This is a genomic window from Bradyrhizobium sp. SPXBL-04, from assembly GCF_051853035.1.
Taxonomy (GTDB): Bacteria; Pseudomonadota; Alphaproteobacteria; order Rhizobiales; family Xanthobacteraceae; genus Bradyrhizobium; species Bradyrhizobium zhanjiangense.
The window spans coordinates 6649191-6764533 of record NZ_CP182472.1 but is presented as its reverse complement, the minus strand read 5'-3'; the positions used below and the strand labels follow the sequence as shown (position 1 = coordinate 6764533).

100 protein-coding genes (1 of these 100 only partly in view) are annotated in these 115343 nt (G+C 62.1%); 62 read left to right on the top strand and 38 right to left on the bottom strand.

Annotated features, from left to right (window positions below; genetic code table 11):
• Positions 1–897, top strand: partial view of an undecaprenyl-phosphate glucose phosphotransferase gene (locus tag ACNJX8_RS32485; protein WP_128935726.1) — the 3' portion only. It extends 534 nt beyond the left edge of the window; only the last 897 of its 1431 coding nucleotides appear in the window; its start codon lies off the left edge, out of view; its stop codon occupies positions 895–897.
• Positions 898–1753: 856 nt separating this feature from the next.
• On the opposite strand, the gene ACNJX8_RS32480 is transcribed toward ACNJX8_RS32485, so the two are convergent.
• From ACNJX8_RS32480 to ACNJX8_RS32455, 6 genes are all read right to left on the bottom strand, one after another.
• Positions 1754–2416 (bottom strand): hypothetical protein, encoded by a 663-nt coding sequence (locus ACNJX8_RS32480; RefSeq protein WP_439410294.1) that lies wholly within the window; start codon positions 2414–2416, stop codon positions 1754–1756.
• 10 nt (positions 2417–2426) lie between these two features.
• The gene (locus ACNJX8_RS32475; protein WP_439358096.1) at positions 2427–3713 is read right to left on the bottom strand and encodes a hypothetical protein; all 1287 of its coding nucleotides are present in this window, start codon (positions 3711–3713) and stop codon (positions 2427–2429) included.
• A gap of 274 nt (positions 3714–3987) precedes the next feature.
• Complete coding sequence (locus ACNJX8_RS32470; protein WP_128935722.1) at positions 3988–4629, bottom strand: hypothetical protein; 642 nt, start codon at positions 4627–4629, stop codon at positions 3988–3990.
• A 68-nt stretch (positions 4630–4697) separates the two neighbouring features.
• Positions 4698–7112 carry a polysaccharide biosynthesis tyrosine autokinase gene (locus ACNJX8_RS32465; protein WP_128935721.1) on the bottom strand — a complete coding sequence of 805 codons (2415 nt, stop codon included), beginning with the start codon at positions 7110–7112 and terminating at the stop codon, positions 4698–4700.
• A 642-nt stretch (positions 7113–7754) separates the two neighbouring features.
• Positions 7755–8738, bottom strand: a complete 984-nt coding sequence (locus ACNJX8_RS32460) for an NAD-dependent epimerase/dehydratase family protein (RefSeq protein ID WP_439358095.1) — start codon at positions 8736–8738, stop codon at positions 7755–7757.
• Between the two features lie 394 nt (positions 8739–9132).
• The gene (locus ACNJX8_RS32455) at positions 9133–9411 is read right to left on the bottom strand and encodes a hypothetical protein (protein WP_128935719.1); all 279 of its coding nucleotides are present in this window, start codon (positions 9409–9411) and stop codon (positions 9133–9135) included.
• Between the two features lie 442 nt (positions 9412–9853).
• Between ACNJX8_RS32455 and ACNJX8_RS32450 the strand changes: the two genes are divergently transcribed.
• Positions 9854–10954, top strand: coding sequence for a glycosyltransferase family 2 protein (locus tag ACNJX8_RS32450; protein WP_439358094.1), 1101 nt, complete (start codon positions 9854–9856; stop codon positions 10952–10954).
• Between the two features lie 25 nt (positions 10955–10979).
• On the opposite strand, the gene ACNJX8_RS32445 is transcribed toward ACNJX8_RS32450, so the two are convergent.
• Positions 10980–12260 carry a hypothetical protein gene (locus ACNJX8_RS32445; RefSeq protein WP_128938145.1) on the bottom strand — a complete coding sequence of 427 codons (1281 nt, stop codon included), beginning with the start codon at positions 12258–12260 and terminating at the stop codon, positions 10980–10982.
• A gap of 138 nt (positions 12261–12398) precedes the next feature.
• Here ACNJX8_RS32445 and ACNJX8_RS32440 point away from each other — a divergent pair, with 138 nt between their 5' ends.
• The 6 genes from ACNJX8_RS32440 to fcl all read left to right on the top strand — a co-directional run bounded on the left by ACNJX8_RS32440 (position 12399) and on the right by fcl (position 19953).
• Positions 12399–13592: an acyltransferase family protein gene (locus ACNJX8_RS32440; RefSeq protein ID WP_439358093.1), complete on the top strand. Its 1194-nt coding sequence runs from the start codon at positions 12399–12401 to the stop codon at positions 13590–13592.
• The gene (locus tag ACNJX8_RS32435; protein ID WP_439358091.1) at positions 13543–15087 is read left to right on the top strand and encodes a glycoside hydrolase family 16 protein; all 1545 of its coding nucleotides are present in this window, start codon (positions 13543–13545) and stop codon (positions 15085–15087) included. Before ACNJX8_RS32440 ends, ACNJX8_RS32435 begins: the two co-directional genes overlap by 50 nt.
• A gap of 180 nt (positions 15088–15267) precedes the next feature.
• Entirely contained in the window at positions 15268–16368 is a 1101-nt protein-coding gene (locus ACNJX8_RS32430; protein ID WP_439358090.1) for a glycosyltransferase family 61 protein, read from the top strand.
• Between the two features lie 13 nt (positions 16369–16381).
• Positions 16382–17941, top strand: a complete 1560-nt coding sequence (locus tag ACNJX8_RS32425; protein WP_439358089.1) for a lipopolysaccharide biosynthesis protein — start codon at positions 16382–16384, stop codon at positions 17939–17941.
• Positions 17934–19016, top strand: a complete 1083-nt coding sequence (gene gmd, locus ACNJX8_RS32420) for a GDP-mannose 4,6-dehydratase (protein WP_128935712.1) — start codon at positions 17934–17936, stop codon at positions 19014–19016. The genes ACNJX8_RS32425 and gmd overlap by 8 nt, the downstream gene beginning before the upstream one ends.
• Positions 18997–19953 carry a GDP-L-fucose synthase gene (gene fcl / locus ACNJX8_RS32415; RefSeq protein WP_439358088.1) on the top strand — a complete coding sequence of 319 codons (957 nt, stop codon included), beginning with the start codon at positions 18997–18999 and terminating at the stop codon, positions 19951–19953. Before gmd ends, fcl begins: the two co-directional genes overlap by 20 nt.
• A 93-nt stretch (positions 19954–20046) precedes the next feature.
• Here the strand turns inward: fcl and ACNJX8_RS32410 are convergent, their stop codons facing one another.
• On the bottom strand, positions 20047–20847 hold the full coding sequence (locus ACNJX8_RS32410; RefSeq protein WP_439358087.1) for an FkbM family methyltransferase: 801 nt from the start codon (positions 20845–20847) through the stop codon (positions 20047–20049).
• Between the two features lie 486 nt (positions 20848–21333).
• Here ACNJX8_RS32410 and ACNJX8_RS32405 point away from each other — a divergent pair, with 486 nt between their 5' ends.
• Positions 21334–22377, top strand: a complete 1044-nt coding sequence (locus tag ACNJX8_RS32405) for a polysaccharide pyruvyl transferase family protein (protein WP_164939178.1) — start codon at positions 21334–21336, stop codon at positions 22375–22377.
• A gap of 10 nt (positions 22378–22387) precedes the next feature.
• On the opposite strand, the gene ACNJX8_RS32400 is transcribed toward ACNJX8_RS32405, so the two are convergent.
• Positions 22388–24040, bottom strand: coding sequence for a putative Ig domain-containing protein (locus ACNJX8_RS32400; RefSeq protein WP_439358086.1), 1653 nt, complete (start codon positions 24038–24040; stop codon positions 22388–22390).
• A gap of 165 nt (positions 24041–24205) precedes the next feature.
• Here ACNJX8_RS32400 and ACNJX8_RS32395 point away from each other — a divergent pair, with 165 nt between their 5' ends.
• Positions 24206–25150: a glycosyltransferase family 25 protein gene (locus ACNJX8_RS32395; protein WP_439358085.1), complete on the top strand. Its 945-nt coding sequence runs from the start codon at positions 24206–24208 to the stop codon at positions 25148–25150.
• A gap of 61 nt (positions 25151–25211) precedes the next feature.
• On the opposite strand, the gene ACNJX8_RS32390 is transcribed toward ACNJX8_RS32395, so the two are convergent.
• On the bottom strand, positions 25212–26261 hold the full coding sequence (locus tag ACNJX8_RS32390) for a glycosyltransferase family 2 protein (RefSeq protein WP_439358084.1): 1050 nt from the start codon (positions 26259–26261) through the stop codon (positions 25212–25214).
• 107 nt (positions 26262–26368) lie between these two features.
• Between ACNJX8_RS32390 and ACNJX8_RS32385 the strand changes: the two genes are divergently transcribed.
• Positions 26369–27565, top strand: a complete 1197-nt coding sequence (locus tag ACNJX8_RS32385; RefSeq protein WP_439358083.1) for a glycosyltransferase — start codon at positions 26369–26371, stop codon at positions 27563–27565.
• Here ACNJX8_RS32385 and ACNJX8_RS32380 read toward each other — a convergent pair.
• Positions 27554–28552: a glycosyltransferase family 2 protein gene (locus ACNJX8_RS32380; RefSeq protein ID WP_439358082.1), complete on the bottom strand. Its 999-nt coding sequence runs from the start codon at positions 28550–28552 to the stop codon at positions 27554–27556. The genes ACNJX8_RS32385 and ACNJX8_RS32380 overlap by 12 nt on opposite strands.
• A gap of 252 nt (positions 28553–28804) precedes the next feature.
• Here ACNJX8_RS32380 and ACNJX8_RS32375 point away from each other — a divergent pair, with 252 nt between their 5' ends.
• Complete coding sequence (locus tag ACNJX8_RS32375) at positions 28805–29191, top strand: hypothetical protein (protein ID WP_439358081.1); 387 nt, start codon at positions 28805–28807, stop codon at positions 29189–29191.
• A 573-nt stretch (positions 29192–29764) separates the two neighbouring features.
• Positions 29765–35002, top strand: coding sequence for an Ig-like domain-containing protein (locus tag ACNJX8_RS32370; RefSeq protein WP_439358080.1), 5238 nt, complete (start codon positions 29765–29767; stop codon positions 35000–35002).
• Here the strand turns inward: ACNJX8_RS32370 and ACNJX8_RS32365 are convergent.
• Positions 34989–36458, bottom strand: coding sequence for a lipopolysaccharide biosynthesis protein (locus tag ACNJX8_RS32365; protein ID WP_439358079.1), 1470 nt, complete (start codon positions 36456–36458; stop codon positions 34989–34991). The two genes, ACNJX8_RS32370 and ACNJX8_RS32365, sit on opposite strands and share 14 nt — an antisense overlap.
• A 421-nt stretch (positions 36459–36879) precedes the next feature.
• On the opposite strand from ACNJX8_RS32365, the gene ACNJX8_RS32360 reads away from it, so the two are divergent.
• A complete protein-coding gene (locus ACNJX8_RS32360; protein WP_439358078.1) occupies positions 36880–38520 on the top strand; it encodes a hypothetical protein in 1641 nt (546 codons plus the stop codon).
• The gene (locus tag ACNJX8_RS32355; protein ID WP_439410293.1) at positions 38510–38968 is read left to right on the top strand and encodes a DCC1-like thiol-disulfide oxidoreductase family protein; all 459 of its coding nucleotides are present in this window, start codon (positions 38510–38512) and stop codon (positions 38966–38968) included. Before ACNJX8_RS32360 ends, ACNJX8_RS32355 begins: the two co-directional genes overlap by 11 nt.
• A gap of 54 nt (positions 38969–39022) precedes the next feature.
• Here ACNJX8_RS32355 and ACNJX8_RS32350 read toward each other — a convergent pair whose 3' ends face one another.
• On the bottom strand, positions 39023–40180 hold the full coding sequence (locus ACNJX8_RS32350; RefSeq protein WP_439358076.1) for a glycosyltransferase family 2 protein: 1158 nt from the start codon (positions 40178–40180) through the stop codon (positions 39023–39025).
• Between the two features lie 110 nt (positions 40181–40290).
• Between ACNJX8_RS32350 and ACNJX8_RS32345 the strand changes: the two genes are divergently transcribed.
• Positions 40291–40707 carry a hypothetical protein gene (locus tag ACNJX8_RS32345; protein ID WP_439358075.1) on the top strand — a complete coding sequence of 139 codons (417 nt, stop codon included), beginning with the start codon at positions 40291–40293 and terminating at the stop codon, positions 40705–40707.
• 86 nt (positions 40708–40793) lie between these two features.
• Here ACNJX8_RS32345 and ACNJX8_RS32340 read toward each other — a convergent pair whose 3' ends face one another.
• Positions 40794–41084 carry a hypothetical protein gene (locus tag ACNJX8_RS32340; RefSeq protein ID WP_128938122.1) on the bottom strand — a complete coding sequence of 97 codons (291 nt, stop codon included), beginning with the start codon at positions 41082–41084 and terminating at the stop codon, positions 40794–40796.
• 329 nt (positions 41085–41413) lie between these two features.
• Positions 41414–41830: a hypothetical protein gene (locus tag ACNJX8_RS32335; RefSeq protein WP_128935690.1), complete on the bottom strand. Its 417-nt coding sequence runs from the start codon at positions 41828–41830 to the stop codon at positions 41414–41416.
• A gap of 343 nt (positions 41831–42173) precedes the next feature.
• On the opposite strand from ACNJX8_RS32335, the gene ACNJX8_RS32330 reads away from it, so the two are divergent.
• Together ACNJX8_RS32330 and ACNJX8_RS32325 are read left to right on the top strand one after the other, a co-directional pair.
• Positions 42174–43391, top strand: coding sequence for an acyltransferase family protein (locus tag ACNJX8_RS32330; RefSeq protein WP_439358074.1), 1218 nt, complete (start codon positions 42174–42176; stop codon positions 43389–43391).
• Between the two features lie 352 nt (positions 43392–43743).
• Positions 43744–44634 (top strand): aldose 1-epimerase family protein, encoded by an 891-nt coding sequence (locus tag ACNJX8_RS32325; RefSeq protein ID WP_439358073.1) that lies wholly within the window; start codon positions 43744–43746, stop codon positions 44632–44634.
• A gap of 8 nt (positions 44635–44642) precedes the next feature.
• Here ACNJX8_RS32325 and ACNJX8_RS32320 read toward each other — a convergent pair whose 3' ends face one another.
• The 4 genes from ACNJX8_RS32320 to ACNJX8_RS32305 form a co-directional block, all read right to left on the bottom strand.
• On the bottom strand, positions 44643–45491 hold the full coding sequence (locus ACNJX8_RS32320) for an MBL fold metallo-hydrolase (protein ID WP_439358072.1): 849 nt from the start codon (positions 45489–45491) through the stop codon (positions 44643–44645).
• A gap of 97 nt (positions 45492–45588) precedes the next feature.
• Positions 45589–46746: an acyltransferase family protein gene (locus ACNJX8_RS32315; RefSeq protein ID WP_439358071.1), complete on the bottom strand. Its 1158-nt coding sequence runs from the start codon at positions 46744–46746 to the stop codon at positions 45589–45591.
• A gap of 227 nt (positions 46747–46973) precedes the next feature.
• Positions 46974–47774: a transglycosylase SLT domain-containing protein gene (locus tag ACNJX8_RS32310; RefSeq protein ID WP_439362008.1), complete on the bottom strand. Its 801-nt coding sequence runs from the start codon at positions 47772–47774 to the stop codon at positions 46974–46976.
• A 182-nt stretch (positions 47775–47956) separates the two neighbouring features.
• Positions 47957–48160 carry a hypothetical protein gene (locus tag ACNJX8_RS32305; RefSeq protein ID WP_128955412.1) on the bottom strand — a complete coding sequence of 68 codons (204 nt, stop codon included), beginning with the start codon at positions 48158–48160 and terminating at the stop codon, positions 47957–47959.
• Between the two features lie 126 nt (positions 48161–48286).
• Between ACNJX8_RS32305 and pgm the strand changes: the two genes are divergently transcribed.
• The 4 genes from pgm (at position 48287) to ACNJX8_RS32285 (ending at position 53018) form a co-directional block, all read left to right on the top strand.
• On the top strand, positions 48287–49933 hold the full coding sequence (gene pgm, locus ACNJX8_RS32300) for a phosphoglucomutase (alpha-D-glucose-1,6-bisphosphate-dependent) (RefSeq protein ID WP_439358070.1): 1647 nt from the start codon (positions 48287–48289) through the stop codon (positions 49931–49933).
• Between the two features lie 288 nt (positions 49934–50221).
• Positions 50222–51271 carry an aromatic ring-hydroxylating dioxygenase subunit alpha gene (locus ACNJX8_RS32295; protein WP_439358069.1) on the top strand — a complete coding sequence of 350 codons (1050 nt, stop codon included), beginning with the start codon at positions 50222–50224 and terminating at the stop codon, positions 51269–51271.
• Between the two features lie 3 nt (positions 51272–51274).
• Positions 51275–52027: a GntR family transcriptional regulator gene (locus tag ACNJX8_RS32290; protein ID WP_249760183.1), complete on the top strand. Its 753-nt coding sequence runs from the start codon at positions 51275–51277 to the stop codon at positions 52025–52027.
• Positions 52028–52037: 10 nt separating this feature from the next.
• Positions 52038–53018, top strand: coding sequence for a PDR/VanB family oxidoreductase (locus ACNJX8_RS32285; RefSeq protein WP_439358068.1), 981 nt, complete (start codon positions 52038–52040; stop codon positions 53016–53018).
• A 211-nt stretch (positions 53019–53229) separates the two neighbouring features.
• On the opposite strand, the gene ACNJX8_RS32280 is transcribed toward ACNJX8_RS32285, so the two are convergent.
• Together ACNJX8_RS32280 and ACNJX8_RS32275 are read right to left on the bottom strand one after the other, a co-directional pair.
• Positions 53230–55191, bottom strand: coding sequence for a putative bifunctional diguanylate cyclase/phosphodiesterase (locus ACNJX8_RS32280; RefSeq protein WP_439358067.1), 1962 nt, complete (start codon positions 55189–55191; stop codon positions 53230–53232).
• Positions 55192–55580: 389 nt separating this feature from the next.
• A complete protein-coding gene (locus ACNJX8_RS32275) occupies positions 55581–55946 on the bottom strand; it encodes a nuclear transport factor 2 family protein (protein ID WP_439358066.1) in 366 nt (121 codons plus the stop codon).
• 100 nt (positions 55947–56046) lie between these two features.
• Here ACNJX8_RS32275 and ACNJX8_RS32270 point away from each other — a divergent pair, with 100 nt between their 5' ends.
• From ACNJX8_RS32270 to hemC, 3 genes are all read left to right on the top strand, one after another.
• Positions 56047–56637 (top strand): TetR/AcrR family transcriptional regulator, encoded by a 591-nt coding sequence (locus tag ACNJX8_RS32270; protein ID WP_128938110.1) that lies wholly within the window; start codon positions 56047–56049, stop codon positions 56635–56637.
• 55 nt (positions 56638–56692) lie between these two features.
• Positions 56693–58318: a GMC family oxidoreductase gene (locus ACNJX8_RS32265; RefSeq protein ID WP_439358065.1), complete on the top strand. Its 1626-nt coding sequence runs from the start codon at positions 56693–56695 to the stop codon at positions 58316–58318.
• Positions 58319–58421: 103 nt separating this feature from the next.
• Positions 58422–59402, top strand: coding sequence for a hydroxymethylbilane synthase (gene hemC, locus ACNJX8_RS32260; RefSeq protein ID WP_128938108.1), 981 nt, complete (start codon positions 58422–58424; stop codon positions 59400–59402).
• A 170-nt stretch (positions 59403–59572) separates the two neighbouring features.
• Here hemC and hemE read toward each other — a convergent pair whose 3' ends face one another.
• Positions 59573–60607, bottom strand: a complete 1035-nt coding sequence (gene hemE, locus ACNJX8_RS32255) for a uroporphyrinogen decarboxylase (protein WP_439358064.1) — start codon at positions 60605–60607, stop codon at positions 59573–59575.
• 109 nt (positions 60608–60716) lie between these two features.
• Between hemE and ACNJX8_RS32250 the strand changes: the two genes are divergently transcribed.
• Entirely contained in the window at positions 60717–60932 is a 216-nt protein-coding gene (locus ACNJX8_RS32250; protein ID WP_091898984.1) for a hypothetical protein, read from the top strand.
• Positions 60933–61092: 160 nt separating this feature from the next.
• Positions 61093–62997 carry a diguanylate cyclase domain-containing protein gene (locus ACNJX8_RS32245; RefSeq protein WP_439358063.1) on the top strand — a complete coding sequence of 635 codons (1905 nt, stop codon included), beginning with the start codon at positions 61093–61095 and terminating at the stop codon, positions 62995–62997.
• A 10-nt stretch (positions 62998–63007) separates the two neighbouring features.
• Here the strand turns inward: ACNJX8_RS32245 and ACNJX8_RS32240 are convergent, their stop codons facing one another.
• On the bottom strand, positions 63008–63226 hold the full coding sequence (locus tag ACNJX8_RS32240) for a SlyX family protein (protein WP_091898967.1): 219 nt from the start codon (positions 63224–63226) through the stop codon (positions 63008–63010).
• Complete coding sequence (trhO, locus tag ACNJX8_RS32235; RefSeq protein ID WP_439358062.1) at positions 63216–64013, bottom strand: oxygen-dependent tRNA uridine(34) hydroxylase TrhO; 798 nt, start codon at positions 64011–64013, stop codon at positions 63216–63218. The genes ACNJX8_RS32240 and trhO overlap by 11 nt, the downstream gene beginning before the upstream one ends.
• 198 nt (positions 64014–64211) lie before the next feature.
• Here trhO and ggt point away from each other — a divergent pair, with 198 nt between their 5' ends.
• The 8 genes from ggt to ACNJX8_RS32195 all read left to right on the top strand — a co-directional run bounded on the left by ggt (position 64212) and on the right by ACNJX8_RS32195 (position 72175).
• Positions 64212–65798: a gamma-glutamyltransferase gene (gene ggt / locus ACNJX8_RS32230; protein ID WP_439358061.1), complete on the top strand. Its 1587-nt coding sequence runs from the start codon at positions 64212–64214 to the stop codon at positions 65796–65798.
• A 164-nt stretch (positions 65799–65962) separates the two neighbouring features.
• Entirely contained in the window at positions 65963–66577 is a 615-nt protein-coding gene (locus ACNJX8_RS32225) for a (2Fe-2S)-binding protein (RefSeq protein WP_128938102.1), read from the top strand.
• Positions 66578–66581: 4 nt separating this feature from the next.
• On the top strand, positions 66582–67598 hold the full coding sequence (locus tag ACNJX8_RS32220; RefSeq protein ID WP_439358060.1) for an FAD binding domain-containing protein: 1017 nt from the start codon (positions 66582–66584) through the stop codon (positions 67596–67598).
• A 2-nt stretch (positions 67599–67600) separates the two neighbouring features.
• Positions 67601–69892 carry a xanthine dehydrogenase family protein molybdopterin-binding subunit gene (locus ACNJX8_RS32215; RefSeq protein WP_439358059.1) on the top strand — a complete coding sequence of 764 codons (2292 nt, stop codon included), beginning with the start codon at positions 67601–67603 and terminating at the stop codon, positions 69890–69892.
• Positions 69893–69952: 60 nt separating this feature from the next.
• Positions 69953–70417, top strand: a complete 465-nt coding sequence (locus tag ACNJX8_RS32210) for an FKBP-type peptidyl-prolyl cis-trans isomerase (protein ID WP_091898973.1) — start codon at positions 69953–69955, stop codon at positions 70415–70417.
• Positions 70418–70589: 172 nt separating this feature from the next.
• Positions 70590–71102, top strand: a complete 513-nt coding sequence (locus ACNJX8_RS32205; protein ID WP_128938099.1) for a cupin domain-containing protein — start codon at positions 70590–70592, stop codon at positions 71100–71102.
• Between the two features lie 129 nt (positions 71103–71231).
• On the top strand, positions 71232–71660 hold the full coding sequence (locus ACNJX8_RS32200; protein ID WP_249760197.1) for a VOC family protein: 429 nt from the start codon (positions 71232–71234) through the stop codon (positions 71658–71660).
• Positions 71661–71686: 26 nt separating this feature from the next.
• Complete coding sequence (locus tag ACNJX8_RS32195) at positions 71687–72175, top strand: VOC family protein (protein WP_128938097.1); 489 nt, start codon at positions 71687–71689, stop codon at positions 72173–72175.
• A gap of 129 nt (positions 72176–72304) precedes the next feature.
• Here ACNJX8_RS32195 and ACNJX8_RS32190 read toward each other — a convergent pair whose 3' ends face one another.
• Positions 72305–73474: a hypothetical protein gene (locus ACNJX8_RS32190; protein WP_439358058.1), complete on the bottom strand. Its 1170-nt coding sequence runs from the start codon at positions 73472–73474 to the stop codon at positions 72305–72307.
• Between the two features lie 2 nt (positions 73475–73476).
• Positions 73477–74178 carry a FecR family protein gene (locus tag ACNJX8_RS32185; RefSeq protein WP_439358057.1) on the bottom strand — a complete coding sequence of 234 codons (702 nt, stop codon included), beginning with the start codon at positions 74176–74178 and terminating at the stop codon, positions 73477–73479.
• A 218-nt stretch (positions 74179–74396) separates the two neighbouring features.
• Here ACNJX8_RS32185 and ACNJX8_RS32180 point away from each other — a divergent pair, with 218 nt between their 5' ends.
• The gene (locus ACNJX8_RS32180) at positions 74397–75659 is read left to right on the top strand and encodes a phospholipid carrier-dependent glycosyltransferase (protein WP_439410292.1); all 1263 of its coding nucleotides are present in this window, start codon (positions 74397–74399) and stop codon (positions 75657–75659) included.
• A gap of 57 nt (positions 75660–75716) precedes the next feature.
• Here ACNJX8_RS32180 and ACNJX8_RS32175 read toward each other — a convergent pair whose 3' ends face one another.
• Positions 75717–76358 (bottom strand): OmpA family protein, encoded by a 642-nt coding sequence (locus ACNJX8_RS32175; protein WP_439358056.1) that lies wholly within the window; start codon positions 76356–76358, stop codon positions 75717–75719.
• Between the two features lie 82 nt (positions 76359–76440).
• Complete coding sequence (locus ACNJX8_RS32170) at positions 76441–76647, bottom strand: hypothetical protein (protein WP_439358055.1); 207 nt, start codon at positions 76645–76647, stop codon at positions 76441–76443.
• 84 nt (positions 76648–76731) lie between these two features.
• Here ACNJX8_RS32170 and ACNJX8_RS32165 point away from each other — a divergent pair, with 84 nt between their 5' ends.
• The 3 genes from ACNJX8_RS32165 (at position 76732) to ACNJX8_RS32155 (ending at position 78602) form a co-directional block, all read left to right on the top strand.
• Entirely contained in the window at positions 76732–76968 is a 237-nt protein-coding gene (locus ACNJX8_RS32165) for a hypothetical protein (protein WP_128937546.1), read from the top strand.
• A 119-nt stretch (positions 76969–77087) separates the two neighbouring features.
• Positions 77088–77333 carry a hypothetical protein gene (locus ACNJX8_RS32160; protein WP_128935661.1) on the top strand — a complete coding sequence of 82 codons (246 nt, stop codon included), beginning with the start codon at positions 77088–77090 and terminating at the stop codon, positions 77331–77333.
• Between the two features lie 105 nt (positions 77334–77438).
• On the top strand, positions 77439–78602 hold the full coding sequence (locus ACNJX8_RS32155) for a winged helix-turn-helix domain-containing protein (protein WP_439358054.1): 1164 nt from the start codon (positions 77439–77441) through the stop codon (positions 78600–78602).
• 90 nt (positions 78603–78692) lie between these two features.
• Here ACNJX8_RS32155 and ACNJX8_RS32150 read toward each other — a convergent pair whose 3' ends face one another.
• A complete protein-coding gene (locus ACNJX8_RS32150; RefSeq protein WP_439362007.1) occupies positions 78693–79139 on the bottom strand; it encodes a DUF2809 domain-containing protein in 447 nt (148 codons plus the stop codon).
• 79 nt (positions 79140–79218) lie between these two features.
• Here ACNJX8_RS32150 and ACNJX8_RS32145 point away from each other — a divergent pair, with 79 nt between their 5' ends.
• From ACNJX8_RS32145 to ACNJX8_RS32100, 10 genes are all read left to right on the top strand, one after another.
• Positions 79219–80562: an MFS transporter gene (locus ACNJX8_RS32145; RefSeq protein WP_439358053.1), complete on the top strand. Its 1344-nt coding sequence runs from the start codon at positions 79219–79221 to the stop codon at positions 80560–80562.
• Positions 80563–80808: 246 nt separating this feature from the next.
• Complete coding sequence (locus ACNJX8_RS32140) at positions 80809–81915, top strand: efflux RND transporter periplasmic adaptor subunit (protein WP_439358052.1); 1107 nt, start codon at positions 80809–80811, stop codon at positions 81913–81915.
• 177 nt (positions 81916–82092) lie between these two features.
• Positions 82093–85227 (top strand): efflux RND transporter permease subunit, encoded by a 3135-nt coding sequence (locus tag ACNJX8_RS32135; RefSeq protein ID WP_439358051.1) that lies wholly within the window; start codon positions 82093–82095, stop codon positions 85225–85227.
• Positions 85228–85261: 34 nt separating this feature from the next.
• Entirely contained in the window at positions 85262–85861 is a 600-nt protein-coding gene (locus ACNJX8_RS32130) for a TetR/AcrR family transcriptional regulator (protein ID WP_028160320.1), read from the top strand.
• Positions 85862–86042: 181 nt separating this feature from the next.
• Entirely contained in the window at positions 86043–86666 is a 624-nt protein-coding gene (locus ACNJX8_RS32125; protein WP_164939185.1) for a flavin reductase family protein, read from the top strand.
• A 313-nt stretch (positions 86667–86979) separates the two neighbouring features.
• A complete protein-coding gene (locus ACNJX8_RS32120) occupies positions 86980–89247 on the top strand; it encodes an acyl-CoA dehydrogenase (protein ID WP_439358050.1) in 2268 nt (755 codons plus the stop codon).
• Positions 89247–90530 (top strand): acetyl-CoA C-acetyltransferase, encoded by a 1284-nt coding sequence (locus tag ACNJX8_RS32115; RefSeq protein WP_128955386.1) that lies wholly within the window; start codon positions 89247–89249, stop codon positions 90528–90530. The genes ACNJX8_RS32120 and ACNJX8_RS32115 overlap by 1 nt, the downstream gene beginning before the upstream one ends.
• A 2-nt stretch (positions 90531–90532) precedes the next feature.
• Positions 90533–92629: a 3-hydroxyacyl-CoA dehydrogenase NAD-binding domain-containing protein gene (locus ACNJX8_RS32110; RefSeq protein ID WP_439358049.1), complete on the top strand. Its 2097-nt coding sequence runs from the start codon at positions 90533–90535 to the stop codon at positions 92627–92629.
• A 7-nt stretch (positions 92630–92636) separates the two neighbouring features.
• Positions 92637–93047, top strand: a complete 411-nt coding sequence (locus ACNJX8_RS32105) for an acyl-CoA thioesterase (RefSeq protein ID WP_091898051.1) — start codon at positions 92637–92639, stop codon at positions 93045–93047.
• Positions 93048–93280: 233 nt separating this feature from the next.
• On the top strand, positions 93281–93472 hold the full coding sequence (locus tag ACNJX8_RS32100) for a hypothetical protein (RefSeq protein WP_091898053.1): 192 nt from the start codon (positions 93281–93283) through the stop codon (positions 93470–93472).
• 225 nt (positions 93473–93697) lie between these two features.
• Here ACNJX8_RS32100 and ACNJX8_RS32095 read toward each other — a convergent pair whose 3' ends face one another.
• Positions 93698–94150 (bottom strand): nuclear transport factor 2 family protein, encoded by a 453-nt coding sequence (locus ACNJX8_RS32095; RefSeq protein ID WP_091898055.1) that lies wholly within the window; start codon positions 94148–94150, stop codon positions 93698–93700.
• A gap of 153 nt (positions 94151–94303) precedes the next feature.
• Between ACNJX8_RS32095 and ACNJX8_RS32090 the strand changes: the two genes are divergently transcribed.
• Together ACNJX8_RS32090 and ACNJX8_RS32085 are read left to right on the top strand one after the other, a co-directional pair.
• Positions 94304–94990, top strand: a complete 687-nt coding sequence (locus tag ACNJX8_RS32090; protein WP_249760209.1) for an HAD family hydrolase — start codon at positions 94304–94306, stop codon at positions 94988–94990.
• Positions 94991–95076: 86 nt separating this feature from the next.
• Positions 95077–95925 (top strand): DeoR/GlpR family DNA-binding transcription regulator, encoded by an 849-nt coding sequence (locus tag ACNJX8_RS32085; protein WP_091898058.1) that lies wholly within the window; start codon positions 95077–95079, stop codon positions 95923–95925.
• A 4-nt stretch (positions 95926–95929) separates the two neighbouring features.
• On the opposite strand, the gene ACNJX8_RS32080 is transcribed toward ACNJX8_RS32085, so the two are convergent.
• Together ACNJX8_RS32080 and ACNJX8_RS32075 are read right to left on the bottom strand one after the other, a co-directional pair.
• Positions 95930–96346: a type II toxin-antitoxin system VapC family toxin gene (locus tag ACNJX8_RS32080; RefSeq protein ID WP_439358048.1), complete on the bottom strand. Its 417-nt coding sequence runs from the start codon at positions 96344–96346 to the stop codon at positions 95930–95932.
• Positions 96346–96597, bottom strand: coding sequence for a type II toxin-antitoxin system prevent-host-death family antitoxin (locus ACNJX8_RS32075; RefSeq protein WP_091898062.1), 252 nt, complete (start codon positions 96595–96597; stop codon positions 96346–96348). The genes ACNJX8_RS32080 and ACNJX8_RS32075 overlap by 1 nt, the downstream gene beginning before the upstream one ends.
• 280 nt (positions 96598–96877) lie before the next feature.
• On the opposite strand from ACNJX8_RS32075, the gene glpD reads away from it, so the two are divergent.
• The 7 genes from glpD (at position 96878) to ACNJX8_RS32040 (ending at position 104655) form a co-directional block, all read left to right on the top strand.
• Positions 96878–98428 carry a glycerol-3-phosphate dehydrogenase gene (gene glpD / locus ACNJX8_RS32070; protein WP_439358047.1) on the top strand — a complete coding sequence of 517 codons (1551 nt, stop codon included), beginning with the start codon at positions 96878–96880 and terminating at the stop codon, positions 98426–98428.
• Positions 98425–99564 carry an ABC transporter ATP-binding protein gene (locus ACNJX8_RS32065; protein ID WP_439358046.1) on the top strand — a complete coding sequence of 380 codons (1140 nt, stop codon included), beginning with the start codon at positions 98425–98427 and terminating at the stop codon, positions 99562–99564. The genes glpD and ACNJX8_RS32065 overlap by 4 nt, the downstream gene beginning before the upstream one ends.
• Before the next feature lie 12 nt (positions 99565–99576).
• Positions 99577–100662 (top strand): ABC transporter ATP-binding protein, encoded by a 1086-nt coding sequence (locus ACNJX8_RS32060; protein WP_439358045.1) that lies wholly within the window; start codon positions 99577–99579, stop codon positions 100660–100662.
• Complete coding sequence (locus ACNJX8_RS32055) at positions 100662–101636, top strand: carbohydrate ABC transporter permease (RefSeq protein ID WP_128935648.1); 975 nt, start codon at positions 100662–100664, stop codon at positions 101634–101636. The genes ACNJX8_RS32060 and ACNJX8_RS32055 overlap by 1 nt, the downstream gene beginning before the upstream one ends.
• Positions 101636–102442, top strand: a complete 807-nt coding sequence (locus tag ACNJX8_RS32050) for a carbohydrate ABC transporter permease (RefSeq protein WP_128935647.1) — start codon at positions 101636–101638, stop codon at positions 102440–102442. The genes ACNJX8_RS32055 and ACNJX8_RS32050 overlap by 1 nt, the downstream gene beginning before the upstream one ends.
• A 10-nt stretch (positions 102443–102452) precedes the next feature.
• Entirely contained in the window at positions 102453–102782 is a 330-nt protein-coding gene (locus tag ACNJX8_RS32045) for a DUF2160 domain-containing protein (protein ID WP_128935646.1), read from the top strand.
• A gap of 130 nt (positions 102783–102912) precedes the next feature.
• Positions 102913–104655: an ABC transporter substrate-binding protein gene (locus tag ACNJX8_RS32040; RefSeq protein ID WP_164934424.1), complete on the top strand. Its 1743-nt coding sequence runs from the start codon at positions 102913–102915 to the stop codon at positions 104653–104655.
• A 184-nt stretch (positions 104656–104839) separates the two neighbouring features.
• Here the strand turns inward: ACNJX8_RS32040 and ACNJX8_RS32035 are convergent, their stop codons facing one another.
• Complete coding sequence (locus ACNJX8_RS32035; protein WP_439358044.1) at positions 104840–105547, bottom strand: TetR family transcriptional regulator; 708 nt, start codon at positions 105545–105547, stop codon at positions 104840–104842.
• Between the two features lie 160 nt (positions 105548–105707).
• On the opposite strand from ACNJX8_RS32035, the gene ACNJX8_RS32030 reads away from it, so the two are divergent.
• Together ACNJX8_RS32030 and ACNJX8_RS32025 are read left to right on the top strand one after the other, a co-directional pair.
• Positions 105708–106904 (top strand): ABC transporter substrate-binding protein, encoded by a 1197-nt coding sequence (locus ACNJX8_RS32030; protein ID WP_439362006.1) that lies wholly within the window; start codon positions 105708–105710, stop codon positions 106902–106904.
• Positions 106905–106913: 9 nt separating this feature from the next.
• Positions 106914–107957 (top strand): aromatic ring-hydroxylating dioxygenase subunit alpha, encoded by a 1044-nt coding sequence (locus tag ACNJX8_RS32025; RefSeq protein ID WP_439358043.1) that lies wholly within the window; start codon positions 106914–106916, stop codon positions 107955–107957.
• A 366-nt stretch (positions 107958–108323) separates the two neighbouring features.
• On the opposite strand, the gene ACNJX8_RS32020 is transcribed toward ACNJX8_RS32025, so the two are convergent.
• The 4 genes from ACNJX8_RS32020 to ACNJX8_RS32005 all read right to left on the bottom strand — a co-directional run bounded on the left by ACNJX8_RS32020 (position 108324) and on the right by ACNJX8_RS32005 (position 112894).
• Entirely contained in the window at positions 108324–109424 is a 1101-nt protein-coding gene (locus ACNJX8_RS32020) for an alkene reductase (protein WP_439358042.1), read from the bottom strand.
• A gap of 178 nt (positions 109425–109602) precedes the next feature.
• On the bottom strand, positions 109603–110106 hold the full coding sequence (locus ACNJX8_RS32015; RefSeq protein ID WP_439358041.1) for a DUF1993 domain-containing protein: 504 nt from the start codon (positions 110104–110106) through the stop codon (positions 109603–109605).
• Positions 110107–110237: 131 nt separating this feature from the next.
• Positions 110238–111407 carry an IS481 family transposase gene (locus ACNJX8_RS32010; RefSeq protein ID WP_128936665.1) on the bottom strand — a complete coding sequence of 390 codons (1170 nt, stop codon included), beginning with the start codon at positions 111405–111407 and terminating at the stop codon, positions 110238–110240.
• Positions 111408–111598: 191 nt separating this feature from the next.
• Positions 111599–112894, bottom strand: coding sequence for a lytic murein transglycosylase (locus ACNJX8_RS32005; RefSeq protein ID WP_439358040.1), 1296 nt, complete (start codon positions 112892–112894; stop codon positions 111599–111601).
• A 229-nt stretch (positions 112895–113123) separates the two neighbouring features.
• Between ACNJX8_RS32005 and htpX the strand changes: the two genes are divergently transcribed.
• Together htpX and ACNJX8_RS31995 are read left to right on the top strand one after the other, a co-directional pair.
• Complete coding sequence (gene htpX / locus ACNJX8_RS32000; RefSeq protein WP_439358039.1) at positions 113124–114059, top strand: zinc metalloprotease HtpX; 936 nt, start codon at positions 113124–113126, stop codon at positions 114057–114059.
• Between the two features lie 137 nt (positions 114060–114196).
• The gene (locus tag ACNJX8_RS31995) at positions 114197–114838 is read left to right on the top strand and encodes a tetratricopeptide repeat protein (RefSeq protein WP_439358038.1); all 642 of its coding nucleotides are present in this window, start codon (positions 114197–114199) and stop codon (positions 114836–114838) included.
• A 68-nt stretch (positions 114839–114906) separates the two neighbouring features.
• Here the strand turns inward: ACNJX8_RS31995 and ACNJX8_RS31990 are convergent, their stop codons facing one another.
• A complete protein-coding gene (locus ACNJX8_RS31990) occupies positions 114907–115263 on the bottom strand; it encodes a hypothetical protein (RefSeq protein WP_091898092.1) in 357 nt (118 codons plus the stop codon).
• Positions 115264–115343: the final 80 nt, after the last annotated feature.

Sequence of the window (115343 nt, the reverse complement as noted above, 5' to 3'; positions counted from 1 at the left end):
GACCTGCGCAAGAACGGATTCGACGTGGTTCGCCATTTCGTGCTTCCCGCTAACAACCATGGGACCAGCTGGGAGAGGCAAATTCGCGATGTCATTCTCCAATCCCGTGCAGCGGATGTCGAGGAGTATCTGTTGGCGGTTGATTGGAACGAGCTGCCGTTGTTGCAGCAACTCGAACTGCACCTGCGCGCTGTACCACAGCCGATCCGTCTCTTGCCGGATAATTCGATCGCTGATCTGGTATCGCGCCCGTTTTTGCCGGTCAGCGGCACGGTGGCAATCGAGATTCAGCGACCACCGCTCAGCGTGTTTGAACGTCTCCAGAAGCGCTGCCTCGACATCGGTCTGGCGTTGTTTTCGCTAGTGGCCCTGGCGCCGGTGTTGATCACCGTCTCCATTCTGATCAAGCTGGATTCGCCTGGGAGCGTGATCTTTCGACAGTCGCGCCGCGGCTTCAACGGCAAGCCGTTTGACATCTGGAAATTTCGCAGCATGTACGTGTGCGAGAATGGTAACTCGATTACTCAGGCAACCAAGAGGGACGCGCGCGTCACGAGGATTGGGCGCTTCCTCCGCATGACCAGCATTGACGAGTTGCCCCAGCTCTGGAACGTGCTGCGCGGCGACATGTCGTTGGTCGGACCACGCCCACATGCGCTTGCCCACGACAATTATTATGACGAGATCATCAGCAATTACGTATACCGCCACCACATGAAGCCGGGCCTCACGGGCTGGGCTCAGGTTAACGGCTTCCGGGGCGAAACGCCGACCATCGACCTGATGGAAAAGCGGGTAGAATATGACGTTTGGTATGTAAGGAATTGGAGCATTTGGCTCGATCTGAAAATCATGGCGCGCACGGCGGCTACCGTCATTTCCCAGGAGGCGTACTAGGTCAGCGCGGGCGGCCTTGGCGGGGCGCGGCGCGGACTCATTCATATGCGCTGAGCTAGATGCGGATTGAGGCGAGAGCTCCTTTTGGAGCCTTTGAATCAGGTCGTCGCGCTCATCACCAAGTTTTAGGCCTTATGCCTACGCGTCCTGTTCCATAGCCGCACGATGACCTCCCGTATTGCGATCAGCCGGGGCATCAGGACGAAAAAGACTCCCGTCGCGAGTGATCCGAGAGCGTGGCGAAGGGAGAATTTTTCGTTGTTATCGAGCTGGTCCTGATTCTTTTCGATCGGGACCGGCGCAAGGATTGTTCCCGACCTGTTGAGCCGCGATCGCGACCCGCGGGGAGGAACCACGATGAGCACGAATAAGACGTTGAGCAGCAGCCAGATGCTTAATATGGCAAGTATCGTCATCCAGTCCCACCGAAATGCAGCAGTATGGGATCAAGTTAACCGTCGGAACCGCGGAAGGAAAGGGTGCACAGCGCTGTTGCAGCGTCAGCAGGCTCCTTTCAGCCGACGAGTTCCCGAGATTGTCTCGATCACCCCACGCCCGCCTTCGTCAATCCCCGCAAACATCGGCTACGACAATGACCGTCGTTTGTGGACTCCGTACCACTACGGTTGGCGCTGGACTTATGGACCGCGCGAGCGCTAGGTGAGTTCGCCGGCGGCGGGAACCGCCGCGTATAGCGCAAGAGCATTGATCGTGAAAAGAAAACGCGCGGCAGCGCGCCAATCATAACCTTTTCCTGAACGATCGAAGATCTGTAACCTATGAACGAAGCGGTCAACTCCGGCATCACCCGGTGCCGATGGCTCCCCGCACTTCATCAGGAGTGTCCTGTCCGAATTCAACCGCGCAGTGTCGCCAGGAAGGACGGGTCGATCGATTCAACGGCATCCTCCAGGAAAGCTTTGCCCAATTTTGATGCCCTCCGATAAGCGGACACGAGTGCCGATCTCAACCCAGATCGGCGTATCAGAATGAGCCGAATGTCATTGCGTACGAGGTCCTTGACATCGGGAAGGGCGAGTGCGTCGAAGTGGGCCACCATGTCGATCCGCACCGGCATCAATCGCGCGTCGTTTGGTGCGACGAAATATGCCATCTTCAGGGCCTCGACCACGACCGGATCGTGCGGGTCGCGCTGGACCTGAAGCAGCGCCAGCGCCAGCCATAGTTCAGGATTGTAAGGAGAGGTCGACAGCGTCCGCCGGACCCGGCTGAGAGCGTCGGTATGCGCTATTGATCGTAGGATCGTGGGCCCTTGCTGACCGGACTCAATTGTCTGCAGCGCGCCGATCAAGGAATGATTGCTCTCCAGCTCCGATCCAAACGGCGAGCGCGTTCCCAACACTGAGGTCGCATCTCCAGTCCACCGCGCCCCAATCTCGGCCGCATCTGCGGGAAATGTTGTCCGCCCTAGCGCCGTCACGGCCGACACAATGGCATAGCATCCGACCGTCACGGCCAACGCCATCAAAAGAATGCGAAAGGAGCCCGATGAACTCATTGTCGATGCATTAGTTCAATATAAAGCTAGTGTTACGGTGCGCGGATGCCGCCGAGTGGTTGGCGCCACTGGTCCGTCCCACTGATTGTGCAAGTCCAACTCCAACCATCATCGCCACAATCGCTTGAATCGTGGGGTTTGAGAGGCTTGAGTCAAGAAAGCTCTCGCAGAGTACAACGACGACGCCGGCGGCCGCGGTGGCCGCGAAAAAGGAATCACGTCCTCGCCGGACGGCGCCGCGAAAGCTAACGAGGAAGAACTGGGCGGCGAACGCTGCCAGGATGGCGCTCGGCAATCTTCCCGCCTCGACAGCCATCAAGACTGCGGTAGAGGGAGGGTCTGCCAGCGCAGCTCCGAACTCCTGATAGGCTCTCGAAGTCAACCTAAAGGTTCCGAGACCATTCCCCCACGTCGGTGCATCAGAGAGCAGGTGCCTTGCCGGCGCAACTGCTTCCGGGGGGAGGCTGACGAATCCAACGAGACCCAAGCTTCCGGATAGCGAGTGCGGCACAACCATCGCGCTGCCGATCGCTGCAAGGACCAAGAACAATAGAGCCGAGGGCCAAAACCGAAATCCCAAGCGCCGGACAGCGGCTATGAACACGAGGACCATCAATCCGCAGCCAGTAACCGCCACCAATGTGTGTTGTTCGAGGGCCGCAAGTGCGGCGAAGGCTACGGCAATTCCTAACAGGCCGCAGAAAACGCCGACCCACAGTTGGGGCGAGGCCAGATTGTGGATGTTTTGCTGGTGCAGGTGGCGTTCGAGTGCCCGAGCGACCAGCGCGCCATTTGTCAATATCGCAAGAGCCGCAGCTGCCGGAAACAGATTCTTAGCTGCGCCGGACTGGGGAATGATTCCGGCGAATAAATCGAGCCGGCCGAGTAGGAACTCGACTGACATGAGGGTCGTCACTGCGCTCAATACGAACAGGATCGTTTCGGCCATACGGCGATCCCTGGCGATGATGACGGTCGACACCAGGAGCGACACATTAACCAGATAGAGGAACAGGCTTTGCAGCGTTGCGCCCGTATCAACGCTAATGCGGCCCTGCAGCGATGGCTGATTCAATGCGATCGAAGTCGCCGACCAGATCGGGTTCGCAAGCGAAGACATCGGAAAGATTTGCAACGTCATCCAGACGACCGGAAGCAAGAATATAAGGAGAAATTGCTTCAGCAACTGCGCGGCAGACGCGATTTGCGCCTCCGGACCTCTTGTTGCCATTGCCATCATCAAGGCAGTAGCAAGTGAAATCACATGCTGTGCGAAGGAGCCGCTTGTGATGGCCAAGATCGGAGTCGCGGCCAGCAATGTGATCAAAAGCCAGGAAGCGATAAGCAATCGGAGAACCGTGAGACGTGGAAGCGGGAATGGAGCGCAGCATTGCGCGAGTGGGACATTGATACGCGTCGCATAGCCGAGCACGCGACGCCACCGTCGTCTCGGTGATGGATGGCCGGATAGTTGCCACTATGACGCATCATCACAACGCGGCCTGTCAACTCGTCACATGCAGTCGATTTACGGGATTCGCCCGGCATGACAGTTTCCGTGACCAGCTAAACTATCGAGCATAGCAGTACTGCGACAAGTAACGGAGAGCCGTCGCCAGTCCAGCCATCGGCACCGCGCCGCGGATCGCGCTCGGTGTAGTCCCGATTTCGACCGCAAGCTCGTTTGCGGTTTGCCAGTCGCTGGCAGCAAGCTTCGAGGCGTCGGCGGGTAGTAGGAGCGCCACGCCGCCCTGGATCACAGATGCCTGGAACTCTGCGCGCTTCTCTCCTGCCATGAGGGCTACGTTCGGTCGCGCCGAGCGGGACAGTGGCTCGAGTACAATGAGTACAATTTCGATGCCGCCCTTCCCGCATTGCAGGCTCAGACCAGCAAGGCGCGTATCCGACTTGGCACTATCGACGACATGCATCACTGAAATGGCATCGTCGCCGCCGTCTGGATTCTTGCTCTTCACTAGGCGCCATCCGCCCTCAAGCTGTGTCGATTGGCTGCCGGACTCGATCTGCTTGAATGCCTCTTCGTCGCAACGTCGACGCTGCTCGGCGCTGATGCCAGACCCGCAGTTTAGAATGCCCGGACGCACCGGCTCGGCTCGACCGGGAGTCGTCGTCATCAACAGACCGGCACCGAGCAGAACTGAGCGCGCCATGAGAAGCGCCGACCTGACATGCGCTAGCGCCAAATCATTCATGTTGTATCCAAGGGCCCTGTCAAAAATCGGGGAAGCGCTGCCCACCGGTCCGGATCAAGCATCTGACGTCAATCGACGTAACCATACCTCTTGTAGTATCGATTGCGATAGTAGGCTGCGCCGTACGTATCGTAGCGGCTCATCACCGACACGTTCACCTTGTTAAGAACCGCACCGAGCATGCGCTCGCGCACAACCGGCGTTTCGCCTAGCACGCGCTCGACGATATCGATTTTCGACTTCGCCCATTCGATGACAAGGATATAGGAATCAGCCAACCCCCTGGTCGCCCGAACGTCGACGACCGGCGCCAGCGGGCTAAGATCGAGAACGATGCGATCAAAGTGCTGCCGTAGTTGCTGGAACAGGTCTTCCATCTGTTGCGAGGCCAGAAGGTCGCTCGAATTCGAGAAGCGGGATGTGATGGCACAAGGAAGAAAGTGTAGATTCGTCTGCGGGTCTATCCAGACCACGTTCCTCCAGTCGGCTTGGCCGATGACGACATGGATCAAGCCGTCCTGAGCAGCCGGCGTAAGCCTTGCGGTGAGGCTTGGGTTGCGGATGTCGCCATCGATCAGCAGCGTACGGCACCCGCTTTGCGCCAGGGTCTGCGCCAGCGCTTCGCTGACGGTTGACTTTCCCTCGTTCGGAAGTGCGGAGGTAATCCCCAGGACCTTGTTGGACCCTGCACCGAAATTTGCAAAATCGCTGGCTAGCTTGATTGACCGAAATCCCTCTGCGAAGCGTGAAAACGGGGCATTGATCACGTGCCGCCCGACGCTCTCCTCGGTTGAAAGCAGACGGTCGCGATGCGACTGCTGGTGGCTGAACCCGGGCGCGGACCCATGTAGTGGCAACGTCGTGCCAGATGCTCCGTACCTCGGCGGTGCCTGCTGCGGTTTGGGCTTGTCGCGCTTACCGAATCGCCAGGCGGCCTTGCCGGATTCAGCGGAAATCGCTTTGACGGCACCCTGCTCTATGACCGGAATCGAAGCGAGACAGCGGGTATCCACGAACTGCTCGACCTGCGAAACGGTGCGGAAGACGCGATCCATCATATCAAGTAGAATTGCGACGAGAGCCGCGAGAATCGACCCACCCACGATCGCCGCAAGCAGAATGAGTGTCGTTCTTGGCGACGTCTTGTTGGGAAGAGTCGACGCGGCCTGACTGATCACCCTCGCTTCAGTAACGGGAAACGATTGCTGCTGAACCGAGACCATGTACAGTTGCAGAAAATTGTCCGACAATGCGCGAGCGCTCTGAGCGTTGCTTTCCAGATCTCGCAGGATGATCTGCGCCTGGCTGGTATTATTCGAGACCGCGATCGTATCGTTCAAGCTCTTCTGGCTGGACTCCTCGCGCGCCTTGGCAATTTCAAGGTCACTCTTGTAGACCTCGGCCGTGCGTCGCAGTTCGTCAATGATCGAGCGTCGGATTTCTCGCATCTGGTTGCGTAAATTGACAACCGCCAGATGTGTCGATCCATACCGGTTCGACCAATCGGCCTGCTTGGCCGCGTACTCGAGATAGGTCTGGCGCAACTTGGTGATGACCGGGTTGGCCATCGTCTCGCTCACAGTCGCCAGTTCATTCAGAATGACCTTGGAATCTTCGGTGTCCGCATTCAATATCGCGGTGATGCGTTCGAGCTTAGCTTGTGCCTCCGCACGTTGGCTACGCGCAGTCGTCAACGAAGTATTGATTTCAGCGAGTTGCTGCTCGGTGAGCAGTCGCCCGCCGGCGTCGACGATGTTGTTCTTGGCCTTGAAATCCGCAACGGTGCGTTCGGCGGAAGACGCCTGCGACCGCAATTCCTTCAATCGGTCCTGCAGCCAGACCGCCGCCCGTCTCGAGGCCTGATATTTCGATTCCAACGAGTCCACGATATAGCCGTCGGCGACCGCGTTGGCGATCCGCGCTGCCAGGTCCTGCGATAATGCCTGAAAGGAGATCTCGATAACATAGCTCACGCCGACGCGCTTGATGCTGAGGCCGCTCGCAAAGCGAGCGAGTGCTGCGCGCAGTATTTGCTCTTCCGTGGGCGGGGTCGACTCGGAGAATATTCTGGTAATCGCGTTACTGATGCTGCTGAGCAATCCGCCACCGTCGCTCATGAAGTCTGCCGACTCCGCAAGTTTCAGGTCCTTGATGACTTTGGAGGCGATCGCTTCGGACTTGAGAAGTTCGACCTGACTGTCGACCATCGCCGAGTCGATCGGGTTGTCTGCGCCGGTCGCGGGCGCTTGCGTCTGCAGGCCCTGCATCTTGCGGCTGTCGATCATCAGGATGGCCGTTCCGGTATATCGCTTCGGTGCCGTGAACACGTAAACGCCGGCAAGGCAGATGCACAGGAGCAGCGTGAAAATCATTACTGGATACTGGCGGCTCACCAGCGCAAGCGCAGAGGAGATGGTCTGCTCCAGCGATGGAGCCTCCGGCGCGGTGGTTTCAATCTCGCGAGATGTGATCTTTTGAAGCATCCGGCCCGCCTACCTAAATCTCTGTGAATGCGGCATCAGGCTGGCCTTGCCGCCGCGCTGAATTCGTGAATTGCAAAGTGCCGCGTAGAAGTTGCACGTTGGTAGAATTCGACACGCCGGATGCGGTGATCGAGATCGCGGCGCTCGAGAGTTGAGCAATGGCATCGAGGCCTCGGCGAGAACACCTAGCCGGATCGTTCGGCACGTTGTTGGTCAGAGAAGTGTCGGCAACGCTGCCGGGCCATTGTCGGTGCCGCTCGCCGCAAAATCGTCATAATGCCATCTCCGTCAACTCCGCCAAAAAAGCGACTTTCAAGATCGAGGCAATTTACGCCGCCTGAGAAGATCATTGTTCGCCCATGAATTGGGCAGGTTGCCCGAATCCCGCGTGCCGACCCGGTGGAACAGCGCCCGACCGGCCACGAATTCTGCGATGCAATATCGGCCTGAGTGTGACGGACAAGGATGGGGATCGAGCCGCTGCCGCAGGCAAGGCGAATCCGGTCTCAGGGTTATGACCGAATGAGACGCCGGAATGCGAACGAGTCTGGTTTCGTCCGCTATGGTGGCGAGGGTCGGCTTTGAAGTTCCACCGGTGAATCTCCGATCTCCGGGCACTTGAATGATCAAGCCAACGAGACCTCAATCAAAATCTTTGATGGAGGATTCCCGATTCCAATCCACAAGCGAACTTGCCAGATCGTAGTCGAATTTGAACCCGCTTGCGATCAGGTGCTTCGGCAGAATGTTCGTAGAAAACCACAACTTCTTGATCCGGTCACGATTGATGCCGGTCTTGATGCCGACGGCTTGCAGCACCTCGAATGGAAGCACGGCGAGATTCATGAGCCATACCGGAATCGTTATCGTCGGCTTTGCGTATTCGGCAGCTTCAGAGAAGGCGGAGCAAATCTCGCTGATGGTGTAACGGTGCTCATAGCAGAAATTGTAGATCGACAAACTGTCGTTGCGAGACGCCATGAAGAGCATCGACGAGACCAGGTCCTTCACGTAGCCGCACGACTTGATGGTGTCGGTTCGGCCGGGATAGATGAAGGCCCGCCTTTCGAGAAGCCTCGACAATCGCGTGAAATTGCCTCGCTCGTAGCGCCCATAGATAACTGCGGGGCGCACGATGGTCAGCCGCCTGTCCGGGTCCTCCGACTGCCATAGGCGATGGATTGCTTCGGCCGAGAGTTTGGAACGCCCATAAGCACTGACGGGGACTGGCGTCGCATCTTCGGTAAGTGGGGTTTCCGTCGGACCGTAGACCGATATCGAGCTGGTAAAGATGACATTCCGGCTGCCAGTGTCTCTCGCAAATCGGCAGACGTGCACCGCACCCAGCACGTTTGTATAATAATAGTCGCCGTCCGGATGACCCGGGGTGACATGGATCGCGGCGAGGTTGAAGATATCGGCAGGCACCCCGCCACCGAGCTTCGGGTCGATTGGCTCACGGACATCATGATGGACATATTCGACGCCTTCGACGTGCGCCCTGGGCTTCGCGATATCCACTGAGACGATTCGGTCGTAGCGGCCGGAAGCGAGCATTCGCGTCATCAGATGTGTACCGATGAAGCCTGCGCCTCCAAATACAATAGCCTGGGTGGGATGGGACATGTGCGCGAGGGTCAACGTGAGTGAATGTGCTGAATCAACTGCGACGAAGTTCGGTCAAGGCTTGCTGACGATCGAGCACGCGCATTGAAGAACTGCACGCCCCGCCGTAGCAAGAGTTGTGCCTGCACAGACCAGGATCGCTTGACACGCAGTACGCCCGCTCGCGAGCGCGAGCGCTTTCGCTGCTGGATATCAATGAAGCTAGCAAATCGGGGCAGCAATTGGTTAGTCGTGCGCTTTTGATGCGGCGATAACAAGATCGTTACAGGCAGCGCGTGTGAGCGCGGAAACGTCAGTTCCATCTTGGCGATCCCGAATGCGGTGGCGTTGGTTCAAGCGGCAACGCGCACATTTCTTGAGCGTGCAACCAGGGGTTTTCGTCTGAATCGACGACTCAATAGAGCTCGCGATACTCAAATTGAAAGTTCGTTGATCCGGCCGCAATCCCCAATAGCCTTTGCAGCTTCTGGTAGCCTGCGAGCGGAACGACAATGCAATCGGAACTTCCCGCGTAGCAAACCCGAACCCGGATCGATTGACCGCAAATGTTTTGAACCAGCACGATCTGCTCGATGATCTTGGGGTTGTTGGCTTGTGGATGCGTCAACGGATTGACTGATATGCAAAGCTTTCCGTCCGCTGTCGTGTGATTTGGAGCGAAAGTACCTTCCATCGGTCGAATCGAACTCGAAGGCCGAGTGGAAATGCCGGAGCCGCCATACATCGGAGGAGATGTGCGACCGAAGCCGGAAATTTGAGCATCGGCCGTCGTTGCGAGGAGCGATGAAGCGATCGCTACACATATCGCCACATAACCGTCTGAGCGCCTAGATCGGTTATCATGCATCTTCACTGCTCTGCACATCCATGATGGTTGGGGCCAGCTCTCGAAAGAAGCCGCGGTTGTCGGCGGCAGGATAGAGTTGCAGTTGCGGCAACAGAATGACAGGTAAAATGGTTCCCGGGATTGCAGGAGGAATCTTGCCTCTTCCTTGCGCTTGAAAACACGTGCTAGAGGCTGCACCTTCCTGGATTGGGTGTCTGACGTCCGTCTACTGTGATGTTCTGTCGGCGGTCATGCGACGTACTTACAACGCGAGTATTCTGAGCGGCGAATGTTGAAGGAGATACCAGGGCACGCAGCGTTGCCGGAAGTCGAACTGGCGACCCTGCCGCGCCTCTCGGTCGTCATTCCGAACCACAATTACGCAGCTTACGTGGGATCCGCGATCCGCAGCGCGCTGGACATACGATGGCCAAACGTCGAAGTGATCGTCGTCGATGACGGGTCGACGGACCATTCACTCGACGTAATCAACGAATTTGCAGACGAAGTCACAATCATCAGCCAGGCGAACGCCGGGCAGATGATGTCCTGTGTGAACGGCTTTCGCAGGTCGTCCGGCGATATCATCATATTTCTCGACTCGGACGATGCCCTGCATCCTGATGTCATGACGGAGATCGTATCCGTCTGGTCCAAAGCCGCGAGCAAATATCAGTTTCAGATGCGCGTGATCGATGCCGAGGGGAAGCCGACCGGAAATGTCCTGCCGCAATACTTCTCCTGTCCGTCCTCGGAGGATGTCCGCAAGTGGATGGCAACCACCGGCGCCTATCCGACGCCCCCCGGGTCAGGAAATGCCTACCCGAAATGGTTTGTCGAACGTGTCTTCGGCTTTGAGTCCGACTTCATTGATCGAGCTCCGGACAGTTATCTTTTGGCGGCCGCTCCTGCATGTGGCGAGATCGTGACTATCACCAAACCGTTGGCAGACTATCGCGTGCACGGCCTCAATCACGGGGCTTTCCTTCAACTCGACGATACCCGCTTTGCGAGAGAGATCGACCTCACGCGGAGGCGGTACAAGTTCTTTTCCGAGATCGCGCGCACGGAAAAGCTGCCGGTTGCGCCCGATGCGCTCAAGAGCAATTTGATATTTCTTTGTTTGCGGATAGCGTCGTTCAAGCTGCGGCCGGACCTTCATCCAATCGCGGCGGATAGTTCATTGAGCATCGCTGTCGATGCGCTTGGAGCGGCTGCGTCGCCGCAAGGTTTCTCTAGATCGCAGCGCATATCGCTGCTGGCTTGGATCTTCTGCATCCTGATCAGTCCGCAGTACTTCCGTCGTGCCCTGGTGAGTTTGCGCTACGTGCCCGCCCAGCGGCCGAAATGGCTGCGCGCGTTGCTCGGCCGATTCCGGATCATTCGATGATCAGGGCAGGGCTGGGACACTTCGGTCAGACGGCAGCTTTGGGACGGATCGACCTGAGGCCGGCGCCTGGCGGCTGCGACCATACGCACAGCATTGCCATCATGATCAGGAATGGAGCCATCGCGAGGTTGCCGCCGCCGAGCTGATAGCAGGCCAGCATTGTCAATGCGAGCATCGAGTTGTCTTTCCTGAATATCGAGAGGATGAGATAGAACAGGAAAATCAGTAGCCCGATAATTCCGTAATCCGCGACGAGCTTGAGAACGGGATTTCCGCTGCCGCCAAAGTAGGCGGGCGACCGTTCCAACCCGCCGGGCCCGGAGCCGATAAGCACTCTGTCGGTCTGAAAGAGATAGTCCCAGGTCTGTAGTTGTGCGACGTAGCGAGCATAGCCGCTCGACTTGGTTGAACTGAATTCATCAAGCCTACTAACGATGGGATCAAAAGGTTCCGGTGCAACGAGATACGTTGTGCCGATCACCAAAGCAACGGCCGCCCCGATGGCGATAACCCGCAGTGATTTGAGCGGAGCAATCAGGGGATAGGCGCCGAGGGACACGACGAGCACCAGGAGGCCAGATCCGGACCGAGTGAGCACGTACGAGATGGCGTACAACGGAAGATAGGCAAGTCGCCGCAAAACGAACACATCGACGATAACACCTATAGCGAGCAATTGAGACAGCGCTCCCGGCTCCATCGGGAAAAATCCGTTCGCGCGCCGATTCAAAGACCCATAAAATTCCACCGCATTTTGATTGTAGGCGGACTCGACGAGGACCGGATCGAGCGCCGGGATTGCATCCTTGAACGAGAAGATGCGTATTCCGCCGAATTGAAGAACGATCTGGACGATTGCCAGAACGGCGCACAGGCGAACATAGAACAGGAAGACGGGAAGGACCGCCTCGTTCGAGAATCTCGTCGAGGGTCCGAACAGGAAGATCGAATTCGTGACAAGAACCATCGCAAGTGATGCCGCACTGGTCTCGACACCGCGATCGGGAGATTCGGCTGCGGCGACCGCGCTGAAGAGAAACCAGACGACGACGAGTCCGAATGCGAGAGTCTGCGGCCCGCGAATGCTCACCAGACCAACCCACCATCCCCACGCGACGAGCGCGAAGAATCCGAACAGCGAAAAGAAGATCTGTCCGGTTCCGATGAGGAGTCCGAAGCGCTGCATGCAAATGCACAGAATGAAGGCGATATGCGCGAAAATGACGCTGTTGGTCTCGTCGCTTGACGCTGCTGCAGCGCGCTTGTTAGACGAGGTTCTGGCTGGGAATGTGTCGAGGCTCACCATGTTAGGACTCGTCGATTACTGCTTCTTGGCGCCTCGGTTGGTGGGTACGTCTGAGCGCAGGGCAACGATCGCGGTCGATCTTGGTCTCGCTCGTGAGGCTGTTCACCCTCTATACTTGAGCCTGTAGTGACTTCCCACATGGAACACGACACGAGCGCAAGATTTAACCCTTACGTTCATGGTGCCAGAGGTTTGTTTTGCCTCATGGTATTCGTCTATCACGTCGTTCATTCCGGCCTCCCGACGTTCGATCTGTTTGCCAGGGGGCTGTTGGGAGAAGCGCTGCAGACCGGAAAATTCGGTGTCGAGTTCTTCTTCGGCATCAGTGGAATCGTGATTCTGCCAAGCCTGTATCGGGCATCCTCGGTCGTGACCTTTATTCTTGATCGCTATGCGAGGATTCTTCCTGTGCTCTGGGCGACCGTGTTCGCGATCGCTATTTTTGGCTGGCTTTCAGGAAAGGCTCCAAGTCCGCTGCTGGTTGGTGCAAATCTATTGGCGCCGCCTCCATTTATTGACATCATCCAGATCAATCCCGCCGCGTGGTCGCTCGGATACGAATTCCTGTTCTATGCAGTATGTGCTGTCGTTTTCCTGACCAGCGGCGTCAGTCGGCCGCTGGCCTTGGCATTAGCCGTCAGTTCGCTGATCTTGCTCGTGTACTATCCCCGCGCGCTCCTGATGATTGGTGGCGTGCTCATTGCGGAGAAGTACCTATCGTCGACCTTGTTGCAATCCCTGGCGAAGTACCCGGCGATCTTCTTCGTGCTGTTCCTGACTGTCTGGAGAGGCCTCGAGCTTGCCAGCGCAACAGACTACGTTGGCTTTGTCACGCCAGCATATTTGTCATTCCATGACTGGATCTCTGCTTTTCCATTTGTTGTTCTTGGTGGCGTCTTCGGGACTATTTTCCTGCTAGGCATGTCCCGAGGAAACGGTCTGTTCGGAAGAATGCTGCGTTGGCAGGTGATGCAGTGGCTGGGAACGATCAGCTTCAGTTTTTATCTCTGGCCGCCGATCGTCATGGCCGGGGTCAAGCTGATCATGTATCGAACGGGCATGGTCGATGCATTGGGGAGCGGATCGCAACTGTTTTTCCTCCTGGTCTCGCTTCCGCCGTCGCTTATCGTTGCAACGATCAGCCATCGCTTCCTTGAAGTGAAGGTGACGGGACAGATTCGAAAACGGCTCGATAGGGCCTCGGAAGCGAAACCTGCCGTCCGGCCGGTCATTCAAGCACTCGACGGCACTCAGGGAGGGAACCTGATCGAGGAACAGTCAAATGTTCTTGATTGTTCGACCAGTCAGCGCCCCAAAACGATCGCAAGTTGACTGTCTATTCGGGAAAAAGCCGCAGAGCCGTGCGCTTGATTGTCCCGGCTTGCGACGTGGCAGCGTCACCGTTGCCATCGTCTTTGCGCATTGGACCGGCACAGCGTTTCCCGGCCGGGCTAACAGCCGAACCGAAAGGACCTCGTTGATGATCGCAGCCGTGCGCAGGCAAGTCCTTTGTGTCGCCTCCATACTCGTTGCACTCGGATCCGCAACGCCGGCCTGGTGCGCTGGCTGGGAGCTGGTTTTTTCGGATGAGTTCAACGGCGACAAGCTTGATCGAACCAAATGGGCCACCCGATACATCTACAACAACGAAACGATGGATCGTTTCAACGATGAAAAGCAGCGCTACCGCGACAACCACGTGGTGTCCGAAGGTGCGCTGAATCTGACTGCAAAAAAGAATGAGGGGACGGACACGTTCGATTCCGCGATGATCCGGAGCCATCAGACATTCTACTACGGCTACTATGAAGCGCGGGTCTTTCTTCCGAATGCGCGGGGATCGTGGCCGGCATTCTGGCTCGAAGCCGATTACGACATCGATGGAAAGTTCTGGCATCCGCCGGAGATCGACATTTTCGAGTACGTCATCAATGGCGTGGAAGACAAGCCGAACATGCTGCACTCGAATGCCATGAGTAAAGATAAGTGGACGCCGCAGTCCTACACGTATCTGGACAACTCGTTCGTGCTCAGGTTTCAGGACATGGTCAGCAAGGAGGATCTGAACAAGGACTGGCATATTGCTGGCTTCGTTTGGGCTCCTGACCGCATTTCGTTCTTCTGGGACGGCCGTCTCGTCTACACGCGCATGTATCAGTGGCTCAGGAAGGACGGCCAGTTGGGGCCGCCGGCGCACATCGATCTCAATTTCGCCATCGGCGGAGCAGCCTGGGCCGGCCGGCACGGGATCGATGACGCGGCTTTTCCGCAGACGTTCAAGATCGACTACGTTCGCGTCTGCCAGTTCACGTCCTCTGAGCGGGGAAGCCGAAAATGCGGCCCGAGCGACGTGACACCGGATCCGAATGAATTTGGATATAGGGCGGCGCTCAACGACATGCCCAAGCCGACATTCCTTAATGTTACGAATGTGGTAGCGGATAAGAAGCCGGATGCGGGGGTATTGTCACTGAGCACAACCGATCCGCTCAAGATCGAAATTCCGATCAAGATTCCGGACGACTATCCGACAAATCGAACGCTTCATGCCTACGTCTTCGATGCAACAACCGGCGTCATGGTCGCATCGGCAAAGAAGCCGCTGCAACAGGTCTCTCGCAAGGAAGGGGAAGATGGCGTCAGCGTGATCGAATTTGCGCTGCCGGCGGTGCCGCGTGAAGGGAACTATCTGCTGGGCAGCAAACTGACGGCTGAAGTCGCGGGCGAGGTCGGCCCCAAAGAAGTCCCAGTTGCTTGCGACACCACGGTGATCCAACCAAAAAAAGCCAGATCTTGCCGTCTATTGTCGCTGCATGTGCGCCGCTGATCGGAGGGGTGCATCCAAAGGTTGCATCAAGCTCCGTCTGATCTGGATCAAGCCGAGTACCGCTGATTGCGATCGGCACGCTGTCCGATGGTCGGTCTGAATTTTGCTTTGGCCGTGGCAGGTGAGCCGTCATGCGGGCTTGCCTGTCACGGTCAGTGTCTCTTGCAATGGTAGTCGTCCATGAACTCAAAGGTTCGCGCCGTCAGGCAAATCCTCCGTGGTGCATTGCGCGGCAGCCCGAGCCGGCTTTGTGATCATCGCACGTGGCGAAGTGAACATCCGCATACTTGGCTGACTGCCGTCGAGGAAGAGGTACTGGCGCGGAAGCCGCCGGTTCGATTCGGCAGCCGCGACGCAGGTTTCGGTGAAAGCGTTGACAACAGAATGCCCGAGCTAGGCATTCTCCGCCTGGACAAGGCCCGCATCCTCGGTCCCGACGGCTGGCTCGTGACGGAGGATGGATCGCTGCTCTACGAGAGCACCTGGTACGGATCGTCGTTCTCGCGCCATCCGCGATCAATTGCCTACGGGACGCCGCTGCCGCTAAGCGGCACCTGTCTCTCGCTGGCGAGTGATTTCGCCGGAGGAAACTATGGGCACTTCCTGCTCGACTGCCTGGGACGCTTGGCGCTATTTCAGAAAAGTGGCCTGTCGCTCGATGATGTCGATTGGGTCTATTTGCCCAAGCCTGCGTCCGAAACGGCAGCCAAACTCGTTCGCCGGCTTGGAATTCCAATGCACAAGTGCGTGTGGGCAGCCCAGGAGGATATCCAGGCCGATCTCGTAATCGGCACTTCGTTTCCAGGCTTGCGACGGAACTATGCGCCATGGCTTACGGAGTTCTTCCGCTTACAGGTAGCCAAGTCGCCGCTTCGTCACGACAGGCGCGTATACGTTCCGCGCAAAGGACAAAGGAAGATTGCCAACGAAGAAGAGCTGATGCCTGCACTGAAAAAGTTCGGCTTCCAGATCTACGACTTTGATGACGTTGAGGATGAAGCGGCGTTTTTCTCGGAATGCTCGATTGTCGTTGGCCCACATGGTGCGGGGCTGACCAATCTCGTATTCTGCTCGCCTGGAACGAAAGTCCTGGAGCTGATCCCTTCAGACCACGTGCATCCCTACTACTACACGATCGCAACGTCCGCCGGCGCGGACTATTCTTACATCGTGGGGGATAGCCAGGGAACGCGCCCGCAGGGAGCGTTTGGGCCCAGTCCATTCGATTTCGAGGTTGCGCCTGACATCTTCGAGCGCGCACTGGAGACCATCTGTCAATGAACGAGCATTGAAAATGGTCGCTATTGGTGCGCGTACGGCGCTCCCTTTGTCGAAAAATTCAATCGCCATCGGAGCTGCCTGGATCGGCGTGAGCCGGCTGGTGGTTGCCAGTCTCGGCTTCCTGAACACGCTCATATTGGCAAGAATGCTCACGCCGGAGGATTTCGGCCTGGTTGCCGTCGCGACGGCCATCATTGCTGTTCTGACGTCGATGACTGAACTGTCCCTGGCATCGGCGCTCATTCACCATAAGGATCCAAGTGAAGATCAATTCCACGCCGCATGGACGTTGAGCCTGGCTCGCGCCTGCTTGCTCGCACTCTTGCTGTCGTTGCTCGCTTATCCGGTGTCTTTGTCCTACGGCGATGGACGTTTGATTCCGATCCTGTTGGTCCTGAGCTGTTCGATCGTGATATCCGGCCTTCGAAATCCGATGCTAGCGATGATGCAGCGTCAACTCGTCTTCTGGCAGGAATTTGTGACGAGCAGCAGCCGGGCGCTCGCTACCATCCTCGTCTCCTCCGGGATCGCCATTTGCTTCAGGAGCTACTGGGCGCTGATCGCCGGGGCTGTCGTCGCCAACTTCATCGATGTCGTCGCCTCTTATCTGATCCAGCCGTTCCGACCGAAATTCCGGATAAAGGGTAGCCGCTCTCTATTCTCGTTCTCTGTGTGGCTATCGCTCGGACAGGCCGTCAGCACGCTGAACTGGCGTTTCGACCAGATCATCATTGGATATTTTCTCGGGAAATCCGCCCTGGGTGGATATGTGCTGGGCAGCGACCTGGCCGCGACGCCGACACGAGAAGCAACAAATCCGCTTGCCGGGACGCTGTTTCCCGCGTTCGTGAGGCTGAGGGACGACAAGGCCGCCCTTCAACGAGCTTATCTGTCGGCGCAAGCAATGCTGTGTGCGATCGCCTTTCCGGCCGGGTTCGGTTTCGCGTTGATCGCCGATCAATTCGTTCCGCTTGTGCTGGGTGAGGCCTGGGCAGGCGCGACAATCGTGATCCAGCTCCTCGGTGGTGCAATTGCGTTGCATACGCTCAGCGCGACCGTCCAACCCCTTGGTCTGGCGCTTGGGCAGACGCGCAGGTTATTTCATCGCGACGTTGCGATCCTAATCGTGAGGCTGCCTGTCATTGTTGCGGGCCTGTGGGTAGGAGGGTTACTTGGCCTGCTGGTAGCTCGCGTGGCGGTTACGCTCGGCGGTGTCGTCTACAACATGGTCCTGGTCCGCGAATTGATCGACACTTCTGTCTCCCGGCAATTTCTCGTGAATCTGAGGACCGCTTTGTCCACCTGCACGATGATCATTGTCGGTCTTCTGACCAATTTGGCCTTCATCACATCTGTTGGCCATGAGTCTCACGTCTATGCTCGGTTGATCGCTGTTGTTCTCGTGAGCGCGCTTGCCTATGTCGGGTCACTCTTTGGATTCTGGCGAGCGACAGGCTCGCCGGCCGGGCCCGAGCGTGAGATCCTGCGAATCCTCGGCGCAATCGCCAACAGGTTCGGGAAAATGGGAAAATCGTCGATGACAATTAAGCAGTCGGGTGAGCAATATGAATGAAAGGTCGAAGCGCCGCGTCGCGCTGATTACGGGCGTCACCGGTCAGGACGGTGCCTATCTCGCTGAGTATCTGGTTGGCCTGGGCTACATCGTCCACGGCATCAAGCGGCGATCGTCCTCCTTCAACACCGCCCGTGTCGATCATCTCTATCAGGATCCGCATGCCGGCGATGTGCCATTCCTGATGCATTACGGCGACATGACGGATTCGACAAACCTGATCCGCCTGATGCAGCAGATCCGGCCAACCGAGATCTACAATCTGGCTGCACAGAGCCATGTGGCGGTCAGTTTCGAGAGCCCGGAGTACACCGCGAATGCTGACGCGATCGGAACGCTGCGGCTATTGGAGGCGATCCGCATTCTTGGCATGGAAAAGGAGACGCGGTTCTATCAGGCGTCCACCTCCGAGCTCTACGGCCTCGTGCAGGAAGTGCCGCAGAAGGAAACGACTCCCTTTTACCCGCGCTCCCCTTACGCGGTGGCGAAGCTCTACGCCTATTGGATCACGGTGAACTACCGCGAGGCCTACGGCATGTTCGCCTCGAACGGCATTCTCTTCAACCACGAGAGCCCGATCCGCGGCGAAACCTTCGTCACCCGCAAGATCACGCGTGCAGTTGCCCGTATCGAGACGGGCCTCGAAGAGACGTTGTATCTCGGGAATCTCGAGGCCAAGCGCGACTGGGGCCACGCCAGGGATTATGTCGAAGGCATGCACATGGTCCTGCAGGCCGACCGGCCCGACGATTTCGTGCTGGCAACCGGGGAGACCCGCTCGGTGCGCGAGTTCGTGGAGCTCGCCTTTGCCGAAGTCGGCCGCAAAGTCGAATGGCGGGGCAAGGGCGTCGAGGAAACCGGTATCGACAAGAAGTCAGGCAGGATCGTCGTGCGAATCGATCCGACCTATTTCCGTCCTACCGAGGTCGATCTCCTGATCGGCGATCCCAGCAAGGCGCGCGAGAAGCTCGGCTGGAAATCCAGGACCCCGTTCGCGCAACTGGTCAAGGAAATGGTGGCTTCCGATTTGTTCGAGGCCAGGCGAGAGGTTGCCAATGGCAAGCAATCCATTTGAACTTGCCGGCAAGACCGTCTTCGTCGCCGGCCATCGCGGCATGGTTGGCTCCGCGTTGGTGAGGCGGCTTGCGACGGAAAATGTCGAGCTGCTGACGGTGTCGCGGAGCGAGGTTGACCTGCGTGACCAGGCCGCCGTCGATGGATGGTTCGCTGCAAGGCGTCCGCAGGCAGTGTTCCTTGCTGCCGCCAAGGTCGGCGGCATCGTCGCCAACAATACGCTGCGCGCCGAGTTCCTCTACGAAAATCTCGCGATCGCGGCCAACGTCATTCACGCTGCGCATGTCAATCGATGCGAGAAGCTGATGTTCTTTGGCTCCTCCTGCATCTACCCCAAACTGGCAGTCCAGCCGCTGCGCGAAGAGTCGATGCTGACTGGCCCGCTGGAGCCAACCAACGAACCCTACGCGATCGCCAAGATCGCCGGCATCAAGATGGTCGAGGCCTATCGCAGCCAGTATGGTTCAAACTTCATCAGTGTGATGCCGACCAACCTTTACGGTCGCGGCGACAACTATCATCCCGAATACAGCCACGTCGTCGCGGCGTTGATCCGCCGCTTCCATGAGGCCAAGACGTCGGGGGCGAAGAACGTCGTGGTGTGGGGCACCGGCACGCCGCGGCGCGAATTCCTCTTTGTCGACGATCTGGCGGACGCCTGCATCCACCTGATGAAGATCTATTCGAGCGGCGAGCTCGTCAACATCGGCACCGGCGTGGACATTGCGATCGCCGAATTTGCACGCCTAGTCGCGGCGACCGTCGGCTATTCCGGCGAGATCAGCTTTGACACCTCGCGCCCCGACGGCACCCCACGCAAATTGCTCGACGTCAACCGGTTGGCGAAGCTGGGTTGGCGGGCCAAGACCTCGCTCGAGGATGGGCTCAAGTTGGCCTATCAGGCATATCTCAGCGAAAACCGTCAGGCGGGGGAATAGGGACCGCGCCTCATCATTGCGAGCCAACGGTCGCGCATCCGCGCGCCCGCTGTCAGCGGCTGGCGCGATTCATCGGTGCGGCCACGGGGGCGATCACTCCGGAGCGACCCAGCATTTCGGCAGCACGACATCATCCCTGTTTGCGACGTTTCTCCTATCGAGGTCGTGAGGAAACCTTCTCGCAGGTGTCCGGCGAGAAACGCGATCCTTGCGCAAGAACGAGAATTCCATGATCGGCGGGACCTTGAAGTCCCTGTATTCGATGGGTTTGAAGTAATTGTTTGGATGAATGTGTACGACGTCGAAGTGCTTGGTGATCTTCTTGAAAACAGCGCCGATCAGCTTGAGTCCGATCGGATTGAGAATTCTGTCCAAGGAATGGAACTCGATGATTATGATCCTGAAGCGCTTCAAGTACTCCCAGCTCGTTTCAATGAGAACTTCGTACTCGCCGCCTTCAATGTCCATCTGGAGGATGAGGTCGCCGGTGTGAGGGCCCTTTCTCGACATCCAGTTCTCTAGAGTCATGAACTTGGCATTGTTTTCGTTTCCGAGGAATTTCTTTTCGAAATCGAGGAGGTCATTGTGGATCGCGGGTGCATCCACCGAGAAGTCAGCGAGGAAACATGGGATGCCGCGTTCGGCAAGGCCGAGCTCGAAGTCAGAGACGTTGTAGACGCCCGGCGAAAAGCAGCCGACGCATCCATCTAGGTCGTCCGGAACCAGATAGCCGCCATCAGCCGATCCGCCCAGTCGAATCAACTTCTTGTCCGTCACGACAGGGAAAAGGTCCCGGAAGAACTCCCTGAGCTCCTCCTCCTTTGAGGTGCCGGATATCATAAAGTCGTTATCGAGCAGGCGTGCCTTTACGTAGTCTTTCAACAAACCAATCATGCAGTTCACTCCGAACTCGCTAACGCACCTGGGTGCGGGCTTGCTGCAAGAAGCGGCACTCCCGTAGGCTCGATGCCTATGTTCGTTGCGATGAACACATTTGCCTGCCTTAGGACTTCAATAGATTCGATTTTTGTCATGAATATGTGCGGTGTTGTCGCTAAGGCGGCGTTGCCGAGACTTGCCTTTTGGCTGCTAAGCCGATCTATTCCGTGCTCTGGAACCCGATCAGCTTCCGCATCGGCAGGGACGCCGAGGGAGCACGCGTGTTAGAGGCAGAAGCCGGCTGAGTGCGAAAGATCGAATGACCGACATGGGAAGTTCGGCAGCGCAAAAGTCCGGCGTTGCGGTCAAGTCGTTCGCGCAACCGTAGCGAGTGCCTCGCCGCAATGGCAGAAGTGGGTTTGTCGAATGCGAAGTTTGGGTGATGCATCAGAAGCGGTTCGATGCTGTGATGCGACCGGTGGCGCCGAAGAGCTCAGGACGATGGCCGAAAAGCCCATGAAGGATTCTCGTTCCCTCATTACCGAGTTACAGAATGAAATCGACAGGGTCATCGGGCCTCATCTGGAGGGCGTCGAGAATTTTGCGCTGGTGGATTTCCCCAACCACTCAAATGTGGGCGACAGCGCCATATGGTTGGGTGAAGAGACCTATCTGCAGAAGAAGCTAGGCAGAGCACCGTCCTACGTCTGCACCTATGACACCTGGTCAAGGGAAGAGTTTGAAAGAGCCGTTCCTGCCGGACCTATCCTTATCCATGGTGGGGGCAATTTCGGCGACCTGTGGCCCAGCCATCAGGAGTTTCGGCTCAGGCTTCTGTCGGAGTTTCCGGATCGCCAGATCATCCAGTTGCCGCAAACCATACACTTCTCCTCGGCGGCAAGTCTCAAGCGCGCCGCGGACATCATCAACTCGCATAAAAAGTTCCGGATTCTGGTCCGCGACGTGCAAAGTTTGAATATCGCGACAAAGGAATTTACGGCGCCCGTCGATCTCTGTCCGGATATGGCGTTCTGTCTGGGGGCGCAGAGCTCGCCAGCAGCAATAACCAGGAAATTGTTGCTGCTGCTCCGAACCGATCACGAGAAGGTGGAGCGAAAAGGTTTCCCTCCGCTCCCAAACGTTGCAGTTGTCGAGGACTGGCTCGTCGAACAACGAGGCTTGGGAAAGTGGTTGTTTGTGAAGGCGCTGCTTGAGACGGCGCTCCTCGTGCTCAAGGGCAGGAAGCCGTCAGAGCTCGATGTGCGTATTCGCTGGTTTCACCTTCTGGCGTCGAACCGTGTAGCCCGCGGAATGAGACAAGTTGGATCGTCGGCCTATGTGATCACGGACCGGCTTCACACGCACATTTTTTGCGTGTTGTTGAATGTGCCGCACTCGGTCCTTGACAACAATTATGGGAAAATCAGCACCTTTGTCGATGCCTGGAGCAAGCCCTTCGAAAAGTTGAGCCGGCCATTGAGCACGAGTGTGGCCGAGGCCCTCGCAAAATTTCTTGGCGGTTCCGCCCCGACGGATCAAGGTTGAAGGTCGAGCATCATCCTCCGTCCGGGCGGCTCGCCGCATCGTGCGCGTGGACGGTGAACGTCGTCGTCCTCTCTGTCGTCTGGCCCGCGTTGTTTGCGCAGGATATTGTCAGCTTGCTGACCCCTGTTGCCGTTGGGCCGCCGCTGATCAGTCCGGTGGATCGGTCAAAGGAGAGCCCCCGCGGCAGTCCTTTGACGGACAAGATCTTCGGCATCATGACCCCGACATCGCACTCCGCATAGACATCGTGGTGGTAGCTGTCGCCTGCGGCGGCTGAAAGGGGGCCCGTCGTCACGCGCGGACCGCGATTGATGGAGAATCGCACGGGCTCCATCGTTGAGCCGTCAGGTTTGTAGCCATAAACGACGACATGAGACCGTCCGGCATTGCCCTTGCCGGCGGTGAAGTCCGCCTTGATCGTGCGCGACACCGCATCGTACGAAATTCCTTCCGGGAATTGCGTAAACGTCGTCTGCTCCGTCATACCGGGTTCGGAGCTGTCATAGGGTACGACCTGGACGAATTCAGTAACGCCCGCATCACCCCAGAGGGCCTTGGCGCTCGGCAGCACAATCTTGCCGTTGCCGTCGTAATCGACATTGAGATCTGCGACCGAAACCAGCGGCTTCCAATGCTTGACGCCTGTCGTCCGCCAGCCGCGGATCCAGTCGACATCGAGATAGGCGCCGGTCGCCGACCTGGCCCATGCTGCGGCGTCATACGCCTCGCCCGCGAACGTGTTGTTGAATATGTGTGACGTCAGCAGCACAAATGAGGGCATATTCTTGGTATTGGAATCCACGCCGGCAAACTGGGATCGAAGCGCGCCATCGACGTAGAGTTGGGTGTTTCCACCGTTTCGAAAGACAAAGCTGAAGACGTGGAACGTGCCGTCCATATAGTCGAATGGTCCGGCGCTGTTGTCGGTCGAGATTGCCCCCGAGGTATGGACGATATTGCTGAAGTGCATCCCTTGGGAGTTGCATTCCAGATCCCACTCGTTGCCGGTTGGATTGAGCACGGGTGCGACCGAATAGGTCCAGAACGCGGGATGAAAGCCGGCCGGATTTGTAAGCCTGGGGCTGAACCGGGCACGCATCTCGATGATGACGGCGTTGGTGGTCGGGTAGTATGCAAACGCCCCGGCGGTATGAATCATCGCGGAGAGGTGCGGCCGCACGCCTTCGTTGATGGATCGGTCGGTCGGCGTAAGGAATGCCTGCTCGCGCGCTGTTGCCTTGCGCGCTCCGAGGCGCAGGACCGAGCCGGAGACCGACATGTTGTCGAAGCCGACCGCGACGCCGCGGTTGCGGTCCTTGTAGCCTGTGGTCAGCGGGTCGGCATCAAAAGCCGTCCCGAGCGACGTGGTATTGCCGCGGATGCCTGGATGATAGGCGCCAGTCGGGAAGAACTTGCCGCGAGGGTTTGCAGGACCCACGATATCGAGAGTGTTGAATTCATCACCCCACGACAGCGTATAGCCCGCATACAACCCGCTGCCATTCTGGCCGATGACGGCGCCGCCGACGACCTGGCTGCGTTCCTTAAACAGCGGGACGAATTGCAGGCGCTGTCGCAAACCATCGTTGCTCAGGCCAAGATAAATTACTGAGCCACCGACAACCAATGATGCGACGAACAATGCTGCAATGGTGCTGTTCATTCGACGCTTTGATGGCATCCACGCCTCTCTTGCTTGAGACCGTAGCGACTTTCGCCAGGTACACTCGTCGGTGAGGAGCCGTTGGTTCGATCCAAGGCGTCCGAATGCGGGCGGCTTTCGGTATAGCCGCAGATTTCGCTGTGCTTTACGAGACAAGAATGTGAAATGGCCACCAGCATGGCAACCGCCGGGCACGTGCCGCGTCCTTGTCAGCAGAGACAAGTTCGCGGTAATCGTTTGGAGATCACGTGCAATACGGTTCCCAATCAAGGATGTCGGACTGATCAATCCATGGGCAGCAATCTCAGAATTGTGGCGATTAGTTTGGCCGGTTCCGTGCGCCGCGAGCGCGCGAGTGCAAATCTGGAGTCGCTTGAGATTCCATGGACCTTCTTTGATGCCTTGCGTGTGCCGGCCAAGGGGCTCCCGCAATATGATGAAGCGCTGGCCATCCGCTTTTGGGGCAGGGGCCTTTCACGGGCCGAGATCGGCTGCGCAGCGAGTCATATGAGCGTCATGGCGCAAGTGGCAGCGTCAGATGCCGACAATTCATGGACACTTGTGATCGAAGACGACGTCATTCTCGATGCCGGGTTCAGCTTTCGATCGCTTCCGGACATCTGCAAGGCTGCGGAGATCGGCTATCTACGGCTGTATGGACGACACATGGCGCCGTGCAAGCACGTGGCCTGGCTGGATCAGCGGGAATTGGTGCGGTTTGAGCGTGCACCAATGGGAACGCAAGCGTATCTGATCTCCGGCCATGCCGCGCGTCGATTCATCGACAGCGTGACAACGATCCATCGGCCGATCGACTGGGAGATGGACCGCTTCTGGGCAAATGGCCTCCACAATTATGCCTTGTTTCCTTTTCCGTGCCTCGAGGCGACGCTGACATCTTCGATCGCAAAGGCGGCGGAGTCGGTCCGCGAGCCTAGTGCGTTTGACAGAGCGGCTCGGTTTGCGTGGAAATCGAAGGAATATGTTCTGCGCCTGTCGGAAAATATCCGCCTTCGCCAGTCCGACAGACGAATTCGCGCCCGCCTCGTCGGCGCAACCAGTCTTTCCGGGCCAATGCCGGAGACAATTCGTACGATCGAAAGCGCGTGATTGACGCCCGGAGTGCGCGGGACGAGATCTGACGAGGCGGTTGCCTTTGCGCCGTTGCCCCTCAGGCGGGCTTGCGGCGGATGACACTTCCGAACCTGACGAGCGGCCTCAGGAGTTCTGCCCTGTTGAACCGGAGCATGATCAGCTGGTACGCAAGCCAGGAAGGGCTCAAGAACAACCCTGTGAACCAGACGATATGAGAGGCGGCGGCGCGCCAATGTGTGGTCGTGGTCAGCGCAAGCCATATCCCACGGCGGAGAAGTGAACTCGACGTGTCCGCGTCCTGCCCAACATAGCGCAGTCCCAATTTACGCGACGCGAGGCGATAGTTGACAAAGACGATCTCGTTATCGATCGGCCGTGCCGCTTGCACGTGCATGGACTTCCTGTCGCAATGTGCCTTCAGGATATCGAACTCGGCGACGCGGAACCCGATCTGCCTAGGAAAATCCGGAAAGCGCTGCGCCCGGCCCTTCGCGTCATTTCGGCTGATATTTCTGCCATGGAGCCGATATTGCCCCAGGGTTTCCTGCACCGTGACCACGTCTCCGTAAAGAGGCGCGATCGTGTTGAGGGCGCCGTCATATCCGACGGGCGGGTTGAGGGGGATGACCTGTCGAAGAAACTCTCGGGAGTACGCATTTCCCGACATGACTGGCCAGATGTACGTTCCCGACCGGGTAAATTCTGCGTGCACATCGTCTGGCGCATAGGATTCAGGAAACGCACAAAACGAGCGCCCAAGTCGCCTGCCGGCGCCATCGATGATGTCCAGATTGAACTGAACTTTCGAAACACCTTCACGCCAGTGCGCGGCGACGTTTTCGACCGCCGTCGGCATCAGGATGTCGTCCGCATCGAGGAACAGCAGTACATCGCCTGTCGCTTCGCGATACCCAACTTCGAATGCTGCGATGTTGCCCTGATTTGCCTGAAATATGGCTCGAATCCTGTCACCATAGCCGGCGATGATCTGGCGGGAACCGTCGATCGATCCGTCGTCGACGACGACGATTTCGTCCGCCGGACGGGTCTGATTCAACGCGCTGTCGATTGCCAATCCGACATACCGTTCGTAATTGTAGACAGTTATGACGATGCTGATCTTCAACGCGTGTCGCTCACAATTTGAAGGTGACAGAAGAGGCTATCAATCCATGCCTTGATGAGCCAGAAGTAATTTCACGGTCCGCAAAGCATGGTTGGTGAGGCAATCGCATGAAAATCGCTCTGATCGATCCGTCACTGTTTACTTGGCCATATGATCTTAAATTAGCCAAAGGATTGACCGATATTGGGCATGCAGCCAGCATTGTCGGGCGCCAGCTCGGGCGGAAGCCCTCCGTTGATGAAGACCTGTTTCTTGACCGGCATTTTTATCCGGGATTGCAGTCGCGCTTTTTCAAGAGACTTCCACGCAACGTGCAGCTGGGGCTGAAGGGCCTCAGTCACGCTGAATCAATGACACGGCTGATCAGGCGCTTCAGGAAGACGCCGCCCGATGTGATCCATTTTCAATGGGCGCCGCTGGCGATCGTCGACAGCCAGTTCATTCCCAAGTTCAGGAGGGTCGCACCAACGGTTCTGACCGTTCATGACTCGAATCCGTTCAATAACAATCCGAGTTCGCGGATACAGCGAATCGGCGCGTTCAAGATTCTGCATTGCTTCGACCATCTCATCGTTCATACGACCGTTGCACGCGATCGCCTGCTACGCGTTGGTATCCCGGACGAAAAGATATCCGTTATCGCGCACGGATTGCTGACGGATCATATCACCCGACCGGCCGACGAGCCCTCGGCCGGGGACGGGCGCGTTCAAATACTCCTGTTCGGCAAGATAAAGCCCTACAAGGGCGTCGACGTCATGCTTCGCGCGCTTGCGCTGCTTCCGCGAGAGGTCAGGGCGCAGTGCGTGGTGAAGGTCGTGGGCTGGCCGGAAATGGCGATGGAGCCGCTGTTTGCGATGGTGAAGGATCTGCAGCTCGAAGGCCATGTCGAATTCGACCTGCGTTTCGTGCCGGAAGATGAAGTGACCTCGCTGGTCGCGCGCGCTGACATCCTGGCTTTTCCGTACCGGGATATCGACGCATCGGGTGTGCTGATGCTGGCGATCGCGGCGGGACGTCCGATCGTCGCTTCGAACCTTGGAACGTTTTCGGAATGGCTGAGCGATCGGGCGGAGGGGACACTCGTTCCTCCAGGTGATCCCGCCGCATTGTCTCGGTCGCTCGAGCGCTTGATCAGCGACCCCGATTATCGAAACCGCAAGAGTCAAGGAATGTTGGATCTGCGAGACTCGGTGCCGACGTGGACCTCGATTGCACGCCTGACCGAGGCGGCCTATGCGAAGGCGGGCCGGCGTGTGGGCGCGCCGGCCAGTGCCCAGGTTCTGCAGGGTTCAGGAAACTGAAGGGGTCATCTGCCAGGTGGCCTGGCGGATCGACAGGATGCCCCAGAAAAAGCCAAGTGCCCACGCGAAGTGCATCACGACAGCGGCCGGCAGTGCAAGCAGCCCGCAAATAGAGCGATGTTTTACTGCAATCATCATTGCAGTCAGCGCCAGTATCGCCAGATAGGCTGCCGGCAATGTCAACAGCAGCGGCGCCGCCGGCGACAGCACGATGGCGCCGAGCGTCAATGCAACATGAGTGGGCACCAGGAATTGACGCAGTCGCAACGATCCTGGATGCCGTCTCACCGTTCTCGATCGACCACGCCCGTAGTTGAAGTACTGCTTCGCCAGGCTCAGAAAACTCGACCGCGGTCGATATGAAAGGCGGATGTCCGAATCCAGAAATATCCGGCCGCCGAGTGCACGCAGCCTGCAGTCAAACTCTGCATCTTCATTGTGAGCGAACGTTTCATCGTAACCACCAGCCCTGCGAAAGGCATCGATGGTCATCGCCGCATGATGCCCGTGATCGACAAAGCCGCTTTGCTTTCCGCCGCGATGTGCCGATCCGCCCGAACCGACCTTGGTGTCCGAGACCCAGGCGACGGCCTTTTGCAGGCAGCCGTCACCTCGGGAGTCCATGGGGACCACGACCGAGTCGGCCTTGCGCTCGTCCAGAGTCTTGAGGAGGCTCGAAACATAATCGGCTGGATATTCGCAATGGGCGTCACACCGCACCAGGACCTGCGCCGCAGCACCATAGACTTGTACGGCTAGATTGACCCCGGCACTCTGCAGCCGCTGGGGATTGCGCAACAGATGGACGCCGCGAATCTCCCTGCCGAGCTGGCGGACAATGTCAGGCGTCCCATCGGTGCTGCCGCCATCTGCAACCACTATCGTGCGATCCTCGCCGAGACTGTCCCGCGCCAGATTGCGGACAACGGTCTCGATATGGGAAGCCTCGTTCAAAACGGGTACGACGATCAGGACGTTTCTGGACACGGTTTAGCTGCCACTTGCCATTGTTTGCTCAATCCGTTGGCAGGCGCGGGAATGGTCGTTGATGCACGCCAAAGGACGAACCGACGGTCCGTCAAAAGAATGGCCAACTCGTGACTGCTTCTTTTAATGCATCGATCAGCAAGTGGGCTTACCGATGGCGCCTTAAAATGGGCGATCTATTCTGCGTGAATCGTGAATAGTGCGTGCCCCGATCGCTCGAAGATCGGAAGCGAACCGGACTGGGAGCGATATGTGAGAGCTGTTGTTGTTGCCGTCGCTTTGTTGCTAGCGGTCTGTCATCCTGCATCGGCCGATCCGATGACGTTGGATTTCTCATGGCGCGGGGCGCACGGCTGTGTCACGCTGTTCCCAAATCCGGAGATACGTCTGCGCAACATTCCCGCCGGTGCCACTTCGATGACGCTCACACTTGCGGAAGGCGCTCGCGAAATGGGAGGCCAGAACGTTCCGGTTCCGAGCAATGGCGTCGTGCCATCGGGGACGATCCGGACATTTGGTCCTTGCAAGCCGGGTCTGTATGAATGGACCGCCCTCGTGAAATCATCGACGGGACAGGTTCTATCGGAAGCGCATCAGGCACGATTCTATCCTTCGGACCAGACCGCAGCGAAGCAATAATTTCGCAACGTCAATCCACATATTGCACCTTGCACCGTTTCGGGCCTTTGTGGCAGCTCCACGCGCCTGCATGCCGCCGATTGATCGTACCCACGTTGTTGCGACTCTATTCGGCCAACGAGGGTGACATACGGGTTGATGGGCGATCCATCGAAGACGTTCGCCGAACCGATTGGCTCGGCATGCTCGTTACTGATAACACATCGCCTGAATTCAGTGCGCGATGCGGACCATGTAGTGAGCATTGAAGACGGCCGGGTTCGGGCCGAGGGCCTCCGCGAAAGTTCTGGCGAGTCGACGAGCGTGCGTAACAGGAACTTCGCAGGATGATGTGCTCACATATCGGATGCGATGGTTCCCTGGTCGGAACCCAGCGTGATGATGGCCCTGCACTGAGCGTATTTGTTGTAAAGCAGCGTGGACTTCACATGAGCCCGTAGCATTCCGGTGTCTCCGCAGAAATCGCCAGCCGCCAGCTGTTTCTCTCATCATGCGTCAAATTGCGTCGAATCCATAAGGTTCTTTTGAACGCATGCATAGTTGTGTGCCACGTAAAAGGAGCACGTATCCATCATGACCATTATCAATGGAAGTTCCGGTGCTGACGTTCTGTTTGGCGGGACCGGAAACGATGTTCTGACCGGAGGCGCGGGCAGCGATACCTTCGTCATCTCGAAGGGGTACGGCTCCGATACGGTCGTTGATTTTCAGGCGGGTTTAGGCGGCGATGTGTTGCGGTTGCAGAACTACGGTTTTGCGACGTTCGCCAGTTTCCTGGCAGCGGCCACCCAAGTGGGCTCCGATACGGTCGTCACGCTGTCGTCCACCGAAACCCTGACGCTGCAGAATGTCGCGCTTTCGACCTTGGTTGCAAGCAATGTCGTGCTGGACAATCCGCTGCCAGCGAGCGGAACGGCATGGAACTGGGCGGGTACCGTCCCCGCAGGCGGCACGCTGACGACCGGGGCGACAAATGACGGCATGGAGGCCGGCGGCACGGGCGTCACGCTGATCGGCGGAGCAGGGGACGACACCTACTATGTCTATGACCACAACACCAAGGTTGTCGAGCAGGCCGGAGAGGGTATCGATACGATCCGTGTCTGGAACATCAATGGATACAGCCTCGTCAATGCGCCGAACGTCGAGAATCTTGTCCTGACAGATAGTGTTCCGTCGCCCGCCACCGGCAATGATCTCAACAACATCATTGTCGGCAATGCCGGCGACAACATGATTGACGGCGGGCAAGGCAACGATGTGCTGACCGGTGGGGCCGGTCGCGACACCTTTGTCGTGACAGCGGGCAACGGCAACGACATCGTCACCGACTTTCAGGCGGGCGCCGGCGGGGACATCCTGCAGCTCAACAACACCGGCTTCAAGACGTTCACCGATGTCACGGCGGCCATGAAGCAGGTGGGCACCGACCTTGTCCTGACGATCGCCGGCGGCGAAACCATAACACTTGAAAACACCAGCCTCCAGAATCTCACGACCGCCAATATAAACATCGTCAGTCCCCTGACTGGACTGGTCCAGACCTTCAACGACGACTTCAACACGCTGTCCGCGGGGCAGGATCCGAGCCTGACCTGGCGCACGAGTTATGCCTGGAGCGGAGCGGCAGGCTACGGGCTGGCCGGCGAACAGGAAGTGTATGTCGATCCCAGCTTTTCCGGGCTGCCGGCAACTCAGGCGTCAACGTCGCTCGGGCTTAATCCGTTCTCGATTCAGGACGGTCACCTCGTTATCACGGCGCAGCCCTTGCCTGCGAGCGCAACGCCTTATACAGGCAGTGCCATTTTCTCGTCGGGCATGATCTCGACCCAGAACAGCTTTACCCAGACCTACGGCTATTTCGAAATGACGGCCACGCTGCCCAGCACAAGCGGCGCGTGGCCAGCGTTCTGGTTGCTGCCCAGCACTGCCAATAACCTCAAGACGGAAATCGATGTGCTCGAGGCCTTTGGTCAGGATCCTGACCAGGCGCATTGGGCCATTCACTCGCCCTACGCGCCTGCGACGAATGGGGGTTGGGCAAATACAGCCAACCTGACCACCGGAGAACACACGTTTGCGCTCAAATGGACCCCTTACGACCTGACATTCTTCGTCGACGGGAAGGTGGTCGCACAGCAGGCCACACCCTCCGACATGAATTCGGCGATGTATATGATCGCCAATCTGGCGATGGGCGGGAGCTGGCCGGGCAACGCCGCTCCAGGATCGACGGCGACGATGACGATCGATTCAATCAAAGCCTATCAATTGCCGGAGTACACGCTTGCGAACTACACCCTGCTCACGAGTGGCGCACCGACCAACACGATCGTGGGAAGCGCGGCTGCGGACACGCTGAGCGGCACATCCGGCAATGATCTGATCGGTGGTGCAGGAGGGGCCGATGTCATGACCGGCGGTGCCGGCGATGACACTTATGTCGTCACCGATTCCGGTGCGAAGGTTATCGAAGCCTATGGCGGAGGCATCGACACGGTAAACTCCTCCGTGACGTATACGCTTTCGAGCTACGTCGAGAATCTGAGCCTCACCGGTTCCGCGGCCATCAACGCCACCGGCAATATTCAGTCCAACATCATCATCGGCAATGCCGCGGCAAACGTGATCACCGGCGGGCTCGGCAATGATATCCTGACCGGCGGGGGCGGTGCGGATAGCTTCGTAATCAACTCCGGCGACGGTTCGGACATCATCACCGACTTTTCGCCGGGATCAGGCGCTGGACACGATGTTGTCCAATTGAACGGCTTTGCCTTCACCTCATTCGCCGACGTTCAAGCGGCGATGAGCCAGGTCGGAAGCGACGTCTATCTGAAGCTGACGAGCCAGGATACCCTCGTGTTCCGCAACACGACGGTCTCGGCATTCACCAGCGACGATTTCCAATTGCCAGCAACGCTCCCGGTCGGCGGGACAATTACGTCCTGGATCAGCGGGAAAGCGAGCAGCCGCATGGTGTACGGTACCGCGGCGAACGACAAGCTCTCGGCGGTCAATATCGATGACACGCTCGTCGGGTGGAACGGCGACGATACCTACGTCATCGGTAATGCGAACCAGAAAATCGTCGAGAATCCCGGCGGCGGCGTTGACAGCGTGGAGGCGTGGACGTCGTACACGTTGTCGGCAAACGTCGAAAACTTGACGTTGATGATTGGCGGGCTCGCCGGCGTCGGCAACCAAATGGCAAACCGTATGGTCGGCTCGAGCGGTGACGATTTCCTGGATGGTGCGGGCGGGAATGACTGGCTCTCCGGAGGAGCCGGAAACGATACCTTCATTTACAATGTAGGCAGCGGCAACGATACGGTCGCCGATTTCCACGTCTTCACAAGCGCGACTGCCGAACACGACAAGCTGATTCTGAAAGGTTACGATAGCGGCGCCTATTTGACCCATGTGAACGACGTGTGGACCGTTCACTACGCGGGTGGAGCAGATACGCTGCGCATTGCGGGCGTCACCAGCTTGACGTCGGCCGACTATTCATTCGTTTCCGCGACGAATTCGCCGATGACGATGACATCTATCGCCGTGCCGACGATCTCGGCTGTCAACGACAGCGGCTCGATCGTGTCGGGCCTCATCAATACAAATCATCTGGTCCTCACGGGTCGCGCGCAGGCAAGTGTAACCGTCAAGGTTTTCGACGGGACAACTCAGATCGGCACGGCGATCGCCGACGGCAACGGTAGCTGGAGCATGGCGACTGCAATGCTGGCCGAAGGCGGCCACACCTTTGCCGCCGCAGCGATGGACGGTGTCGGCAATCTCACCGCGCTCTCCGCCGGGGTGAATGTCACCATCGATACGATCGCCCCGAACGTGCCCAAGCTCGCGTCGTTCTCGCCCGACAGCAACGTCGCCGGCGATGGCGTCACCAATGTCAACCACGTGAATTTGGCTGGAACCGCGGACGCCGGGAGCACGGTGCAGGTCTTCGACGGCGCGACGATGATCGGAACGGCGATCGCCGATACCAACGGAGCCTGGTCCTTTGCCACCGCAACGTTGGCGGACGGTAATCACACCTTTACCGGCAAGACCGCGGACGCCGCCGGCAACGTCAGCGCTTCCTCCGGTGCGCTGAACGTCACGGTCGATACGCGTGCCCCGGTTGCACCTATCCTGACCTCGGGCGCACCTGGAGCTTCGAGCGCGATAATCGTGTCCGGCACGGCAGAAGCCGGAAGCACTGTCCGGCTGTACGAAGGCTCGACCTTGCTCGGCACGGGCGTCGCGGCGACGAGTGGGGCCTGGAGCGTCACCACCGGATCGCTCACGGCAGGGCAACACAGCTTCACCGCGACCGCCACCGACATCGCCGGCAATTTGAGCCAGCTTTCCAATGCTTTCAGTTCCGCCGTGGGTACGGTGATCGAAGCGACCGGCACGACATCGCTTATCAAGTCGGGAAGCAACTTCTACCTTTCGACGGCCGGCTCATCAGTGATCCTGAAGAATGGCGGAACGGCGGTTGTCGCGGGGCAGCTTGGCGCATGGGTGCCAGTGGCTGCGGAAGCGTCGTCGAACGGCTATCTCGTCGCGTGGAAGATCCCCTCGACCGGCCAGTTCGCGGTCTGGAGCACCGACAGCAACGGCAATTTCGTATCCAACTATCTGAACAAGGTGTCCGGCACCGACCCGGCTCTTGAGTCGAGCGAGACCCTCTTTCACCAGGATCTCAACGGTGATGGCGTGATTGGTCTTCCACCAACGCCCCAGCAGGTTTCAGGCACGACAATCGAGGCGTCCGGCTCAACCAGCCTGGTTCTGGTCGGCTCGAATTACTTGCTCGATGCGATGGCCAGCGGCGCGGGGCCGACCTTGAAGTACGGTGGCGTAGCGGTTGTGTCGGGACAGTTCGGCGCTTGGACGCCGGTGGGCGTTGAGCAAACGACCAGCGGCTATGATGTCGCCTGGAAGATTCCGGCCACCGGCGAACTCTGTGTTTGGACCACGGACAGCAATGGCAACTATCTATCGAACCTCCTGAACAAGGTGTCCCCGACCGACCCTGCTCTTAAAGCGGTCGAGACGACGTTTTATCAGGACCTCAATGGCGATGGTGTAATCAATACGTCATCGACCATCCTCAAGATCTCCGGAAATGTCGTATTGAATCTGGGCAATATGTCACAGGCCGCGACGGTCGACCCCGGGGCCACGCTCGAATTGTCCGGCGCCGCTTCCGGGTCGATCACCTTCAAGGCGTCGACTGGCAATCTGGTGTTGGACCACGCGTCGCAATTTACGGGAACGCTCATCGGTCTGACGGGTGACGGCACCGCGTCAAATTCCAACCATATCGACCTGAAGGACATCGCGTACGGAGCGGGAACGACGGCGTCCTTTTCCGGCGATACAGCCGGTGGCGTGTTGACCGTGGTCGACGCTCAAAATCACACGGCACATATCTCGCTTGTTGGCAACTACACCAACTCGACCTTCAATCTCTCGAGCGACGGATCCGGGGGCACGCTGGTTATCGATCCTCCGAAGGCTAGCTTTGATTTTTCGGCGGTTGCGCCGTCGCAGCCTCCTGCTACCGCACCGGCCGTCTGCACCGCGCGCCTGGGAGGCGAGGGGTTCGTGTTCGAGCAGTCCGTCACCTCCAACACATATGACTTAGTTAACGAGGCGTTTCATGAAACGGCCAAGGTAGGGCTCCTCGCGGCCACCACTTATCCAGATGTTGACTCGAGCCTTCATCAGGTCGACGCCGTTCACGCGGTAGCCCCGATTGATGTCCATCTGGCGGAGTTGCATGACTTCATGCTTCGCTGAAGGTCTTTGCCTTTCGAACAACGTTGCGCAACGCGCGTTTCGCAAGTTCCCGTTTCCGCGTGAAGGAGATCATCGCGAGGAGGTATGATGCATAGGCAAGCGCCAGCAGCGTAACCAGCCCAGCGAAAGAGTTTCCATCCAGCAATGAGATGTTCGAAATCCTTGTGACGGCCGCCGCAACGCCACAACCGATCCAATGCGGGACGGTCGTCTTGACCAGGCTCGTTGTCGTCACCGGGCCATGACGACCGATAGATATCGCGCAAAGCGGCAGCACGACGGTGCAGTTCACCAGCGTATACGCCGCGGCGATTCCAAGCGCGCCCCAGGGAAGACCGACGAGGAATGAGGTCACGTTGATCAAGGCGGTCCAAACGCCAAGCCTGAAGTACTCCTGGCTACGGCCTTGACTGAGGAACAGCCAAGCTGCCGTCGCGGTCGCGACCTGGATCAAGCCGGCAACGCCGAGCCAGGAAAAAATCGGGGCTGCGCCCACCCAATGCTCGCCAAGGAGAACTCTGAAGAGCGGCTCCGAGAGCAGGATGGCAAACACGATGCCCGGCTGACATATGAGCATAACCATGGCAAGGGCATCGTTGTAGGTACTGAGATATCTCTCCTTATCGAAACGAAGCCGCGAAAGCAGCGGGACAATCACCTGGCCGATCGGGTTGTGTAATTGGACGATCGGCAGCAGCAACAGCTTATAGGCCCGATCGTACAGGCCAAGTTCGTCGCCGCCTCGAAATTTGCCGATGAGAATGTTGTCCGCATTTCTCGAAAGATAGTTGACCAGATTGAACCCTGACACGTGCAGGCCAAATCGCGCCATGTGCCGCGTCTCGCTGTCCAGACTGGGATATCCGGGGCGATAGCCGGAATAGGCCCAGATCCCGATTGTCGAAAAGAGCGTAAGAACGAGCGTGGACAGGTAAAGTGCCCAATAGTTTCTCAAGATGATTACGGCGACGATCCCTGCGACAACGGAAGCGGTTGTCGCGGCGACATCCAGGATTGCTAGGGCCTTAAATCGGGATTCTCTGGCAAGGAGAGCCGCCGGAACGGTCGGAAGGCCAGCTATGAAACTTAGGCCGGCAATTGCGATCATGAGCTGCCGAAGCCTCGTATCGCCGTAAAACAGCGCAACCGGATGCGCGCTCAACGCCAGAACGAGAGCGGATGCCGCGGAAGCGAGCACCGACAGCCAGAACAGCGCATCGATTTGGCCCTTGGCGATTTCCGTGCGTTGAATGATGGCCTGTCCAACGCCGACATCCTTGATGAGCCCGAGGAACGTTGCGGCCGTCGCAGACATGGCCAGCAGGCCGAAGTCGGACGGGGCAAGATTTCGCGTCGAGAATATCGTCAGGACAAAACCGGCCGACAGTTTCCAGGCCTGGGACCCGCCCGTTATGAGGATGTTGGTTACGGCCCGTGACTTGCTGTCCTTGTCCAACGAACTCACCCCCCGCGATCTCAAACACCTCTTGCGCGGTCTCGCGCCTGCCAGCAAATGCCGCGGGAAATCCAGCGCGCTGCACGATGGCGGTTCCGATCGTCTCCGGCTTTTAGCTTGGCCTTGACACGAACGGAAGACGTGATCGGGCGATGTGGGATCGGCGTACCTGGGCGAGCCTGTTTGAAACTGATTTCAAGCGATGGCCGGACGTCACCAATGTCAATGCGGACACTTGCGGTCACATCAATGCCCGCAGTTTGTCATATTTCAATTCACAGTGCTGAGGTTCCCGTGAGATGATTTTGTGAGCACTCACACCAGGAGAAGGGCAAGCTGCGCTTGCGATATTTGCAGGCCGCTAGTCATTCTATAATGTTCGATTGATCTCGATGGCGAAGCTCCGGAGGTCCGAGACGGGATGACGTTGTATACTGTTGCATCACGGCAAGGAGCGCGGTCTGGCGTCGCGTCGCTTGCGGGACCTCTCTTCCTCCTTGCAGTAGCTGTCATTCTGTCTGCGATTTCGCGGCGGGCCGTCACGCATCTCGCGCGCTGGTCCGACATTTACGCTCTGGTGCTGGTTTGCTCGGCATTTGCCGGCGCGCTCGCCTTTAGCTCCATTCGCTACCGTGATTTCTCGCCGCCATTGCGGATCACCGCCTTCGCGATCGGAATGACGATCTTCGTGCAGTTGCTGTTCGATTCATTGGGGCCCTTCGCAGGGCCTCCCAACATCCTGTTCGGGGCAGGCGATAAGATTCTGTTCTTCCGCTACGGTGCGGTGCTTGCGGTTGTGGCAGGAATAGCCGCGATCTGGCGTCCTTCATTTCTGGTGCCGCTGTTCTACTTCTATCATGCATGGCGCGAAATGGTGAGCGTCGTGTCCGGCATCTTCGTGACGGAGACCGATTATCTCGGTATGCTCGACGTCGGTAACTTCGCCGTCCTTGGCGTGCTCGGCACGATCGTTCTCACCAGCGCCAGGACGATGGATCGCGTGCCGTGGCTGCGAACTCTGTTCGCTTCCGCAGATGACGTGAAGCAGCTTCGCGATCGCGCCTATGGCTTGATTTGGGCGTGCGCCGTCGGGGCGCATCTCGGCAGCTATTTCTGGTCGGGAATCGCAAAGCTGCAGGCTGGTGGCGAGAAGCCATGGACTTGGCTGCTCGCAAATCCCACGCAAACCTCGATCCTGATGGGCCTCGAACGCGGCGACGCCCCGCTCGGCCTGTGGCCGGGCGCGTTGCAGACGATCTGGGACGCGATCGTGAGCAACCAGCTGATCTTCAACGTCTTCGTGCTGTGTGCCCAGCTCCTGTCGCCCCTGGCTGCGATCTCGACGCGCGCGCTGTCGTTCTTCTGCCTGCTGTTCGACGTCTTCCACATCGGCGTGTACTTCACGCTCGGGGCTCTTTTCTTCTTCTGGATTGCGCTCAACCTGTTCATCGTAGCCGCGGCACGCACGCTGCCGCGTGATGGGTTCACCCCGGCGATGAAGGTTGTGATGGTCGTGACCGTCATCTGTGGCCGGTTCTTCTTCTACACCAATCACCTGGGATGGCTGGACGGGCCGAAGCTGGCAAGCCCGCGGCTTTTCGTCGAGACCCGCGATGGTCGCCAGGTTCTCGCGCCTTCCACGTATTTCGGCATCTACTCGTACATGATCGGGACCGGAACCATGTACATCCCTGAGAATCATTTCCGGGCTCGCGTTGGCGGCAACAACCACGATCTTGCGACTTGGCACGACGCGATCACCTGCGGCCCGGAGATCCTTCCGCGTCAGGACACAGGCGTAGCCATGGAGGCCGTGGAAAAATTGGTCCGCGAGACGGATCGCTTTTTTCGTGTCTATCCCTGGGTGAAGGACAACAACAGCTTTTATGCCTATCCGCACCACATGCTGTCCAATCCATGGCTGTATGGCGAATTCAACAAGCTGACCATGGACGATATCGTCGCCTATCACTATGTGGTGGACTCAGTATGTCTCGGCCTGGCGGAGGGCAAGCTTGTGCGCGACGTTCGGAATCGAACGGACTATCGAATTGACCCATAGTGATGACGAGATCTGGGTGGTCTATGACGGCGAATGCCCGTTATGCAGCCGCTATGTTCTGCTGTACCAGTTGCGGGAGCGTGGGCAGCGCATTCACCTGATCGACGCGCGTTCGGAGCATCCGATCGTCGGCGATATCCGCGCCCGCAACTTCGATCTCAATGAAGGCATGGTGGTTCGCTGGCGTGGGCGGCACTACCATGGGGCCGATGCAATGCATCTGCTGGCAACGCTTGCCGCGGAGACGACTGTCTTCAATCGCCTTAATCGGCTGGTGTTCTCCCGGCCACGCCTCGCAAGGGCACTTTATCCGGCACTGGTGCGTGGAAGGAAGCTTCTCCTTCGGCTTCTCGGCCGCAAGCTGATCGATGAGATCAATGCTCCGGAACAGCGGATACCGGTCGGTCCTTCCGACGAAAAGATCAAGCACAACGACGGGGTCCGATGACGATTGAAGGAAGGCTCCAGCGCGCCTCCTGTGTACAAGAAGCGGTGGGGCAGGTTATCGCGTCGCGGCCTGATAGGCCGGAGAGAGACGCATCAGGCCGCAACGGACAAGGTCGTCGGATGATTGGTAGATCAGGCTTTTCGGATAGATGAGCTCGAATGACCGATTTTGATCGAGTCGCTCCGCGTAGCGCTGATACTCGACCGATCCGAGATAGTAATTCCCTTCACGGACCGCGATTGCGACCTTATCGGTGAAGTCGTGGAGAAATTTGAAATGGAGCAGGGCGCCTGTGACATCGCCTAGCTTGCCTGGTGGGGCCATCAGGTGACCGGCGGCGATATAGCGACGGCTGGGCAACCAGCGCGCGAGCGGCACTTTAGTGAGCAGCGGTGGCTGCCAGCGCGTGATGTTAACTGCAGGCAGCAGCCGCGCCAGCCCGTATGGCTCAAGCAACTGTACGAGTGCGTCATAAAGGGCGATCTTCGGCGGCATCGGTTCGTCATAAAACAGCCTCGCTCGCGCACCGCCCACCAGGTAGTTGGTCGGAAAGCCGCGCCGACGGCGCTTCACATAGGTATCTGAATCGAAGTAGGGGCAGAACGCGACGAGGCTCTCACCGGCTTGGTAGCGCTCCGGGCCTCCGAGCCAGCGTGGATACATATCGACCATCTCCGCGGTCATGCAATCGGCGCCGGTGCTCTCCAGATATCGGCACAGCCATCGAAGATCAAAATTTTCGCAACCGGGATAGACAAAGAGTTCGTCGGCGTCGAGCGTCAGCGCCCACCGTCCTGGCGCGAATTGGTCGAGCACGGCGCTGGTCCAACGCGCGCCACCACTTGATTCTGCAAAGGGCTCCCGGATCTCGAACACGTGAACGTCCGGCTGATCGAGCAGGAATGCTCGCGTGCCGTCATCCGAACGGTCATCGATCGCGAGGAAACGTCCGACCCCGAGCCGGCGATGATGGCGCAGGAATTCGGGTAATCGCAGCATTTCGTTGCGGAGCTTGCCGACAGCCACGATCTCATCGGCGCCGAAGTCGAGGGGCCGGGTATCAATCCGGTGAATGACCGGATCGGGACGCTGCTTGGCCCGTGATCGCGCTGGCGTCAAAAGTGCGACAGCCGCTTGACCCCTTGCGATCAACTTTTGTAACGCGTTCTGCGCGCCGTTGCCGCCCGCGGCTGTTCTCGCCAGCAATTCCATTTTTAATTTCCAGCCAACCGATCACATCTGCATTATCGAATAAAGACGGCGAATATAGGTGCTATCGACGGTCACTTTGTCTCAGCGGGTTGATCTAGCCTCATAAGCCCGTGGCAGGGCGCAAATGTGCGCTTCTTCTTTGCAATCGAGGAATATCGGCCGACGGCTTCGCGTCGGTTCCAAATAAATTGCGTTACCATTCATTTCCAAACGTCTTGAGCATACTTGATGTGTCGCTCCAGCTTGTCGCCGGTCGTGTCGTCCAAAAACATTTTGCCCGGTCGACTTTGTGCAACACAGCCATTCCGCTGAAGTTTCAAGGGGCCGAAATCAAAGTCAAAGAAGAAGCCTCCGCCAAGCGTATTCAGTTGGTGCCGGAGATCTTTCGAGCCGTTGAGCAGATTGGAGCTGCGGCAACAGCCTTCTGTAGAGCATCACGCGCGCAGGGGATCATGCCGCGTAAACGAAGCGCTCACAAGCACACCGGCAGGAATGCGGCCCTGCGGGATGATCTGCATGGCAATTAAGCAGGTGCGGAGCTTCTACAGGAGGATGTAACAATATACGGGCCATGCGACAACATCCTCGCCGGCCGCTCATGATAGGGGTCTGATTAGACTGCGATTCGCGATTCACGCATCTGCGGTGATGCCTCCGACTGCACCTGGTCGAGCACCGAGAGGTTCGCGATGAGCAGATAGATCAGCAGGCTCGCGCAATAGACCACTTGCAAAATTACCGCGCTTGCGACGAATGCTATCAAGCCCGTGGCGAAACCCTGCTCAAGACCCAAATACCACGCGGCAACCAGGATCAGCATCGTTGCGGGAATAAGGGCGTATGCGCGAAGAAAACGCCCCAGAAGAACACCGGCCACGGCGCTTGCGATCATCAGCACAACCAAGATCTGCCCTCCTGCTCTTGCACCAGAGATGTTCTGGACGCGTGACGGGCCGTATTGTAGCCACAGAACCGCTAAAAACATACCACTTTTGCGCGGGCGTGGCCAAATCTTTGGTGCGCCTGCCGCCGTGCTGCGGGCGGGCGGTTCTGCCGTGGAACGTGCTCGGTCGTCGATCCGGTCCCCTGGATCCCGGAGTTCTCCTGCTGACATTGGTGCTTTTCGGTTCCAGGGGCTTACTTTTCCACCCCCGGGTGGTCGACCTCGGCAACAGGCCGACACGCAAATGCGGCAAGAGGCTCGTGACCAAGACGCCTCGGATGAGACCGGTCCTAGCTTCCCTGCCTTTTGCGCAGGAGGAGTCCGACCAGTTCTTCGAGGCTCTGCTCAATGTCCACGGACTGCAAAGATCCGGTATCGGGCTTAGAGGACTGCGGCTCGATCAGACGCAAGCTTGCGCCGGCAGGCCCGGATTTCGATTTCACTGGCTTCGGCTCCCGAATGGATACGGGTTTAAACGACTGAGGCATGTCATAATTCACCTGCTCAGTCATTGCGGGTTGAGGTGTGGCGTATCGCGTCCTGGTGCTTTCATCGGAAGATGGTCGCCCGGTTCTGAGCGCGGGCGAAACGTAGGGCTGCAAGTGCAAGTACTCGGCGTGCCGCTTACGAGAGATCAGCTCGCGCGTGCCGTAGCCGGCCGCGAAGCCAATCGCGAGCAGAACAAATATGATGAGGAGCCCAACCATCAAACTATACGCGCCCACTCATAATTCTGCCTCAGAGTTAACCTGCTACCGTCTATATCCCGTAGTTGATAGATGCCGTAATTGACGATTTGAAGGCACGTCGTTCGCCGTGTCCGGGGAGGGCTGCGCTCGCCTGAGGATCGCTTCCGACGAGGCGTGAGGTGTTCGCGATACGAGATATTCGCTGCATCCCCCGCGATCCGATGACTTGCCTATTTGCTGGTCAATGCGCCTTCGGTTTGGCATCGCACGTGTCGTGAGTGATGCGACGGCCATCGATTGACAGCTCGCTCAACGTAGCGAACATCGCAAACAGGAAACCACGAACACTGAGATTGCCCCCTTGTCGTTACAATCCCCAGGTTCCACCATCATAGCCGATAGTCGCGCGCAGAAGATCGGGGCCGTCAACGGTTTTCGCGGACTCGCCATCTTGATGGTGATCCTCTTTCACTTGCTTGTTCCGTTCACATCCAGCGCGCCGGCGTTTCCCGGCGAACTTGATCCAAACGGTCTCCTGGCCATTGTCGCGAAGCACGGCTTCTTGGGCGTAAATATCTTCTTCGTGCTCTCCGGATTCGTTCTGTACCTGCCCTATCGCACAAAGAAGCGAGCCATCGATCGGCTCGCCGACTTCCCGCATTTCTATTGGCATCGCGCAGCTCGGTTGCTTCCACTTTACTATACGGTTGTCCTCGTGACGGTTGCACTCCATGCCAAGTCGCCCGCTGGATCGCACGCGTGGTACCTGGAGCTCGGCGGACTCCTATCTACGCTTTTCATTTTTGTGCCGCACGGGTTTATGCCCCCCTCCAATCCCGTATTGTGGTCCGTAGGCGTTGAAATCTGGTTCAGCCTTTTGTTTCCGATGCTGATTCTTCTGATCGCGCGCTTCGGCCTTGGAAGGCTGTTGCTGTTGAGCGTCGTCATTTGCTCAGCTTTCGTGGTGGCTGGGCATCTTATCGCGGTGGATCGGATTGGGATGTTTCGCCCGTTTGTGGGTGGAATATTTGGGTCGTGTTACCAGTTCATTTTCGGAATGTTGGTTTGCGATCTCTACGTCAAGTCCAGGGACAGTGTTTCACTCAGGAGATTTCAGTCGCGTGGGCTGCTGCCCGGACTGCTGCTGATGATTGCCGCCATATATCTCAAGGATAATGGCCCCTGGGCTGTGAGCATTCTCTACGCCACGATCTTTTGCGCCGGGTTTTCCATGGTGCTGCTGGCGGTGTTGTGCGGGGCATGGTCCGCAAATCGCTTGTTCGAGGCGTGGCCAATTCAGGTCGTCGGATGCATGTGCTACAGTATCTATGCGTGGCATTCGATCATCATGGTTGAAATGATCCCGCCCGATACGTCTCCGTTGCAAGACACGCTTCGACTTTCATTTCCGTATCTTGCAATAACAATCCTGCTAAGTGCCCTGAGCTATCGCTATATCGAATTTGGCCATCAGCGCGATTGGAGGTCGTTGTTCCTGTTACGCAACTCCAATTCCAACGAACTCGCCGGCGCTGGGGTATCCCGTCGTGCTGAGTCGGAACCGGCCGCATCGTCCTGAGAGGACTCCCTGCTGGGACATCCGGGACTGCGGGTCGAAGGTATGTTCGGTGCTCGAGTTCGCGGCTGCGCCTCAGTCCTGTGGCAAAGTCGAGGGCGTTGCGGACCTCGGCGGCTTACTTTTGTATTCGGCCTAGCGCGACTGCCCTGAAGGTCCGACGGCGTAACAACCCAGGCGCTGATCATGCGAGTTGCTGCACGTAGTCGCGGTGTCGAGCTGGCGATGGTCCACAGAACGAACCCAAATTCTCTTTTACGTTTCAAAGCTCTGTACAAGCAAGCGCCATCGATGACCGTCACGCCTCCGCTGGCGCCGCCTTGCTGCATATGGGGTCGCGGTGTAGATGTCGCGCATGAGCGATGAAACCCACTCCATTCGAAGCGGCCGGCTCAGCGCGGCCATCAAGGCGCACGGCGCCGAGTTGTGCTCGCTCAAGGACGGAGGCGGCATCGAATTCGTCTGGCAGGCGGGGCCGGAATGGCCGCGCCACGCGCCGCTGTTGTTTCCGATCGTCGGGCGCCTCGCCAATGACGAATTGCGTCACCGGGGCAAGACGTACCGGATGACCCAGCACGGCTTTGCGCGCGACAACCGCTTTGCGTGGACGGAGCGCGGCGAGAGCCGCTGCACCCTGGTGCTCGAAGACAGCGAGGCGACGCGCGCGCTCTATCCGTTCACGTTCCGGCTCACCGTGGCCTATGCGATCGACGACACAGGCCTTGATGTGACGTTCACCATCGCCAACACCGGCAAGGAGACATTGCCGGCGTCGCTCGGCGGTCATCCCGCCTTCAACTGGCCGTTGCAATCCGGACTGGCGAAGGAGAGCTATGCGCTGACCTTTGCGAACGCGGAAGCGTCTCCCGTCCGCCGTCTCGACGGCGGCTTACTGCGCGCGGCAACGGAGCCAAGTCCGGTCAAAGATAAATCGCTGCGCTTGTCCGAAGCCTTGTTCGTGGATGACGCCATCATCTTCGACCGCATTGAGAGCGGTTCGGTCCGCTATGCCGCGGGGCCGGGCGCATCAACCGGGCCGTGGCTGAAAATGTCCTGGCGCGGCTTTCGCGAGCTCGGCGTCTGGTCGAAGCCGTCGGGCGCGCCGTTCCTCTGTATCGAGCCCTGGCGCGGCCATGCCAGTCCCGCCAGCTTCGAGGGCGAGTTCACCGACAAGCCCGGCCTGATGCATATCGCGGCGGGAGCGGAAGAACGCTTGTCGTTCCGGATCGACATCGGATCGTCCTGAGATCTCCGTTAGACCTCGATGCGCGTGAGGTCCTCACCGAGCACGACAGGACCTGAGTAATCCCGCCGGACATCGTTGAGCAGCGCGCTCAGCATGGAATCGTCGGTGCGCGGCCGGTGGTGGGTCAGGGCGAGCTTCTTGACGCCGGCCTTGGCCGCGACCTTGCCGACCGCATCGCCGCAGGCGATCGTGAATTTCGCAAGCCGGCGCAAGTGCTCGTTGTTGATCTCTGGCGTTGCGAGGAAGCAGCACTGAACCAGCAGGTCGGCGCCCTCAGCCAGTCGCTCGAGACCGGGGCAGTGGACCGTGTCGCCGGAAATCGCAATGACCTTGCCCTCCGCCTCGAAGCGGTAGCCGAGACACATCCAGCGTTGGAGGAAGGCCGGCGGCATGTCGAGGCCGTCGCCATGCGAGACGAGCTCGGCGCTGATCTTCCAGCGGCCGGTGTCGAGAACGGGGCCGGGCACGATGTCCGTTGCGACCACCGGTTTCCAGCCGCCGAAGGTCGGCTCGCCGCGATCCCGCCAGGTGATGTCCTTGTCGTAGACCTGCGTGATCAGCGTATTGACCAGCCGTTCGGTATCCGGGGGACCATAGATGCGCAGCTCGTCCTTGCGGCCATGCATCCATGAATTCAGCATCACATCGTAGAGGTCGCCGATGTGGTCGAAATGGTGATGGGTGAGAAAGACCGTGTTAATGGCGCCGAGCGGCACGCCGGCCTTGCTGAGCTGCAGCATGACGCCGCGGCCGGCGTCGATCAGGATGTTCTCGTCGCCGAGCCTGATCAGCGTGGTCGTCGCCATCCGGCGTGGATCCGGGCGTGGGCCGCCGGTGCCGAGCAGTATGACCTCCATGGCGCCACCTCCAGCGTGAAGATTTTTCACAGTAGATTTGAACACGGCAAGCTAAGCAAGCCGCATCGAGGGCGAGCGCCGGAACGGAGCAGGCCGCTCAGCGCAGGCCGGCCGCAGTGGCGGCGAGGGTCGGCCGGATGATTGATCGGTCCGCTCGCGCGGACGTCAGGCGGTGCGCCAGATCCTGCGCATGCCGCTCGACCAGATGCCAGGTCGCGCGGGCGACGAAATAGCTGAGCGCGGCGGTGACGGCATAGGCGATGAGCAGCGAGACCAGTCCGTCGGCGAGCGGCCAGATCCGGCGCAGGCCACAGATCACCGCGAAGTGCGACAGATACATCGAATAGGAATTGCGGCCGAGCGTCTCGAGCGGCCGCCAGCGGATCGCGAGGCGGATGCAGCCGGCGACCAGCGGACCGAGCACGAGATTGATCATCAGATAGTTGAATTCATGCGATCCGGTGGCGCGGTCGGCGATGAAGGACAGTGCGATGAAGACGGCGAAGACCGCGGCATCCGACTTCGCAAAGCCGTCGCGCAGCGAGAAGAACAGCGCGCAGCCGACGAGGAAAACCGGAAGCTGGTTGAGGAAGCTGATGTGCAGCGTGGTCCAGACGAAGGCTTCGTTGCCCGATCCGTAATAGGCCGAGAACAGCGCGAAGGCCCACGGCTTAAAGAGGCAGACATTGACGAGATGCAGCACGATCGCGAGCGCGAGATAGAGATGACGGCGTGCTCCGAACGCGGTGATCAGAAGCGGAAAGACCAGATAGAACGTCATCTCCGCGGCGATCGACCAGTCGCCCGGCACGACGCTGTTGACGCTGTCCGGCCAGAAGCCGTGCAGGAACGTCGCGGTCAGGGCCACCTGAAGCGGTCCGATGCCGTTGGGAGCGTTGGCGCTCGGCCCGGTGCCGTTGACGAGCAGGTAGACCGGGATCGCGAGCCAGAACAGCGGCGCGATGCGCAGGAAACGGCGGATGTGGAACTTGCGCGCCGGATTCGTTTCGGTGCGCTGCGTCCACATCAGGCACATCGTCATGGCGCTGACGAAGTAGAACACGTTGACGCCGGTCCAGCCGCACGTGAAGGCGAAGTCGACGGCGCCGATGTGCGACGGGAACGACTGTGAGACGTGGATCGCCATCACGCCGGCAATGGCAAGACCGCGCAGCAAGTCGAGCGTGTGCAAACGGCCGAAGGGCGTTGCGCCTTCTTCAGTTCGACCGGTTGCCAAGCGGGCCTGCCCCTGCATCACGCCTTCTCCGTGGTCTCATATCTGCGAGCGGGGACCATAGAGGCGGAGCCGGCGTTTTCGAAGCCGAAGGCGTCCTTTACGTTAACGGCGGACGTGCGGAGCCGGATGTGCCGAATTGGCGGTATCGCGTCGGCAGCGGCACGCCCGTGATCGCGACCGTCACCGGAGTCGGCTACAAGCTCGCGCTCAGCGAGCGGCTCTAGCGGCAGATCGGGGCATCGCCGTCAACGTGATGCGACGCGCTTCCATCTTGCTTCGATGCGAGCCTTGATTTGGCTGATCCGGGCCTCGTGGGCGGCCCAATAGGCGCGGCTGGCGGCGGCCGTGCCCTGACGGTATCGGGCATAGACGGCTTTGGGCTGCGTCGACATCTTCGGTGCACTTGCCAGTTTTGCCGGCGCCGCAGCAGCCGCGGGAATGGCCGGGGGCGCGGGAGCCGGAACGGCCGCGGCTTCGACATTCAGCGATGCCGAGTTCATCAGAAGCCGGTTACGAGCCCGGTTGCAATAGACTTGTGACCGCGGGGTCATCGTCTCCTCGCCATGACCCGCCCGATATTTCATCAGCGCACGGCAGAGATCCCCGCCGGCCAGACGCCAGGCCTGGCTGAGATAAATCACCCCGTAATGGATGTTGATGTCCGGCTCTGCCAGTTCAGCATTGCTTCCGCGGAATCCCAGCATCGCCGCGGTCTCGGGCCGCACCTGCATCAGGCCTATTTCGCCGACGCTGCCGATCACGGCCGGATTGTAGCCGCTCTCGACGAAGACCACCGCTTCGGCGATGTCGGCGGGCAAATGGGTGTTTGCGATCTCTCTCTCGATGATTTTCCGGATCGCGGCGCGGGATGCCGGCGTTTCTCCGGCGCCGAGCTCGGTCCCGCCGTCGGGCAGCGCCGCCGTCGGGCGCGGCTCGTCCGGACCGCCGTCCTTGGCCTGCGCGCAGATCGGAGTCGACAAAAGCAGGGCGACCGCCACGCGTCCCCACGTCGCGCCAAGATTGAAGCGTGTCCGATCCCACAGCATGGGTCTGTGATAGAGCTTTGGAGTTAACAAACCGGCCTTGCGGCGCGGCAGCGGGGACGCATCAACCATAGCATGATCCCGCAATTTGCATTGTGGTGCCTGCCTCCTTCGAGGCGGCCCCAAGGAAGTAAACGCCATGTGCGGCCGTCAGGAATGCCTTTGGATGCGCCCGGCCCGCGGCGCTAGCGCTGGCTGGATGCCGCGGAGCGGTCTGCAGCGTCGCTGTGGAGCTCCCGTTCAAACTGCTGCTTCACCTTGGCGAGGTCATGATCCACGGCCGCGTTGCGCAGCATCGGGTTGAGTTCGACGTCGGTTCGCCCGACATGTGCCGGAGACGATAGCGCCAAGGAACCGGCGAGCAGCAGGGTCGTTGCGAAAATGGTCATGTCACTATTCATGGGCCCAAATGCGGCCATTTGTTGCCGGTGTCGGCCAGTGGCTTTTGAGTTGGCGCGTGCAAGCCCGATGCTATGGTGCAGCAGGCCTCAATTTGACAAGGACGAGGTATTTCAGTGGCTGATGTTCATCCCGCGGCGGGCAAGCAGGCCTCGCCGGACGCGCTCACCAATATTCCGCGGCTGGTGACGGAATATTTCGCCGGCAAGCCGGATGCGGCCGACCCCGCGCAACGGGTCGCGTTCGGCACCTCGGGTCATCGCGGCACCTCGTTCAAGAACACCTTCAACGAGGGCCACATCCTCGCGATCACGCAAGCGATTTGTGACTACAGAAGAGAAAAGGGGCTGACCGGCCCGCTCTTCATCGGCATCGATACCCATGCGCTGGCAGAGCCGGCGCTGGTCAGCGCCGTCGAGGTGTTCGCGGCCAACGGTGTCGACGTCATGATCGACAAGGACGGCGGTTACACGCCGACGCCGGTGATCTCACACGCGATCCTGACCTACAACAAGGGCCGCAGCTCGGGCCTCGCCGATGGCGTCGTGATCACGCCCTCGCACAATCCCCCCGAAGACGGCGGTTATAAATACAATCCGCCGCATGGCGGCCCCGCCGATACCGATGTCACCGGCGTGGTCGAGAAGCGCGCCAATACCTATCTCGCCGACGCCCTCAAGGGTGTGAAGCGCATCGACTACGCCAAGGCGAAGAAATCCGCGAACGTCCACGCCTATGATTTCATCACGCCTTACGTCGCCGATCTCGGCAATGTCGTCGATCTCGACCTGGTCAGATCCGCCGGCGTCACGATCGGCATCGATCCGCTCGGCGGTGCCGCCGTGCATTATTGGCATCCGATCATCGAGCGCTATGGCCTCAAGGCCACCGTCGTGAACGAGGCGATCGATCCGACCTTCCGCTTCATGACGGTCGACTGGGACGGCAAGATCCGCATGGACTGCTCCTCGCCCTACGCGATGGCGAGCCTGATCGGGATGCGTGACCGCTTCGACGTCGCCTTTGCCAACGACACCGACGCCGATCGCCACGGCATCGTGACGCGCACCGGCGGCCTGATGAACCCGAACCATTATCTTGCGACCGCGATCTCCTATCTGTTCGCGCACCGGCCGGACTGGGGCAAGGATGCCGCGATCGGCAAGACCGTGGTGTCGAGCTCGATCATCGACCGCGTTGCGAAAAAGCTCGGCCGCAAGCTGGTCGAGACGCCAGTCGGTTTCAAATGGTTCGTCGACGGCCTCCTCACGGGCTCTTTCGGCTTCGGCGGCGAGGAGAGTGCAGGGGCCTCGTTCCTGCGCCGCGACGGCACGGTGTGGACCACCGACAAGGACGGCGTCATCCTCGGCCTGCTCGCAGCCGAGATCATGGCCAAGACCGGCCGCGATCCCAGCCAGCTCTTCAATGACCTCACCGCCGAGTTCGGCGTGCCCCATTACGCGCGCATCGACGTCGCCGCCACCGGGCCGCAGAAGAGCATTTTGAAGTCCGTCACACCCGAGCAGCTCGGCCTGAAGGATCTCGCCGGCGATCCCGTCCGCGCTACGCTGAGCAAGGCGCCCGGCAACGGCGAGCCTTTTGGCGGCATCAAGGTCGAGACCGATTTCGGCTGGTTCGCGGCCAGGCCGTCGGGGACGGAGGACGTCTACAAGATCTACGCGGAAAGCTTCCGTAGCGCCGAGCACCTGACGCGCATTCAGGAGGAAGCCAAGGCCGGCTTGGCGAAGGTGTTCGGGGCGTAGGGCGCGGGGCCGGCGCCGCAGGGGCCCCTCCAGCGGAGCGGTCGCCGTCTCCTCCGGTGTCATCGCCCGCGCAGGCGGGCGATCCAGTACGCCGCGGCAGGAGCTGTGTGAACCCTACGTCCGCCGCGGAGTACTGGATTCCCGCCTTTCGCGGGGAATGACGTCAGGTGCATGTGTATACAATAATGATGATTTAGGTATTTAGATACTCCATGATTGGGCTTGATCGATCCCGCCTCGCTGCTATTGTATACATAACGTATGCATAAGCCCGTGGGAGCGAGACCGATGACAAAACCTTTCCCCATGAACGCCTGGTACGCCGCCGCCTGGGATGCCGAGGTGAAGCCGGCGCTGTTGCCGCGGACGATCTGCGGCAAGCACATCGTGATGTACCGCAAGGCCGACGGCTCGGTCGCCGCGCTGGAGGATGCCTGCTGGCATCGCCTGGTGCCGCTGTCCAAGGGCCGGCTCGAAGGCGACACCGTCGTCTGCGGCTATCACGGCCTGAAGTACAACGCGCAAGGGCGCTGCACCTTCATGCCCTCGCAGGAGACCATCAATCCGTCCGCCTGCGTCCGTGCCTATCCCGTGATCGAGCGGCACCGCTACATCTGGCTCTGGATGGGCGATCCCGCGCTGGCCGATCCGGCGCAGGTTCCGGACATGCACTGGAATCACGATCCGGCCTGGGCCGGCGACGGCAAGACCATCCACGTCAAATGCGACTATCGCCTCGTGCTCGATAATCTCATGGATCTCACCCACGAGACTTTCGTGCACGGCTCCTCCATCGGCAACGATGCGGTGGCCGAGGCACCGTTCGACGTCACCCATGGCGAGAAGACGGTGACGGTGACGCGCTGGATGCGCGGCATCGAGCCGCCGCCGTTCTGGGCCAAGCAGCTCGGCAAGCCCGGTCTCGTCGATCGCTGGCAGATCATCCGTTTCGAGGCCCCGTGCACCATCGCCATCGACGTCGGCGTGGCGCCGACCGGCACCGGCGCGCCGGAAGGCGACCGCTCGCAGGGCGTCAACGGCTTCGTGCTCAACACCATCACGCCGGAGACCGAGAAGACCTGCCATTATTTCTGGGCGTTCGTGCGCAACTATCGCCTCGGCGAGCAGCGCATCACCACCGAGATCCGCGAGGGCGTCTCCGGCATCTTCCACGAGGACGAGCTGATTCTCGAAGCGCAGCAGCGCGCGATGGACGAGAACCCGGATCGCATCTTCTACAACCTCAACATCGACGCCGGCGCGATGTGGTCGCGCAAGCTGATCGATCGCATGGTTGCGAAGGAAAACGCGCCAACACATCTCCAGGCCGCGGAGTAGACGATGGCCGAACGTGAGGTTGATCGTTCCATCTCGCAGACCGTGAAGGCGCAGCTAGCGCTTCGCGATCAGATCCTGTCGGGCTCGTTGCGTCCGGGCGAGCGCATCTCCGAGCTCCAGGCGGTGGAGACCACCGGCGCCTCGCGCACCCCGGTGCGCATGGCACTGGTGCGGCTGGAGGAGGAGGGCTTGTTGGAGGCGATCCCCTCCGGCGGCTTCATGGTGAAGGCGTTCTCGGAGCGCGATATCTCCGACTCCATCGAGCTGCGCGGCACGCTGGAAGGCCTCGCCGCGCGCTTTGCCGCCGAGCGCGGTGTCTCTGCGCGCGAGCTCGAGCCGCTGAAGGAGTGTCTCGCCGCGATCGACGAATTGCTGCGCCAGGTGCCGATCTCGGTCGATGCATTTTCGTCTTACGTCACGCTGAACGCGCGCTTCCACGCCCTGCTGACGGAATTGTCGCGCAGCCCGCCCTTGATCCGGCAGATCGACCGCGCCTCGGCGCTGCCGTTCGCCTCGCCCAGCGGCTTCGTGATGGCGCAATCGGCGCTGCCCGAGGCCCAACAGATCCTGATCATCGGGCAGGAGCATCATCGCGTCGTGATCGACGCCATCGAGAACCGCGAAGGCGCGCGCGCCGAGGCCGTCATGCGCGAGCATGCGCGGCTCGCGGTGCGAAACCTGCGGCTCGCGCTGCGCAACCGGACCCATCTCGACCTCTTGCCGGCACTCGCGCTGATCAAGACCGCAAACGATTGAGGCAATCACTATGCGCTTCATCGAAACCTGGATTCCGGCGACGCTCGTCTCGACGCGCGACCTTGCGCCCGGCATCCGCGAATTCCTGATCCGGCCCGATCAGTTCGACGGTGCGGCCTATCCGGTCGGCAGCCACATCAATGTCAGCGTCAGCATCGACGGCCTGCCGGAGACGCGCTCCTATTCGCTGGTCGGCGAAGCTTCGTCCCACGGCTTCAAGATCGCAGTGCGCCGCGCCGAGGATTCCCGCGGCGGCTCCCGCTACATGTGGCAATTGGCGCCAGGCGCGCGGCTCGACATCACGCAGCCCGCCTCGCTGCTTGCGGTGGACTGGGCGCGCGAAAATTATTGCCTGATCGCCGGCGGCATCGGCATCACGCCGATCCTCGGCGCCGCGCAGGCGCTGGCCCGCCGCGGCGCTGTCGTCACGCTGCACTATGCCGTGCGTTCGCGCAGCGAAGCCGCCTATCTCGACGATCTAGCCACGCTGCTCGGCGATCGTCTGGTCGTTCATGCCAGTGACGAAAGCAAGCGCCTCGATCTCGACGCCCTGTTCGCCTCACTTCCTCAAGGCACGCTCGCGCTGTTCTGCGGCCCGATGCGCATGCTCGATGCCGCGCGCCATGCCTGGATCGGCGCCGGCCATCCGCTTCCCGATCTTCGCTACGAGACGTTCGGCTCCAGCGGCACGCTGCCGACCGAGACGTTCCGGGTGCGTCTGAAGGACTCAAATGTCGAGCTCGAGATTCCGCGCGAGCGCTCGATGCTGGATGTGCTCAACGCCAGCGGCCACGACGTGATGTACGACTGCAAGCGCGGCGAGTGCGGCCTCTGCGCCATCGACGTGGTCGCGGTCGACGGCGAGATCGACCATCGCGACGTCTTCTTCAGCGACCATCAGAAGCAAAGCAACCAGAAGATCTGTGCCTGCGTCTCCCGCGCGAGGGGCACGATCACAGTGGATACGCTGCTGCGCGCGGATGCGGTCTAACCGAGCCCGGAATTCCGTGAGGATAAATGGACGGCGCCGCGGCCGCCACCTCTCCCGCTTGCGGGAGAGGTCGGCGCGAAGCGCCAAGTGAGGGTTCTCTCCTCTTGGAGAGTCCCTCCGTGGAGAGACCCTCTCCCCAGCCCTCTCCCGCAAGCGGGGGAGGGGGCTCACCGCCCTCATCGCCGGCTCTCAGGCCCCCTATAATTTCCACCTACGCCGCGTAAGTCGCCCGATATTTCTTCGCGTCCAGCAGCGCCAGCACGGCATCGGCCGCCACCGGCCGGCTGATCAGATAGCCCTGCACCTCGTCGCAGCTGATCTGGCGCAGATATTCGAGCTGGTCGGCAGTCTCGACGCCTTCGGCCACGACGCCGATGTGCAGGTCCCGCGCGAGCGAGATCACCGACTTCACGATGGCGGCGCAGTCCGGCTGCACCAACACGTCGCTGATGAAAGACTGGTCGATCTTGATGCGGCTGAACGGCAGCTTGCGCAAATAGGTGAGCGAGGAGAAGCCCGTCCCGAAATCGTCGAGCGCCACGGTGACGCCGAGCTCCAGCAGCGCATTCAGGACTGATGCGGCCGAGCCGTATTTCGACAGCAGCATCGATTCCGTGATCTCGATCTCGAGTCGGCTGGGAGAGACCTTCGCATCGGCAAGCGCCTGCACGATGGTCTGGAGGACGCCGGTGTTGTGAAATTGCGCCGCTGAGAAATTCACGGCGACCCTGATCTCTTCAGGCCATTGCGCCACCGTCGCGCAGGCGCGGCGGATGACCCATTCGCCGATCTCGTGGATCAGCCCGGTCTCTTCCGCGATCGGGATGAATTCGCTCGGCGGCACCAGTCCGCGCACCGGATGCTGCCAGCGCAGCAGCGCCTCGAAGCCGGTGATGCGGTTGTCGCCGAGGTCGAGGAACGGCTGGAACACCAGGAACAGCTCGTCCCTCGCGATCGCGCCGGCGAGGTCCGATTGCAGCGCCTTGCGGTCGCGCGACACCCTGTCGTCGCTGGTTTCGAAAAAGCAGACCGTGCCGGCTCCCGCCTTCTTGGCGCGATAGAGCGCGGCATCGGCATTCTTCATGACGTCGAGCGGCGTGGTGCCGTCGCGCGGCGCCAGCACGATGCCGACGCTGGTCGCGCCGACGATCTGGCGGCCCTCGATCTGGAACGGCTCGGTGAATGCTGCGACGAAGCGCTCGGCGATCTCGAGCGCATCTTCCGGCCGCGCCAAATTGTTCATGACCAGCGCGAATTCGTCGCCGCCGATGCGCGCGACATGCTCGGCAGCGCGCGTGCAGCGTTGCAGGCGGCTTGCGACCTGGACCAGGAATTCGTCGCCGGCGGGATGACCGAACTGGTCGTTGACCTCCTTGAAGCGATCGAGGTCGAGCAGCAGCACCGCGAATTCCTCGCCGGACAATGCCAGTCGTTTGAGCGCGGCATCGAGCGTTTCGTTGAAGGCGACGCGGTTGGGCAAATGGGTGAGGGGATCCTGCCGCACCGTGCGCTCCGCCTCGATCTGCCGCATCACGCGCCGCGCGAACGCGAACGAATTGACGAACACACCGCGCAGCAGAACGCTTCCGTAGACCACGACCAGGAAGGCGATCAGCAGGAAGGCGAGATCGCCGTTCCTGCCGAGGCAGATGGCGATGCCGAGGAAGATGGGCGCCGTGAAGGCGATGGCCGCGATCGGAATCGTGGCGAAAGCCAGCGCGCCGCCGGCCAGCATGCCCGAGCACAGGCAGGTGATGACGAGCTGGCCGCCGGTCGAAGCATCGGCGAAGAAGGCGACCGGGACGATGCCCCAGGCCGCGCCAAGGATGAAGGCGTTGCGCACCAGCCGGTGCATGGCGCGGCGCGAGACGAATTGCGGCTTGGTGATGCGGCGCGCGGCGTGGGATTGCACGCCGAATCCGATCGCCGCGCCGGCGACGATGACCGCCCAGATCAGGGCTGGCATCCTGTCCGGCGACTGCCACAGCGCGATGGCCAGCACGATGGCGTTGCAGGCGTTAGCAAGCATGATGCCGACCGAATAGCCGAGCACCAGCGACATCTGCTCGGCCCGGATATGGCCGGCCACGGCCTCGTCGGTTGCGGGACCGCCAAAGGCCGACAGATCGCCGGCGAACAGCCGTGCGAAATAGCTGGTCGTTTGAGTCCGCATTCCAGAGCCTAGCAGCATCGGCCGATTGTCCGGCTAGAAACGGAAAATTCGCTGCAAACCTTTGACGAACTATGAATTATCCATAGCTGCCGCGATCGGAATGAGCACTTCTACGTGTTCAAACGAAGGTATCGATAACAAATCGATACAAATGCGTGATGGCGGGGGGAATGTTCGCCGCTAACTCTGCTGTCATGCCCCGCGCAGACAGGGCATCCAGTACATCGAGGCCCCTCGACTCATCACAGCCGCCGCGGCGTACTGGATCGCCCGGTCCCGGCTCCGCCAAGGCTACGCCGAGGCCCACGCGGGCGCTCGGCACGCCGAAGCATCAGCGAAGGCAGCAAGCCGGGCGATGACAGCGGTGGTAGGGCGAGAGAGAGGCGCGGTCACCGCCCCAGCTGCTTCGGATCGTAATAAAACCGTTCCTCGATCAGCTGATCGCCCCGCCAGGTCTGCCACGCGATCTCGTCCAGTGTCCACGTGACGCCCTCGGCATTGGTGAAGCTGAAGACCCAGCGGGTCGCGACGTGGTCGCCCTCGATCAGGCTCGGCCCGATACGCACGGCCTTGACGTCCTTGGACGCCGCCAGCACGCCGCGTTCCTTGGCCACGAGCTTGTCGCGGCCGACCGTCGGGGCAGCGTTGTTCTCGTAGGTCACGGCATCAAGCGTGCAGAACTGTTCGATGGCGCCGATGAAGTCTCCGGCTTCCAGCCGCTGCGCAAACGCCTCGACAATGTCACGGCTCGGCATCGAACACCTCGCGATCAAAACCGACTGATAGTCGGTAAATACCGACCGATGGTCGAAAAGTCAACTGGCCGCTCGCTGCGAATTCGATTAGACGAGACTGATGGCGAAGCAGGCGGAACGGCGCGCGGCGACGATGGAAGCGATCCTGACGGCGGCACGCCGCCTGTTCGGGAGCCGAGGATTCGCCGCCACCACCATGGACGAGATCGCCGAGGCCGCCCGCATTGCCAAGGGCGCGGTCTATCATCACTTCAAGACCAAGGAGGCGGTGTTCGAAGCCGTGTTCGACCAGGTCTCGCGCGACCTCGTCGTCGAGATCGACAGCGCCGCGCGCGCCGAGAAGGACGTTCTCGCCGCCATGGTTGCCGGCACCCAGCATTACTTTGCGGCGACGGCAAAGGGCCCCACCGGCCAGATCATCCTGCGTGACGGGCCCGCCGTGCTCGGCTGGGAACGCTGGCGCGAGATCGACGCCAAGCATTTCGGCGGCAAGCTGCCGCGCGCGATTGCGGCGGCGATGGAGGCCGGCCTGATCGCGCGCCAGCCGGTCGAGCCCCTGGCCCGGCTGCTGCTCGGCGCCGTCACGGAAGCCGCGGTCGCCTGCGCCGGGCGCGCCGATATCGCAAGGGCGGGTGCGGAATATGCCCGTGCGTTCAGGTCGCTGGTCGAGGCGCTGCGCCTGCGTGCATGATTGTGCTAAGTGACGAAACTGGAAACGCCAACACCAACAAGAAGAACAGTAGCGCATGAACGCAAATTCCTCGCTCGCGCCGTCCGATCCCGAATTCGACTACATCATCGTCGGTGCCGGCTCCGCCGGCTGCGTGCTCGCCAACAGGCTCTCTGCGAACGGCAGGCACAGCGTGCTGCTGCTCGAGGCCGGCCCGAAGGATTCCAACATCTGGATCCACGTGCCGCTCGGCTACGGCAAGCTGTTCAAGGAGAAGAGCGTCAACTGGATGTATCAGACCGAGCCGGAGCCCGAGCTGAAGGGACGCCAGGTGTTCCAGCCGCGCGGCAAGACGCTGGGCGGCTCGAGCTCGATCAACGGCCTGCTCTATGTCCGCGGTCAACACGAGGACTACGACCGCTGGCGCCAGCTCGGCAACACCGGCTGGGGCTATGACGACGTGTTGCCCTACTTCAAGAAGGCCGAGAACCAATCCCGCGGCGCCGATCAATTTCACGGCACGGGCGGGCCGCTGCCGGTCTCCAACATGATCGTGACCGATCCGCTGTCGAAAGCCTTCATCGACGCCGCGGTCGAGACCGGTCTGCCTTACAACCCCGATTTCAACGGCGCCACGCAGGAAGGCGTCGGCCTGTTCCAGACCACGACGCGCAACGGCCGGCGCGCCTCGACGGCGGTGGCCTATCTCGGCCCGGCGAAGACCCGCAGCAATCTCAAGATCGAGACCTCCGCACATGCCCAGCGCGTCCTGTTCGAAGGGCGCCGCGCCGTCGGCGTCGAATATCGGCAAGGCGCGGCCTTGCGCCGCGCGCGGGCCCGCAAGGAAATCGTGCTGTCGAGCGGTGCCTACAACTCGCCGCAGCTGCTTCAGCTCTCCGGCGTCGGTCCCGCCGATCTCCTGCGCAAGTACGGCATAGACATCGTGCTCGATGCTCCCGGTGTCGGCCATGACCTCCAGGACCACATGCAGGTCCGCATCGTGATGCGCTGCTCGCAGAAGATCACGCTCAACGACACCATCAATCATCCGCTCCGCCGTACGATGGCCGGCGCACGCTATGCGCTGTTCCGGAAGGGCTGGCTGACGATCGCGGCCGGCACAGCGGGCGCGTTCTTCAAGACCAGCCCGCGGCTGGCTTCGCCCGACATCCAGGTGCACTTCCTGCCGTTCTCGACCGACAAGATGGGCGAGAAGCTGCACGATTTCTCCGGCTTCACCGCCTCCGTGTGCCAGCTCCGGCCGGAAAGCCGCGGGACCTTACGCATCAAAAGCGCCGATCCGACCGTGCCGCCGGAGATCCGCATCAACTACATGTCGACCGAGACCGACCGCACCACCAACGTCGAGGGCCTCAAGATCCTGCGCAAGATCCTGAACGCGCCGGCGCTGAAGCCGTTCGTCGCTGGCGAGGTCGACCCCGGCACGAAGGTATCCACGGATGCCGAGCTCCTGGATTTCTGCCGCGAGCGCGGCAGCACCATCTACCATCCGACCTCGACCTGTCGTATGGGCAATGACGCGCTCGCGGTGATCGACCAGCGGCTGAAGGTGAGGGGGCTCGTCGGCCTTCGCGTTGTCGACGGCTCGATCATGCCGGACCTCGTGTCGGGGAACACCAACGCGCCGATCATCATGATCGCCGAAAAGGCCTCCGACATGATATTGGAGGATGCGCGTTAGAGCATGATCCGGACCCGAAGGGCCGCGTTAGCGCAAAGTGGGAACCGGTTTTCCGATAAGATCATGCTCAAACCAAAATGACGCGTCTCGAAAGGATCAGGACTTGGCTACGCGATTCAAGATCGGCACCCGCAAGAGCGCGATGGCGCTGGCACAGACGGAAGAGATCGCGCGCCGCCTGACCGCCGCCGTGCCCGGTCTCGATATCGAGATCGTCAAGTTCGACACCACCGGCGATCTTGACCAGACCAGCAAGCTTCTGCCCCACGGCGGCAAGGGCGGCGCCTTCGTGGCGCAGATCCGCGCCGCCGTCCTGTCGGGCGAGCTCCAGGCGGCGATGCATTCGCTGAAGGACATGCCTGGCAACGAGGATACGCCCGGCCTTGTCATCGGCGCCACCTTGTCGCGCGATCCGCCCAGTGACGCGCTGGTGCTGCGCGGCGGCGTGACACTGGAGGCGCTGCGCCAGTCCCGCGGCAAGGGTTTCAAGATCGGGACCAACGCTGTCCGCCGCGCCGCCTATGCGCGGCGCCTGTTTCCGGAGGTGGAGGTGATCCACTTCCGCGGCGCCGCCGACACGCGCGTGCGCAAGCTCGACAATGGCGAGAAGCAGCGCCTGCCGGATGGCGGTGCGGTGGGACCGGCCGATGCGCTGATCATGGCGCGGTCGGGCCTCGACCGCGTCGGTCTTTCCAGCCGCATCGCCTATGAATTCACCGCGGCGGAGATGCTGCCTGCGGCGGGGCAGGGCATCGTCGCGGTCGAATGCGCGGCGCAGGACTGGCAGACGCGGCAAATCCTTTCATCGATCGACGATCCCGCCGCGCATGCCTGCGCCGATGCCGAGCGCGAAGTGCTGTGGGTGCTCAACGGCCACTGCAATTCGCCGGTGGCCGGGTTCTCGACCATTGCCGGTGATCAGATGTCGCTGGCCGCATCCGTGCTCGACCTCTCCGGCAATACCATCATCGAAGCCTCACACTCAGGCCCCGCCAACCGTCCGCGCGAGCTCGGTCGTGCTGTGGGGCTGGATCTGTTGGCCAAGGGCGCCGCCGAGATCATCGAACGCAGCCGGCCGCGCTGAGCCTGCCCGCGAAATCACAATCGACGATGGTGCCATCCTGCGCCTGTTTTGCCCGACGTGTCAAACGCGCGGGGTGAGTCATGCCGGCCTAGATTTTTCAATGACTTGTCTACTGTGCATGGGGTTGTTTTCGCACTTTTTGTTTTGCCGCGCCCTACGGGCGAAATAAATCAGCCCCGCACGCGCCTCAGCATCTGCTCGACATGGGCGATCGGCGTTTCCGGCTGGATGCCGTGGCCGAGATTGAAGATCAGGCGTCCTTTCGCAAAATTCGCCAGCACGTCGTCGACGGCGCGGTCGAGCGCTGTGCCACCAGTGATTAGCACCAGCGGGTCGAGATTACCCTGCACGGCGACCTTGCTCTGCACACGCTCGCGGATGAAGGCCGGCTCCGCGGTCCAGTCGATGCTCACCGCGTTCACACTAGTTGTCTCGACATAGGCCGGCAGCTGCGCGCCGGCACCGCGCGGGAAACCGATGATCTTCGCATCCGGCGCCTTCGCGCGGACGCCTTCGACGATGCGCCGCGTCGGCTCGATCGACCAGCGCGCGAACTCGGTGGGCGGCAGCACGCCGGCCCAGGTGTCGAAGATCTGCAAGGCGTCGGCGCCGGCGGCGAGCTGGGCCAGCAGATATTCGACCGAGTTGTCGACCAGCACATCGATGATTTGCGCAAAGGCCTCCGGATGTCGGTAGGCCATCATTCGCGCCGGCGCCTGGTCGGGCGTGCCCTGGCCGGCGACCATGTAGGTCGCCACCGTCCACGGTGCGCCGCAGAAGCCGATCAGGGCAACCTCGGGAGCAAGCGCGCCGCGCACGATCCGCAGCGCCTCGAACACCGGCGCGAGCTTGGAGAAGTCGGCGCGCGCGGCCAGCGTCGCAACCTTCGCCGGATCATCCAGCGGTTCGAGCCGCGGGCCTTCGCCGACCTCGAAACGCACGGAGCGGCCGAGCGCATAGGGGATCACCAGAATGTCCGAAAAGATGATCGCAGCATTGAAGCCGAACCTTCGGATCGGCTGCAGCGTCACCTCCGCGGCAAGCTCCGGGGTGAAGCAGAGATCGAGGAAGCCGCCCGCTTTGGCGCGCACCTCGCGATATTCCGGCAGGTAGCGGCCGGCCTGCCGCATCATCCACATGGGCGGGATGGCCTGGCGCTGGCCGGAGAGCACGTCGATGAAGGGCTTTGTCGCAGATTGGGGCACGAGCTGTCCTGATGCAGATTGAGGTTCCTGATACACCGTGGGAGGTCCGAGCGGAACAGGGGAACCAGCGCAAATGCGCCGCGTTGACCAGCCAATCGAGGAGGATCTCATGGCTCAGACATTCAACCCTGCGCCGCACGACAAGCACGCCGACGACCTGCGCGAAGCGCTCGCCGCCGATCGCAACGCCAAGCTCGATGACGGTCTGAAGGATACGTTCCCGGCCTCCGATCCCGTGAGCGCCGCGCAACCGACACCCTCGAAGGCGGATGCGGATGCCGAGCATCCCTCGCTCTGGAACAAAGTTAAGGCCATCTTCAGCTAGCCGGCGGGAGCCGGATTCCGATAAGCACGCTAATGTTCTGTTAGCAATGCGCTGACGCTTGCGTCCGTACGACTACGGGATCGCGGCGCATTGCTGCGGTAATTTCAGAGTTCAATAATAGAAGCGGCAGAGTTTCCGAACGATCGGAGAATTCTGCCGCATGAGTGCTGCGACCCAAAGAGCCGGATGGAGCCGTCTGCCGCTGCGCGCGGCCGCGTTCGTCGTGCTCACCTGCGCGACCATCCTTGGGGTCAGCGCCTGGCGCGAATGGGCCGCGCGCGATGCCGTGCTCAAGAGCGCCGAGACCGAGATGGCCAACGTTGCCCGCTCGCTGACACAGCATGCAGAGGACAGCCTCGATCTCCTGGATTCCGGCGTCGTCGGCGTCGTCAGCCGGCTGGAGATGGACGGCGCCGGCCCTGCCACGATCGCGAAGCTGCGTACCCTGCTGGAAGCGCGAAAGAAGGCCATCGAGCGCATTCACAGCCTCGGCATCATCGACGATCAGGGCAATTGGCTGACCTTGCCCGCCACGATCGGCTCGACCTTCAGCGACGACGCGTTCTTCCGTCATCACCAGCTCTCTCCGAAACGTGAGCCCCATGTCGGCCGTCCCGTGAAGAGCCTCCTGGACGGCGAATGGGTCGTCACTCTGTCGCGCCGCTTCAACAAGGCGGACGGCAGCTTCGGCGGCGTGGTGCTCGCGACCATCAGCTCGAAATATCTTTCGCATTTCTACGAGCAGTTCGAGATTGGCCGCAACAGCTCGGTGGCGCTGACGCATGGCGACGGCCTGATCGTCGCGCGCAACCCGAACAACGAAAAGTTCGTCGGACACAGTGTTGCCGACAAGCCGCTGTTCCGCGACGCCAGCCTGCAGCGGCCGGGCGGCGCCTATCATTTCAAGTCGCCGCTGGACGGCGCCCAGCGCGTCAGCTTCTTCAAGCGCAGCAGCCGCTACCCGCTGGTCCTGCTCGCCACCGTCGACAAGGACGAGTTGCTGGCGCCCTGGCGCGCGGCCGCAATCTCCCGCATGCTCTACGTGATCGCCCTGGTGATACTGATCGCGATCATCGGTGCCATGCTGGTGCGGCAGTTGCAGCGGGGCCAGCGCATGGCCGCGGCCCTGATCGAGAAGGAGGCTCACTTCCGCCTGCTCGCGGAAGGCTCCAGCGACATGGTGACCCGCATCGGGCTCGACGAGCGGCTGCGCTATGTCTCGCCTGCGTCGGTGCGCCTCGTCGGCTGGCGCGCCAATCAACTGATCGGCACGCCTGCGCTCGCGGGCATCAATCCGGAGGATCTGCCGCAGGTCCAGGCGATCGTCGACGCCATGAAGCGTGGCGAGACGGAGGAGGCGCGCCTCGTCTATCGCAACGCGCATCGCGAGAACGGCGAAGTCTGGCTCGAATCGACCATGCGGGTGACGCGCAAGGACAATGGCCGCGTCGACGGCGTGGTGGCGATCTCGCGCGACATCACCGAGCACAAGAAGCTGGAGACCAGGCTCGAGACCCTCGCGATCGAGGACAGCCTCACGGGCCTTGCCAACCGCCGCCGTTTCGACGAACGGCTGAAGGAGGAGTGGGCGCGTGCCTATCGCGACCGCTCCAGCCTCGCCTTGCTGATGATCGACGTGGACCACTTCAAGGCCTACAACGACGAATACGGCCATCCCGCGGGCGACGCCTGCCTCCGCGTGGTGGCGCAGATCATCGCGACCGAGATGCAGCGTCCCGGCGATCTGGCGGCGCGCTATGGCGGCGAGGAGTTCGCCATGCTGCTGCCGAACACCGATGCCGAAGGCTGCGCCCGGATCGGCAACCGGATCAGGCGGGCGATCCGCGAGGCGGGCCTCGTCCACACCACCAACCGTGCGACCGGTTGCGTCACCGCTTCGCTCGGAGGCGCGGCGTGCCGGCCGGTGCTGGAGCGCACGGCGGGCGTGGCCTCGCTCGTCGAGGCGGCCGATCAGGCGCTCTACGCCGCGAAGGAAGCCGGGCGCAACCGGTTGATGATGTCGGGCGAAGTGGCCAGCCTGATGCCCAAGGCGTCCGGCCAGTAGCTCATCTTTTTCAATAATGCGGCGGGCGCTCGTTGGCAGGGCCCGGCGCATTCGCCTCGGCCTCCTGGAGCCGTTCGCTCAGCTGTGCGATCTGCCGCGTCAGCGCATCGATCTGCTTCCACTGCGCCGTGATGGTCTGGTTCAGCGTCTCGATCGTGTCGTCCTGATAGGCAAGGCGCATCTCCAGCGTGTCGATTCGCTCGCTCAGCGTCTTGATCTCATTCGTCACGGCCGTGCCCCTTGTCCGGTTCGCGCAGGCCAAGTTCTCGCAAGCCAAGTTCGCGCAATCCATGCCCGAGCGCGACGCGCTCGTCGAACACGAAGCATTCGCCGCGCCAGCGGCTCTGCGTCTCCGGCACCTGTTCCAGATATTTGAGGATGCCGCCCTTGAGGTGATAGACCTCGGCAAAGCCGCGCGCGAGCAGATGCGCGCTGGCCTTCTCGCAGCGGATGCCGCCGGTGCAGAACATCGCGATCCTGCGGTGCTTTGCCGGATCGAGCTGCGCGGCGGCAAAATCCTTGAACTGGCCAAAACTCTTGATGCCGGGATCGACCGCGCCCTCGAACGTGCCCATCGCCACCTCGAAGGCATTGCGGGTATCGAGCAGCAGCGTATCGGGTGCCGCGATCAGCGCATTCCAATCGGCGGCGTCGACATAGGTGCCGACCTGCTTTGTCGGATCGGCGGCCGCATCGCCGAGCGTGACGATCTCCTTCTTCAGCCGCACCTTGAGCCGGCCGAACGGCATCGCCGCGGCGGTCGAGAATTTGAGTTCGAGATTGTCGAGCCGGCCGCCGAACATGTCGCCGTGCGCGAGCTCGTGAGCGAAGGCGCCGATCGCCTCCGGGGTGCCCGCGACAGTGCCGTTGATGCCCTCCTGGGCCAGCAGCACGCTCCCCTTCAGCGCCAGGCGAGCGCAGAACGCACGCAACGGTTCGCGCAGCTCGCGGTAATCCGGGAGGGCGGCGAATTGGTAGAAGGCGGCGACCTTGGTGACCGAATTGTTGTCAGACATGGCGGCTCGTTTAGCAGCCCGCCGGCGCCCGGAAAACCCGCATGGCTGAAAGCCGTGAACGGTCCATACGCCCAGCGGATGGCAGCCATTTCATTGGTATGCCAGCATTGCTCCGGCTGGCCGGAATATGTCATGTAGGCCGGGTTTTTCCGAGATGGCGCGCCGTCGCGCCGGATGTCCAAGAAAGCAAGAATTCGCATGAGAAACTTCCATTTCCCCGGCAGGTCCACGGTCCACGCCACCAACGCGATGGTGGCGACCTCGCATCCGCAGGCTTCGCTCGCCGCGATCGAGGTGCTGCGCGAGGGCGGCACGGCGGTGGACGCAGCGGTCGCCGGCTCGGCCGTGCTCGGTGTGATCGAGCCGCAATCGACCGGCATCGGCGGCGACTGCTTCGCACTGATCCAGCCGCGGGGCGAGGGCAAGATCATCGCCTATAATGGCTCCGGCCGCGCGCCGAAGGCGGCGAACGCCGACTGGTATCTCGAGCGCAAGATCAATTCCGTCCCGCTGACCTCGGCGCATGCGGTGTCGATCCCCGGCGTGGTCGATGCCTTTGCCACCGTGCTGCGCGATCACGGCAAGTTCGGCTTCGACCGGCTGCTGCAGCCCGCGATCAAGGCGGCGGAAGAGGGCTACGTCGTCGCGCCGCGCATCGCCTTCGACTGGAAGAACCAGTTCGAGAAGCTGAAGGGTGGTACCAACACCGTGCGTTACCTGCTGCCGGGCGGAAAGCCGCCGGTGGCCGGTGACGTCATTCGCCAACCGGAGCTCGGCAAGACCCTGCGCGCGATCGCCAACGATGGCCGCGACGCCTTCTACAAGGGCCCGATCGCGGAGGACATGGTCGAAACCCTGCGCGGGATCGGCGGCCTGCACACGCTCGATGATTTCGCCGCGCATACGACGGAAGTGACCACGCCGATCGGCACCATGTACAAGGGTTACGACGTCTGGCAGTGCCCGCCGAACGGACCCGGCGTCACCATGCTGCTGATGCTGAACATCCTGTCGCGGTTCGATCTGACCAAGTTCGCACCGCTCAGCGTCGAGCGCTTCCACCTCGAGGCGGAGGCTGCGCGCATCGCCTACATGAATCGCGAGATGCATGTCGCTGCCCCCGATCATATGAAGATCAACGTCGCCGAGATGCTCGCCAAGGGCTTTGCCGACGAGTACATCAGCAAGATCCGGATGGACGGCATGCTCGAGCTGCCGAATGTCGCGCCGCCGATGAATCCGTCGACCATCTACATCACGGTGGTGGACAAGGACCGCAACGTCTGCTCGTTCATCAACTCGATCGCCCATTCCTTCGGTTCGGCGATCGTCTCCAACAAGACCGGCGTCCTGTTCCAGAACCGAGCCGGCGGATTCCGCATCCAGCCGGGCCATCCCAACTGCATCGCAGGCGGCAAGCGCCCGCTGCACACGATCATGCCGAGCCTGCTCACCAAGGGTGGCCGTTCCGTGATGCCGTTCGCCGTGATGGGCGGACAGTATCAACCGACCGGCCAGACGCATGTGCTGACCAACATCCTCGACTATGGCTGCGACGTGCAAGAGGCGATCGATATGCCGCGCGGCCTGCATTACGAGGGCCAGTATCAGCTCGAGGACAGCGTGCCCGCCGCGATCGTCGAGGGCCTGAAGAAGCTCGGCCACAAGACCACCAGTGTGGTCGGTCCGCTCGGCGGTGCCCAGGCGATCTGGATCGACTGGGACAAGGGCACACTCACAGGCGGTTCCGATCCGCGCAAGGACGGTTGCGCGCTGGGCTATTGAGCGCCCGCGCGGTTCCCCGCACAGATCAGGAAAAGTTGACGAAGGGCGGCGCGGCATTTGCTGCGTCGCCCTTTCTCGTTCGGAACGGAGCTCATTGCTTCAGGTTAAGGGGCGATGAGCGGTGCAGGCGTGCGCTGCTTGGTTTGAAGCAGTGGAGGCCGTCCATGTCCGATAAATCAAGTTCCAGAGCATCCGCATTCGATCGGCGCGCCTTCATGGCCGGCGTCGCTGGGAGCGCGCTCGTACCGATGACGGCGCGTGCCGCCACGCAGGACGCGAATGCGCCGGTCGCACAAGATCCGGCGCTTCCTGTCGAGGTCACCCTCCACGTGAACGGCAAGGACAAGCGCCTGAGCATCGATGCGCGAACCACTGTGCTCGACGCACTGCGCGAACAGCTCAAGCTCACCGGCAGCAAGAAGGGATGCGATCACGGCCAGTGCGGCGCCTGCACGGTGCTGATCGGCGACCGGCGCGTGGTGTCGTGTCTGACGCTCGCGCTTGCGGCCGAAGGCCAGGAGATCACGACGATCGAAGGCCTCGCCACCGACGACCGCCTGCATCCGATGCAGCAGGCCTTCATCGACAACGACGCGTTCCAGTGCGGCTATTGCACGCCCGGCCAGATCATGTCTGCCGTCGCCTGCGTCAAGGAGGGGCATGCAAACAACGAGGCGGACATCCGCGAATATATGAGCGGCAATATCTGCCGCTGTGCCGCCTATCCCAACATCGTCGCCGCCGTGAAGCAGGCCGCGCCCGAGATCATGAAAGGCTAGGCGCATGCGACCGTTTTCGTATCAGAGGGCAACAGACCCTGACATGGCCGTGCAGGCGCTCAGCGCCGCCGCGGCCGCGAACAATCCGCTGACACAGGCCCCTGCGCAGCCGCTCGCCGGCGGCACCACGCTGATCGATCTGATGAAGCTGGATGTGATGCGGCCGGCCGCGATCGTCGATATCAATCCGCTCGCGCGCGACTGGTCGGCGATCGAGCCGAAGGGTGACGGCCTGCGGCTCGGCGCGCTCGCGAAGATGTCCGACGTCGCCGCGCATGACGGCATCCAGCGCAACTATCCGGTGATTGCCAATTCGCTGAAGCTCGCGGCGAGCGCCCAGCTGCGCAATATGGCGACGCTCGGCGGCAACGTGATGCAGCGAACGCGTTGCAGCTATTTCCGCGATGTTTCCTATGAGAACTGCAACAAGCGCCATCCCGGCTCCGGTTGCGCCGCGATGGACGGCGTCAATCGCATGCATGCCTTGCTCGGCGTCTCCGACCAGTGCATCGCGACCTATCCAGGGGATTTCGCCCAGGCGCTGATCGCTCTCGATGCCATGGTCGAGATCACGGGCAAGGCCGGCACGCGCAGCATGCCGTTTGCTCAGCTTCACAAGACGCCGGGCAGTACGCCCGACATCGAAACCACGCTTCAGCCCGGTGAGCTGATCTCGGCCTTCGCGGTGCCAGGACGCTGGCCGCGCTCGGTGTATCTCAAGGCGCGCGACCGGCAATCCTACGAGTTCGCGCTGTCCTCGGCTGCGGTCGCGCTCGACGTGCAGGACGGCACGATCAGGGACGCGCGTGTCGCGCTCGGCGGTGTCGCCACCGTGCCCTGGCGGGCGCGCGAAGCGGAGGCGCTGCTCAAGGGGCAAAAGTTCGACGAAGCCCTTGCGCAGCGCGTCGCCGATGCCGCTTTCGCAGATGCCAGGGGGCGGCGGCACAACAGCTTCAAGATCGCGCTCGGCAAGCGCGTGGTGGCACGCGCGCTCCAGCAGGCCGTAACGATGGAGATCTGATCATGACCGCTGCTGCTCCGGAGCCGAAGACGAACATGGGCCAGCCCGTGCCGCGCTATGACGCGGCCGTAAAGGTGACTGGACGCGCGACCTATGCGTCCGACATGCCGCTCGCCGACCCCGCCTATGCATTCCTCGTCACCAGCGCCATCGCCAAGGGGCGGGTCGATCGCTTCGATCTCGATGACGCCAGGCGTGTCCGCGGCGTGATCGACATCGTCACCCACGAGAACGCACCGAAGCTGAAGGAGTCGAAACTCTTCAGCAATGGCGGCTATGCGGGCACGACGATCCAGCCGTTGAAATCGGCCGACATTGCCCATGACGGCCAGATCATTGCGGTGGTCGTTGCCGAGAGCTACGAGGCGGCGCGCGAGGCCGCTAACCGGGTCAAGGTCAGCTACACGGCCACTACGCCAAGCGCGACCTTCGACTCGCCCGGAACGACCACGGCGGCAGCGAAGGGACAGAATGCCCAGTTCAAGGAAGACCCGAAGGTCGGCGATTTCGCCAAGGCGTTCGACGAGGCCGAGGTCAAGCTGACGGCGTCCTACGACACACCGACGCAGCATCACAATCCGATGGAGCTGTTCTCGACGAGCTGCGCCTGGATGGGCGACAACCTCGTCATCTACGAGCCCAGCCAGTTCGTCTACGGTCTGAAGAACGGCGTCGCCGAACAGCTCGGCATCGACGCCGACAAGGTCCGGGTGGTCAACCCCTATGTCGGCGGCGGCTTCGGCTCGCGCGGATCGATGACGCCGCGGACCGCCATCATCGCCGCTATCGCAAAGCGCCTGAACCGCCCGATCAAGCTGGTCCCGACCCGCGACCAGGGCTTTACCATCACCACCTATCGCGCCGAGACCCGCCACGAGATCAAGCTTGGTGCGCGTCGCGACGGCAAGCTGGTCGCGCTCAGGCACGAGGGCGCCGAGGTCTCTTCGCGCCCCGATCCCTATTGCGTCGGTGGCACCAAGACGACGACGCGGCTCTATGCCTGTCCGAATGTCGACAGCCTCGTCTCGATCGTGCGCGCCGATCGCAACACGCCCGGCTTCATGCGCTCGCCACCGGAGGTGCCGTATTTGTTCGCGCTGGAGAGCGCGATGGACGAGCTGGCGGTGAAGCTGAACATGGATCCGATCGAGCTCCGCCGCATCAACGACACCACCGTTGAGCCGATCAGCGGCAAGCCCTATACGTCGCGCTCGCTGATGGCCTGCTTCGACGAGGCCGCCAAGGCGTTCGGCTGGGCGCAGCGTTCGCCTCAGCCGAAATCGATGTCGGATGGCGACTGGCTGATCGGTTATGGCTGTGCCACCACCTGCTATCCGACGCACATGGGGCCATCCGCCGCGCGCGTGCGCCTCCAGCGCGATGGCCGCACCCGTGTGGAGATCGCCGGCCACGAGATCGGGACCGGCGCCTACACCGTCATCGCCCAGACCGCCGCCGAGCGGCTCGGCGTGCCGCTCGAGAAGGTCGCCGTCTTCATCGGCGACAGCGATCTGCCACCGGCGCCGGTTGCCGGAGGCTCGAATTCGACGGCCAGCACCTGCTCCGTGGTGATGATGGTGTGCGACCAGATCCGCCAGCGCCTGTTCAAGGCGGTGATGCCGAGCCAAAGCCTGACCGACAAGGCCAAGGAGACCGTGGGTATCGGCCAGACACCGGCCACGCAGGCGGCGAAGGGCGACCGCGCGCTCGACCTGGAGAAAGCCTTCGACGCGCTCGGTGTCGGCGTCGTCGAGGAATATGGCGAGTGGAAGCCGGAAGACGCGCCGCTGGATTCCTTCCGCGCCATGCACAGCGGCCAGGTGCGGCTGGTCGGTGGCCACGCCATGAAAGACCAGATCGCCTATGCCTTCGGTGCGGAGTTCGTCGAGGTCCGCGTCAACCGCTTCACGCACGAAATCCGTGCGCCCCGTCTGGTCGGCGCGTTCGCGGCAGGCCGCATTATGAACCCGCGCACCGCGCGGAGCCAGCTGATGGGCGGGCTGATCTGGGGTATGTCGTCGGCGCTGCTCGAGGCCACCGAGATCGACGAACGCAATGCGCGCTACGTCAACGACAACTTCGCGGACTACCTCGTGCCCGTGAATGCGGACGTGCCCAGCGTCGAGGTCATCATGCTCTCCGAGCAGGACGATCGCATCAATCCGGCAGGTGCGAAGGGCCTCGGCGAGCTTGCCAATGTCGGCACCAATGCGGCGGTCTGCAATGCGATCTATCACGCCACGGGCCAGCGCATCCGCAAGCTGCCGGTCCGGCTGGAAAATATCGAGGTGTGAGGGGTGGAAACCTCACCCGCGTTGCGCTAGACACCTCCCGCTTCAAACAGAAGGTGCCTAATGCAGCGTTTCCAGCGCGCACTCCTCGCCCTGATGTCGGCACTCGCGATCACCGTGATCGCCGGCGTGTCGCATTTCGTTTCCACCACGGCCTCGGCCCAGACTGCAGGAAAGACCATGACCACAGCTTCAGGCTTGCAGATCATCGACAGCGTCGCCGGCACTGGCGCTTCGCCAAAGCCGGGCCAGATCTGCGTGATGCACTACACCGGCTGGCTCTACGAGAACGGCCAGAAGGGCAAGAAATTCGACTCGTCCGTCGATCGCAACGAGCCGTTCGAATTCCCGATCGGCAAGGGCCGCGTCATCGCCGGCTGGGACGAGGGCGTTGCCTCGATGAAGGTCGGCGGCAAGCGTACGCTGATCATCCCGCCGCAGCTCGGCTACGGCGCCCGCGGTGCCGGCGGCGTGATCCCGCCGAACGCGACACTGATGTTCGACGTGGAATTGCTCGCGGTAAAATAGTTTGCGCCGTCATCCCGGGTTCGTGCCGCGCATCGCCCCGGGATGACTGAGCCATACGGGTCTGCTCGCGAAAGCATGGTCTCATGACTATGAGGGCTCCGATTTTGCTGTGGCTCGTGGGCGCGGCTTTGGGTTAGTTTGCCGCCCAAGGAACCAACAGAAAGCAAGTCCCATGACCGGCCATGACCACACGCATTCGCACCATGCACACGATCACGACGATCGCTGGAAACATGATGGCGTGCGCGTCATTCCCGGCAACCAGCTCGATACGAACGTGCCGTCGACGGCAGGCATGGACCGCGCGGCCGCGATCAATTTCGCGCGCGTCGGCGCGCAGAAATTGTGGGCGGGTACGGTCAGCATCAAGCCCGACGCCAAGACCGGCGCGCATCACCACGGCCATCTCGAAAGCGTCATCTATGTGGTGAAGGGCAAGGCGCGGATGCGCTGGGGCGAGCGTCTGCAATTCACCGCGGAGGCCGGGCCCGGCGATTTCATTTTCGTCCCGCCCTACGTCCCGCATCAGGAGATCAACGCCAGCCCCGACGAGGTGCTGGAATGCGTGCTGGTGCGCAGCGACGGCGAGGCGGTCGCGATCAATCTCGATATCGAGCCGGTCGAGAAGCCCGAGACCGTGCTGTGGATCGACCCAGTGCACCGCGATCCCAACGAGAAGAAGTAAGGCCGTCCGAGGAGCGAGGTTCGGTGCGACAGAACCTCGCAGCGGGAAGGTCGAAAAATATTCGGAAGCCGTGTCGGATGACCGCCGGCTGATGCGTCCTTGGGCAGAACCCCCGCCAAGGAGCTTCTGATGCCCAAGATGATCTTCGTCAATCTGCCGGTGACCGACCTTAAGCGCGCCACTGCCTTCTACGAGGCGATTGGCGCGGTCAAGAACCCGCAATTCAGCGATGAGACAGCGAGCTGCATGGTCTTTTCCGAGACCATTTTCGCCATGCTGCTGACCTACGACAAATTCCGTCAGTTCACGCCGAAGCCGATCGCGGATGCCAAGACCTCAAACCAGGTGCTGTTCTGCCTGTCCGCGGATAGCCGCAGCGATGTCGATGATATTGTCGGCAAGGCCGAGGCTGCGGGCGGGGTGGCCGATCCCAGTCCGAAGGACGAATACAGCTTCATGTACGGCCGCAGCTTCGAGGATCCAGACGGCCACATGTGGGGTGTGAACTGGATGGATCTCGCGGCCGCCCCTCTGCAGCCCGAGATGGCGAACGCCTGATCGCCGCCCAGAACAGGAGCATTCAAATGTCCAAGGTCACGCCCTGCCTGTGGTTCAACGGTGACGCTGAACAAGCCGCCAACTTCTACGTCTCCCTGCTGCCCGACTCCAAGATCGTGCATGTCCAGCGCAACGTCTCCGATGGCCCCTCCGGCAAGCAGGGGTCGGTGCTCGTCGTCGAGTTCACGCTCGGCGGGCAGCGCCTGGTCGCGCTGAATGGCGGAATGAAGATGGAGTATACCCACGCGCTGTCGCTGATGATCAATTGCGACGACCAGGCCCAAGTCGACAGCGTCTGGAACGCTTTCCTCGCCCATGGCGGAAAGGAAGAGCAGTGCGGCTGGCTCAGGGATCGCTGGGGCGTGGCCTGGCAGGTGGTGCCGAAAGTGATGTTCGAATTCCTGTCGAGCCCGGACAAGGCCGCGGCCGCGCGCGCGATGCAGGCGATGATGAAGATGGTCAAGCTGGATGTCGACGCGTTGCGTCGCGCGTTCGAGGGCAAGTCGGCGGCGTGACGTCAACACAGGGGCCGTAGGGTGGGCAAAGGCGCGCTTGCGCCGTGCCCACCACCATCCCCGATTGAGAGCGTTGGTGGGCACGCTCCGCTTTGCCCACCCTACGAGACTGTGCTTCAGTGAGGCTTTCTAGTAGTTGATCCGCAGCCCCACGCCGCCATGGATGGTGTTGCCGACCGGCTGCGGGCCCAGCGTGCCGTTGGCGAAGAGATCCACGATCCAGCCCTTTTGCAGGCGGAAGCCGAGGCGGCCGCCATATTCGAACCAGCCCTGGGTGCCCATGATCGGGACCACCACGCCGTTGCCGGTCACGGTCGCCACGATGCCGCTGTGGCTGGCGAACGACTGCACCCAGCCGCCGTTGATGTTGGCCTCGATGTTGCTGCCGTAGAGATGCGTCCACTGGCCGCCGATCTTGACCAGGCTGGTGCGGTCGGTACCGGTCGCAATCGTGGCGTCGAACGGATTGAAGGCCACTGCGCTATCGGTGTAGCCCGACACGCGCTGCCAGAGCTGCCAGACCTCGACGGAGGCCGCGACCTCGTCGCGTGGCGACAGGCGGCTGATCCAGCCGGCGCGGCCGTACACGGCGTAGTTCGAAGCGTTGGTCGAGCTGGTCACGCTCACAGGGCCGAGGCTGGTATCGTAGCTGCGCGTGTAGCGCGCCTTCTCCCACGGCGTCAGGATCGTGCCGACGTCGAAGAACGGGCGCGACGAGCCCCAGTCGGTGAGGTCATAACGTAGCGCGAAGGCGCCGATCGGTGCGCTCGTGATCTTGTAGCCGCCCTCGTTGTAGTGCGTGTAGGCGATGCCGGCGAGCAGCGACAGATTGTTGGTCAGCTCCTTGCGGCCGTGGATGCCGGCGGAGAACGAGCCGGCCGAGCCGAACGCGCTGATGCAGTCGCTGCAATTGATCTGCTCGTTGACGCCGAGCAGCACCGTGCCGAGCACGCGGTTGGTGATCATCTGGTTGAAACGCTGATTGGCGAGGCCGCCGATCGAATTGCCGCTGGAATCCGCGCCGGTCGGCGTCGGGCTTGGCGATGGATTCGGGCTCGGCGCGGACGCAGGATCCGGGGTCGGCGAGGGCGACGGAGAGGGGCTCGGCGAGGGGGAGGGTGACGGAGAATAGGTCGGCGTTGGGGACGGCGAATAGATCGGGTCAGGCGTCGGCTCACCGCATTCGGATCCGCACGTCGCCTGGGCTGCCGCCGGTCGAATGTCCAGCGCAAAGGCAAGCGCAGCCAAGGCGGCCAGCGCGCCAGCGAGAACCCAGCGCTTCAAGCGGAGTTTCACCATTGTCACCGCCCGCACAGCATGCCGTCGTCTTGGACGGCAGGCGTGATGGTCGGCGAGGCGGCGGCATATTGGTTGACGGCGCAAAGCCCGGCGCTCGCGGCGCAGTTGGCGGCAAACGTCCAGGGCGGTGTGTTGGTCTTGGTGATGCCGACCTTGCCACCGGTCGAGGTGATGATGGCGGTGTCGCCGGGCTGGGTGAGCTGCACGCACTGGGAGCTCTTCGTGCAGACGCTGGCCGCGCCTTCCTGAAGCACGATGACGGAGCGGCCGCGTTGCGAGAGGATGTCGAGCGTGGTGCCGCGCACGCCGATGGTCGCTAGCGGGGTCGTGATCTTGTAGGCCGTCTTCTCGGAGTGCCCGGTGACGAAGCGGAAGGCGCCGGTGGTCATGCGGATCGCGACGTCGCGATAGCTGTGCTCGTCGTTGAAGACGGTGCGGTCGAGCTTCAGCGTGGCGCTCGGGCCCAGCGACAGGTTGGTGCTGTCGGCCATGACGAAGCGCGCTGCGCTGTCGGCGCCGGTGCGCACGGTCTCGTCGCGCAGCATGCTGTCGCCGACATTGATCGGCGTGGTGGTCACGGCCACGCGCACCACTTCGTTCTGGATCACGACGGCTTCGCCGACGCGCGTCTGCGCCTGCGCGCAAGGGCCTGCGCACAATGCGGCCGACAACAGAGAGGGGAAAAGCCAGAAACGCAAATTCATTTCGCAACCGATCGATATGTCCCTGATCGTACCGGATCGCGCGCACTTGCGATGTGGCGGAATTATCACAAGGGGCGCGGGACGTGCGTTATGCTTAGTGACAGTCGCGGCAGAATGCGTTCAATGAAAACCGCGATCTCCTATTTGTCCGCGGTGACGCCAATTTGCCACGCAAAACATCTCCACAGCCGACGCTCGAATTATCCGCGGTTCCAAAGATGTCGCGGAGCGCAGTGATTGCCGTCGCGATTTTCCTGGTTGCTCATCTCGCGTTGCTGATCGGTCTCGCGACGCCGGAGAAGTTCGTCTTCGACGAGGTGCATTATGTGCCGGCGGCGCGGCAGATGCTGACGCCTGTGATGTCGGAGCCGATGCTCAATCCAATGCACCCGCCGCTGGGCAAGGAGCTGATCGCGGTATCGATCGCAGCCCTTGGCGACAACGCGTTTGGCTGGCGCTATCCGGCGACCTTGTTCGGCGCACTCGCGGTCGTCGCGATCTATCTGTGCGGCCTTGCGCTGTTCTCCGCGCAAGGGCCCGCGATCGCAGCCGCACTCATCGCTGGCAGCAACCAGATGCTCTACGTGCAGGCGCGTATCGCCATGCTCGACATCTTTGCGCTCGGCTTCGGCCTGCTCGCGACCGCCGCCTTCATGCATGGTTTTCGAAGAGAGCGGCCGCATGCGCTGTTCGCGCTCACGGGCAGCCTGTTCGGCTGTGCTGCGGCCTGCAAATGGAGCGGCCTGTTTCCACTGGGCGTCTGCATCGTTATCGTTGCGGTGATCCGCCTGATGCAGGGCTGGCGCACGCAGTTTGCCGACGCCAGGCCGAGCGACTGGTATCGGCCCGATCTCTGGGCCGGTTTTCGGGTGCAGCATGCCGCGCTCTGCTTCGCCGTCCTGCCGGCCTTGACGTATCTTGCCGCTTTCGTTCCGCTCTACGGATTGTCGTTGCCGGATTTGATCGAGGCGCAGCGGCGGATATTCACCGACAACACCACGACCGCGATCGCCGGCCACACCTATATGAGCGCGTGGCCATCCTGGCCGTTGCTCGCCCGCCCGGTCTGGTTCCTGTTCGACAAGACGACGGAGGACAACATTGCCGCGATCGTCTTCCTCGGCAATCCGCTGGTGTTATGGCCGGCGCTGCTCGCGCTCACTGTGGTGCTACGCGATTTCATCGTGGCGCGGCGCTGGGATGCATTCCTGATCGCGGCGTTCTATTTCGGTCCCTGGCTCGCCTGGGCCTTGCTGCCGCGCACGCTGGGTTTCATCTATTACTATTTGCCGGCCGCGACCGCGGCGTCGCTTGCGCTGGTCTATGTGCTGCGCCGGGAGGGGCTGCCGCGCTGGCTGCTGTGGGCCTATGTCGGCGTCGCCGCGGCCGGCTTTGCGCTTCTGCTGCCGATCTCCGCGGCCTTCGTCGGCACCTCCATGCGAACCTTCGGCCGGCTGATGTTGTTCCAGAGCTGGATATGACATCGCCGCCTGCCGGATTAGAGCAGGCGGCGCGTTTCGTCAGGCGTAACTTGGAGATCACTTCGACGCGGTCTTGGTGTCCATGTTCACGACCTGGACGCGGCGGTTGATCGGGTCGGCGCCGTTGGCGGCGTCCTTCAGCTTGGTCTCGCCGTAACCGACGGTGACGAGATCGGCGCTGTTCAGGCCGTAGTTCTGCACCAGGTACTTCTTGATGGTGTCGGCGCGCCGTTCGGAGAGGCCCTGGTTGTACTGTTCGCCGCCGATCGCGTCGGTGTGGCCGGCGACCACGAAGGTCGAACCTTTGAGCGCCGGATCGGACAGAGCCTTGCCGAGCGCTTGCACCGATGCCACCGACGTCTTGGCGATCTCAGCCGAGTTGTAGTCGAACTGGATCTCCAGATCGATCTTCGGCTTGGTCGCCGCGAGCTCTGCAATCTGCTCGCGTTCGCCCGTCGATAGCGACCGGGTCGAGCGGTTGCGCACGGTGTTGAGGAAGGTCGATTCCTTGGCCTGCGCGGCGGTATCGACCTGCGGCCCAACGGACAGGCCACGAGTTACCGGCTTCGGCTTCAGTGCATCCAGGATCTGGCCCGCGGAGACGTTGTTGTCGCCGGCCAGGGCAAGGCTCGCCGTCATCGAGAGGGCCGCGGAGAGGGTAATCGCCTTCAGTCCGAAAAATTTATCAAAACGGGTCATTGTCGTATCCTCGCTGTTACGCCTGATGGCGATTTGATGTTGCGAGCTTAGGGAAGGTTCAAAGACCCTGATGTGATCTTTGTCACATTCGAAGCCACGAGCCGGAGGTCACAGTGTTGGTTTGTGGGTTGCGCCGAACCAGCTCATCGACCATTCCCGGAAATCCGTGTTCACCGATCGTCGCAAAGGCGTCGCCCCACGGCCCGCCCACGAACAAGAATTCGTCCAGATGCGCGCCTAGCAGGTTTTGATCATTCAATAATTCGTCCGCGAGGGAGCCGAGTTCCATCCAGTGCCGAGGCCGAGCGATTACCAGCGTGACTACCAGTTCTATCGCAGCGGCCCGCCGGATCGGACAGTGTCCCTGAGCTCAATGCCCATCTATATCGGCGCGGCGATGATCGCGGTGGCGATCCTTCTGTCGACATTGATCACGGGGCTGACCTCCCGCTATGTCGGCCTGGAAGGGCCGGCCGAGGATAACATGTGGCTGGTCGATCGTCTCACCGGCAGCGTCTATCGCTGCCAGTCGGAGGGGCGCGGCAAGGCCTCGTGCGAGCCGGACACTGCCACCGGCAGCCTTGGGGAGCGCCCAAAAGCCGCACGCTAGGAGCGGCTATCGCTGCGCCGCAGCAACGAAAATGTCTTCTCCCTGAAAACTTGTCGCTGAAGAATGGCTCTTGCGTTGGCCGGCATGACGCCGGTTTTGTTCTACGGAGGAGACATTCGATGAAGATGTTGCTTTCGGCCGTTGTGCTCGCCGCGTTCGCGGTCTCGCCGGCTTCTGCGGCAAAGATGCAGCCCTGCACAGGCGAGGCCATCGGCAAGTCCATGACCGCGATGGGAACCGTGGATTCGCCCGCCAAACAGGCGATGGCCAAGGAAATGGCTGCGGCCAACAGCGAGATGAGCAAAGGCAATATGCGCGCCGCCTGCAAGCATTACATGCAGGCGCAGAAGATGAGCGCGAAATAATTTGCTCCATTTCGCCGACAGATCGCGCTGTCAGCAGATGGCAGCGCGGTTTTCTTTGCCTCTCTTGTTTGCCTCGGCGCGAATCCGGCTACATTGCCTGCTGCAATGTCACGCCCGCCCAAACCGCTTCCGATCACCACGACACAGGCCCGGCAGATCTGGCTACATGCACAGCGGCTGGGCGAGCGCGTCCCGTTCGGCGACGGCGCGCAGGCCGTCGCGGACGCGGTCGCTCATCTCGGTTATGTGCAGATCGACACCATCAACGTGATCGAGCGCTGCCACCACCACATCCTGTTCAGCCGTATCCCGTCCTACCGCCGCGCCGATCTTCGCCATGCCCAGAGCGTCGACCGAAGCGTGTTCGAATACTGGACGCATGCGCTGTCCTACGTGCCGGCGAGCGACTTCCGTTTCTTCCTGCCGGCGATGCGCGAGCACCGGCGCGAGGGCCATAAATGGTTCGCTTCGGTGCAGCCGGCCGACACGCGCAAGGTGATGCGGCTGCTGCGCGCCGGCCCGCTGACGATCCGCGACATCGAGGACGACGTGCTCGTCGAGAAGGAGCATTTGTGGCAGAGCCGCAAGCCCTCGAAGCGGGCCTTGCAGCTCGCCCTCTACACCGGCGCCGTGACCATCAGCGCGCGTCAGGGCATGCTCAAGACCTATGAACTGATGACGCGGCATTTCGGCTGGGACAAGCTGCCGAAGCCCGCGTCGGCGAAGGAGATCACGGCCTATCTGCTCGAGCGCGCGCTGCGCTCGCAGGGCGTGGTGAGCCTGGATTCGATCTGCCATCTCGATGCGCCGCGCAAAAAGGCGGTGGCGGGCCTGGTCGCCTCGCGCGTGCGCCGCGGCGAGCTCGTGCCTGTCGCGATCGACGGCGCGGGCAAGCAGGAGCATTGGGCCACGCCGGATGCGCTGGAGCTGGGTGAGCGGGCATCGCCGGATCTCGTCCATATCCTGTCGCCGTTCGATCCGCTGATCATCCAGCGCAAGCGCACCAATCTCATCTTCGGCTACAACCATCTGTTCGAAGCCTATGTGCCGAAGGCCAAGCGCAAGCTCGGCTATTTCGCGCTGCCCGTCCTGGTCGGCGACGAGATCGTTGCCGCGCTCGACCTTAAGACGGACCGGCAGGCGAAGAAGCTCCTGATGCAGAAATGGACTTGGGTCGGCGAGGGCAAGAAGACCGCAGGCCGCAAGGAGCTCAAGCGCAAGATCGAGGACGAGCTCGATCGCTTCGAGCGGTTTCAATTGGCGGAGTGAACACTGCTCGCCACGGAGTCGGTTTCGTAGCGTGGGAAAAGCGAAGCGTGCCCACCATCGTCGTAGGTGATGCGGATGGTGGGCACGGCGCTAGGGCGCCTTTGCCCACCCTTGTAGACCACGCATTGCGACAATTCGATCGAGCCCAACGCCGAGCAAAATCCCCACCGCATAGGCCACTAAATTCCACAGCGAAAAGATCCGCCCCAGCAGCAGCGCGCCGGCCGTCGTCAGCCGGAACGCATCGAGCCACGGCGTGTGAACCAGCCGGGAGAACTCGACCACGATGGCGATCATCACCGCGATCGCTGCGATCTGGGTCCGAGTGAGCCGCGGCAGCAAAACCCCGGCCAGCAGAAACACCATCGTCGCCCACAATAGCGAGCCGCCGTACTTCACGACGAAGGCGGGCAGCCCGAGCGGAAAGCCGTACCAGCGCAAGGAGAGCCCGCAGACGATCACCCCGAGCGCGAGGGCGGCGCGGATCAGGGATGTCCGTAACAGCGCAACAGGTTTATCCGGCTGCGCTCCGTGCATTGCTCGCTCCATTGACTCTTTGCCCGCGATGCTGAAAACCGCCAACCAGCCCACAAAAGCAACAACCCCGGGGGGAGCCATGAGCCAGATCACCACCTATGCCGGTTCCGCCGGCGGTGCCAGGAACGCCAGCAAGAGCAGCATCGAGACCTCGACCATCCGCGCCATCTCCTGGCGCCTGATTCCGTTCCTGGTGCTGGCCTACTTCTTCTCCTATCTCGACCGCGTCAATCTCGGCTTCGCCGCGCTGACCATGAATGCGGAGCTGAAGTTCACGCCGCTGATCTTCTCCTGGGGCGCCGGCATCTTCTTCATCGGCTATTTCATCTTCGAGGTGCCGAGCAACCTTGCGCTGGAGAAATTCGGCGCCAGCCGCTGGATCGCCCGCATCATGGTGACCTGGGGCATCATCTCGGCGCTGATGGCGCTGGTCAGCGGTGTCACGAGCTTCTACGTCCTGCGCTTCCTGCTCGGCGTCGCCGAGGCCGGCTTCTTCCCGGGCATCATCCTGTATCTGACCTATTGGTACCCGGCCGAATATCGCGCCCGCTTCCTGGCGGCCTTCGCCATTGCCGTGCCGGTCTCGACCGTGATCGGCGCGCCGGTCTCGGGCCTCTTGCTCGGGCTCGACGGCATGATGGGGCTGAAGGGCTGGCAGTGGCTGTTCATCATCGAGGGCATCCCTTCGGTGCTGCTCGGCCTCGTCACCTGGCTCTATCTCACCGACCGACCGGAGAAGGCGAATTGGCTCTCGGCCGAGCAGAAGGCCTGGCTCAAGGCCAAGCTCGATTCCGAGATCGCCGCCAAGCAGGCGGTGAAGCATCCCTCGCTCGGCCAGGCGCTGTCGTCGCCGAAGGTGATCGCGCTCAGCCTGATCTATTTCGGCTTCGTCGGCGCGCTCTATGGCATGCAGTTCTGGCTGCCGCAGATCGTCAAGGCGTTCGGCCTCACCAACGCGCAGACCGGCTTCATCACCGCGATCCCCTATCTGTTCGGCACCATCGCCATGATCCTGTGGGCGCGGCATTCGGATGCGAGCCGCGAGCGCGTGATGCATGTCGGCGCGCCGCTGCTGCTCACCGCCGTTGCGCTCGGCATCTCCTCCTATCTCACCGACCCCACCCTCACGATGGTGGTGCTGACGGTGGCCGCGATCGGGGTGTTCTGCTGCTTCGGCGTGTTCTGGACGCTGCCGACCGCCTGGCTGTCCGGCACGGCGGCGGCCGGCGCCATCGCCCTGATCAACTCGATCGGCAATCTCGCCGGCTTCGGCGGGCCCTATCTGATCGGCTGGGTCAAGGAAGCCACCGGCCAGACCTCGACCGGCCTGCTCGTGCTCGCCGTCCTGCCGCTGATCGCCGGCCTCCTGGTCTTCGTCGGCGGCCACGACAGCAAGCAGGAGTTTGCTGAACGGGGTCGGTAACGCGAGCCTTGTAGGGTGGGCAAAGGCGTGCTCTTCGCACGCCGTGCCCACGATCTTCCCCTATGGAGACCCCTCCTGGTGGGCACGCTTACGCTTTGCCCACCCTACGATAGCACCTTCTTAGCCCCAGCCGCCCAATCCTTACTTACCTCTTCACGATCACAGATTCCTGATGACTGACGATTATTGACTTTTATCAGTGATTAGTCGACATTCCTCTCATTCGAGATGCAGGAGTGTCCTTCGATGTTCGTCCGGTCGGTTTTGTCCAGCTATTCCAGGCTCTTGGCGGGTGTCTCGCTGGCTCTGATGGCCGCTGCGCTGGCCGGGTGCAATGACACCGTTGCCGAGAAGGCCGAGCCGCCGCGGCCGGTTCTGGTCGCAACCGCCCATTATGATGCCGAGACGCCGGAGCGGAGTTTCGTCGGCACCATCAGGCCGCGGATCGAGAGCGACCTCGGCTTCCGAGTCGCCGGCAAGGTCGCAAAGCGCCTGGTCGAAGTCGGCCAGACGGTAGAGGTTGGTCAGCCGCTCGCCACCCTGGACGAGATCGATTTGAAGCTCCAGGCCGAGCAGGCGCTGGCCGAGCAGACCGCCGCGACCGGTGTGCTGGCCCAGGCTGCCGCCGCCGAGCAGCGCGCCAAGGACCTCAAGGCCAAGGGCTGGACCACGGACGCGCAGATGGACTCGAGCCGTGCCGCTGCGGATGAAGCCCGCGCCCGCCTGAACCGCGCCGAACGCGCGCTCGAATTGAGCAAGAATTCCCTTTCCTACGCGACGCTTGTTGCCGACGCCCGTGGCGTCGTCACCGCAACGCTGATCGAGCCCGGCCAGGTGGTCGCCGCGGGCCAGGCTTCGATCCGTGTCGCCCGCTTTGCCGAGAAGGAAGCGGTCGTCGCGATCCCTGAGACGCTGGTTGGACGCGCCAAGTCGGGCATCGCCAGTGTCACTCTTTGGTCCGAGCCGGACAGGAAGTACACGGCCAAGCTGCGCGAGATCGCGCCGGCGGCCGATCCTGCCACGCGCACCTATCTGGCAAAATTCTCGCTGCCCGAGGCCGACGATAAGGTCGCGCTCGGCATGACCGCGACGCTGACGCTGTCGGACGCCGCCACCGAGCGTGTTGCGCGGCTGCCGCTGTCGGCGCTTTTCAACGAAGGCGGCAAGCCCTCGTTCTACGTTGTCGACGATAACGGCGCGGTCACGCTGAAGCCGGTCGTGGTGAAATCCTACGAGAGCAACGACGTCGTCATTACCGGCGGCGTGGAGGAGGGCGCCAAGATCGTCGCCCTCGGCGTGCAGAAGCTCGATCCTAGCCAGAGGGTGCGGATCGTGTCGTCGCTGTCTTTCTAAGTGTTTTTGAGTTCGTCGTTGCAAGGCGAGTTTCGGCCCGAGCGCAAATGCGAAGGCTGAAGCGGCGAAGCGATCCAGAACCTGCCCAGCCCCCTGGATTGCTTCGCTGCCTCGCGATGACGCCTTGAACAGAGTGGCTGTCGTTTTTGGCAATTGGATCGTCTTTCGGAGAGTGCGATGAAGCGCTTCAACCTTTCGGCCTGGGCCGTCAGCCATCCGACGCTGGTGCTCTTCCTGATGATCGTGCTCGGCGTCGCCGGCTTCTTCTCCTATGAGAAGCTCGGCCGCGCCGAGGATCCGTTCTTCACGGTGAAGGTGGTCAATGTCTCCGTGATGTGGCCGGGCGCGACCGCGCAGGAGATGCAGACCCAGGTCGCCGATCCCATCGAGAAGAAGATCCAGGAGCTGCCCTATTTCGAGAAGGTGCAGACCTATTCCAAGCCCGCCTTCACCGCGCTCCAGGTGACCTTCCGCGACAACACTCCGCCGAAGGACGTACCCTATCTCTTCTACCTGCTGCGCAAAAAGCTGGTCGACGTGCAGGGCCAGCTGCCGTCCGGCATCCTCGGGCCCGTCGTCAATGACGAGTTCTCCGACGTCGATTCCATCCTCTACATGATGACCGGCGAGGGCGCCGACTATGCCCAACTGAAGAAGGTCTCGGAAGGCTTCCGTCAGCGTCTCTTGAAGGTGCCCGGCGTCACCAAGGTCGACGTCTACGGCAATCAGGACGAACGCATCTTCGTCGAGTTCAGCCACGCCAAGCTCGCCACGCTCGGCATCACGCCGCAGGCGCTGTTCGATTCGCTCGCCAAGCAGAACAACGTGACGCCGGCCGGCACGGTCGAGACCTCGTCGCAGCGCGTGCCGCTGCGCGTCACCGGCGCGCTCGACGGCGCCAAGGCCGTGGCCGAGACGCCGGTCGAGAGCAACGGCCGCGTCTTCCGCCTCGGCGACATCGCCACCGTCACCCATGGCTATGTCGATCCGCCGAGCTTCGTCGTCCGCCAGGAAGGCAAGCCCGCGATCGGCATCGGCGTCGTCACCGCCAAGGGCGCCAACATCCTCGATCTCGGCAAGGAGGTCGAGAAGGCGACCAGCGAATTCATGAAGGCCGTGCCGCAGGGCATCGACGTCAAGCTCATCGCCGACCAGCCCAGGGTGGTCGAGCACGCCGTCGGCGAGTTCGTGCACTCCTTCATGGAGGCGCTCGTCATCGTGCTGTTCGTCTCGTTCCTGGCGCTCGGCTGGCGCACCGGCATCGTGGTCGCGCTGTCGGTGCCGCTCGTGCTCGGCATCGTCTTTGTCGTCATGAACACGATGTCGCTCGACCTTCACCGCATCACGCTGGGAGCGCTGATCATCGCGCTCGGCCTGCTCGTCGACGACGCCATCATCGCGGTCGAGATGATGGTGGTGAAGATGGAGCAGGGCTGGGACCGCATGCGTGCGGCGTCCTTTGCCTGGGAATCAACTGCGTTTCCGATGCTCACGGGAACGCTGGTCACGGCCGCTGGCTTCCTCCCCATCGGCTTTGCCAATTCCGCGGTCGGCGAATATGCCGGCAGCATCTTCTGGATCGTGGCGATCGCGCTGGTCGCCTCCTGGTTCGTGGCGGTGATCTTCACGCCCTATATCGGCGTCAAGCTGCTGCCGGAGATGAAGCACCACAACCACGATCCGCACGCGGTCTACGAGACCCGCATGTACCGCGGCCTGCGCGCCATCGTGCAATGGTGCGTCAACCACCGCATCACCGTGGTGGTCGCGACCGTCGGCGTCTTCGTCGCCTCGATCGTCAGCTTCGGCCATGTCCAGCAGCAGTTCTTCCCGCTGTCGGAGCGGCCCGAGCTGTTCCTCCAGCTGCGTCTGCCCGAAGGCACTGCCTTCAACGTCACCGAGAAGGCTGTGAAGAAGGCCGAGACGCTGCTGAAGGACGACAAGGACATCGAGACCTATACGTCCTATGTCGGCCAGGGCTCGCCGCGCTTCTGGCTCGGCCTCAACCCGCAACTGCCGAACGAGGCCTTTGCCGAGATCGTCATCGTCGCCAAGGGCGTCGAGGCGCGCGAGCGGATCAAGGCCAAGATCGAGAACGCCGCTGCCGAGGGCGTGCTGACGGAGGCGCGCGTCCGCGTCGACCGCTTCAATTTCGGCCCGCCGGTCGGCTTCCCCGTCCAGTTCCGCGTGATCGGGCCCGACGCCAACAAGGTGCGCGAGATCGCCTACCAGGTCCGCGACGTCATGCGCCAGAACAAGAGCGTCAAGGACGTCCAGCTCGACTGGAACGAGCAGTCGCCCTACCTGAAGCTCGTCGTCGACCAGGACCGTGCTCGTGCCATGGGCCTGACCCCGCAGGAGGTCTCGCAGGCGCTGGCGATGCTGATCTCGGGTTCGCAGGTCACGACGGTACGTGACGGCATCGAGAAGGTCGGCGTGGTCGCCCGTGCGATCCCGTCCGAACGCCTCGACCTCGGCGGCGTCGGCGACCTCACCATCACCTCGCGTAACGGCGTGGCCGTGCCGCTGCAGCAGATCGCGAAGATCGAATATGCCCACGAGGAGCCGATCATGTGGCGGCGCAACCGCGACATGGCGATTACCGTGCGCTCCGACGTGGTCGACGGCGTGCAGGCGCCCGACGTCACCAACCAGATCACGCCGAAGCTGAAGGCGATCAAGGACAACCTCGAGCCGGCCTACCGCATCGAGCCGGGCGGCGCGTTCGAGGAATCCGCCAAGGGCAACGCCTCGATCTTCATCCTCTTCCCGGTGATGGTCATGGTGATGCTGACGCTGCTGATGATCCAGCTGCAGAGCTTCTCGCGCCTGATCCTGGTGTTCCTGACCGCGCCGCTCGGCATTGTCGGCGCCTCGCTCGGGCTCAACGTTGCCAATGCCCCGTTCGGCTTCGTGGCGCTGCTCGGCCTGATCGCGCTTGCCGGCATGATCATGCGCAACACCGTCATCCTGGTCGACCAGATCGAGACCGACGTCTCGCACGGCCTGACCCGGCGCGAGGCGATCGTGGAGGCGACCGTCCGCCGCGCCCGTCCGGTGGTGCTGACGGCGCTCGCCGCCATCCTCGCCATGATCCCGCTGTCGCGCTCGGCCTTCTGGGGCCCGATGGCGATCACCATCATGGGCGGCCTGTTCGTCGCGACCTTCCTGACGCTCTTGTACCTGCCGGGCCTCTATGCGCTCTGGTTCAGGAAGAGCCTGGACGAGGCGGGCACCCCCGAGCAGCCTGCCGCGCCGCAGCATGGGAGCGATGACCAGCACGCAATTCCGCTTGCTGAAGCGGCTGAATAAGTGAGAAGTAGTGCTGAATGACGAGTCCTGACAGATGACACTGGTTGCGGAACATATCGAAGGCGACACCCGGGATCGTATCCTTGAGGTGGCCGAGCGGCTGTTCCGCCAGATCGGCTATCAGAAGACCACGGTCGGGGACATCGCCAAGGAGCTCAGGATGAGCCCCGCCAATGTCTATCGCTTCTTCGAATCGAAGAAGGCGATCCATCAGGCGGTGGCGCGGGGCTTGATGGGCGAGGTCGAGCTGGAGGCGCAGCGGATCGTGACCCGGCCCGGCCCGGTGCTCCCGCGCTTCCGCGAGCTGCTCACCACCATCCATCGAATGAACACCGAGCGCTATGTCGGTGACAACAAGCTGCACGAGATGGTCGCGATCGCGATGGAGGAGGACTGGGACGTCTGCGTCGCCCACATGGAGTGCATTGCGGGCGTGATCGGCCAGATGATCGCGCAAGGCGTTGCCTCCGGCGAGTTCGAGGCGCCCGACCTGCAGCTCGCCTCGCTCTGCGCCTGCACCGCGATGATACGCTTCTTCCACCCCCAGATGATCGCCCAGTGCGCCACCAAACCGGGCCCGACCATCGACCAGATGATCGATTTCGTCATCGCGGGTCTGTCGCCGCGCCACTGACGGGCGGAGCCGTTTCTTCCTATAAGCAGGCCGACCGCTCCGGGCTGACCGCCGCGTGGCGGCCCAGGACGGATCGTCAAACTCCGTCATTGCGAGCGTAGCGAAGCAATCCAGGCTGTCTCCGCGGACGGATCCTAGATTGCTTCGCTGCGCTCGCAATGACGAGCAGGGGAAAGCCAGCGTGACCGACAAAGAGCTTTATTTCTACGAGCCCTCCAAGGGGCACGGCCTCAAGCACGATCCCTTCAACGCCATTATTGCGCCGCGGCCGATCGGTTGGATCTCCTCGCGCGACGCCAGGGGCCACGTCAACCTCGCGCCCTACAGCTTCTTCAACGCCTTCTGTTACGTGCCGCCGATCATCGGCTTCTCCTCCACCAACTGGAAGGATACGGTCGAGAACATCCAGCAGACCGGCGAGTTCGTCTGGAATCTCGCCACGATGGATCTGGCGAAGCACATGAACGCGACCGCCGCGCATGTCGGCCCCGAGGTCGACGAATTCGAGGTCGCGGGCCTCACCGCCGTGCCCGGTCGGCTCGTCAACGTGCCTCGCGTGGCTGAGAGCCCCGTCGCCTTCGAATGCAAGGTCTCCGACATCGTCCGCCTCAAGGGCGCTGACGGCAAGGAGGCCGACGCCTGGCTGACGCTGGGCGAGGTCGTCGCCGTCCACATCGACAAGGCCATGATCAAGGACGGCATCTACCAGACCGCCGCCGCCCGCCCGATCGTCCGCGCCGGCCGCCGCGGCGATTATTTCGAGATCAAGCCGGAAAATATGTTCGAGATGGTCCGGCCGGATTAGGCAGGCGCCTCTCCCTATGCCGTCATTCCGGGGCGCGCCGCCAGGCGCGAACTCTGATGCGCAATTGCGCATCAGAGAATCCGTTCATCCACCGACGCTGCCGCACGATGGATTCCGGGTTCACGGTTCGCGCACCCCGGAATGACTCGGGGAGCCATTCAGCCCCATTCCCCCTCCTGGAACTGCCCTCACGCCCCGGCCGTTATGGTCGGGGGGGCCACCCGGCCGCGTCAATTTTGCAGGCGAAGTGTTCGCTTCCGCCAGCCCGTTTCCGCTAAAATGCCCGATACCGCGCCGATGCATGAGGTCCGCCATGAGCTTCCGCCGCGACACCCTGACAAAGCCGATCTTCACTCTCGCGCGCGGCGTGCTGCCGGCGATGTCCGATACCGAGCGCGAGGCGCTGGAGGCCGGTGACGTCTGGTGGGACGCCGATCTCTTCACCGGAAACCCTGATTGGTCGAAGCTGCTGAAGGTCCCGCAGGCGAGGTTGACCGCGGAGGAGCAGGCTTTCCTCAATGGCCCCGTCGACGAACTCTGCGCCATGCTCGACGAGTGGAAGATCTTCTGGGAATGGCGCGACCTGCCGCAGGACGTCTGGCACTTCGTCAAGCGCGAAAAGTTCTTCGGCATGATCATTCCGAAGGAGTTTGGCGGCCTCGGCTTCTCGCCCTATGCGCATTCCGAAGTCGTGCGGAAAATCTCGACGCGCTCGATCGCGGCCGCGGTCACGGTGATGGTGCCGAACTCGCTCGGCCCCGGCGAACTGCTGATGCGCTTCGGCACCAGGGAGCAGCAGCAGCGCTGGCTGCCGCGCCTCGCCGACGGCCGCGACATTCCCTGCTTCGGCCTCACCAGCCCCGAGGCCGGCTCCGATGCCGCCTCGATGGTCGACACCGGTATCATCTGCAAGGACGATTTCGAGGGCCGCGAAGTCCTCGGCCTCAGGCTCAACTGGCACAAGCGCTACATCACGCTCGGCCCCGTCGCGACGCTGCTCGGCCTCGCCTTCAAGGCCTATGATCCCGATCATCTCGTCGGCGATCAGGAAGAGCTCGGCATCACAGTGGCGCTGATCCCGACCAATCTGCCCGGCGTCGAGATCGGTCACCGTCATCTGCCGTCGATGCAGGTGTTCCAGAACGGCCCGAACCGGGGCCGCGACGTCTTCATTCCGCTCGACTATGTCATCGGCGGCGAGGCTCGGCTGGGGCAGGGCTGGAAGATGCTGATGACGGCGCTCGCCGCCGGTCGCGGCATCTCGCTGCCATCACTCTCGGCCGCCGGCGCTGCCTTTGCGGCGCGCACCACCGGCGCCTATGCCCGCATCCGCGAGCAGTTCGGCATCTCCATCTCCAAGTTTGAAGGCGTCGAGGAGCCACTCGCGCGCATCGTCGCGACCGCCTATCAGCTCGACGCGGCGCGGCGGCTGACCTGCGCGGCGCTGAATGCCGGCGTTCATCCTGCCGTCATCTCCGGCATCATGAAGCTGCATGCGACGGAACGGATGCGGGTCGCGATCGACGACGCCATGGACATCCACGGCGGCAAGGCCGTGATCGACGGTCCGCAAAACTATCTCGGCAATCTGCATCGCGCCGTGCCGGTCGGCATCACGGTGGAAGGTGCCAACATCCTGACTCGTAATCTGATCGTGTTCGGGCAGGGCGCTATCCGCGCCCATCCCCATCTGCTCGACGAGATGAACGCGCTCGCCGACACCGACCGCGAGCGCGGCCTCACCGCGTTCGACAAGGCGTTCTGGAAGCACGTCGGTCACAGCTTCCGGACCCTGTTCCGCGCGTTCGGCCGGAGCTGGACCTTTGGCGCCTTCGCGCCTGCGCCGGACGCGGGCGATGCCACGCCCTTCTATCGCCAGCTCTCGCGTTACTCCGCCGCCTTCGCGCTCTGCGCAGACATGGCGCTGCTGACGCTCGGCGGCGCGCTCAAGCGCAAGGAGATGCTGTCGGCGCGGTTCGGCGACATCCTGTCCGAGCTCTATCTACTCTCGGCGGTACTGAAACGCTGGCAGGACGAGGGCCAGCAGAAGGAGGATTTCGCTGCGCTGGAATGGTGCATGGCGACGGGCTTCCGGACCATCGAGAACCGGCTCGCCGAAATCCTCGCCAATCTGCCGAACCGCTTTGTCGCAATCCTCCTCAAGCTCGTGGTCCAGCCGTTCGGTGCTCGCGTGCTCGGCCCCTCCGACCGTGTCGTGCACCAATGCGCGAGCCTCGTGCTGGAACCCTCGGCGGCGCGCGAGCGTCTGACGCCGGATCTGGCCCAAGTCGATGACAACGGCGGCTTTGCCCGGCTGGAGCGCGCGTTCAAGCTGGCCGCCGGCACGGAGGCCATCGCCAAGCGCATGCGCGCGGCGCATTTCCGCGACTGGAAGGAAGCGGTCACCAAAGGCGTGATCACGCAAGCCGAGGGCGAGCAGCTTGCCGCGGCCCGCGACGCCGTCACCGAGGTGATTGAGGTCGACGATTTTGCGCCGGAGGCGCTGTCGCCGATTTACAAGAAATCCAACGACGTGCATCAATTCTTCCAGGAACTCGGTGAACAGAGGGCGGCGAGCTGATGGCACGACCGGTTTTCATCGTCGACGGCAGCCGGACGCCGTTTCTGAAGGCGCGTTCGGGACCCGGGCCGTTCACGCCGGTCGATCTTGCCGTGCAATGCGGCCGGCCGCTGCTGGCGCGCCAGCCGTTCGCCCCGACTGACTTCGACCAGGTCATCCTCGGCTGCGTCAACGTGATCGCGGACGAGATGAACCCGGCCCGTGTCGCCGCGCTGCGGCTCGGCATGGGCGAGGACATGGTCGCCTTCACCGTGCAGATCAATTGCGGCTCCGGGATGCAGTCGATCGACACCGCCTATCGCTACATCCGCGAAGGTCATGCCGACATGATCCTGGCCGGCGGCACCGAGGCGCTGAGCCACGCGCCGCTGGTCTGGCCGAATTCCGGCGTGCGCTGGTTTGCCGGCCTTGCCACCGCCAAGGGCGTGGCTGCGAAGCTCGGCGCGGCCTTCAAGCTGCGCCCGCGTTATCTCAAGCCGATCATCGGCCTCGAGCGCGGACTGACCGATCCCGTGACCGATCTGAATATGGGCCAGACCGCCGAGGTCGTCGGCCATCTCTTCGGCATCACCCGAGCGCAGTCCGATGCTTACGCCGCAGAGAGCCATCGCCGGCTCGCGCATGCGCAAGACGCGGGTTTTCTCAAGGGCGAGGTCGAGACCGCGTTTTCCCGCGACGGCAAGTTCTTCGACCATGACGACGGCGTGCGCAAGGACTCGACGGCCGAGACGCTGGCAAAGCTCCGGCCGGTGTTCGAGCGCCCCTGGGGACAGGTCACCGCCGGAAATTCCTCGCAGATCACCGATGGCGCCTCCTGGGTGATCCTGGCCTCCGACCAGGCGGTGGCCAAGCACAAGCTGACGCCGAAAGCCGTCATCGTCGACAGCCATTGGGCTGCGCTCGATCCCAGCATCATGGGCCTGGGTCCGGTGATGTCGGCGACGCCGCTGCTCCAGCGCAACGACCTCACCATCAAAGACGTCGAGACCTGGGAGCTGAACGAGGCTTTTGCGACGCAAGTGCTCGGCTGCCTCGCCGCGTGGAAGGACGATAAATTCTGCCGTGAGATTCTCGGCCTCGACGGCGCAGCCGGCGAGATCGACCACGAAAGACTGAATGTCGACGGCGGCGCGATCTCGCTCGGCCATCCCGTCGGCACCTCCGGCAACCGGATCGTGCTGCATCTCGTCAACGCGATGAAGCGGCTTGGCACGCGGCGCGGCGTTGCCACCGAATGCATCGGCGGCGGGCTCGGCGGCGCCATGCTGATCGAGGCGGTGTGACCATGGATTCCAAGATCATGACCGCGCTTGGCGACCGCGTGCTGGCGCTCGGGCCCAAGCCTGCGACTGACGGTCCCTACAAGCACTTCAAGCTGACACGCGATGCCGATGGTGTCGCCTGGCTGCTGTTCGACCGCGCCGAGACAAGCGCCAACACGCTGTCCTCGGATGTGATGGAGGAGTTCGACGCTGTGCTCGCGGCGATCGAGACCGAGCGTCCCGCCGGCCTCGTGATCCGCTCGGCCAAGCCGTCCGGTTTCATTGCGGGCGCCGACGTCAACGAATTCCGCGGCGCCAGCGATCCCGACATGGTGGAGACGCGCATCCGCGCCGCGCATGCGGTGGTCGACCATCTGGAAGCCCTGAGGCTGCCGACGGTGGCGGTCATCCACGGCTTCTGCCTTGGCGGCGGCCTCGAGGTTGCGCTCGCCTGCCAGGCTCGCATCGCCGTCGAGGGGGCGCGGTTCGGCTTCCCGGAGGTGATGCTGGGCTTGCATCCCGGCCTCGGCGGCACCGCGCGCTTCACCGCGCTGGTCAATCCGACGCAGTCGATGACCCTGATGCTGACCGGGCGTACCATCGATGCGCGCCGCGCCAGATCACTCGGCCTCGTCGACACCATCACGCAGGAGCGCCACGTCCACAACGCCGTGAAGGACGCGCTGTTCGGACGCCTGAAGCGGGCGCGGCCGGGCTTGCTGACGCGCGCGGCGGGTTTCGGCTTCGTGCGCGGGCTGCTCGCCAAGCGCATGCGCTCGGAGGCGGCGAAGGCGGCGTCCCGCGAGCACTATCCCGCGCCTTACGCGCTGATCGATCTCTGGGAGACCCATGGCGGCAGCAAGATCGCGATGCTGAGGGCCGAGCAGGCGTCATTTGCCAAGCTGATGGTGACGCCGACCGCACAGAACCTGATCCGCGTGTTCTTCCTGCGCGAGCAGATGAAGAAGGCGGCGGGCAGCGGCAATGCCGTCAAGCATGTCCATGTCATCGGCGCCGGCGCCATGGGCGGCGACATCGCGGCCTGGTGCGCGGGGCAGGGACTGCGCGTCTCGCTCGCCGACATGAAGGCGGAGCCGATCGCCGGCGCGGTGAAGCGCGCCAACGAGCTCTACGGCAAGATCATCCGCAAGCCGACCGACGTGCGCGACGCACTCGATCGCCTCATCCCTGACATGGACGGGGAAGGCGTGCGCAACGCCGATCTCATCATCGAGGCCGTGCCGGAAAAGTTAGAGCTGAAGCAGAAGGTCTATGCCGGCATCGAGCCGCGGATGAAGCTAGGGGCGATCCTTGCGACCAACACCTCGAGCATTCCGCTCCAGGATCTGCGGACGACGCTGGCGCGGCCGGAGCGGCTGGTCGGCCTGCACTTCTTCAATCCGGTGTCGCGGCTGCAACTGGTCGAGGTCGTCAGCCATGACGGCAATGACCCGCAAGTGCTGAAGGAGGCGCTCGCCTTCGTCGGTGCGATTGATCGCCTGCCGCTCGCCGTGAAGAGCTCGCCCGGCTTCCTCGTCAATCGCGCGCTGACGCCGTACATGCTGGAAGCGATGGTGATGCTGGACGAGAAAACCGATCAGCGGCTGATCGACGCCGCGGCCGAGCAGTTCGGCATGCCGATGGGACCGATCGAGCTGGCCGACCAGGTCGGGCTCGACATCTGTCTCGATGTCGGCGACATGCTGCGCACCAAGTTCGGCGATCTGTTGCCGCCGACGCCGGCCTGGCTGCGCGAGAAGGTCACCAAGGGCGAACTCGGCCGCAAGAGCGGCAAGGGTTTTTATGTTTGGAAGGACGGCAAGGCGGAGAAGGCACAGCTTCCGGAGACCGGTCCGCGCGTCACCGACCAGATGATCGATCGCCTGGTGCTGCCGATGTCCAATGTCTGCGTCGCGGCGCTGCGCGAAGGCATCGTCGACAATGCCGACGCGGTCGATGGTGCCATGATCTTCGGCACCGGTTATGCACCGTTCCGTGGCGGTCCGTTGAACTATGCGCGCACGCGTGGCGTAGAGAATGTCGTATCCACCTTGCGCGCACTGGCCGAGCGATTCGGCGAGCGCTTCGCGCCCGATCCGGGCTGGGACAATTTCAAGTGAGACAGGCATGAACGAACAAGCCATGACCGGGCCGAGCGGCGATCTCTGCATCCGCACGCTGGCGATGCCCGCCGACACCAACGCCAATGGTGACATCTTCGGCGGCTGGCTGCTCAGCCAGATGGATGTCGGCGGCGGTGTGTTCGCCTCGAAAGTCGCGAAGTCGCGCACGGTGACTGTCGCGATCGAAGCGATGAATTTTCGCAAGGCGGTCTATGTCGGCGATCTCGTGTCCGTCTACGCCAATCTCGTGCGCGTCGGCCGCACCTCGCTCACCGTGCATCTGGAAGCCTGGGCGCTGCGGCGCGGCGAGGAGCATCCGTTCCTCGTCACCGACGGCAACTTCACCTACGTCTCGATCGACGAGCACGGCCGCCCGCAGGCGGTTCGCGCGACCGACACGAGGATCGCGACGTAATCGCGCGCGACGCTCTGCCTCATCTCACGAAGATGTGCAGCACCGCCAAACGCGGCGCGACGAAGTCATCGCGTCGCGCCCTCGCCAAGAACCAGTCAAGAACCAGTCATAAAACGGATGAGGTCCCAGCGTACTCAATTGCGTGTCGATTCGGGGTGGAAACGGCCTCAAATGCCTGAGGAACCTTTGGGCAGGAGCACCGTTATTTGCCCGCACTGAGGAATCCACGGACCATGCCGGATAGCTACATCATCGAAGTCGACTCGCAGACCGCAGGTATCGTCGTTCGTTCTTCCGGAGGCTACTGCTTCTTCGCTTCATCCCACCGCTTCAACCGCCTCGAAGGTCAACTCTTCCGCAACGCCCGCGAAGCCGAGCGCGCCGCGCGCAAGCTGATTAACGGCGATGAAAAGGAGGCGGCGTAAGCGCCGCACTCGTCATTCTGGGGCGCGCGAAGGCGCGAGGTCGGAATTTTTTGCCGAGCACACAGCTGCCTTTCCTTCTCCCCTTGCGGGAGAAGGTGGCATAGGCCGACTTCAGCCGCCGTTCTTAAGAGAACGCCGAAGCAAAGCTTCGGCGTTCTTTGAAAACGGCGGCCGAATGCCGCCTATGCCGCTCTCTCCTGCAAAGGGGGAGGGTAATAACTGTCATCACAACTTCGTCGCAGCCCGCGAGAGCAGCTTCCAGTCGTCGCCCTGCTTCTGCCAGTTCATCAGGATATGAAGATTGGTCGACACTTTTTTCCCATCGGCTGCCATCTCCTGCTCGCCGAGCCAGTGGAAACGGACGATCGCCGCAGGGCCGACGACCTTGATGGTCGGGTCCTTGTATTCGATCGATAGGAATTTCGACTTGCCGTCGGTGGCGTTGGCGATGAAGGTCGCCTTGTCCTCGACCTTGCCGCTGGAATGGCTGTAGCTGAGATCGTCCCAGCACAGTGCGCCGAGCGCCTTCGGATCGGCCGCGATCTGGGCGAGACGGAAGGCCTCCACCTTCTTCGCCACGGCCTCTTCGTCTGCCGAGGCAGCAAACGCCGGTGTGGTGAGAGCGAGCGCGGAGACGGCGAGAGTCGAGAGAGCCAGATCGCGTCGGTTGATCGTCATCGTTTCCTCCTTTTTGATCTTGCGACGAGTGTTGCAGCCGCGCGCGACTTTGTCGAGTGTCGCATTGTCGTCATGTGGATGCTCATTGCGCGTGCGAGGCCGTATTGATACGTCTTTCGCATTGATGCGCTGCGCATGTGGGAAAGTACGGAAATGATCGAGGCCAAAAGACAAGCGATGGGCAGGGCGTTGTTGTTCGACATCGACGGCACGCTGGCCGATACGGATCCGCTTCATCGCGAGGCCTTTCACCGCGTGTTCGCCCCGCGCGGCCACGTCGTGGATGATGAGCGCTTTAAGCGCGAGCTTCAGGGCTTTTCCAATGTTTCGATCGGGGAGCGATTTCTGCCAGACGAATCGCCGGAACGGCGGCTCGCGATCCTCGGCGAGAAGGAGGCGATCTTTCGTGATCTGGTGGCCGGGCAGATCGCGCCGATACCGGGGCTGATGGCGCTGCTCGACCGTGCGGATGGCGCCGGCATCCCTATGGTCGCCGTGACCAACGCGCCGCGGCTCAACGCCGAGCTGCTGCTCTCGGGCCTCGGCATCACCGAGCGGTTCAAGGCAATCGTGATCGGCGACGAGCTGCCGCACGGCAAGCCGCATCCGCTGCCCTATCAGGAAGGGCTGCGTTTCGTCGGCGCCAGCGCGCCAGCCTCGATCGCATTCGAGGATTCACGCTCCGGCGTGCAATCGGCCGCGGCGGCCGGCATTCCCACCATCGGGCTGCGCACCACGCTCAGCCATGCTGACCTCGTTGCGGCCGGCGCGGTCGCTTCCGCCGGTGCGTTCGACGATCCGGAGCTGCTTGCGCACCTCGCAGCCGCGATGGCGTGGTGAAGATCCTTGTCCGTTAACCGTGATCACGCATTGACCGGACGCGTGAACCGCCGCACCATGCAGCTTCCTGATGTGAGGCCCTTGCCGTGACCGGACTGACCCATCGCCAAGCCGAAATCCTCAACATCGCGCGCGCCTCGGGCCGCGTCATGGTCGAGGAGCTCGCGCGCCGGTTCGAGGTTTCCGCGCAGACCATCCGGAAAGATCTCAACGATCTCTGCGAGCGGAGATCGCTGACCCGCATCCATGGCGGCGCCATCATCGCCTCGGGCGTCGAAAACCTCGCCTATGAGGCGCGCCGCTTCGTCGCCGCCGACGAGAAGAAGGCGATTGGCGCCGCCGCCGCCTCGCTGATCCCGAACGGCTGCTCGCTGTTCATCAACATCGGCACCACCACCGAGGAGGTCGCGAGCGCGCTGACCTCGCACGAGGATCTCCTCGTCATCACCAACAATCTCAACGTCGCCATGCTGCTCTACCGCCATCCCCGCATCGAGGTGGTCGTCGCCGGTGGCACGGTGCGGCGCGCCGACGGCGCGGTGGTCGGCTCGACCGCGACGCAGCTGATCGGCCAGTTCAAGGTCGACTATGCCATCATCGGTGCGTCCGCGATCGATGAAGAGGGCGCTTTGCTCGACTTCGACTATCGCGAGGTGCAGGTGGCGCAGGCCATCATCGCCAATGCCCGCAGCGTCATGCTGGTCGCCGATTCCACAAAGCTGCGCCGCAGCGCGCCGGTGCGCATCGCTCACATCACCCAGATCCAGACCTTCGTCACCGACCAGGAGCTGCCCGAGCGCCTCGCCACCATCTGCCACAGCAAGGGCATCGAGGTGGTCGAAGCGATGCCGAAGGAGGTGAGGGAGATCGATGAGGCCCAGGCCGATGCGCAGGACGCCGCGCCTGAAGCGGCGCCGGTGGTCAGGCTGCGATAGTGCCTTAGGCGTCGCCCCACGGGTTGAGCAGCGGAGCGCCGGTAGGTTCGAAATCCCCGACGTTGCGCGTAACGATCGTCAAGCCGTGAACAAACGCGGTTGCCGCAATAAGAGCGCCGCGTTCGGCCCGCGGGTTGGGAACGTGAAGTTGTGCGCAGCGCTGCGCCACGGCCGTGTCGATGGCCAGGATTCGGTCTTCAAAACGAGCCAGAATATGATTGTCGATCCAAGCGCGCAGAATGGCTCCTTGCGTGGTGTCTTTGCGCTCGATAAGGCGTGCGCCAAGTTCGATTTCGAGTATCGAGATGACGGATATGAAGAAGCTTGCCGCCGGAATTGAACTGGCCCAGGCGGCGACGTTGCGATGAGCTTTATCTGGTCGCCTCAGTTCGGAAATGACATTGGTGTCCAGCAGAAACATCAGTCGAGATCGGCCGGCTTGAAGATCCCACCGGCAATGCGCGGCGGATCGAAATCGAAGTCCGTTCCGGCCTGCGCCAAGGCTTCGGCAAGGCTCATGTGCCCGCCCGTTAGGCGCAAATAATCTTCGATCGTCAGCAGGACATGGGCCGGGCGGCCGCGGTCCGTAATAAAGACCGGTCCCCGCGAAGCCGCTTTTTTTGCGCCGCTGGTATCGTGATTGAACTCTCGGCTGGTGAGAGTGGTCACCATTGCTTGCACCTCCTGGCCGGCGCTTCGCCGGTACAAATCTTATGTAGGCATGTTACTACATTCAAGCCGTCAACGCATTTACTGGTAGCTCGATTCCCCGCGCCATTTCAGTGAGTCCTGCTTTGGGTCTCCGCTACGTTGCGGCTTGTCCCTCGCAACGCCCACAAAAAATGTTCCGCTTTCACTTCCTTTCGCCTCTCTTTCATCTTGCTTTCGTTTTGCGGTGTGATCTAATCAAAAACGAAAGTAGCCGCTCGATGGAACGGGCGGTCTTCGGGGGATGCGTCTGTTGGAGCGTATTTTCGACCTCGCCATCATCGGAGGCGGTGTGAACGGCTGCGGCATCGCGCGCGATGCGGTGGGCCGCGGCAACACGGTTTTCCTGTGCGAAATGAACGATCTGGCGAGCGGGACGTCGTCCTGGTCGACCAAGCTGGTGCATGGCGGCCTGCGCTATCTCGAATATTACGAGTTCCGCCTGGTCCGCGAGGCGCTGATCGAGCGCGAGATCCTCTGGGGCATCGCGCCCCACATCATCCGCCCCCTGAGGTTCGTCCTGCCGCATCACGCCGGCCTGCGCCCGGCCTGGCTGCTGCGCCTCGGCCTTTTCCTCTATGATCACATCGGCGGCCGCCACCTGTTGCCCGCTACGCGCACGATCGATCTCCGACGCGACGAGGTCGGTCGCCCGCTGATCCCGAACCGCTACTCCCGCGCATTCGAATATTCCGACTGCTTCGTCGATGACGCCCGCCTCGTCGTGCTGAACGCGCGCGATGCCGCCGACAAGGGCGCCGAGATCCGCACCCGCACCCGCGCCACCGAGATCCGCCAGTCCGACGGCATCTGGACCGTGAGCATGGTCGACACGCTGACTGGCGCGCGCTCGTCGATCCAGGCGCGCGCGCTGGTCAATGCCGGCGGTCCCTGGGTCGAGGACGTGCTCGGCCGCGGCGCCGGCGTCAACGCGAAGGCCAAGGTACGCCTGGTCCAGGGCTCGCACATCGTGGTCAAGAAGCTCTACGACCACGACCGCGCTTACATGTTCCAGAACGCCGACGGCCGCATCATCTTCGTGATCCCGTACCAGGACGATTTCACGCTGATCGGAACCACCGACCGCGACTATGACGGCGATCCTGCCAAGGTGAAGGCGACATCTGAGGAGATCCAGTATCTTTGTGCTGCCGCCAGCGAATATCTGGCCAAGCCGGTCACGCCAGAGGACGTGGTCTGGACCTATTCCGGGGTGCGCCCGCTCTATGACGACGGCGCCAGCGAAGCCAAGGCCGCAACCCGCGACTATGTGTTCGAGCTCGACACACCCGGCGGCGCGCCGCTGCTGTCGATCTATGGCGGCAAGATCACGACCTACCGCCGCCTCGCCGAAGAGGCCCTGGAACGGCTCGCGCCTTATCTTCGCAGCGCGAAAGCGCGCGAGGGCTGGACCGGCAAATGGCCGCTGCCCGGCGGCGACATGAACGTATCCGACATCGACGGCCTGATCGCCGAGCTCCAGCGCGGGTATCCCTTCCTCAGCCACGAGCATGCGCGGCGCCTCGCCCGCGCCTACGGCACAAGGGCGATCAAGCTGCTCGGCGATGCGAAATCGGCCGCCGATCTCGGCCAGGCCTTTGGTGCGACGCTGACCGAGCGCGAGGTCCGCTATCTCATGGCCAATGAATGGGCCGTCACCGCCGACGACATCGTCTGGCGCCGGTCCAAGCTCGGCCTGCGACTATCTGCCGACGAGATCGCGGCGCTTGACGACTGGATCAGGACCCACGCCGTGCCGCAAACTCCCCTGCTGGAAGCGGGAGGACGCTCATGACCGTGACACTCGATCACGTGACCCGGACTGTCGAGGGGATCCCGCACATCCGCGACGTCTCGCTGACGTTCGAGAGCGGAACCCTCAACGTGCTGCTCGGCCCGACGCTGTCAGGCAAGACCTCGATCATGCGGTTGCTCGCCGGCCTCGACAAGCCGACCACGGGCAAGGTGCTGGTCAATGGCAAGGACGTCACCGGCGCCGATGTGCGCCAGCGTTCGGTCGCGATGGTCTATCAGCAGTTCATCAATTACCCCTCGCTCACGGTCTATGAGAACATCGCCTCGCCCTTGCGCGTGCAGGGCAAGCCGCGCGACGAGATCGAGGCGCGTGTCGCGGAGGCTGCAAGACTGCTCCGCCTCGAGCCGTTCCTGAAGCGCACGCCGCTCCAGCTCTCCGGTGGCCAGCAGCAGCGTACCGCGATCGCGCGCGCGCTGGTCAAGGGCGCCGACCTCGTGCTGCTCGACGAGCCGCTCGCCAATCTCGACTACAAGCTGCGCGAGGAGCTGCGCGCCGAGCTGCCGCGCATCTTCGAGGCTTCCGGCGCGATCTTCGTCTATGCCACGACCGAGCCGACCGAAGCGCTGCTGCTCGGCGGCAATACGGTGTGCATGTGGGAGGGCCGGGCGCTTCAGATGGGCGAGACCGCCAACGTCTACCGCCGCCCGCAGACGCTGCGCGTCGCCCAGGTGTTTTCGGATCCGCCGCTGAATCTCGTCGGTCTCGAGAAGAAGAACGGCTCCGTGCAATATGCCGGCGGCACGACCTCACCGGCCAGGGGGCTCTATGCAGGCCTTGCCGACGGCGCCTATCGCGTCGGCTTCCGCGCGCATCAGCTCGCCCTTGCCAATGGCGAGGCCGACCGCCACGCCTTCCATGCCACGGTGACGGTGACCGAGATCACCGGTTCGGAGAGTTTCGTGCATCTGACCCGCGACGGATTGAATTGGGTGGCGGTGCTGCACGGCGTGCATGAGTTCGAGCCGGGCCAGACCATCGATGCCGTGCTCGATCCCAATGATGTCTTTGTCTTCGACGCGGCCGACCGGCTCGTCGCGGCTCCTGGCATAGCGTTTTCAAGCGAAGTGCGTAGCGGTTCGCGTGAAGAAAACGCGTCAAACAGAAAAAGCTCTTGAGGGAGGTGCGACATGGCCCGCATTGACCTCGTCGATCTCGCGCACTCCTACGGCGGCAATGATGCCGCGCCGGAAAGCTTTGCGCTGAAGCCCGTCACCATGACCTGGCGGCAGGGCGGCGCCTATGCGCTGCTCGGGCCGTCCGGCTGCGGCAAGACCACGCTGCTCAACGTCATCTCCGGCATCATCACGCCCTCGCGCGGAAGGATCATGTTCGACGGGGTGGACATCACACCGCTGTCAACCCAGAAGCGCAACATCGCCCAGGTATTCCAGTTTCCGGTGATTTACGACACCATGACGGTGGGGCAGAACCTGGCGTTTCCGCTGAAGAACCGCGGCGTGCCGAAGGCCGAAATCGACAAGCGCGTTGCCGAGATCGGCCGCCTGCTCGATCTCGAACCCTATCTGAACCGCAAGGCGACGCGGCTCACGGCCGACGCCAAGCAGAAGATCTCGCTTGGCCGCGGCCTCGTCCGCTCCGACGTCGCCGCCGTGCTGTTCGATGAGCCGCTGACGGTGATCGATCCGGAGCTGAAATGGCAGCTCCGCTCCAAGCTGAAGGCGCTGCATCGCGAGCTCGATCTCACGATGATCTACGTCACCCATGACCAGACCGAGGCGCTGACCTTTGCCGACACCGTGGTCGTCATGCATGACGGCCGCGTGGTGCAGAGCGGCACGCCGGCCGAACTGTTCGACAAGCCGGCGCACACCTTCGTCGGCTATTTCATCGGCTCGCCCGGCATGAACATCCTGCCCGCGGAGGTGAGGGGACGCGAGGCGCGGATCGGCGGCCATGTCATCGCGCTCAACCGCAGCTACGACAATCTGCCTTCGGGCGCGAAGATCGAGATCGGCGTCCGTCCCGAATTCGTCGAGGTCGTCGCGCCCGCGCCCGACCTGCTCACCGCGAAGATCGAGCGCATCGACGATCTCGGTCGCATCCGTTTCGCGCGAGCGCGGCTCGGGGACGCAAAGCTCGCGGCGCGCGCCCCTGGCGGCTTCACCAGCCCGGATGGCAACGCCGGGCTGCAATTCGATCCGTTGCATGTCCACGTCTATGCCGACAGCCTTCTGGTGGAGGGAGCCGCCTGATGGACAAGACCGTCAACCAAAAAGCCTGGTTCCTGGTGCTGCCGGTGTTCCTGGTCGTCGCCTTCTCGGCGGTGCTGCCGCTGATGACGGTGGTGAACTATTCGATGCAGGACACCTTCGGCAACAATCAGTTCTTCTGGAACGGCGTCGGCTGGTTCAAGGAGCTGCTCGATCCTTCGACCGATCTCGGCGGCCGCTTCCTCGCCTCGCTCGGCCGCAATCTGTTTTTCTCGCTGGTGATCCTCGCCATCGAGGTGCCGCTCGGCATCGTCGTCGCGCTGTCGATGCCGCGCGAGGGCTGGACCGTCGCGGCCTGCCTCGTGATCCTCGCGCTGCCGCTGCTGATTCCGTGGAACGTGGTCGGCACGATCTGGCAGATCTTCGGCCGTCCGGACATCGGCCTGCTCGGCTATGTCCTCAACGCGATGGGCTTCGACTACAATTACGTCTCCAACGACATCGACGCCTGGGTCACCGTCATCGTGATGGATGTCTGGCACTGGACCAGCCTCGTCGCGCTGCTCTGCTATGCCGGCCTGAAGTCGATTCCCGAAGCCTATTACCAGGCCGCCCAAATCGACGGCGCCTCGCGCTGGGCCGTGTTCAAGGCGATCCAGCTGCCGAAGATGAACCGCGTGCTCTTGATCGCTGTGCTGTTGCGCTTCATGGACAGTTTCATGATCTACACCGAGCCCTTCGTCGTCACCGGCGGCGGGCCCGGCAACTCCACGACCTTCGTGTCGATCGAGTTGGTCAAGATTGCGCTCGGCCAGTTCGACCTCGGCAAGGCCGCCGCGCTGTCGCTGGTCTACAATCTGATCATCCTGATCGTTTGCTGGATCTTCTACACCGTCATGACCAATGCCGGCGTCGAACGCAAAGTCCAGGCGGAGAGCGAGCCGGCGGTGGAGCCCAAGCCTGTGGCTGGGCTCAAGCCCGTGCCCGCGCTCAAGCCTAAGGAAGGAGTGGCCTGATGCATTCGATCCCCGGCCGCCGCCTCGTCATGGGGCTGTTCCTGATCTTCCTGTTGTTGCCGATCTACTGGCTCGTCAACATGAGCTTCAAGACCAACAGCGAGATCGTCTCGACGATGACGCTGTGGCCGCACACCCCGACGCTGCAGCACTACAAGCGCATCTTCACCGACGAGAGCTGGTATTCCGGCTACATCAACTCGCTAGAATACGTCGTTCTCAACACCATCATCTCGATCGCGGTGGCGCTGCCGGCGGCCTACGCGTTCTCGCGTTACCGCTTCCTCGGTGACAAGCACCTGTTCTTCTGGCTCTTGTCGAACCGCATGGCGCCGGCCGCGGTCTATGCGCTGCCGTTCTTCAACCTCTATTCGGCGATCGGCCTGTTCGATACGCCCTGGGCGGTCGCGCTGGCGCACTGCATCTTCAACGTACCGCTGGCGGTGTGGATCCTCGAAGGCTTCGTCTCCGGCGTGCCGCGCGAGATCGACGAGACTGCCTTCCTCGACGGCTATTCGTTCCCGCGCTTCTTCATCAGGATCCTGGTGCCGCTGATCGCGAGCGGCATCGGCGTCGCCGCGTTCTTCTGCTTCATGTTCTCCTGGGTCGAGCTCCTGCTCGCACGCACGCTGACCTCGGTGCAGGCCAAGCCGATCGCCGCGATCATGACGCGCACGGTGTCGGCCGCCGGCATGGACTGGGGCCTGCTCGCCGCCGCCGGCGTGCTCACCATCATTCCGGGCGCGCTCGTGATCTGGTTCGTCCGCAACTATATCGCGCGCGGCTTTGCGCTCGGTCGCGTGTAAGGAGGCGGGCATGGAATCAATCGCATGGATGGCTTGGACGCTGCCGACCGCGATCTTCTTCGCCGCGCTCGCCTGCACGCTGGCCGTGATGACGTGGCTTGCCGCGGTCTATCCCGAGGCCGAGCGCGTCGGCGTACTCAGCATTCCGACCACGCGCGGCGACCGCCTGTTCATCTCGCTGATCGCGGCCGCCGTCATTCACCTCGTGTGGATCGGCCTCGTCGGCACCGATGCGATCGCCACGCTGCCGATCGGTGAGGAGGGTTTTGAGATCTCGAGCCTGTGGCTCGCGTCAGGAATTTCGCTGGCCACGGCCGTGCTCATTTTCCGCACGGTCTGAAGCTCGCGAAGGGACGGCCAGATCCGGGACCAACCCGGGCCTGTATAAAAGTTTGTCGCTGCAACGGAGGAATAACATGCGACAGTTTAGGAGAAGGAAAGGTCCATTGACCAAGAATAGCTTTCTGACCATGTCCAGCGTCGCCGCGATTGTTGCGGTGTCGTTCGCTGTCTCGGCGCCGGTTCGCGCCGCCGACGACGCCGTGATCCAGAAGTGGATCGCGGAATTCCAGCCCTCGACGCTGTCGAAGGAAGACCAGAAGAAGGAGCTGGAATGGTTCGCCAAGGCCGCCGAACCCTTCAAGGGCATGGAGATCAACGTCGTCTCCGAGACCATCACGACGCACGAATATGAATCGCAGACGCTGGCCAAGGCGTTCTCCGAGCTCACCGGCATCAAGCTCAAGCACGACCTCATCCAGGAAGGTGACGTCGTCGAGAAGCTCCAGACCCAGATGCAGTCGGGCAAGAACGTCTATGACGGCTGGATCAACGATTCCGACCTGATCGGCACGCACTTCCGCTACGGCCAGACCATCGTGCTGTCGGATTACATGACCGGCGAGGGCAAGGACGTCACCGATCCCATGCTCGACGTCAACGACTTCATTGGCAAGTCGTTCACCACGGGGCCGGACGGCAAGCTATATCAGCTTCCCGATCAGCAGTTCGCCAACCTCTACTGGTTCCGCTACGACTGGTTCACCAATCCCGACTACAAGGCCAAGTTCAAGGCCAAGTATGGCTACGAGCTCGGCGTGCCCGTGAACTGGTCCGCCTATGAGGACATCGCCGAGTTCTTCACCAACGACATCAAGGAGATCAACGGCGTCAAGGTCTACGGCCATATGGATTATGGCAAGAAGGACCCCTCGCTCGGATGGCGTTTCACCGACGCCTGGCTGTCGATGGCCGGCAACGGTGACAAGGGCATTCCGAACGGCCTGCCGGTCGACGAGTGGGGCATCCGTATGGAAGGCTGCCGTCCGGTCGGCTCCTCGGTGGAGCGTGGTGGCGACACCAACGGCCCGGCCGCGGTCTACTCGATCACCAAGTATCTCGAGTGGCTGAAGAAGTACGCGCCGCCGCAGGCGCAGGGCATGACCTTCTCGGAGGCCGGCCCGGTGCCGGCGCAGGGCAACATCGCCCAGCAGATGTTCTGGTACACCGCCTTCACCGCCGACATGGTGAAGCCGGGTCTGCCGGTGGTGAACGCGGACGGTACGCCAAAATGGCGCATGGCTCCGTCGCCGCATGGCTCGTACTGGAAGGAAGGCATGAAGCTCGGCTACCAGGACGCCGGCTCCGCGACGCTGCTGAAGTCGACTCCGGCGGACCGCCGCAAGGCAGCCTGGCTCTATCTCCAGTTCATCGTCTCCAAGTCGGTGAGCCTGAAGAAGAGCCATGTCGGTCTCACCTTCATCCGTGAATCCGACATCTGGGATAAGTCCTTCACGGAACGTGCGCCGAAGCTCGGCGGCCTGATCGAGTTCTACCGTTCGCCCGCCCGCGTGCAGTGGACCCCGACCGGCAACAACGTGCCCGACTATCCGAAGCTCGCGCAGCTCTGGTGGCAGAACATCGGCGATGCGTCGTCCGGTGCGAAGACGCCGCAAGCCGCGATGGATGCCCTTGCGGCCGCCCAGGACTCCGTCATGGAGCGCCTGGAGAAGTCCGGCGTGCAGGGCGCCTGCGGTCCGAAGCTGCACAAGAAGGAGTCGGCCGAATACTGGTTCGCCAAGGCCCAGAAGGACGGCACGATTGCGCCGCAGCGCAAGCTCGCCAACGAGAAGCCGAAGGGCGAGACGGTCGACTACGACACGCTGATCAAGTCGTGGCCGGCCACCCCGCCCAAGCGCGCGGAAGCGAAGTAAGCGGCGCGTAAGGCATCAAGCACGAAAGGCCGGGAGCGATCCCGGCCTTTCTCCTTTTTCTGGAGTTCGGCGCGCTGTCTCCACACCGTCATTGCGAGCGCAGCGAAGCAATCCAGACTGTCGCCGCGGAAGGATTCTGGTTTGCTTCGCTGCGCTCGCCATGATGAGCCTGTAGCGCGCGCCTTCACTCCTTCCGTCTCACCAGATCCTCGATCATGGCCTGCACATGTGCAAGCCACGCCCTCCGCATCTCCTGATCGGCGAGGTCGGTCTGCATGTAGCTCGACAGCGTATAGAGGTTGGCGCGGTAGAAATAGGTCAGCGATAGGATCGACAGATAGAGGTGGAGGCGGTCACAGTCCGGCCTGAACTCACGCCGTTCGATGCCGCTCTGGAGCACGCGCTCCAGCATGCCCAGTTGGGTATTGGCGAAGCTGCGGCGGATGTTGTTCTTGACGTGACGACCCTTGAAGAGATTCTCCGTAGCGAGAATGCTCAATAGCTCCGGGTGGGCCCAATAGTAGTTCCAATTGAAGGCGACGAGTGCCGCCAGCGCCTGGCGCGGGCTGGAAAAGTCGAGATCGAGCGCCTCTTCCGACGCGACCAGATCGGCATAGCAATGCTCGATGACCTGATGAAAGAGCTTCTCCTTGCTCTTGAAGTAATAATAGAGCATCCGGTCGTTGCTCTTGGCGGCCTTGCTGATGCGATCGACCCGCGCGCCGCCATAGCCTTCGCGGGCGAACTCGGCGACGGCCGCACGCAGAATGGCCTCGCGGGTCTGATCGGGCGCTCGCGTCCGTCGAACCGTTGAAGCCTTTGTCCGCTTGGCTGGCCGCTTGAGGCGCGGGCCGGCCAGTGTGCGGGCTGGCGGCTCTGTATCGTTGGGCATCGCGTATCCCAGGGAATCACAACCAGCAGGATGGGGCTTGCCGTCTTTTTGGCAAGCCCGCCGATTTCTTCGCCATTGACAATCATTAGCTCTTGGTATTCGCTATGTAGTAAGTACTACATACATAAGCTGGTCCCAATGGCGGGAGGCTGATATGCGCATTTCGGCTGTTGCGAAGTTCGTCGGACTTGTCCTGGCGGTGGCCTGCGGCGCAGGTCGGGCGACAGAGCCGCCGCCGATCAGGATCGGAGAGATCTCAAGCTATTCGGCCCTCCCGCTGGGGACCCGCGGCTACCGCCAGGGCTGGGAGCTCGCGCGCGACGAGATCAACGGCAAAGGCGGCGTGCTCGGCCGCAAGCTCGAGATCATCGCCCGTGACGACGCCGGCAAACCGGACGTCGCCATCACCGCAGCCGGTCAGCTCGTCGACGGTGAGCAGGTCGAGCTCCTGACGGGCACGATCCTCTCCCATGTTGGCCTCGCCGTCGCCGATTTCGCCAAGCAGAAGCGGACATTCTTCCTCGCCTCACAGCCCCTGACTGACGCCCTCATCTGGGAGAAGGGCAATCGCTATACGTTCAGGCTGCGGCCGAGCACGTATACCCAGGCGTCCATCCTCGCAAAGGAGGCGGCCAAGTTCCCCGCGCGGCGCTGGGCGACGATTGCACCGAACTACGAGTTTGGTCAGGCGGCGGTGGCGAGCTTCAAGCGCGAACTGAAGCGATTGAAGCCCGACGTCGAATTCGTCTCCGAACAATGGCCGCCTCTCGGCAAGATCGATGCAGGTGCGGTCGTGCAGGCGATGATGGCGGAGAGCCCGGACGCCATCTTCAACGCGACATTCGGGGCCGACCTCGCCAAGTTCGTGCGCGAGGGGTCGACGCGCAAGGCGTTCGCAAACCGCGCTGTCGTCAGCATCCTCTCCGGGGAGCCGGAATATCTCGCGCCGCTGAGGGACGAGGCGCCGCCCGGTTGGCTGGTCACCGGATATCCCTGGAGCGAGATCAAGACCCCGGCCCATGATGCGTTCCTGCAAGCTTATGTCGCTCGTTTCAAAGAGCCGCCCAACATCGGCGCACTCATCGGCTACACCAACACGCTGGTTCTCGCGAAGGCGATCGAGATGGCCGGCTCCACCAAGACCGATGATCTGATCAAGGCGATGGAGCATCTGAAGGTCGACACGCCGGTGGGGCCGATCGCCTTCCGTGCGATCGACCATCAATCCACCATGGGCGTCTATGTCGGCAGGCTCGCAGTACGGGACGGCCAGGGCGTGATGACCGACTGGCGCTATGTCGACGGCGCCGACTACCAGCCCGCCGACGCCGAGGTGATGGCCAAGCTCAAGAACTAGAGGTGCCGCATGAACCTGCTTGCTCCCCGCAACACCTGGTACCCGCTGACGTGGTCGCGCAACGTCACGCGCACGCTGTCGCGCCACCGCATTCTCGGCATGGACCTTGTCGTCTACCGCAGCGAAGCGGGCGGCGTCGTTGCGCTCGACGACGCATGTCCACATCGATTGGCGCCGCTGTCGATGGGCAAGCTCAAGGGCGATGCAATCGAGTGCGGCTATCACGGAATGACATTTGGGGCCAACGGGCGCTGTGTCCGGATTCCGGGTCAGCCGATGATCCCGCCGAATGCACGGGTGTCGTCCTATCCGCTCAGGGAGAAGATGGGACTGGTCTGGATCTGGCCCGGCGATCCCGCGCTCGCCGACCCGTCGCGGATTTATGATCTGCCGCAATACGGTCAGAGCGACTGGCATGCGGCGGAAGGAGACGCTCTTCGAATCGAAACCAACTATCTCAACCTCGCCGACAATCTCTGCGATCCCGCGCATGTCAGCTTCGTCCACCTGTCGACGCTCGGCAATTCGGCCAGCGAAGACATTCCGGTCGAGCACACTTTTTCCGAGGATGGCGTGCTGGTGTGGCGGTGGATCAGGAACGCGCCGCCGATCCCGCTGTTCGCCAAGCACGGCAATTTCGCCGGCAATGTCGATCGCTGGCACTATTACGACTATATTGCGCCTTGTATCGCAGTGATCGATTTCGGCAGCGCGGACGCCGGCAAGATCGTCGATGCCACGGACCGAGGGAAGGGATTGCGCATCTTCGCATGCCACTTCATCACGCCGGTCGACGATCACATCTGCATCGATCACTGGCTTCATGTGCGCAATTTTGCGCTTGACGATGCCGATGTCGATCAGCGCCTGCACGCCGATTTCCGTATCGCCTTTAACGAGGACAAGGAGATTCTGGAGCGCATCGAGGAGGTCGTGCAGGCGCGCCCCAATGCCAAGACCATCCGCCTCGCCATCGATGCCGCCCCGCAGCGCATGCGTCGCATCGTGGAACGCATGGTGACTGCAGAAACTGAGACACGCGCATTGGCGTGAGTCTGCCGGCAGGTACAGGCCGGGTGCAACCCCGACCTTCTTTGTTGGTGAGCGCACCCTGCAACCGCGCCGTCATTGCGAGCGCAGCGAAGCAATCCAGAGTCTTTCCGCGGAGCCAGTCTGGATTGCTTCATCGCCAGCGCAAAATTGCTCCGCAATTTTGTCGCGAACTCCTCGCAATGACGAGCTTGTGGCACAAGCGTCCCACACATTCGGTGTCATCGCCCGCGAAGGCGGGCGATCCAGTATTCCAGAGACGGTCGTGATTGAATCGAGAAGATGCGGCGTACTGGATGTCCCGCCGGAGCCCGCCATCGGGCTCGCCGGAGGCGAGACCCGGTGGCGGGGCATGACAGCGTATGCGCCTTACTCCGCCGGCTCGGCCGCCAGCGTCGGGTAATCCGTGTACCCCTTGGCGCCGCCGCCGTAGAATGTGGCCTTGTCCCAATCGTTCAGGCCTACGCCCTGCTTCAGCCGCTCGACCAGGTCGGGGTTGGAGATGAAGGGCTTGCCGAAGGCGATCAGGTCGGCCGCGTCCGCGTCCAGCACCTTGGTGGCGAGATCGAAATCGTAGCCGTTGTTGGCGACGTAGGCGCCGGCAAAGCGCTTGCGCAAGGATGCATAGTCGAACGGCGCGATGTCGCGCGGACCGCCGGTGGCGCCCTCGACCACGTGGAGATAGACCAGCTTGAGCGCGCTGAGACCGTCGACGATGTGATCGAACAAGGCTTGCGGATTGGAGTCGGAGAGGTCGTTGGCCGGCGTCACCGGCGAGATGCGGATGCCGGTGCGGTCGGCGCCGGCTTCAGTTGCAACCGCCTTGGAGACCTCGAGCATCAGCCGTGCGCGGTTCTCGATCGAGCCGCCATAGGCATCGGTGCGCTTGTTGGCGCCGTCGCGGGCGAACTGGTCGAGCAGATAGCCATTTGCGCCATGGATTTCGACGCCGTCGAAACCGGCCTCGAGCGCATTCTTCGTCGCACGCTTGAAGTCGTCGATGATCCCAGGAATTTCGGAGAGCTCGAGCGCGCGCGGCTCGGAGACGTCGGCGAAGGTGCCGTTCACGAATGTCTTGCCTTTGGCGCGGATCGCGCTCGGCGCCACCGGGGCTGCGCCATTCGCCTGGAGATCGACATGCGAGATGCGGCCGACATGCCAGAGCTGGATGAAGATCTTGCCGCCGCGCTCATGCACGCGATCGGTGACCTTGCGCCAGCCGGCGACCTGGTCCTTGGAATAGATGCCGGGCGTGTCCTGGTAGCCCTGACCTTGCTGCGAGACCTGGCTCGCTTCGGTGATCAGAAGCCCGGCGGAGGCGCGCTGGCTGTAATAATCGGCGGCGAGAGGGCTGGGCACGAACGTGCCGGGCGCGGCACGGTTGCGCGTCAGCGGCGCCATCACCAGGCGGTTGGCCAGCGTGATCGGGCCGAGCTTGTAGGTCTCAAACAATTTGGTCGGACGGCTCATGGGGAATGTTTCCAGGCAATGAGAGGTCACGAACACTTGTGCATCGCGACATCAGGCGCAAGGGCGGAGCCATACTCAAACTGCAGGCGAGCTACGCGGCAAGGCCGCGTAGCATGATTCATGTGCAATTTCGGCCGCGGCAGGGAAATTCCGCTACGCGGCCGTGCGATTTGGCAAATCAGTTCGCGCCGAGGAAATCGCGTTTGCCGATCTCGACCCCGTTGTGGCGCAAAATACCGTGGGCGATTGCGGCGTGGAAATAGAAGTTGGGCAGCGAGAACGCGCTCAGGAATTGCTGGCCCTTCATGGTGATGGATTTGTCCGGACCGGCCGGGAAGGTGACGTCCTTGACGTCGGCACCTTCGAACTGCTCGGGCTTGAACGACTTCACATAGTCGATCGTCTTCGCCAGCCGCTGCTTCAATTCCGCGAAGCTGGTCTCCGTGTCGGGCGTCGACGGCACGTCGCTGTGGGTCAGCCGCGCGCAGCCCTTGGTGGCGAAATCGCTGACGAGCTGGATCTGCTTCGACAGCGGCAGCATGTCCGGGAAGAGGCGGGACCCGAGCAGGACGCCGGGGTCGATCTTTTTGGCCGCGCAATGCGCCTCCGCCTTGGTGAGCAGGCCGGTGAGGCTATTCAGCATTTGCAAATAGGCGGGGACGACGGCGTCGTAGAAGGACATGTGATGCTCGCTGTGATGGTGGGAAACCTCAGGAGAAAACCTGAGCCACTCACATGGGAACGTCATGGAAAAATACAATCGCGGAAGCGGCTTGTGCGATGCGAAAATTCTCTCATCGCCCGGCTTGATGTTCAGCCCGGGGACATGACCGACGGGTGTTCGGGGACATAGCCGACACTTTCTCCGCTCGCCAAGTCGATGATAGCGATTTGGTGGGCGGCAAAGAAGATCCCGTATTGCGCATCGTTTGCCGAGGGGCGGATGGCGAGGCGCTCGCCACGGAAGGCCTGTGGCACTTTCCACAGACGTCCCTTGAAGCTGACATAGGCCTTGGTCGTGGAGACGCGGCGCACGATCTCATGGCTGTCGTATTCGACCTGTGGCAATCGATCGGGCATTGGTCGCTGGCTGGGCCGATATCGACTGGCCGGGACCTGTTGTCCGAGCGCCTCGTGTGGCCGTTCGAAGTTGTAGACTTCCCGCCAGGCGTCGAAGGCACGCTGCGTCTCTGCGAGATCGCGGAACTGTCGCAGTGCGAACACCTCAGCCGCGAGGGTGCGGTGGAATCGTTCATTCTTGCCGCGGCTTTGCGGGTGATATGGGCGGCTGCGGATGACGGCGACGCCAAGCTTGAGCAGCCACACCGAGAACCGTGTCCATCGCTCGCCGGAAGGATCACCCCAGGGCGAACCATTGTCGACGAAGAAGGCCTCCGGGAGCCCGTAGTGGCGAAAGGTCTTCTCCAGGCGGCTGCGCACGGTATCTGTGCGTTGATCGGCACAGGCCTGCAGACACAGATCATAGCGGGAGTGGTCATCCACCACCGTCAGAGGATGGCACTGGGTATCATTGCCGAGCCGAACCCAGCCTTTGAAGTCCATCTGCCACAACAGATTGGGGGCCGGCATCTCGAAACGCTGGCTTGCCATCGGGCCGCCGATCGGAGGCTTGATGCGGCCAGACCGACGCAAGATCTGATGAACTGTTGAGACTGCTGGCGAACGCAAACCATTGCGCTCCAGGCAGTGAGCTATCTTGCGAGCTCCCCATGCCGGATGGGCATCGCGCACCGCGAGAATACGTGCCTCGAGCTCGCAATCGGTCTGTCCCGGGCTCGCATGCGGTCGGCGCGAGCGGTCGTTGACATTCTGATCCGCTTGCCATCGGGCAAGCCACTTGTAGCCCGTGTCGGGATGGATATTGAACCGCCGGCAGAGCTCCCGCCGGTTCGCTCCCTCCTGCATCGCAAGCCGCACGAACTCCCGCCGCTGATCCATCACCGACACCTCTCGCCAGGGCATGGACTTGGCCTCCTTTACCGCCAAATCCCTGCACTATGATGTGTCGGCTATGTCCCCGAACACCCGTCGGTCATGTCCCCGGGCTGAACACTTGACCGGGCGATCCAGTACGCCGCGACGGCTGTGGCTGAACCGATGGGCTGCGGCGTACTGGATGCCCGCTTTCGCGGGGCATGACAGCGGATGGACCGCTATCGTAACACGCTCGCTGGCTGCGCCTGCGCCGTGCCGCCGCGCATGCGTGCCAAGAGCTCCGCGGTCGGCCAGGAATCGGCCGGCAGGCCGTACTTGATCTGCATCGCCTTCACCGCGGCGCGGCTCTGCTGGCCGAGCACGCCGTCGACCTTGCCGACATTGAAGCCGGCACGCACCAGCAATTGCTGCAATTCCTTGAGCTCGTTGAACGGCAGCTGCGCCACCGGCGTCATTGGCTTGCGCATTGGCGGGGCGCCAGCGATGCGCGAGGCGAGATAGCCCGCGGTGGTCGAATAGATCAGCGAGTTATTCCACTCGGTGTAAGCCGCGAAATTCGCATACGCCATGAAGGCTGGTCCAAAGCGCCCCATCGGCAGCAGCACGGACCCCGCGAGATTGTCATTCGGCAGCGGCCGTCCGTCGGGATAGGTCACCCCGAGCTGGGCCCAGGTCGAGCGTGGCTCTCGCACCGTGAGATCGGTCTTATCCCACGGCAGGTTTTGCGGCACCTTGATCTCTTCCAACCACGGCTCGCCGCGCCGCCATTTCAATCCATTGGCGATGTAATTCGCGGTCGAGCCGATCACGTCGGGTCCCGAGCGCAGCAGGTCGCGCCGCCCGTCGCCGTCATAATCGACCGCGTAGTTGACATAATGCACGGGCAGGAATTGAGTCTGTCCGAGCTCGCCGGCCCAGGAGCCGATCATCTCCTCGGGGTTCAAATCGCCGCGGTCGATGATCTTCAGTGCGGCGATGGTCTCGTTCACGAACATCTCGGAGCGGCGACAGTCATAGGCGAGCGACACCAGCGATTTCAGCGTCGGCAGATTGCCCATGTTGGCGCCGAAGTCGCTCTCCAGCCCCCAGAAGGCGGCGATCACGGCCGGCGGCACGCCATATTCCTTTTCGGCGCGCGCGAATGCGGCAGCGTATTGCTTGATGTGCTGCTGTCCGTTCTGCATGCGATAGGGTGCGGCCATGCGGCCGGCAAATTCGGTGAAGAGCTGACCGAACACGCGCTGGCCGCGGTCGCGATTGACGATGCCCTGGTCATAGACGAGATACGGCGAGGCTTCCGCGATCGTGCGCTGCGACACGCCGGCGGCCACCGCCTGTTGCTTCACGTCGGCCAGGAAGCGATCGAAGCTCGCGCCATTGTGGCACGATGCCGCGCGCGGCGAGGGCGCCTTCGGCGCCACGGGCTTGGCGGGCGTTGGCGCGAACTGGGCGGAGGCAGCAAAGGAGCACGCGACGAGAGCAATGGTCGCGATCGCACATCGGGTCAGGAGCATGAGGTTTCCGGAGGGGAGGAGGAATCTGCCGCAGTCTAAAGGAATGAAAGCGGCCGAGCCATTCCCTTCGTCAGTCCGGGCCCATTGGGTGACCCCGAATGACCTCTTCCCACAATAGCCGCGGCCCCGCGACGCACCTTGAAACCTTGCACCCGGGCCGGGGTCATCCCTACCTCAGGCTTGCCGGCCGGCAATGCCTCCAGCGGCGCGGCCGCGCCAGGAGACGGCCATGAACTATCTTCGTACCGCAATGCTGCTCGCAGGCCTCACTGCCCTGTTCATGGGCGTGGGCTATCTGATCGGCGGTGCCTCGGGCTCCATGATCGCGCTCGTCATTGCCGCCGCGACCAATCTCTTCACCTACTGGAACTCCGATCGCATGGTGCTCTCGATGTACGGCGCCCATGAGGTCGATCGTGCCAGCGCGCCGGAGCTGGTCGGTCTCGTCGCCGAGCTTGCCGGCCGCGCCGGCTTGCCGATGCCGCGCGTGTTCCTGATGGACGAGCCGCAGCCCAACGCGTTCGCGACCGGACGCAACCCCGAGAACGCCGCGGTTGCCGTCACCACGGGCCTGATGAACCAGCTCAGCCGCGAGGAGCTCGCCGGCGTGATCGCGCACGAGCTCGCGCATATCAAGAATCACGACACGCTTCTGATGACTGTTACCGCGACCATCGCCGGCGCGATCTCCATGCTGGCGCAGTTCGGCATGTTCTTCGGCGGCCACCGTGACAACAACAATGGTCTGGGCATCGTCGGCTCGATCCTGATGATGATCCTCGCCCCGCTCGGCGCCATGCTGGTGCAGATGGCGATCAGCCGCACGCGCGAATATGCCGCCGACAATCTCGGCGCGCGCATTGCGGGACAGCCGATGTGGCTGGCGTCCGCGCTGGTGAAGATCGAGGGCGCCGCGCATCAGGTGCCGAACTTGGAAGCGGAGCGAAACCCCGCAACCGCGCACATGTTCATCATCAATCCACTGTCGGGCCACGGCGTCGACAATCTGTTCGCCACCCATCCCTCGACCCAGAACCGCATCGCGGCGCTTCAACAGCTCGCGGCCGAGCTCGGCGCGCAGGCGCCGTCGGTCGGCGCCAACGAGAACTATCCGCCGCGAAGCCCGTGGGGCCGCTCCTCTCCTTCACGTGGTCCTTGGGGCTGACGCGGAACCGGCTGGAATTTGCGCCAGGCTTTGTGACCTGGCGCACACAAATTCCCCGGCGCCGGTGCTAACACCGCGGCGAGACCATTTCTTCGAAAGGGGATGCGTGGCCGGACCTCAGCCGGCCAGCGTCGAAGATGACCAGAGCTGCCGTACCATTGCTGATCGTCCTTTGCGTGCTCATTGGGCTGTCCACGCACATGGTCGTCAATTGCGGCGACGAGGACGATCCCGACATCTGCTCGGCCGTGATCGGCTTCTCGCCGCTGCGCGGCTCGCTGATCGCCTTCGCCTATGAGGGCCGCGGACGGATCGCGCTGCGCCACGGCGACTTCAGGCGGGCGATCGCCGATTTCGACGAGGCCATCCACCTCAATCCCAACCGCGCCTCGCTCTATCGCGACCGGGCGCTGGCGCGCCGGCAGAACGGCGACCTCGAGCTTGCCATCGCGGATTATGACGAGGCGATCGCGCATGATCCGAAGCTCGCCGCGCCCTATCACCAGCGCGGTCTCGCGCTCGCCGCCAAGGGCGATCTCGACCGCGCCATCCTGAGCTACAGCACGGCGGTCCGCCTCGATCCCTCGGACGCGCAGGCCCGCCTCGACCGGGGCCTGGCGTTCCTCGCCCGCGGCCAAGCGGATGACGCGCGCGCCGATTTCGAAGCCACGCTGGCGCTGCCCGCCGGCAAGGACGCCCGCACGCGCGAGGCCGCGCGCGCCAAGCTCGCCGAGCTTTCGAATGTCGAGCCGACCCGGCTCGCCGGGCCGAGAAGGTGATGGGAGTTCTCTCCCTCTCCCCGCAAGCGGACCGCAAGCGGGGCGAGGTAAAGTGCGAGCTCCGCGCCTTACTTCGCCTTCTTGGCTTTTGCCTTCTTCGCCTTGGCAGCCTTCTTCGCCGGCTTCTCTTCCTTCGCCTTCTTCTCCACCTTGGCCGCAACCGGCGTGCTGGCGGCGAGGCGCATGGCGCGGGCGTAGCTGTCGGCGACGTTGTCGGCGGACATCTGCAGGCGCTTGGCGGCGGCGGTGGCCTGCTCCAGGGTGGCCTTGGCCATCATCTTGAAGCGGTCGCTGGTCTCTTTGCCCTTGGCCTTGGCCGCAAGGCCGTTGAAGCGATCCCGCCGCTCCTTGGCGCGGGTCATTAGGCCCGTATGCAGCTGTCTGGCCAGTTGCCGGATCACGACATCCAGGTCGGCGTCCGCCATGTTGTTCTATCCCCTTCGAAAACGGTATCGATGCGGGCGGGACTATGCAGATCGAGCCCCGCCTTGGCAATTGCCGCCTG

What these genes read in the sequence shown, in the direction of transcription:
- ACNJX8_RS32480 (WP_439410294.1), bottom strand. Translation starts at nt 2,416, where the DNA reads ATGAGTTCATCGGGCTCCTTTCGCATTCTTTTGATGGCGTTGGCCGTG.
- ACNJX8_RS32470 (WP_128935722.1), bottom strand. Translation starts at nt 4,629, where the DNA reads ATGAATGATTTGGCGCTAGCGCATGTCAGGTCGGCGCTTCTCATGGCG.
- ACNJX8_RS32465 (WP_128935721.1), bottom strand. Translation starts at nt 7,112, where the DNA reads ATGCTTCAAAAGATCACATCTCGCGAGATTGAAACCACCGCGCCGGAG.
- ACNJX8_RS32460 (WP_439358095.1), bottom strand. Translation starts at nt 8,738, where the DNA reads ATGTCCCATCCCACCCAGGCTATTGTATTTGGAGGCGCAGGCTTCATC.
- ACNJX8_RS32455 (WP_128935719.1), bottom strand. Translation starts at nt 9,411, where the DNA reads ATGGAAGGTACTTTCGCTCCAAATCACACGACAGCGGACGGAAAGCTT.
- ACNJX8_RS32450 (WP_439358094.1), top strand. Translation starts at nt 9,854, where the DNA reads ATGTTGAAGGAGATACCAGGGCACGCAGCGTTGCCGGAAGTCGAACTG.
- ACNJX8_RS32445 (WP_128938145.1), bottom strand. Translation starts at nt 12,260, where the DNA reads ATGGTGAGCCTCGACACATTCCCAGCCAGAACCTCGTCTAACAAGCGC.
- ACNJX8_RS32440 (WP_439358093.1), top strand. Translation starts at nt 12,399, where the DNA reads ATGGAACACGACACGAGCGCAAGATTTAACCCTTACGTTCATGGTGCC.
- ACNJX8_RS32435 (WP_439358091.1), top strand. Translation starts at nt 13,543, where the DNA reads ATGTTCTTGATTGTTCGACCAGTCAGCGCCCCAAAACGATCGCAAGTT.
- ACNJX8_RS32430 (WP_439358090.1), top strand. Translation starts at nt 15,268, where the DNA reads ATGAACTCAAAGGTTCGCGCCGTCAGGCAAATCCTCCGTGGTGCATTG.
- ACNJX8_RS32425 (WP_439358089.1), top strand. Translation starts at nt 16,382, where the DNA reads ATGGTCGCTATTGGTGCGCGTACGGCGCTCCCTTTGTCGAAAAATTCA.
- gmd (WP_128935712.1), top strand. Translation starts at nt 17,934, where the DNA reads ATGAATGAAAGGTCGAAGCGCCGCGTCGCGCTGATTACGGGCGTCACC.
- fcl (WP_439358088.1), top strand. Translation starts at nt 18,997, where the DNA reads ATGGCAAGCAATCCATTTGAACTTGCCGGCAAGACCGTCTTCGTCGCC.
- ACNJX8_RS32410 (WP_439358087.1), bottom strand. Translation starts at nt 20,847, where the DNA reads ATGATTGGTTTGTTGAAAGACTACGTAAAGGCACGCCTGCTCGATAAC.
- ACNJX8_RS32405 (WP_164939178.1), top strand. Translation starts at nt 21,334, where the DNA reads ATGGCCGAAAAGCCCATGAAGGATTCTCGTTCCCTCATTACCGAGTTA.
- ACNJX8_RS32400 (WP_439358086.1), bottom strand. Translation starts at nt 24,040, where the DNA reads ATGAACAGCACCATTGCAGCATTGTTCGTCGCATCATTGGTTGTCGGT.
- ACNJX8_RS32395 (WP_439358085.1), top strand. Translation starts at nt 24,206, where the DNA reads ATGGCCACCAGCATGGCAACCGCCGGGCACGTGCCGCGTCCTTGTCAG.
- ACNJX8_RS32385 (WP_439358083.1), top strand. Translation starts at nt 26,369, where the DNA reads ATGAAAATCGCTCTGATCGATCCGTCACTGTTTACTTGGCCATATGAT.
- ACNJX8_RS32370 (WP_439358080.1), top strand. Translation starts at nt 29,765, where the DNA reads ATGACCATTATCAATGGAAGTTCCGGTGCTGACGTTCTGTTTGGCGGG.
- ACNJX8_RS32360 (WP_439358078.1), top strand. Translation starts at nt 36,880, where the DNA reads ATGACGTTGTATACTGTTGCATCACGGCAAGGAGCGCGGTCTGGCGTC.
- ACNJX8_RS32350 (WP_439358076.1), bottom strand. Translation starts at nt 40,180, where the DNA reads ATGGAATTGCTGGCGAGAACAGCCGCGGGCGGCAACGGCGCGCAGAAC.
- ACNJX8_RS32335 (WP_128935690.1), bottom strand. Translation starts at nt 41,830, where the DNA reads ATGGTTGGGCTCCTCATCATATTTGTTCTGCTCGCGATTGGCTTCGCG.
- ACNJX8_RS32325 (WP_439358073.1), top strand. Translation starts at nt 43,744, where the DNA reads ATGAGCGATGAAACCCACTCCATTCGAAGCGGCCGGCTCAGCGCGGCC.
- ACNJX8_RS32320 (WP_439358072.1), bottom strand. Translation starts at nt 45,491, where the DNA reads ATGGAGGTCATACTGCTCGGCACCGGCGGCCCACGCCCGGATCCACGC.
- ACNJX8_RS32315 (WP_439358071.1), bottom strand. Translation starts at nt 46,746, where the DNA reads ATGCAGGGGCAGGCCCGCTTGGCAACCGGTCGAACTGAAGAAGGCGCA.
- ACNJX8_RS32310 (WP_439362008.1), bottom strand. Translation starts at nt 47,774, where the DNA reads ATGCTGTGGGATCGGACACGCTTCAATCTTGGCGCGACGTGGGGACGC.
- ACNJX8_RS32305 (WP_128955412.1), bottom strand. Translation starts at nt 48,160, where the DNA reads ATGACCATTTTCGCAACGACCCTGCTGCTCGCCGGTTCCTTGGCGCTA.
- ACNJX8_RS32295 (WP_439358069.1), top strand. Translation starts at nt 50,222, where the DNA reads ATGACAAAACCTTTCCCCATGAACGCCTGGTACGCCGCCGCCTGGGAT.
- ACNJX8_RS32290 (WP_249760183.1), top strand. Translation starts at nt 51,275, where the DNA reads ATGGCCGAACGTGAGGTTGATCGTTCCATCTCGCAGACCGTGAAGGCG.
- ACNJX8_RS32285 (WP_439358068.1), top strand. Translation starts at nt 52,038, where the DNA reads ATGCGCTTCATCGAAACCTGGATTCCGGCGACGCTCGTCTCGACGCGC.
- ACNJX8_RS32280 (WP_439358067.1), bottom strand. Translation starts at nt 55,191, where the DNA reads ATGCGGACTCAAACGACCAGCTATTTCGCACGGCTGTTCGCCGGCGAT.
- ACNJX8_RS32275 (WP_439358066.1), bottom strand. Translation starts at nt 55,946, where the DNA reads ATGCCGAGCCGTGACATTGTCGAGGCGTTTGCGCAGCGGCTGGAAGCC.
- ACNJX8_RS32270 (WP_128938110.1), top strand. Translation starts at nt 56,047, where the DNA reads ATGGCGAAGCAGGCGGAACGGCGCGCGGCGACGATGGAAGCGATCCTG.
- ACNJX8_RS32265 (WP_439358065.1), top strand. Translation starts at nt 56,693, where the DNA reads ATGAACGCAAATTCCTCGCTCGCGCCGTCCGATCCCGAATTCGACTAC.
- ACNJX8_RS32250 (WP_091898984.1), top strand. Translation starts at nt 60,717, where the DNA reads ATGGCTCAGACATTCAACCCTGCGCCGCACGACAAGCACGCCGACGAC.
- ACNJX8_RS32245 (WP_439358063.1), top strand. Translation starts at nt 61,093, where the DNA reads ATGAGTGCTGCGACCCAAAGAGCCGGATGGAGCCGTCTGCCGCTGCGC.
- trhO (WP_439358062.1), bottom strand. Translation starts at nt 64,013, where the DNA reads ATGTCTGACAACAATTCGGTCACCAAGGTCGCCGCCTTCTACCAATTC.
- ggt (WP_439358061.1), top strand. Translation starts at nt 64,212, where the DNA reads ATGAGAAACTTCCATTTCCCCGGCAGGTCCACGGTCCACGCCACCAAC.
- ACNJX8_RS32225 (WP_128938102.1), top strand. Translation starts at nt 65,963, where the DNA reads ATGTCCGATAAATCAAGTTCCAGAGCATCCGCATTCGATCGGCGCGCC.
- ACNJX8_RS32220 (WP_439358060.1), top strand. Translation starts at nt 66,582, where the DNA reads ATGCGACCGTTTTCGTATCAGAGGGCAACAGACCCTGACATGGCCGTG.
- ACNJX8_RS32215 (WP_439358059.1), top strand. Translation starts at nt 67,601, where the DNA reads ATGACCGCTGCTGCTCCGGAGCCGAAGACGAACATGGGCCAGCCCGTG.
- ACNJX8_RS32210 (WP_091898973.1), top strand. Translation starts at nt 69,953, where the DNA reads ATGCAGCGTTTCCAGCGCGCACTCCTCGCCCTGATGTCGGCACTCGCG.
- ACNJX8_RS32205 (WP_128938099.1), top strand. Translation starts at nt 70,590, where the DNA reads ATGACCGGCCATGACCACACGCATTCGCACCATGCACACGATCACGAC.
- ACNJX8_RS32200 (WP_249760197.1), top strand. Translation starts at nt 71,232, where the DNA reads ATGCCCAAGATGATCTTCGTCAATCTGCCGGTGACCGACCTTAAGCGC.
- ACNJX8_RS32195 (WP_128938097.1), top strand. Translation starts at nt 71,687, where the DNA reads ATGTCCAAGGTCACGCCCTGCCTGTGGTTCAACGGTGACGCTGAACAA.
- ACNJX8_RS32190 (WP_439358058.1), bottom strand. Translation starts at nt 73,474, where the DNA reads ATGGTGAAACTCCGCTTGAAGCGCTGGGTTCTCGCTGGCGCGCTGGCC.
- ACNJX8_RS32185 (WP_439358057.1), bottom strand. Translation starts at nt 74,178, where the DNA reads ATGAATTTGCGTTTCTGGCTTTTCCCCTCTCTGTTGTCGGCCGCATTG.
- ACNJX8_RS32180 (WP_439410292.1), top strand. Translation starts at nt 74,397, where the DNA reads ATGTCGCGGAGCGCAGTGATTGCCGTCGCGATTTTCCTGGTTGCTCAT.
- ACNJX8_RS32175 (WP_439358056.1), bottom strand. Translation starts at nt 76,358, where the DNA reads ATGACCCGTTTTGATAAATTTTTCGGACTGAAGGCGATTACCCTCTCC.
- ACNJX8_RS32170 (WP_439358055.1), bottom strand. Translation starts at nt 76,647, where the DNA reads ATGGAACTCGGCTCCCTCGCGGACGAATTATTGAATGATCAAAACCTG.
- ACNJX8_RS32165 (WP_128937546.1), top strand. Translation starts at nt 76,732, where the DNA reads ATGCCCATCTATATCGGCGCGGCGATGATCGCGGTGGCGATCCTTCTG.
- ACNJX8_RS32160 (WP_128935661.1), top strand. Translation starts at nt 77,088, where the DNA reads ATGAAGATGTTGCTTTCGGCCGTTGTGCTCGCCGCGTTCGCGGTCTCG.
- ACNJX8_RS32155 (WP_439358054.1), top strand. Translation starts at nt 77,439, where the DNA reads ATGTCACGCCCGCCCAAACCGCTTCCGATCACCACGACACAGGCCCGG.
- ACNJX8_RS32150 (WP_439362007.1), bottom strand. Translation starts at nt 79,139, where the DNA reads ATGCACGGAGCGCAGCCGGATAAACCTGTTGCGCTGTTACGGACATCC.
- ACNJX8_RS32145 (WP_439358053.1), top strand. Translation starts at nt 79,219, where the DNA reads ATGAGCCAGATCACCACCTATGCCGGTTCCGCCGGCGGTGCCAGGAAC.
- ACNJX8_RS32140 (WP_439358052.1), top strand. Translation starts at nt 80,809, where the DNA reads ATGTTCGTCCGGTCGGTTTTGTCCAGCTATTCCAGGCTCTTGGCGGGT.
- ACNJX8_RS32135 (WP_439358051.1), top strand. Translation starts at nt 82,093, where the DNA reads ATGAAGCGCTTCAACCTTTCGGCCTGGGCCGTCAGCCATCCGACGCTG.
- ACNJX8_RS32130 (WP_028160320.1), top strand. Translation starts at nt 85,262, where the DNA reads ATGACACTGGTTGCGGAACATATCGAAGGCGACACCCGGGATCGTATC.
- ACNJX8_RS32120 (WP_439358050.1), top strand. Translation starts at nt 86,980, where the DNA reads ATGAGCTTCCGCCGCGACACCCTGACAAAGCCGATCTTCACTCTCGCG.
- ACNJX8_RS32115 (WP_128955386.1), top strand. Translation starts at nt 89,247, where the DNA reads ATGGCACGACCGGTTTTCATCGTCGACGGCAGCCGGACGCCGTTTCTG.
- ACNJX8_RS32110 (WP_439358049.1), top strand. Translation starts at nt 90,533, where the DNA reads ATGGATTCCAAGATCATGACCGCGCTTGGCGACCGCGTGCTGGCGCTC.
- ACNJX8_RS32105 (WP_091898051.1), top strand. Translation starts at nt 92,637, where the DNA reads ATGAACGAACAAGCCATGACCGGGCCGAGCGGCGATCTCTGCATCCGC.
- ACNJX8_RS32100 (WP_091898053.1), top strand. Translation starts at nt 93,281, where the DNA reads ATGCCGGATAGCTACATCATCGAAGTCGACTCGCAGACCGCAGGTATC.
- ACNJX8_RS32095 (WP_091898055.1), bottom strand. Translation starts at nt 94,150, where the DNA reads ATGACGATCAACCGACGCGATCTGGCTCTCTCGACTCTCGCCGTCTCC.
- ACNJX8_RS32090 (WP_249760209.1), top strand. Translation starts at nt 94,304, where the DNA reads ATGATCGAGGCCAAAAGACAAGCGATGGGCAGGGCGTTGTTGTTCGAC.
- ACNJX8_RS32080 (WP_439358048.1), bottom strand. Translation starts at nt 96,346, where the DNA reads ATGTTTCTGCTGGACACCAATGTCATTTCCGAACTGAGGCGACCAGAT.
- ACNJX8_RS32075 (WP_091898062.1), bottom strand. Translation starts at nt 96,597, where the DNA reads ATGGTGACCACTCTCACCAGCCGAGAGTTCAATCACGATACCAGCGGC.
- glpD (WP_439358047.1), top strand. Translation starts at nt 96,878, where the DNA reads ATGCGTCTGTTGGAGCGTATTTTCGACCTCGCCATCATCGGAGGCGGT.
- ACNJX8_RS32065 (WP_439358046.1), top strand. Translation starts at nt 98,425, where the DNA reads ATGACCGTGACACTCGATCACGTGACCCGGACTGTCGAGGGGATCCCG.
- ACNJX8_RS32060 (WP_439358045.1), top strand. Translation starts at nt 99,577, where the DNA reads ATGGCCCGCATTGACCTCGTCGATCTCGCGCACTCCTACGGCGGCAAT.
- ACNJX8_RS32055 (WP_128935648.1), top strand. Translation starts at nt 100,662, where the DNA reads ATGGACAAGACCGTCAACCAAAAAGCCTGGTTCCTGGTGCTGCCGGTG.
- ACNJX8_RS32050 (WP_128935647.1), top strand. Translation starts at nt 101,636, where the DNA reads ATGCATTCGATCCCCGGCCGCCGCCTCGTCATGGGGCTGTTCCTGATC.
- ACNJX8_RS32045 (WP_128935646.1), top strand. Translation starts at nt 102,453, where the DNA reads ATGGAATCAATCGCATGGATGGCTTGGACGCTGCCGACCGCGATCTTC.
- ACNJX8_RS32040 (WP_164934424.1), top strand. Translation starts at nt 102,913, where the DNA reads ATGTCCAGCGTCGCCGCGATTGTTGCGGTGTCGTTCGCTGTCTCGGCG.
- ACNJX8_RS32035 (WP_439358044.1), bottom strand. Translation starts at nt 105,547, where the DNA reads ATGCCCAACGATACAGAGCCGCCAGCCCGCACACTGGCCGGCCCGCGC.
- ACNJX8_RS32025 (WP_439358043.1), top strand. Translation starts at nt 106,914, where the DNA reads ATGAACCTGCTTGCTCCCCGCAACACCTGGTACCCGCTGACGTGGTCG.
- ACNJX8_RS32020 (WP_439358042.1), bottom strand. Translation starts at nt 109,424, where the DNA reads ATGAGCCGTCCGACCAAATTGTTTGAGACCTACAAGCTCGGCCCGATC.
- ACNJX8_RS32015 (WP_439358041.1), bottom strand. Translation starts at nt 110,106, where the DNA reads ATGTCCTTCTACGACGCCGTCGTCCCCGCCTATTTGCAAATGCTGAAT.
- ACNJX8_RS32010 (WP_128936665.1), bottom strand. Translation starts at nt 111,407, where the DNA reads ATGCCCTGGCGAGAGGTGTCGGTGATGGATCAGCGGCGGGAGTTCGTG.
- ACNJX8_RS32005 (WP_439358040.1), bottom strand. Translation starts at nt 112,894, where the DNA reads ATGCTCCTGACCCGATGTGCGATCGCGACCATTGCTCTCGTCGCGTGC.
- htpX (WP_439358039.1), top strand. Translation starts at nt 113,124, where the DNA reads ATGAACTATCTTCGTACCGCAATGCTGCTCGCAGGCCTCACTGCCCTG.
- ACNJX8_RS31995 (WP_439358038.1), top strand. Translation starts at nt 114,197, where the DNA reads ATGACCAGAGCTGCCGTACCATTGCTGATCGTCCTTTGCGTGCTCATT.
- ACNJX8_RS31990 (WP_091898092.1), bottom strand. Translation starts at nt 115,263, where the DNA reads ATGGCGGACGCCGACCTGGATGTCGTGATCCGGCAACTGGCCAGACAG.